Source organism: Actinoplanes sp. NPDC049118, assembly GCF_040648555.1.
Lineage (GTDB): Bacteria > Actinomycetota > Actinomycetes > Mycobacteriales > Micromonosporaceae > Actinoplanes.
Genome location: NZ_JBEZDY010000016.1, coordinates 37,677 through 153,019 on the forward strand (window position 1 = coordinate 37,677; position 115,343 = coordinate 153,019).

Sequence of the window (115,343 nt, forward strand, 5' to 3'; positions counted from 1 at the left end):
CAACCCCGAGGAGTCCGGCAGATCCGCAGCGGAACCCCGATCCCCACCCGGCGGCGTCATCGGCATCATCGGCGGCAACCCACCCAGACCCGGCGACCCCGGCAACCCGACACCAGGCGGAAGCTCCAGACCCGGAGGCGTCACCACGCCGTTCCTATCCCGCGCCGAGGCGCCACCAGGAGCATCCGGCACACCCACACCCGGCACACCACCACCCCACGGCGCACTGTCACCACCCACCAACCCCGAGGAGTCCGGCAGATCCGCAGCGGAACCCCGATCCCCACCCGGCGGCGTCATCGGCATCATCGGCGGCAACCCACCCAGACCCGGCGATGCCGGCACACCAGCACCCGGCGGAAGCTCCACACCCGGCGAAAGCCCCACGCCCGGAGGCGTCACCAGCCCGTCCTTGTCCCGCGACGAAGCACCACCAGGAGCATCCGGCACACCCACGCCCGGCACACCACCACCCCACGGCGCACTGTCACCACCCACCAACCCCGAAGAGTCCGGCAGATCCACACCGGAACCCCGATCCCCACCCGGCGGCGTCATCGGCATCATCGGCGGCAACCCACCCAGACCCGGCGACCCCGGCAACCCGACACCAGGCGGCACCACCGCACCCGGCGGCTCCGTCAACTCCGCACCCGGCGGAAGCCCCACACCCGGCGATTTCGGCAGTCCTGCCGGTGAGCCGCCGGAGGGTGTCTCGAGACCCGGTGGTTGTCCACCGTCGAAGGCCGGTACGTCAGCAGCCGGCGGCGGTGAGATCCCGGCGTTCGGCGGGGTGAACCCCTTCTTGGACGGGCTGTCGCCGTCGGACCCGCCTGCCGTACCTCCGCCCGGGGCTGTACCGGGCGGCGGAGTGGTGAACGGTGACGAGCCCGGCGGCATGGCGCGACCCGGCGGCGGCAGCGGCAGGTTGCCCGCACCATTAGGCGTGATCGTCGACGGCGGAGGAAGCGCACCCCCCAGCGGCGGAGGCGGCGCGATCGTAGACGGCTGAGGAGGCGTACCTCCTGGCGGGGGAATCGATGGTGGCGGCGGGCCCGTCGGCGGGGTAGGCGGCGGGTTCGTCGACAGGTCCTTCTGCGGGGGAGGCGGCGGTGTAGGCGGCGGTGTAGGCGGCGGGTTCGTCGACAGGTCCTTGTTCGGCGGATCCGGCAGGGTCGTCGTCGGGTCCTTCTTCGGGGGATCCGGCAGGGTCGTCGTCGGGTCCTTGTCCGGCGGATCCGGCAGGGTCGTCGTCGGGTCCTTCTTCGGGAGATCCGGCGGGGTCTGGCCGCCGTTCGGGGCGGGAGGCTCCACCTCGTTGACGCTGAACAGCGCGTACTCTTTCGCGAGGACCCCGATGATCTTGACCATGTCCTCTTTGAACATCTCGGGCAGGCCTGGAATGCCCTTTATACTCACCAGGCCGTCGACCGTCTCCACGCCCAGCTTCGTGGCCCAGGAGGCGTAGTAGCCGTCGATGTAGGCAGACTGATCCTGCGCCCACTTCAGCACATTGCCACTGTGGAAGAGCTGACTGGGCATCGAAGACGCCGGTCCGGCGGCGTCGCCGTTCTTGATCTTTTCGGCCTGATGCTCGAGAAATTCGCCCAGCAGATCCATCTTGGCGAGGAATGCATTGGCCGCCTTACCCTGCCAGGGCTTACCCTTGCCGACCAGCGCCTTCGCCTGGTCGCGAAGGTTCTTCGACACGCTGGTGACGTAGACCTGCACCAGATTGAACGTGTTGCCCGCCGAGCGAAGGCTCTCCGGGGAGATCATTGCGTTGTGGAGTTGCGCGTGGTCGCTGTTGGAGGCACCCACCCCCGCCGAACCATGGATAGCCGCCTTCAGCTGCCAACCATCCCAGTTCTTCCAGTCATCTCTCAGGCTACCCGACGTGCCGCTGACGACAACCCCCTTGTAGTCGTCGTCGCCGTCGTCGTCTTCATAGAACTGACTATCGCTCGCCACAGCCAACCACCGCCGTTACCTTCGCCGCTACGGAAAGCCTGAATTCTTACGTTCGCGGGCCGCCGGACAACGGCGGGCCGCTCGGCGGCCGGTCGATCCCGCGCCACTCCGACACCGTGAAGAACTGTTAGCCCGACTTCCCACCGAGGCCGCTGATGTCCCCGAACGACTCCTTGAAGATCGCGGCCAGGTCCTCCGAGGAAAGCGCGTTGAGCTCCTCGACCGTGTCGTATTCCTTGACGAGCGTCCCGATGTCCGTCTGCAGGTCAACGAACGACTCCGCCATGCCGGTAAGGAGTAATTCGGAATCCCGCTTGAGGTTGCTGACGTTCTTTTTGAGCTCGGCGGCGTCGCTGAAGAAGCCCGGCCTGGCATCGACGAGCTTCACCTTGTCGCGCGCCAGGACGACATACTTCTTCAGCTCGTCGAGGTTCTTGGCGAAGGTCCGCAGGGCATCGGTGTTGACCTGAATACCCGAGCCGGCGTCGCCCACCTCGTAGTTGGGTACGACGGGAAGAACAGGATCGTCCACGATGTCCGGCTGGGTGGTGTACTTGGAAGGATCAAAGGCCGCATGATTGGCCGGGACAATCTCGATGGTCTTGTGATTCTTCAGGAAGTTCAGATACGCCAGGTAGCCGGCCTTCTCCTCGTCCCTGTACGGACGGTAATCGTCCTTGTCCAGATACGACTGGGCTTGTGCCGCCTGCTCCGCCGTCAGGCAGCCCGGCAGTGGCACCTGCTGGCCATTGACGATGGTGACGAGATTGACGAGGTACTTCGGCTCGATGTCGCGGGTGTCCACTACCACGTTCACGATCTGCTCCTTTCCAATGACGTATGCGCCAGGGGCACGACGGCGCCCGGTTGCCGGCGGGGGGTCTGCTCCGGCAACCGGACACCAGCGGCGGGCTCAGAAACCGGTACGCGTGTTGTCCCAGATCTGGGTTGCCCGCTGCTCTGCGGTGCCGTATCCGTCGGAGATGTTCAAGAGTGCCTGGCGGCCCGCGGCCAAGGCGGCGTTCATCTGGCCCGCGGCCGCATCCCACCGCACCTTTGCTTCGGCGTACGACCCCTGTGCCGCGCCGGTCCATTCGGCGAGGTGACTCTGGGCATATGTATCGAGATTGTTCAGCGCCTCGCGAATCCTACTGTTGATGGCGTCCATGCCATCCAACGTGGAGTCCGCGACCTGAAAGTTGAATTTGTAGGATGACAAGGCTGCGTCCCTTCAGGGAGGTCGGATCGGATACGTGCGGGCCTACCGTCAGACACCCGGGAGCGCGGCGGCGAAAGGCTGCGCCATATTCGTGGCGGTCTCCTCCGCCTCGCTGTACGTCTTCGTGTTGACCCCCATCGAGTCCATCATTCCGATCAACTCGTTGATGACGGTGGTGAAGGCGCTCTCCCAGGTATCCATCGCCTGGTTGAAGCTGTTAGAGGCGGTGCCGACCCAACTGGCCTGCAGGGTGGCCATGTCTCCGTTGATCGTGCGCAGGTATCCGTTGAACGTGGACACCGTGTCGCCGAAGAGATTCGCGGCCGCCTGCATGCCGGGTTCGGTGGTACTGACCAGGTTGCTGGCCATGGGGATCCTCCCGAGACAACTGGATGGGACGTATTCCGGGTCTTCCCGAATACGTGAATTGCCGTGGGTGCCGACGGGCGTCAGATCATCCCGGAGCGCACGGCGTACGCCACGGCATGCGACCGGTTACGCAGGCCGAGGCGGTGGGTCAGCCGGTAGATCACGTTCTTGACCGTGCGCTCCGAGTAACACAGCTTCGCGCCGATCTCGGCGGCGTCGAAGCCGTCGGCCATCAGCCGCAGCACGTCCACCTCCCGCGAGGTGAGTCCGGACGCACTGAGCCCGTACGGGATCAGGACGTCGCGCCGCAGCCGCTCGATGTGCTTGATCAGCTCGCCGACGAGGTGGGGTGGCATGACGCCACCGCCGGCGGCCGCGGACTTGATGCAGTGCACCAGGCGATCGGTCGTCACCGAGGCTCGCGGCACGACGGCCACCACCCGGCACTCGACCGCGGCGAGCAGTTCCGCCTCGCAGATCTGGTCGATGACCAGGACCACGGCCCCCCCTACCTTCGCCGCGGCCTCGCGCAGGTCGGTGATCAGATCGGTCGTCAGCCGGTCCGCCACGACCACCGCGACGTCCGCGTCGGCACGCCGTTCGGCGCCGACCACCGTCACCCCGGCACAGGACTCGAGCAGCTTGGTGAGTCCGGCAAGGCTGAGCGGGTCCACCACCTCGAGGGCGACGCGCACCTGTTCCACTATGACCTCCGACCCTGTCTGCGGGCCTCCACGGTGGCAGACAGTGGCTCTACGGAACCTTCATCGGTTCCCCACATCACCTACATGCGCAGGCAACGCCGTTCATCGATCCGATGGCATCGACAGCCGTGATCCATGGCGACGGTGACGGGCGGGGGCGGGCGGGTAAACCTGGTGCACATTCGACCCGGGTTCGCCGACCGGGCTTGGCTGGCACAGCGGCCTGCCGGTCAACTGGGATTCACGAACCGACGAGGAGGTGCGTATGTCCGGCGAGCGAGACCGGTGCGTCGAGGACCTGCTTCAGCAGTACCAGCGGCAGCGCAGCGGCCTGGCGGAGCTGCACCGCCGGATGCAGGAGGTCTCCGCGACCGCCGTCTCGCCGCGCCGTGAGGTCTCCGTGACGGTCAACCACAACGGCGGCGTCACTGACATCAAGTTCACCGGCAGCGCGTACCGCCGCATGACGCCGCAGGAACTGTCCGCCGTGATCATGCGGACCCTGCACGACGCCCGGGAACAGGCGGCCGATGAGGCGGCACGGATCATCGCGCCCATCCTCCCCGAGGGCCTGAACGCCCGCGATGTGGTGTCCGGGCGCCTCGGCACGGAACAACTCGTACCGTCCAACGGCCCGCGCATGCCGCAGGTGGTCCGCGAACAGCTGGCGCGCTAGGGAGGAAAGCCCCATGCCCAACCACTCGCTCACGGTCGACACCGAACAGTTGGAACTCCTCGCCGGCCCGTATGACCACGCCGCCCAGCGCTTTCACGCGCTCGGCTGCCAGGTCGAGCGCATCAAATCCCGGTACGCGAACGCGTGGGGCAACGACGACCTCGGCCAGCAGTTCGGCCCGGCATTCGTCAGCGGCCTCGAAGGCCTCCAGCGGCGCGTCGACATCCTGAGCCGAACCCTGAGCTACTACGGCGACGGCCTGCGGGCAAACGGGCGGACCCTCCGGGAGGCCGACGACGACGCACGGCGGATCACTACGCTCCTGAACAGCGCCCTTGCCGCCGACGGTGGGGCGGACGCACCGCCGGGAGCCGAGGTCAGGCTCGCCCGCAACGCCGTGCACGTGACCCCGCCCGACGCAGCTCTGAGCCGGGCGAATGGCCACGTCGTCCACAACGAGTTGGTGGAGCTGGGCCCTCTGAAGTCCCGCGAACACGTCACCGTACCGGCGATGCTCGCCGCACACATCGCCGTACCGGGAATGCCCGCCGAACACGGCACCACACCGGGGATGCCCGCCGAACACGGCACGGTACCGGCGATGCTCGCCGCACACATCGCCGTACCGGGAATGCCCGCCGAACACGGCACCGTACCGGCGATGCTCGCCGCACACATCGCCGTACCGGGAATGCCCATCGAGCACGCCACCGTACCGGGGTTGCCCGCCGACTCCGTCGCTGCCTGGTCACCGGAGGAGAACCTCACGCCCGGCCAGCAGCGCGGTGAGACCATCGGTGTCGCGAAGCACCGAGTGGAATGGAAGCCGGACGAGAGCCAGGACGAAGGCTAGGCCGGGACCGAGGGTGGCGCATGCGGCATCGGACGGCGGCGGATCCCGCACCGGCCCGCCCCGGGCCGGCGTGTGCCACCGCCTGCTGACGGCACGTACTCCCCGGCGGTACCGACGTGGTTAACATGTACATTCCGGACGATCCGGAATGGCAGTGGGCGTACGACGCCATCCTCTACACCTCCGGCGAGCAGTGGCCGCAGGCCAACGAGGCCGATCTGCGCGCCATGGCGCAGGAACTGGCCGGCTTCTCGCAGCAGCTCGCCAGCGCGGCCGGCGGCGTGAACAACCTGTCGTCCCATGTCTTCAGCGCCATGGAGGGCCAGCCGGCCGATGCGTTCCACCGGGCGACCCGGCACGTCATGGACGACGTACCCAAGGGCGCGTGGATGGCGAACCAGCTCAGCCAGCAGGCAAGCGATTTCGCCCTCGACACCGAACAGACCAAGTACACGGTCGCCATTGCGATGATCAGCCAGGTCATCGAGATCTTCGCAGCGCTGGCATCGGGTTTCGCATTCCTGGTGCCGTTCCACATCGAGGTGGGCGGCGCCATCGTGCGGGCCCTCATCCAGAGCTTCAAGCTGCGGCGGGCCGCCTCGGGCGCTCTGCACCTGACCTGGGAGGCCATCGACGAGGGCATCGAGGAAGGCATGGAGAACGCCCTCGCCCAGTCGATCCAGTGGGCCGAGGGCAACCGGAAGACATTCGACGCCACGGGGTTCGGGCTGGACGTGCTGATGGGTGGACTCGTCGGCGTCAACCACGCGGGTCTCAAAAGTGTCGGCGACAAGGTTGCGCCGAAGGCCACCCACAGCGCTCTGGGCCACGGCGGGCTGGAAGCCCTCGCCGAGATACCGGTGGAAATGGGTGCGGCGGCCGTCCTGGGCGGCAATCCCGACCTGCTCGCCACCGGCGTCTCCGGTGTCCTGAGTGGGGCGGCCTCCAAGAAGGCGCACGACTGGGGCCAGGCGATCGCCGGTAACCCCCCACCGCCGGGGCCGCCGCACCCGATCGGCCCCGGCGGACCGTCGACAGATCCCACCTTCACGGTGCCGACCGGGCCGTCCTCGACGGGCGGCGGCGGATCCGACGCATTCGCCGACTCGACCGCCTCCGGCATCCCGGACGGACCCGCCGTCGGCTCCAACGGCCCGGCCGGCGGCGCAGAAGCAGGCACCCCGGCCGGTTCTTCGGTGTCTGCGACCGGACCCTCCGGCACCGCCACGGTGGTCGAAGGCCCCCCGACCGGCCCTGCGGGCACCCTCCCGAACAGCACCCTCCCGAACAGCACGCCCTCCGCCAGCTCGCCACGTGCGGCGTCCGCCGGACCCGACGGACCGTCATCGAACGGTTCATCCGGCGGCAACCCGATGGCAGCCAGCGATGGGGGTCTGCCCGGACTTGAGCCCATGCGGGTTGATCCGGCAGACCCGAACGCGGGTGTCACCCGCCGCGACAGCCCCAGCACGCCCACCGCCGCGGTGCCTACGCCTGCCGGCGGTGAAACCGCCAGCGCCGCGCCGAGCACCGGGGCAGCCCCGGCCGCGGCCAGCGTCGACCCGGTGCCACCGCTGACGGGCGGTACACCGCCTGCGCCAAACCCCGGCACGACAACCACTGACCACGCCACCGGCCCGATCCCCACGGCCGCTCCATCACCGGCCACTGACATCGGCATTCCCCCAACCACCACATCGCCGCAACCCACCACGGACCCGGCCCCGACGCAGAACCCGGACGCGCCATCGGGCACCATCGGTATGCCGCCGCCGGCGACGCCCGTACCGTCAGGCAGTACGGCCACCTCCGCGGCGCCCACCCCCGCGGGCTCCCCAGCCGCCAGCACCGCAGCGACACCGAATCCCTCGCCACCGGCCACGGCCGCGAGCACCGGCACCGCCCCGGCCCCGAGCCCGGCGCCACGAGCCGACGTCACCGGTACATCGCCAGCGGCGAACCCGCCCACAGCGTCCGGCCCGGACAGCAGCGCACGACCGGTGTCCGACGCGGCGGGCGCGACACTGGCGGCCCCGGAGGCGGCCGGCGATGCCGGCCCATCCGGAGCCCCGGCGGCCGGTTCCACCCCGTCGGCGAGCCACCCGGTACCGCAACCGGCCAGCGTCGCCGCCGTCGGCAACGCTCCGGTACCGTCCGGGTCTCCGGCTAGCGAGCCGGCGTCGTCGGCCTCCCCGGTCACAATGGCCGATCCGCAGTCACCCGGCGCCGGTCCCCCTGCACCGCCGACGACGTCAGCCACCACCCCTGCCCCCACCGCCCCGCCAGGGACGAGCACCCCGCCAGGGACCAGCACCCCGCCCGCCGTCGCGGCGCCGTCCGCCCGGGTCGTTCCGCCGCCGGACCTGGGGCCGGCGAGCCTTCAGCCAAGTGTTGGGTCGACCGTGGGCCCAGCCCATTCCCAGGCGCCGGGTCCCGTGGCGCAGACCGACAACGCGGCGCGGGCGGCGACACCGGCGCCGGCGCCCGAGTCGTCGCCGTCTGCGATAGGAACGCGGATGCCACAGCCAGCCGCCGGTCCGGTCCCGACCCTGACCCCTGCCCCGGCACCTGCCGCCGTCCAAGCCCCGACCCCGGCGCTTGCCCCAGCACTTGCCCCGACCCCAGCACCTGCCCCGGCGCCGGAGACCAGCGGTCGGCCCGCGACGGCAGCCGAGATGCTGGCACGGGGCACCGAGCCCGCTACCGCCGAGACACTCCGGGTCCCGACGGACCGCGCCTTTGGGGGCGGCCTAACCACCGAATTCTCCGGCGGGCACGCCGCGTTGCGTGACACCGAGGCACCCGTCCTCGACCACGGTGCTGAACCAACTGCACCCGCCGTACATCCCTTGACGGAGGTGCCGGCGGCTCAGCACGACGTGTCCGCCCCCGCAGCCACGAAGCCGGACGCCCCGTCCGGCGCAGCAGTCCGGGAGGTGCTCCGGACGGAGACCGGCACGTCGAAGCCGTCCGCGCACGAGACGTCTGCGCGTGAGCCGATCGCATCCGCGCGCGAGTCGGGCGCCACCATGCCGCGTGCGATCGAGTCGCCGTCGTCCGCGGGTGGCCTGGTCACCGAGCGGCCGCCGGTGCCGCACGACGCCGACACCTCTGCCATGCCGCACCACGCCCTGCTCGGCGACGGCACACCGCCCGCTGTCGACGGCGTGCACCCGAACGGCACGCACCTGGACGGCACGCGAACCCCAGACGGCACACACACCCCGGCGTCGGCGAGCGTGGAGGAGCGGACGGCTCCGGTCTTGCCTGTGATGGACGGCGTGCAAACCCCGTCGCGGGCGCCGAAGCCGGTGCGGTCGGCGACCCGGCCGGCGTCGGCTGCCACGTCGATGGGTGGGCTGCTCGGGCACCGTGGTGCGCAGCCGTTCCGGGAGGCCCAGCAGCAGTACGGTTTCCGCCAACTCGGCGCGCCGGTCCGGATCGGCGAGGTCGGTGAGCGGACAGCGGCCACTGCGGACCTGCCCGCCTACCTGGCCACGGTGCCGGTCACCCCCGGCACCGACCTGCGGGCGCTGATCGACGCGTACGCCGCCGGGTTCAACGAAGGCACCGGGCAGGGGCGGTTCGGGCTGGTCATCGGTGTCAACGGGTTCGGCCGGTCGTTCGACGATGCGCAGATCCTGGCGACGGTCGAGCAGATCGCCCGGGTCGGGGCGCCGTTCCCGGTGGCGGTGTTCGGGTTCTCGTGGAACAACAGCCGGATCGCGGCGGGGGCGGGACCCGGGCAGGACACGATCCCGTACGCGGCGATCCGAGAGACCCTGGTCCGCCATCCCGCCGCCGAGCAGCTGCTCCAGGACCTGAAGGCGCAGGCCGGGGACAATCCGACGTTCCTGCACACCGGCGACGCGGACGTCGACTCGATGGCGGGGCTGTTCAACCGGGTGGACGCGGCTCTGGCCGGTAACCCGGACGCGCAGCTGGTCAGTGGTGGCTACCGCTTCGAGGTGGACGCCCCCGCGATCGTGCGCCAGGCGAACACCCGGGACCTCGCCGTACGCGACGCCATGGCCAGGGTCGACCCGCGCGCGGTGTACCTGCCGGAGCCGAACACCTTCGTCCGGGTCGATCATCCGACCCTGGAGAAGGACATCACGTTCGGGGTGCGCTCGGAGTCCGGCACGCTGCACTACACCTCCAAGGAGGGCCGCGGGCTGGTCGACTCGGTGCTGCGCAACCGGCAGCACCTCTACCTGGAACCGGGCGCCTTCACCGTCTTCGACTCGTCGCTGGCGGTGCGCACGGAGAGCCGGCGGCTGCTGCGCAACTTCGACCCGGCCCGCCCGGACAGCATTCCGCAGAGCCACGCCGACCAGGCCACCTGGGTGGGCCAGGTGCAGCACCTGATCCAGACCGCGCCGGAATACCAGGGGATCGACCCGAATCTCGCCCAGCGGTTGTCCCGGCTGGCGTTCCACAGTGTCGAGCCGGTCGGCGAGGCCGAGCAGCGCGCGATCGTGGCCGAGCTCCGAAGCTATCGGGGCCAGGCCCGGCCGCTGCGCCAGCTGGCCGCCGAGACGCACGCCGCACTTCAGGCGAACCCGTATCCGGCGGCGCACTCCCCTGCGCAGGCGCCCCCGGTGCAGCCCGCGGCGGCCCCCCAGCAGATCGACGCGCCGCGGGCCGCGCAGCCGAACCTGCCCGCCGAGTGGCGGCAGGCGTACGCCGAGGCGGTGCCGCACCGGCTGCGCACCGAGCGGTACAACCCGGCCCGCGACCCGATCGTGCCCGGCACCCACCTGCTGCGTGGCGAGCTGACCACGATCGACTTCCAGGTACGCGAGTTCCGGACCCCGGACGGCACGAACGTACGGGCATTCGACGTACATCTCGACTTGGTGTCACGCGGCGACGTGCTGTCGCCGCAGGCCCGTGCCGCGTACGCCCGGTCGGTGCAGGACACGATCGGTGAGATGGTCAACGGGCGCCACACCTTCCCCGGCGGCCACGTCATGTACGTGAACCTGACCTTCGACACCCCGCCCTGGCGCGACGGTATGCTGAACGACTGGGCCGACGACCCGTCCCGCAACCCGCCCGTCGAGGTTGTGGCCGACCAGGGACTCGACACCCACCAGCACCAGTGGAACCTGGGCCACAGCCCGGCCGTCGGCGTACACGAGGTGATGCACTACCTCGGCGCGACCGAAGGGTACGCGTCCGAGGCCCGCCTGTTCCGCACCCCGGACCGCCCCGGCGTCATGGGCCCGCAGGTGCACACCCTGCCCACCCACCGGTCGCAGGGCACAGCCGACTACCTGACCGGGCAGGACCTGACGCGCATCCACGACGTGGCGCAAACCGCCGGGATGGTCCGCGACCGACCGGTCGCCACGCCGACGCCGGCGGATCCGCCGCCTGCCGGAACGGCGGCGGCGAACGCGCACACGGCGTCGCAGGCACCCATGGGGTTCGCCGACCCGATGGACGACGCCGACGACCTGTCCCTGTCCGGCATGGAGATCGAGGACGCGGTGCCGGACTCGGTGTTCCAGCAACCCGACGGACGGTGGGCCGACCGGGACGACCCGTTCCAGTCGACGTTCGGCACCGCCGCGGAGGCGGCCGCACACCGCGAAACGTACGTGGACTTCTGGGAGTCCCTGAACCGGGTCGAGTGGAGCCGGCCGGACCTGAGCACCCGGACGGTCCGGTCCACCACCCGCGCCGGCACCCACCAGCTCTACGGCACCGGTCAGGGCGTCACGACCTGGCACTACCTGCGCAACCTGGGCACGGCCGGGGTGCACAGGTCCGCGCGTGACGTCGCCCTGGTGCTGGACGAGCTCATCAACCGGTCGGACCACCTGCTGCTCGGCGTCCGGGACCGGGAGATCCCGCTCGACACCGTGCTCGCCGGACCCGACGTGAACGCGGCCCTGAACTGGGCCCGCCAGCAGCTGCCGTACTCGCGCGGGTCCGGGGCCGACACCCTGGTCGTGCGGACCGACGGCGGACGGATCGTGGTGCAGGGCCGCCCAGCGTTCACCGAGGTGGCCCGCAACCTGCCCGGCATGGCGAGCACCTTCCACCGGCGGCACATCATCGCCTGGCACAGCATCAGCGGCGCCGTACAGAACGCCGTCAACCAGATCCTCGACCGGGCAACCACCGTCGGAGGGCGGGCCGCCGCGCGGCAACACCTGACCGAGCTGTTCCAGGCCTTCCTCGACGTGTACGGCCCGCCCCGCCCAGCGACGGCCAACGGCGGCACCGCACCCGCCCCCGGCTTGGAAGACCTGATCGCCGACAGCCTGCGGGTCCTCAACAGCAACCCGCACAACCTGTGGGGCGGCCCCGGCTACGAGAACACCCTGATCAACACGTACCAGAACGAGCTACGGGGAATGGCCGGGTGGGTCGCCGGCCGCACCGACCCGGACGCCCTCACGTTCCTGGGCGACGTGACCACACGGCTCGACGCCCGCCTCGCCCGGTCCCGCAACCGCGACTACCGGCGCATCGTGGGCACCCTTCGTGAGGTGCTGGGCCAGTTCCAGCCCACGGGCGGCATCCCGGTCGGCCGGGAGGTGGCCGGCCTGCTCACCCAGATCGCCGACACCTACGAGGTCGACCGCCCGTATTTCGAGGAGTGGCAACGACAGCAGACCCGCCCGGCCGACCAGCGGCTCAACGTGGGACTGCTCGGCATCGCCCCGGCCTTCCTCGACTGGGCGGACGGACGATTCCCCACCACCGCCACCGCCACGGACGTGTCGACGGACCTGGTCCAGGTGCTCGACAGGTACATGCGGAATCCGCATCCCGCGCCGCCGAACCCCAATCCGCAGACCTGGTCGCACGCTCCCCCGCCGACCCTGGGCAGCCAGACAGTCGTGGCGCTGCGCGACCATTCCGGGCGGGTAGTGGGAGCCGCCTTCGAGAATCCGGCCATCCGCGCGGACCCGGCCAGCACCGCGCCGCTCCCGGCGGCCGGCCGGGACGGGACGGACCGTACGCCCCGGCTGGACGACGACGCGTCGGCACCCGCCGCCACGCTTGCCGTGCGTTTCCCCGACGGCAGCCGGATGCCCGACGACCCGCGGTGGCTGCTGTCCTCCGGAGTGCTGGGACTGCGCCTGCCCGACGAGGTCTCGGCACGCATCGGCGCCGCTCTCCACCTGCCGTCCGACGCGCAGGAGACACTTACGCTGGCGCTGCGCCACCAGCCACAGGACTTCACCGGGGACGGGCACGCGCTGTTGCTTCCCGACGGCGGTGGGGCCCACCGGGTAGAGACGCGGATCGCCGCGTACGGCAACTGGGAGCGGCACCAGCCGCCGGAGCGCGCGAGCACCGCAACCGTCACGGGCACGTCCCGGTCCGGCGAGCACACCACGACCGGCACCCGGTCGGTGTCCCTGGCCGACCAGCGGGCGCTCGGCGGATCCGTGTCGGTCAGTCCCGCCCTGGTGCTCGGCGGGCTGGGCGAGATCGGCGTCCGGGTGTCGGCTGACCGCGGCTACCGCTACGGCTGGCAGTCGGCGATCGGCCGCTCCTGGACGGTCAGCGCCGACACCTCCACCCACCTGCACGTCGACGACGTGTTCTACACGGCGACGCGAACCGGCCCGGACGGCGAGACGACTGCGGCCGTGACGTTCGCTGTCCGCAGTGGACTGGAGCTGTGGCTGCCCGACAGCGTCACCGCACCGCAACCACCCGCGCACCGGCTACCCACCGTGCTGGGCTTCGCCGACGGCCACAGGTTCATCACGCCCGCCGTCGAGGGCGTCGAGCCGGTCCACGCGCGGCTGACCCAGCACAGCGGCCGGCGCTTCGAGGACTTCGTCGCCGACCTGTTCCCCGGCCTGCACCCCGCCGGCATCGCAGACCTGCACCGGCATCTGAGCTCGAACGGGCTGCGCCAGCACCTCCCCGAAATGCTGGACGGATGGTGGACGGTGCCGGGCACGCCGGCCCGGCTGCGCGCCGTACCGGTCACCGCGGAGCTGGTGGGCGCGGACCCGGAGGTCGGCCTGGACGTGGCGGTGACGACCAGCGGCACACACACCCGCGGGCTCACCGGTGCCCGCACCGTGGAGGGCAGCATGTTCGCCGGCGGCACGTTCCGGGCCCCCGGCGGCCGCGGCCGCGCCGGAGCGGGACTGCGGGCGGCCCGGTCAGCCGCCGCGACCACGACGCTCGGGGGCAGCGCCGCCCGGCGCGGCGCCACACGGACCGCCGGGCCGACCGGGCGGTACGACGTCAGCTTCACGCTCGACATCAGCAACGCCGAAACGGGTTCAACCCAGCGGATCCCCGGCGGGCGGGCGCTGCTGCGCCTCGGCGCCGCCGACGCCCGGCGGCTCGCCGGCTGGGCCCCGGAGAACCGCCCAGCCGCCGCGCTGGCCGAACCCGGGCCACCCGCGAATCTGACGGTCGACGCCCCGTTCGGGCTGGGCACCACCGTCCAGCCGATCGACCTGGTGTCGGCGGATCCCGGCGGCCAGACGGTGGTGGTGGCCGAATTCGCCGAGCGGACCGTTGCGGCCCTGCATGCAGCCCACCCGGACCTGATCGCCGGCCCGCTCGGCGGCGCGGGCAACGACCGGGCGCAGCGCAACCTGGCGCGGCTGCGCGCGGAGCTGGACCACGACGCGGTACTCGCCCAGCTGGACCGGGCGGGCCAGCCGGGCGGCTGGTCCGTCGCGCTGGAAGGTGGCGGCTTCATCGACCGCAACGCCCGCGTGGTGATCCGGGCGCGGCTGAGCGAACGCCGCTTCGAGGGCACCGGCATCGATCGCCGGCCGTTGTCGGAGGTGTCCCGGACCACCCGGCTGGGCGCGGCCCACACGGTGTCCGGCACGCGGGACGCCGGTCCGGAGGCGTCGGTCGCGGTGGCCAAAGGAATGGACGTCGCCGTCCGGGCCCGGCGGGTCTGGCAGCACAACTGGAGTGCCGACGTCGGATACACCACGTCGTCCACCACCGCCCGCACACCGGAGGTGGGCGCGCACCACTGGAGCTACCGGCTGGAGCTGTCGTCGGAGCTGGTCTCGACGCCGCGGCACCGGTATCTCCTGCGCGACGCGGTCGTCGCGCGCACCCGGCGGCGGGACCTGGTCTCGGCCGCCGATCCGGTCAGCGGCCGGCTCCACCTGCTCAGCACGGCGGCGCTCGCCGCGGACGAGCCGGTGCCCGGCCGGGACGCCCCGGCCGTACGGGCCGTCGCGGACGCCGACCCGAATCGCACCCGGCTGCTGGCCGGGGCGCCGGTACGGCCACGCCGCGACCTCCCCCTGCTGCGCCGCCCGTACGACGTTCTCGCGGTGGCCGACACCGGACTGCTGACCGACCAGGCGCACCGGGTGCTCGCCGAGGTCACCGGCGGCCGCTGGGATTTCCAGCAGCCGGGCGGTGCGGCGCACGACGCGGTCGAGGAGGAGCTGTCCCCGCTGCGCGCCGTCGCGGACCTGCCGAGGTATCTGTCCGGCGGCGCCACCACGGCCGGGCTGTTCGGCGTCGGCGCGTTCACCGATCGCGTGGCCACACTGGTGGTGGAGAGTGAGATCGATCCCGGCCGTACCGCCCTGGTGACCCGGCCCACCTGGGCCGTCCCGCTGGTACACCGGTACGGGATGGAGACCGTGCTCGGCACCTCCACCGGCCGGACCCGGTCGCTGTGGCGGTTGACGGCCTCCGCGTCCTACGGGCGCGCGGTCGGCTCCCCACCGGCCGCCGGTACGGCCGGCGCGGTCGGCGGAGCAGTTCTCGGCGGCAGCGCCAGTGTCGGCTACCAGCGGGGTTCGTCCATCGGGGCGGGCACGAACCTCACCGTCGGCGTCACCCGGGGACAGCGCGTGTCCCGACCGACGGTGGTGGTCCGGGCATCTGCCACCCACCACGTCCACGCGGTGGCCCGGCGCACCGGCTGGCTCGCCGACGCCGGGCGGCTGTTGACCGGACCGGCCGAGGCACTCGCCCGCCTGGGAAGCGCGGAGCCGGGGCAACGGTCGTTCTCGCCGCCCCGGTACGCGGGCCGCAGCGTCTCGTCGCCGGACGGCGTCCTGTTGCGGGTCCTCGCCGAGGACGCCCGATCCGAGGGCCTGCTGCCCGCTCACTCGGTGGACGGCTCACCGGCGTACGCTCCGCCCGGCTCGCCGCCATGGCACCTACCGCAATGGCACGGCTCCTCAGCGGGTCTCGCTCCGCTTGTTCGCGGGATCGACACGCAGGCGGCGGTCGAGGCCCTGCGCAGCGAGGCGGCCCGGCACGGAGTGCCGCACCTTTCCTCCACCGACCCGCTGCGCAACCTGCGAGGCAGCCTCGACCAGATCCTGACCGCCCTGTCGGAACCCGCCTCCCGCAGCATGGCCGACGTGATGACCCGCCACGGTGTGACGTTGCGGGTGGAACGGTCCGGGCTGCTGCGACTCGCGCACGGCCGCGTCACCCTGGAGCTGCTGCGCGACGGCGCACCACGGTTCACCGGCCTCGAGTACGGCGTCGAACTGTCCGAGTCCGTCGGGGTGACGGCGGCGACTCAGCGCTCCGACAACGACGCCAGCGGCCGCTCGTGGGGCTTCGAGCTGCGCGGCGGTACCGGGCCAGGAGACGGTGCGCTGCGCAACCTCCGCGCCGGGATCGGCGGCTCCGGAGGGTTCGAGTCAAGCCGCGCCACCGGCGAATCCCGGTCGTGGTCGCGCACCGCCGAGCTGGCGACCACCGGGCCGACGGCAGTGTTCGAGGGCCCGCTGACCATGCGGATCACGGCTGACCTCGGCGACACACGGCTGGTCGCGTCCGCACCGGCAGGCGTGGCCGAGGAGCGGATCCCACTGAGCAGCACCGTGCCGGACCCCGGCGGCCCACCGCAGCGGCGCGCCGACACCGTGGTCACCTGGCCCCAGTACCCGCCCGGCGGCCCCGCCGGGGCCGAGACGCCGCTCGGTGAGCTCCTGGCCGCCTGGCGGTCCGACCCGGATGCGTTGATCCTGCCGCCGGGCGCGTTCGTGGCGCACGTGAGTGCCGTCTCCGAGCTGCGTGCCGCTGCCGAGCTGGTGGTCCGGGTGGCGACGCTGCGCCCGCGGGACCGGCCGGGCGCGGTGCTCGGCCCGCATCCACCACCCTCGTTGCAGCGGATGCTCGCGCCCGGCCGTCCGGCGGCGGAACTGCTCGTCGGAGCGCTGAGCGACCCGGTGCTGCGCGCCACGTTGCCGTTGCTGGCCGCCGCGGCCACGCCGGAGTCGTCGCCGTTGCGGGTCGAGCTACCCGCTGACGGCGTGTTGGGCGGGCATGACGTGCTGTTGCAGGTGATCGCGCGGCCGCGGCGCACCGGCGCGCGACTGCTCACCGTCGCCGACGGCGTCACGCTTGCCGGGCGGGTCCCGCCGGGTGCGGAGTCCCGCGACCAGGTGGCCCTTCGCCGGGGTACGGAGGGGTCAGCCGGCGCGGTGGACGGCGCCGGGATCACACCGGCGGGCGGGGCGGTGCTGCGCTTCCCCGGCGCAGACGTTGATACGGGCGCCGGCCTGTCCACTGTCCTCGGAGCGGACCCGGTGGCGCGCGACACCGGCGAGACGAGGTCGTCCGGCGGAACCTCCGCCGTCAACCTCGCGCCGGAACGCGCGTTGCTGTTCCGGCTACCGGCCGACTGGTGGCTGGTAGCAGAGGTGATCGCCGGTTACCCATCAGCGCCAGTGGTGGCGCAGGTCGCCGACGCCGAGGGAGCGCACGTGTGGCTCACCGTCGGCCAGGCGCGGGACCTGCGGCTGATCGACGACCACACGTTCCCCGCCGTCGTCGTCGCCGCCTGGGACTCCGTACGGGACACTGCGGATGCCTGGAGCGGCCAGGCGAGCCGCTACGACGACATCCGCAACCACCTCGACGTCGCCCAGCGCGAGTACGAACAGGAGCGAGACGAATACGAACAGGCTGGGATCGAGGACCGGCACCGCGCCCTGGCGGCGCTGCACGCGCGCCGCGACCACCTGGCCGCGACCCTGCACGACCTGCGCAGCGCCCGACACGTCGCGGCGCTGTCCGCGGCCGACCTGCGCGCCGCTCGGCGCGCCGCGGACGCGCTGACGGTGTGGTACGGCACGCCGCCCGGCGAGCGCGCCGGTGAACCGCCGCACGCCTGGGCCGGTGCCGCCGAGCCGGACCTGGGCGTACCGGAGATCGTCTCGCGGTATCGCAGACCACCATCGGACGGGACCGGCGGCGACGCCGAACTGATCACGCCGGACGGCGACATGGTCCGGATCGAGGGCGACTGGCCGGCCCGCGACTCCTTCCTGTCGGCATTGCACGCGGCCACCACGACACCCGCCGACGCCCCGGCCACCCCGGCCTGGACGAACGGGATGCGGGACCGGCTCGCGGATCGGCTCCGCGCCATGAGTACCACCGAGACCTGGGCGGGCTTCTTCGCGCCGGACCGCGAGGAACGCTTCGGCGCGGCGGAGGTGCGGCGCGCCGGGGTGCCGTTGGACGATCGCGCGAGCCGCGAATTCGAGGACACCTCCCTCGTACCCGATGGAGTCGATCTGGCGAACCTGCCGGACGTCCGCGGCAGTCTGGCCGCGGAGTCCCTGCTGCGCGGCGGGGACCACCCGGGCGGCCACACCGGCGGTGACCTGGCGCCCGCGGCGGCTGCCGCGGTGCTGGGACGCGCCATCCGGGTCATCCGTGCCGACCTGGGCTACCAGGATTTCGAGCAGTCACCGGCCGGGTCGGACCCGGAGGTCGTGTTGTACGTCGAGGACGGTCGGTACCGGGTAGTGCGGCCCACGGGCCGCTCCCACGCCGGGGAGCCCGGGTCGTGGCAGATCACCACCGGAGCGCCCCGGGTCACGGCGCCGGATGGACGAACCGGATTCGACCTGGGCCCGGGCTACCCGGACCTCGTCGACGGCGTGGCCGCCGGCCTAGCCCGCCTGGATCCGGACCTGCACCTGCGCCTCGGGCTGACCGGCGCGGTGGACCTTGCCGACGCGGTACGGGCGGTCGGCGCCGCCGTGTCCGCCGACCTGAACGCGTGGATGGCGGCGGTCAGCCGCACCTTCGGGATGCCCCTCACGGTCGTGCTCCCGGACGGCCGGGCGTGGCACACCGGGCCGCCCGGCGGTGCTCGGGTGGTCGTGGTCCTGGAGTCGGGCACCTGGCACCCGGCGTGGCCATCGGAAGGGGAGGCGATGGCATGAGCGAGCTTGCGAGCGAATCATCGGCTCAGTGTCTGACTCATGACATCGCCGGAGCGCCAGCGGAGGCGATGGCATGAGCGAGCCTGCGAGCGAATCATCGGCTCAGTGTCTGACTCATGACATCGCCGGAGCGCCAGCGGAGGCGATGGCATGAGCATGCGACCGCACGGCGTCGTCACGGGGGACGGTGTGTTGCTGGTGGACTCCGGCGGGGCAGCGGAGTCGGATGCCGGGGTGCCCGGCTCCGCAGTCGTCGGCCGCTGGCCGGTCGGCGGGGACGGCACCGTCGGCCCGTTCCGGAGCAATCCCGAATACCGGCCCAGGGACGACACGTCCGTGACCGACGTGGTCGACGCGCTGCTGCGCCTGGCCGGGCAGTCACCAGCCGCGACGGGGCAGCTGCAGATGTTGCTGCGTGAGGCGCTGTTCGAACTGGCCATGAACGGCGACGGGCGGCCACTGGTCACCCGGTCTCCCGATGACGTGCCGTGCGTGGTCATCGTCACGAGCGCGTCGCACCGCCGGCGGGTCAACCCGCCCGGCTGGCGGCGCATCGACCTCGTGGCGCTGGTCACGCTGCTCGCCGACGGTGTGGACGTGTTGTTCAACCCGGCGGGGGCGATGCTGTTCCGGCTGACCGGAGATTTCATCCGCGAGACGTTGCTGATGACGGACGAGGACGCGGCGGCCGCGTACGAGGCGCTCCGCCTCGCCGCGGCCGCGCGGGTGGACCCGTGGACCCCCGCTACGCCAGCCTGACCATCCGCCACACCTGGTCGTCCGTCGGATCCCACGTGCAGTCGGCGTGCACGACCCGGGCGCCGTCGGTGGTCGAACGCCGCACTCCCATGCAGCGTTCGCTCTCCACGTTGCGCAGTGCGATCCCGCCGGACGGTGCATCGTAGATGTCCCAACGCTCTTCCGGGTCGCCGTCACACGGGTGCTGTTCCAATCCGCCGCCGGAGTCCGACACTCGCAGACACTGCCCGGTGGCGAGGGAGACGAGCCGGGCGCCGTCCTCGTCCTCATCCGCCTTAAGCATCCACTGCTGGGCGGGGGTCGCGGTGATCTGCTCCTGGGTGGCCCGCTCGCCGGTCGCCTGCAACGCCTTCCCAGTGAGGCCGTTCTTGACGACGAATACGGTGTCGTACGCATACGACGCCTCGGTGGCACCCAGTCGCGGCGTCTCCACCGGTGGCGACGGCGGCGGATCGACCCGCCCGGCGCCAGGCCCGGTGGAGGCGGTCGGCAGAGGCCGCTGTGGGCTCCGCGCCGTCGACACCGCGCGCGGCGTGCTGGTCGCCGGCGCCGCCGACGGCGTGCTGGTCGCCGGCGCCGCCACCCCGGCCGTGGCGGCGGGTGCGTCGGCCGGGGTGGACCAGACCGGCGCCGATCTCGTGACCGGTGTCCGTCCGTCGCGTGCGGCCCACCGCACCGTCCCGTAACCCAGCAGTGCCAGGCCGAGCACGACGACCACCGCCATCCGGTGCCGCCGCGGTCGGCGGCTTCTACCGAGACCGCGATGCCGGCCCCGCACCTCAGCGGGCTCCGAAGTCACGCCCGCCGATCCCGAACTGTCCAGTTGGCCGGAGGTGACCGGCTGATCCGGGGTCGGCTGACGGACGATCCGGTCCGGTCCTGCCTGGGTGGTCGTGTTCACGGCCGCGCCGTGCGGATTCTGCCGTCCCATGCCGTCATCCCATCCCGCACATGCTGCGACCTGTGAGCATCGACGGTCGAAGCTATGCGGCCGGGCCGGTCCGGGCACCCCTCGGCAACGCACCGGTGTCATTCGGGCAACACATCGACACACCTAGACCTGTTTCGGTGATGGATGATCGGCCCCGGATGATCCGAAGCATGGACGCTCGGACGACGGGCCGAACGATGACCGGTCAGGCTCGAACCTGGTCCACCGCGACCACCGGCCCGTCCGGTACGAATGTCACCAGGGTGCGACCCGGGATCTATAAGGAAACTTCACCGCGCCTCCACGATCCCTCCACGATCCCTACATGCGCATCCAGGGATGCAACATCGTGGTTACATTGACCGCTATGGTCGGCAAAGACGGCGCCGGGATCCGGCACGAGACGCATGTCCGCCTGCTGGGTTCGGTGCGAGCACTGCGCGACGGGAAGGAAGTTGATCTCGGCTCGCTGTATCGCCGCGCGCTCTTCGCCGTGTTGGCGATGCACGCCAACCACACCGTCTCCCGCGAGCAGCTCATCAGCGCGGTGTGGGGTGCAGACGCGCCGCCCAGCGCCGTGGGCAACCTCTACACCTACGTCTCGACGCTGCGGGCCGCGCTGGAGCCCGGTCGCGACCGCTGGTCGTCCGGCCAGATCTTGAGCTCCGGCGGCGGCGGCTACCGCCTGCAGGTGCCCGCTGAGCACGTCGACGTGTACCGGTTCGACGCGCTGCGTGACCAGGCCCGTGAGTTACGCACGGCTGGTGACCTCGACGCCGAGTTGCGCGTGCTGCGGTCCGCTCTCGAGCTGTGGCAGGGGGATGCGCTGGCGGGCATTCCTGGTCCGTTCGCGCAGACCCAGCGGATGCGGCTCGGTGAACTGCGGCTGGCCACCGTCGAACGACAGGCCGCCGCGATGCTGGACGCGGGACGCCACGAAGACGTCGTCATCGAACTGCGCACGCTGACCGAAATGCATCCGCTCCGGGAGAGTCTGCACGGCCTGCTCATGACCGCGCTGTGCCGCGCCGACCGGCGCACGCAGGCACTAGAGGTCTACCGTCGCGTCCGGGGTCTGCTGATCGAGCAGGCCGGCACGGAACCCAACGACACACTTCAGTACCTGTACCGACGGATCGCGGCCGGTGACACCGACCCCCGCCCAGCGGACACCCCTGCGCCGCGGCGCGGGCCGGTGCGTTCCGAGGTCGGGCGCGCGGAGGAGACCGCGACCCTGCAGCCGTTCGTCGGGCGGTCGGCACAACTGCGCCTGCTGCGCCGCGCGGTGTCCGCGGTGCGGGCCGGCCGCGGGGGCAGCATCTGGATCGACGGCGAGGCGGGCAGCGGCAAGTCCGCCGTGCTGACCGAGGCACTGCGCGACGCCGAGCGCGCCGGCTGCCAGGTGCGGTGGGGGGTCGGCGACGAGTTGGCCCGGCGACTGCCGCTGAACGTCTTGCTGGAGTGTTTCGACCCGGATGCGGGCAGGGCATCAGGCGGCGTCGCCGAACTTGTACAGGCACTGCGCAACCCGGCCGGTGAGCTGACCGACGACCCTGCCGCGGCCGTGGACCAAGCCCTGACCCTGGTGCAGAGGGTATGCGCCCGTTCGCCCCTGGTTCTGGTGATGGACGACCTACAGTGGGCGGACGACATCACCCTGCTGGTCTGGGACGGACTGCACCGCCTGACCCGGCGGCTGCCGCTGTTACTCATCGCCGCCGCCCGCCCGCTGCCCCGCAGTGCACAGCTCGACACCCTGCGCAGCCTCGTGGCGAGCCACGGCGCCGAGATGACCAGCCTGCCACCGTTGGAGCCCGCCGAGGCGGCCGAGTTGGCCTGGCTCCTCGCACCGGGGCACGACCCCGCTCTGGTGGACTCCGCGGTGGCAAACGCAGGCGGCAATCCCTGCTACCTCACCCACCTGCTCGCCGCCGACGCCGCCCCCGGGGCGCCGTCTCCTTCGCTGGTATCGGCCGTCGACCGGCATCTCGAACCGCTCTCGGACGAGATGCGGCAGATCCTTCGCGCCCTCGCCCTTCTCGGTGAACACAGCACCGTCGCGGAGCTGTCCGCAGCGACCGGCCGGAGCACACCCACGGTGTTCTGCACCGTCGATTCGGCGCTGCGCTCCGGGCTGCTCGCCGGCCCGGCGGCCCGGCCCCGGTTCCGGCACCCCATCGTCGCGCGGATACTGCGCGATCACCTTCCCACCGCGCTGCGTGTGCTGCTGCACCGCGAGTACGCGGAGAAGATCGCGACGGCCAAGGGGAATCCGGAACAGGTGCTCCGACAACTTCTCGCCGGACCAGCTCGCCTGGACGCCTGGGCGGCCGGGTGGCTGGCGGAGCATGCGGACGCCCTGTCCGTACGGATGCCCGAAGCCACCACGGACGCGCTGCGCCGCGCGGCCGCACAGCCCGCCCTCGGGCAGCCGATGCAGGAGCGGCTCACCGCATGCCTCGCCCGGAACCTGTTGCGGCGCGGACTCGCGGCGGACGCCGAGGCGAACCGGGTCGCCGCGCGTACCTCGGATCTGGTGCTGCCCGCCCGGCTCACCCCGGACCGCCGGCACCGGTACGCGAAGGGAGTCGTACATGCCTGACACCCCCCACGATCATCTGCGGGTGACCCTGCTCGGGCCGGTGCGGGCCTGGCGCGGGGACCGCGAGCTGGCGCTGGGGCCCGCCCGGCAGCGGACGGTCTTCGCCGTCCTGGCCGCGCACGCCAACCGTCCGGTCGGCCGCGACGAACTCGTCAAGGCGGTCTGGGGCACCGCAGCGCCCGAAACCGCCGCCGGCAACATCTATACGTACGTCTCCGGCGTGCGGCGCTGCCTGCGACCGAGCACCCCACCGTCCCCGGACGGGCCGGAGGTCCTGACGTCCGGCCCGTCCGGGTACACCCTGCGACTGGCGGACGGCGCCACGGACCTCGACCGCTTCCAACGATGGTGCACCGAGGCGACCGACCTGCTCGCCGCCGGGAACCCCGCGGGAGCGGTGGCCCGGCTCGAGCAGGCGCTGGGGCTGTGGCACGGCGACGCCTACGCCGGATCGACCGGCCCGTTCATCGAGCTGGACCGGCAGCGCCTCACCGGGCTGCGCCTCACCGCCGTGGAGCAGCGCGTCCGCACCCTTCTGGACTCCGGTGGCGACGACGGCCTCGTCGCCGAGCTGACCGGCCTGGTCCGCGAACACCCACTGCACGAACCGGCGTACGAGCTGCTCATGCTGGCGCTGCACCAGGCAGGCCGACACACCGAGGCGCTGGAGACCTTCCGCGACGCGCGGCGCACCCTCGTCGACGGCCTCGGCGTAGAGCCGAGCCCGCGCCTGAGCAGGCTGCATCGCAGCCTGCTCGGTGGCACGCGGGGACCGGTCGCGGGGGCACGCCCGGTGCCTGTGGCACGCGAGCCGCGCATGCATGGGCACCCATACGTGGGCCGCGACACCGAGCGCGACCTGTTGCGCCGGCTGGTCGGGGACGTGGCCCGCGGCTCCGGCGGCGCAGTCTGGATCAACGGCGAGCCGGGCATCGGCAAGTCGGCGCTGCTGGCGGTGGCGTTCGGCGACGCCAACCGGCACCGGTGCCGGCTCGTTCGGGGCGTCGCGGACGAGCTGGGCCAGCGCGTCCCACTACAGGTGATCACCAAGGCATTCGGTCTGGACGACCTTACCGACGGAACCGATGCCGCCGCCGACCAACTGATCGCGCACGTACGCAGGCTCTGCGCGAGCACCCCGCTGGTACTCGCGATCGACGACATGCACTGGGCGGACGAGGCCACCATGCTCGTCTGGGAGCGTCTGGCCGCGGCGACTCGGCGGCTGCCGCTGCTGCTCGTCGCCGCGGGCCGCCCCGAGCCCAACGGCCGCAACCTGTCCCGGCTGCGCCGCGGCGTCGAGGCCCGCCAGGGCCACGTGCTGACCCTGCGGCCGATGCCGGCAGAGGACATCACGACGCTGATCGCCCGGATCGTCGGCGCCGAACCCGGTACGTCCTTGCGTGCGCTGACGCCACGGATGGCCGGCAACCCGCTGTTCGCCCGCGAGCTGGCCAGCGCGCTCGTACGACAGGGCGCGGTGCACATCGTCGACGGGGTCGCCGACGTCGATGCCGGTACGGCCGCCGATGCGCCGCAGTCCCTGCTCGCAGCCGTACGCGGGACTGTGGACTTCCTCGGGCCCGACACCCAGGGGGTGCTGCAGCTCGCCGCCCTGCTCGGCATGGAGTTCGCGGTCGCAGACGTGGCCGCGGTCACCGGACGGCCCCCGGCCGCGCTGATGAGCTGCCTGGACGAGGCCGTGGCCGCGAACGTGGTAGTGGACGCCGGACGGAATCTGGCGTTCCGGCACCCGTACCTGCGGCAGGCCCTGCTCGAGCGGGTCCCCGCCCTCACCCGGGCGATCATGCACCGGCACGCGGCGCAGGCGTTGGCGCGCGGCGCCGGCAGCGCCACCCGCGTCGCAGAGCAGCTGACCGCCGAGGCACCCGCCATCGACGCATGGGTAGTGTCCTGGCTGGCCGACCATCACGCCGAGCTGGTCCGGCGGGCCCCGGAACTGGCCAGCCAGCTGACCAGGGGCGCGCTGGACACGGACCTACCGGACCCGGCCCAGCGCGCAACGCTGCTCGCGGCGCTGGTCCGGGCGGAGTACCGGCTGGAGCGGCATCCTGTGGCGTTGGCCCGGCAGGCGCTGGCGGTCGCCATCGAACCCGCCGACCGCGAGGAGATGCGCTACCTGCTGGCCATCCAGTTGTTCCAGCGTGAAGACAGCGCCGGTGCCATCGTGCTGCTGCGGGACGCGGTGCACGACGCCGCCGTACCCGATCACTGGCGCAACCGCCACCGGGCGCTGCTGGCCAGCGTCCGGCGCGGCAACCTCGACGACCTCGACCTGGTCGAGCACCGGGCACGACAACTGCTCGCCGAGGCGGTCGCGGCCGGGCAACAGTACGAGGCGGCATACGCCCTGCAGAGCCTGTGGCACACCGACTCGGTCCGGCGCGACCACCAACGGGCGCTGGAACACGTCGACCGGGCGCTGACCATCGTAAAGGATCCCAGCCTGGCCGGGACCCATCTCGATCTGCTGGACAACCGCGTCTTCACGCTGCAGAACCTGGACCGGCTGGACGAGGCCCAGCGGACGCTGCACGATGCGGCCCGATTCGCACGGCGGCACGGCATCGCCTCCGGCGTGCCGCTGGCCGCCGCCGTCCACTACTACTGGCTGGGCCACTGGGACGAGGCGATGGCCGAGATCAGCACCATGACCGCCGACCCACGGGCCACCACCTTCCACGGCATCCGCGAATCCGGGGCCACGACGATGCTGCTGCACGGCCTGGCCGCCCTCATCGCCGCGCACCGCGGCGCCCCGGAGCTGACCGCCGCACACCTGGAGGAGGCCGATTCGCGGCCGGCGTCATTCTCCGAGCGGGAAAGCTGCGACTTCCTGATGGCGGCCCGATCCGTGCTCGCGCAGCAGGAGAACCGGCCCGAGGAGGCGCTGTCCATGCTCGCCCCGCTGCTGCTGCCCGCGTACTCGCCGTTGATGTTGCGCCACCAGTGGCTGCCGGACGCGGCCCGGCTGGCCCTCGCGGTGGATCGCCGCGACCTCGCCGAGCAGGCGGCGACGATCTGCGCAGCGGAGGCCACGAAGGAGGTCGTGCCGGCGCGAGCGTTCGCGGCAGCGGCCCGGTGCCGCGCCCTGATGACCGGCGACCCCGGCCCGGCGCTGGCGGCGGCCGCACGATATCGGGCGGTGGGCCGGGTACCCGAGCTGGCCGCCACGCTGGAGGACGCGGCTGTGCTGCTGGCCGGGCGAGAGCGGTTCACCAGGGCGCGGGCAGCCGGTCGTGAGGCGGTCCAGCTGTTCGATGCCCTGTCAGCGACCTGGGATGCGAACCGGGCACGGCGTCGGCTCGGCGATGCCGGGGCCTCGGTCGACGCGGCACCGTCTCTGCCCGCGGTGGTCGGCTGAGGCCCCGGGAGGGCGCAGCTCCGGCACCTCGACGTCGCCGCCGAGCGCAAGCCGCGAGGGCGACCGGCCGCCTCAGTTCAGCTTGGGTGCGTCGTAGAGTTTGGCCGGAGAGGCCACCCGCGCGGTGAGCTGTACGTGCTCAGCGACCTCCCGGGATGGCTGAACCGTGCCGATCGCTCCGCCGATGCGATGGGCGGTCTGCAGCGCACCGCCGGCCGCGCCGGCCATCTCCACGGGTACGTTCTCAAGGCTCAGCCTGATGTTGGGTGAGGTGACCATGCCGCCGCCTAGGCTCTATCCATGACGACCCTTGCCGGCCGCACGATCGCGGCCCTGCGCGCCGAGCACGACACCCTCGCGAGCACGGCCCCCGCGCTCACCACCGCTCAGCTCACCGGCCCGTCCGGCGCCGCCGACTGGACCATTGCCGACGTCCTCTCGCACCTGGGCAGCGGCGCCGAGATCACGCTCGCCGACTTCCGCGCGTCCCTGGGCGAGGCGGAGCCGCCCGCGCCGGGCTTCAACCAGGGCGTCTGGGACCGGTGGAACGCCCTGAGCCCGCAGGACCAGGCCGCAGGCTCGCTCGAGTCCGACACCGCGCTGGTCACCGCCCTCGAAGCCGTAGCCGAGGAACGCCACGACGAGCTCAAGGTCAAGCTCGGCTTCCTGCCCGAGCCGCTCCCCCTCGCATCGTTCGCCGCCATGCGGCTGAGCGAAGTGGTCCACCACGGCTGGGACGTCCGCGTCGGCATCGACCCGGCGGCGACCCTCGCCGAACCCTCGGCCCAGCTGCTCGCCGAACACCTCAGCGACGGCCTCGGCTTCCTGCTCGGCTTCATCGCCAAGCCCGATGCGGTCCGCGAACCCGCCGTGATCGAGATCAGCAGGACGCCCTACCGCATCGTCCTCGACGACCGAATCCGACTCACCACCGAAGCCCTACCGGCGACCGCAACCTTCGCCGGGCCGTTGGAGTCCACTATGCGGATGCTCGCCGGACGGCTGGCCGCGAAGCACACCCCGGCCGGCGTCGAGGTGACCGGAAACATCTCGCTCGATGAGCTGCGCGCCGTCTTCCCGGGCTTCTGATCGACCACCGTCCTCAGCGACCCGCGAGCGCCGACCCGGCCGCGGTGGCCTGCTCGTGGGCTTCCTTCTTCATCACCGCGGCGGTCTCGGTGAACGCGTCCAGCGCCGGGTTGACCCCGACCAGGGTGAACTCGCGCTCGACCACGGTCAGCTCGGCGCCCCACACGTCGGCGAGGATCCGGCGAAGGAAGTCGGTGTTGTGGTCCCAGCCCTCCCGCGGGGTGCCCGCGCCGTAGGCGCCGCCGCGGGTGGTGACCAGCACGACCGGCTTGCCCTCGAGCAGCTTCTCGCCCAGGACGCCGCCGGCGATGGCCAGGTCCAACCAGATCTTGAGGTGCTGCGAGATGCCGAAGTTGTAGAGCGGCGCGGCGATCACGACGTGGTCGGCGGCGCGCAGTTCGGCGGCCAGGCCGGCGGCGAGCGCGACGGCCGAGCGCTGCGCGTCGCTGCGCTGGTCCTCCGGCGTGTATCCGGCGCCGACCGCGGTCGCCCAGGCGTTGGCGGGCAGCGGCTCGGCGCCGAGGTGCCGGGTCACGACGGCCTCGCCGGGGCGCTCGGCGCTCCAGGCGGCGAGCACCAGGTCGGCCAGTTCGCTGCTGGCGGACTGCGGGCCGAGGATGCTGGCGTCGATACGCAGAAGGGTCACGGGGAGCTCCTCACGAGGAATTGAATGTTCAATCCGAGGTTGTCACGGTTGGATTGAATGTTCAATCCCCTACGCTGTGCCTGTGAGCGACGACACCCCCTGGCTCTCCGCCGACGAGTTGCAGACCTGGCTACACCTCGCCGGGGTACTGACGGCCCTGCCCGCGACGATCGACGCCCAGCTCAAACGGGACGCGTGCGTCAACTTCTTCGAGTACTCGATCCTGTCCGGCCTGTCCGTGCGCCCCGGCCGGGCAATGCAGATGGCCGTCCTCGCGCAGCTGGCGAACGGCTCGCCGTCCCGGCTGTCACACGCCGTGAGCCGCCTGGAGAGGGCCGGCTGGGTGGAACGCCGGAACTGCCCCGGGGACACCCGCGCGGTCGAGGCGGTGCTCACCGACGCGGGGATGGCGAGACTCGTCCAGATCGCCCCGGCCCACGTCCGCGAGGTGCGGCGCACGGTGGTCGACGTGCTCACCGCCGAGGAACTGGACCAGCTTCGCAACACCTGCCAGAAGCTGCTGACCGTCACCGCCCCGGAAGTCCTGGAGACCATCGACGAAAGCCGCCGATAGGTACGCCAGACCCCGGCCCCTACCCCACGTCAGGTCGACATCGAAGACTTCTGGCGGTTTCTGGAGCGCTCCTGTGAGGAGACGACCGACCTGCGGCGCCGAGCAGACCGGCTGGAGCACCGACTCAGCCGGATCGCCTTGGATCATGTCGTGGGAATGCCAGCGCCCCCGTGCACTCAGACGGCGGGTTGGATATCAGTGAGGGTCGATGTATTGTGGGAGCGCTCCCAGACTGCGTCCTTCACTCTGCTCGAGGAGCTGAACATGTCGCGACCGCGTTGCCGCCCGGCCGCCATGCCGGCCGGGCTGCTCATTCTGGCCCTATCTGCGCTCCTGTTGACCTCGGTGTCGGAGGCCGGCACCGCCGCGGCCGGCACCTCACACACCCTCAGGGCGCCACTCGCTGAGCTGACCGTGGTATCCGAACGGGTGGCTTCCGGTCTGCAGCGTCCGATCGCGATCACCGGGCTGCCGGACGGCCGGATGCTGATCGCGGAGAAGGACGGCACCGTCCGCGCCTACCACCCCACCACCGGCCTGGCGGCCGAGCCGGTGCTCGACCTGACCGCCCGGATCGACACCTCGGACAACGAGCGCGGCCTCCTCGGCATCACGCCTGCGCCGAACTTCGCGCGGACCGGGATCCTCTACGTGGCCTACACGAGCCTGCCGGCTGGCGCGCTAACCCTGGCGCGGGTGCCCATCGGCGCTCCTGAGCGGGTGCAGGTGCTGCTCACCCAGGAACACGCCGAGTACGGCAACCACAACGGCGGACAGGTGGCATTCGGCCGCGACGGCTACCTCTACTGGTCCCTCGGGGACGGCGGCCACGCGAACGACCCGTTCAAGTCCGGTCAGAATCTGGGCACCCTGCTCGGCAAGATCGTGCGGATCGACGTCAGCCGCACCTGCGGGCCGAAGCCCTACTGCGTACCCTTCGACAACCCGTTCGTCCGCGCGGCCGGCGCGCGGCCGGAGATCTGGCTCTACGGACTGCGCAACCCGTGGCGGTTCTCCATCGACCCGGTCGACGGCTCGCTGTGGATCGGTGACGTCGGCCAGGGCCTGGTCGAGGAGATCAACCACATCCGTCCATGGCAGGGCGGTGCGAACCTCGGCTGGTCCTGCCGGGAGGGCACCCCGGTGTTCGACCCGCAGCAATGCCGGCCGGGCGGGCGGTACACCGACCCGGTCTTCGAGTACGAGCATTTCCTCACGGAGAACTGCTCGGTGATCGGCGGCGTGGTGTACCGAGGGTCCGTGACCCCCGAGGCATGGGGCACATACGTTGCGAGCGACTACTGCTCAACCCTCGTGTTCGCCGTACGCCCCAAGCCCGGGGGTGGCTACGAGTCCGCCACGATCGGCAACTTCCCCACCCAGCCGACCGCGATCGGCACCGACGTGCGCGGTGAGCTGTACGTGCTCAGCGACCTCCCCGGATGGCTGAACCGGGTGCGGTTCGAGCGGGTTCAGCCAGCCTCTGGCGGCCAGCCGGCGAACCGCTGAACGCCGGGTCGGGCTGTTGTTTCAATCAGGAAGTACGTCGAGAAAGAGGTCGTCATCAGCGCAACGGTGGAGAAGAGGCAACCACCGCCACGTGTCGGGTCTCGCGGATCCTCGATCCGGCGGTGGATGTCGCCTGAGCCGGATCAGCGATCACCGAACCGGAGCTGGGGACGAGCGAACAGGTCGATGCCGTAGCGCGCATAGACCTTCACCGTGTTCTCCCCCGTCAGCGCTTCCTCGGGGATGTCGAGCAGGGCGGCCACGCGCACGACCTCATCCCGGGAGCCTGCCTCGATCTCCAGGTACGGCGGGATCAACGGCCATTCGTCGATCTCCAGACGGGCGCCGTCGAGCTCGAAGCTGGTGCGCCGGTTCTCCTGGTACGACCTCGCCGTGAACCCGAGCCGGCCCAGCAGCTCGTTGGTCGTCTCGAACCGGTCGACGCCGACCTCCACCTCGTCTGTGCCGTCGATTCCGTCATGGGCGATCTCCTTGACCGCCAGGGTCACGCCCGCCCCGGTGTCCCGCAGACGGATCCAGCGACTCTCATCGCCGGGTGTGATGTCGTAGACGTGGCGACGCTGGAGCAGCGTCTCACCTCGTTGTCGGCCGCCGCGGGAGAGGATCGACGCGGTCATCTGGGCCGGGTCGACGTCGAGGACCTTTGCCTCGAATTCGATCGACAACGTGAAGCTCCTTCGGGGATCGGGTCACCCGCTGAGCCGCCCGAGCCGTTGCGGCTCGGGCGGCTGCGGCAGACCCAGTGATCGATGGCACGAGGCTCCGGCGAAACACTGCCATACCTGACTCGAGGCACCGAACGGGAGCCCCACCATGCTGTCCCATCGGCGTGTCTCCACCAACCCGCTCAAGCGTGGCGTCGACGCTATTCGATCAAGCCGGCTGAACGGAGAAACGTCAGGCGAAGCCGCGCAAGCGCATCAGCGCTTCCGTGTCGACGTCGCGGCCACGGAACTCACGGAAGGCCTCGTCCGGCGCAACGGAATTGCCGACCGAAAGGATGTCGTCAAGGAACGCCTTGGCGGCGGCGGGGTCCCAGACACCCTTCTCCTCGAACAGCTCCCACGCGTCGGCGGTCAGCGCATCGGCCCAGAGATAGACGTAGTAGCCGGCCGAATATCCGTCGCCCGAGAAGGTGTGCCCGAACTGGGTCGGGCGGTGGCGCATGACGATCTCCCTCGGTAGGCCGATCTCGGCCATACAGCTCTTCTCGAAGGCATCCGGATCGATGGTGCCGCCCGGCGTCGCGGCCAGGTGGATCTTCATGTCGTAGATCGCCGAGGCGAGATACTCAACCGTACTGAAGCCCTGGTTGAACTTCAGCGACTTCTGGATCTTGGCGAGCAGGTCGGCGGGGATGGGCTTGCTGGTATCGACGTGCAGGGCGAACTTATTGAGCAGCTCCGGCGTAGGAAACCAGTGCTCGTTGATCTGGCTGGGAAACTCAACGAAGTCGCGCTTGACCGCGACACCGGCGACGCTCGGATAGGTGACGTTCGAGTTGAGGCCATGCAGGGCGTGGCCGAACTCGTGGAACATGGTGATGGCATCGTCCCACGAGATGAGGACGGGCCCAGAGCCCGACTTCACGAAGTTCGCATTGTTGGAGACGATCGGGGTGATGTCGCCCCTGAAACGCTCCTGGGTGCGGTACTCGTTCATCCACGCGCCGGAGCTCTTGCCGACGCGAGCGTAGGGGTCGAAGTACCAAAGGCCCGCGCGCTTGCCGTCGCGCGTGACCTCATAGACCGACATGTCCTCGTGGTAGACCGGCAGACCCTCAAGCTTGGCGAATCGCAGACCATAGAGCTTTTCGGCGGCCCAGAACATACCGTCGCGGACCTTGTCGAGCTGGAGGTAGAGCTTCACCTCGTTCTGGTCGAGGTCGTACTTCGCCTTGCGCACCTTCTCCGAATAGAACCGGTAGTCCCAGGCCTCGATCTTGATGCCGGCGCCCTCCTCGTCGGCGATGGCCTGCATGTCGGCGATCTCCTCCTTGGCGCGCCGCACGGCCGGGGCCCAGAGCTTCATCATCAGGTCGATGGCGGCCTGCGGCGTCTTCGCCATGTTGTTCTCGACGGCCCAGTCGGCATGCGTCTTGAAGCCGAGCAGCCGGGCCCGCTGGGTGCGCAGCTGGAGGATCTTGCTGATCACGGCCTTGTTGTCGGTGGTGGTGTCGTTGTCGCCGCGCATGGTCCACATGCGCCAGCCCTTCTCCCGCAGGTCGCGCTTTGTGGAGTAGGTCAGCAATGGCTCCATCGAGGAGCGCGTGTTGGTGAAGACCCACTTGTCCTTGACCCCATGCTCCTCGGCTGCGGCCGCGGCGGCCTCGCGCAGCGACTCGGGGAGACCATCGAGATCTGCCTCGGTCTCGATGGTGAGCGTGTAGCTCTCCTCGTCGGCCAGCCGGTTCTGGCTGAACTTGGTGTAGAGCGAGGTGAGCTTCTGATTGAGGTCCTTCAGCTTGGCCTGGTCGGCGTCGCCGAGTGCCGCGCCTCGACGGGTGAAGTCCTGGTAGTAGCTCTCGACGAGGCGGTTCTGCTCCGGCGACAGGCCGGCGGTGGCCCGGCCGTCATAGACCGCCTTGATACGGGCGAAGAGCCGGGCGTTCTGAACGATGTCGTCGTCGAAGGCCGAGAGGACGGGCGACATCTCGGTCTGCAGATCCTGCATCGCCTTGTCGTTCATCGTCGAGGTGAAAACGCCGAAAAAACGCCGGGCGCGGTCGAGGGCGCGGCCGCTGTCTTCCAGCGCGGCGACGGTGTTGGCGAAGGTCGGTGTCTCGGCGGTGCCGGCGATTTCGGCGATTTCGGCCTTACCGAGCTCCATGCCCTTGTCAAGGGCTGCCTTGATCGAGGTCGGGTTCACCTTGTCGAAAGCGGGGTAGCCGCCGTGCTCTCCAGTCCACACCTCAATCAGCCTATCCTCAGGGCCGCTTTCGGCCGCGAGCGCGAAGCCGGGGAACTTGAGCGAGCCGAGTACGGCCGTGGTGGCTGCGAACTGAAGGAAGACACGGCGATGCATAAGAACTCCTTCGGCATCGGTTCGCACACGGCCTCACGCCGCCCTAAGATCGTTTATGCCATATTTCCGAACGAAAAAAGCAGTTTCATGTAAAACCATCAGAACTGAATGGCCTTCGTCTCAAGGAACGGCATCAAGCGGCTCACCGGTTCGGAGCGAATGCCTGATGGGCGCAGGGCCTGCTGACGTCGAGGCCCTCGGCTGCGTCAGGTTCGCCGGCTTCTGCTCATACGCCGGGCTGGCCTGCGAGCCGGCTCAGGCGGCTGGTCGGGACTGGGCGATCACGGGAGTCCACCCGATCGGGCAGCCGATCGCGGTCGGCGGCGTGGCCGTTGGCTATGTCGAGCGCGACAAACACGTCTACGCCCGAGGGTTGCACCCGAGCAACGGCGACGTGCTCTGGGAACGCGAGATCACGCCGACCCGGCAGACGATTGGCATTGAGCTTGTGCCGCATGCGGTCGGCGCAGGCGCGGTCACCTTCATGACACCCTTGCCGCAGCTTGGGCCCGACTGGGCGCGAGTGGTCGTGGTCGACGCGGCAACCGGCCAGGTCCGGCAGAGCAGTCCATCGGCGCTGTTTCGCGCCGGGCCGGAGGCGTGCTTCGACGACCGGGCCGTGTGCGTGATGGCTACTCCGGATGCCGACCGGCCTATGCGCGGTGACCGGCTGGACCTCACGACGGGCAGCTACGAGCCGTACTCCGGCACCGGGATCCCCGCGACTGCCCGCTGTATCGGGGACCGCGGGTTGTACGACCTGGGCGCTCGGCCGGATGAAGAGATCGCCCTGATTCGGGACGGGGAGATGCGCTGGCACCGGCCGCTCGCGGATGCGTTCCCGGCCGGATTCAGCACCAGCAACGGCTGGAACTGGACGCTCTATCCGCAGGTGGTTTATGCGGGCTCGGTGTTCGGTCGCGGCATCCGCACGAAGACTACACTCGACCGGGACATGCATGCCGACTCAGGCAGCGCCGGGCTCGATGAGATGACCGGCACGGTGCTGTGGCACGAGGTCGGCACCGTGGTGAGCTGTGGGGGTCAGGTGCCATTGTGGGCCGAGCCGGTGCGATGCCGGGTCCACGGCAAGCAGCACATAGACCTGGCGGCACAAACGGGGTCTTTCAAGGACCTGGATGTCGTCCTGGAGGGTTTCGACCCGATCACCGGAAGCACCACCTGGTCGGTGCCGGCGGACGCGTCCGAACAACTCGGCGGGTTCACTGACCGCGCGGCGATCGCCGGAGAGCATGCGATCGTGGCTACCGCGGATACGCCGTCAACTCTGGGTGATCGGCGTTTCAACCCGCGTGCCGTCCCACCATCAGCGTGATCCGGCAGGGCGGTCCACCGGCGTCGACACGAGCGGCCAGCCGCCGGCCTCGGGCGCGATCCAGGGCCCCTCAGGGCCATCCTCCTTGCTCGAACCGCGTCTACCGGGACAAGGGAGTGAACGCCTGTTCGAAATCAAGTGGATATGACTGCGAGCCTCCGCTCAGCCACCAGGTGTCGTCACTGCGGTAGAGCACGGTGTAAGTCCTCGGGCCGTCCCGGAAAGCTATCTGCCGGCCGTGGGCGCGTTCACCGTTGCGTGTCCAGGTGAACTCCCACATGACGGCAGGCTTGCCGCGATAAGTCCAGCGCTTGCTCATCTTCAGCTTCTTGTACTGATCTTCGGCGTGCTCCTCGGCGAACAGCTTCTCGTCCTGGGCCAGCCGAGTCCACGGGTCCACGCTTTCGTAGCTGTGCACTTCGAAGTTCGCCTCGATCATGGTGTCGTCCGACTCGACGAACGTGGTGGGGCCAACCGTGTAGACCTCATAAACGGAAGACACGCCGACCGCATACCCGCCGACCGGGTTACGGGCGGACTTGTAATGGTCCGGCAGGTCCTGGCCAGGCGCTTCGGCGTCCTCGACCTCGATCTCGACCACGCCCTGGCGTCCGACATGTCCCGCGCCCAGCCCGTCGGACGGTAGATCCGCGGCGGACGGAGCCAGCTCGTTCGAGGCGGTAACGGCCCCGGGATCGTCGCCGGCCTCCGGCTGATCTGCCGAGGTGTCGGACTTCGCTCCCAGCGCTGTGTCGGCCTGCGGGTCCGCGTGCCGGCTCACCGCCGGTTCCGGGCTCTGCCCATCTGCCGCCGCGCCATTGTTCCGGTCCCGCGATGGAAGCACCCCGCAACCAGACGAAGCCCCCACTGCGAGCCCGGCCACGAGAAGTCCGACGAGCCCCACGCGAACCCGGTCCGCCAGGTGCCGCGGTTCATGCTGTCCCACTGTCCTACCCTTCGTCGCGATCGCAGTTCGATCAAGATCGCTGGTGATGTCCGGCCGAAACAACCTGCACCTCGACCCCGGCGCGTGCTCCACGCGCGGTCAGAACCTCCGCCGGTGCGTTTCGCGAGATCACCGCCACCGTTGACCCTCACCCGCCCCGGCGCCGGTTCGCCTGACGCGGTGACCGAGTCAGAATCGTGCACGATCGCCCACGCCCTGGCATCCGTGTACACACGTAGATTTCGATTACGTACGTACGCCGGCCGGGGACGGCATCCCGAGACGGCGGCGATTTTGACCTTCGCTGGAATGTTCAGCCGATGGTGCGTCCTCCGACCCCGAGCTGATCACGTTGCCCAGCAGCTCGACCAGCTTCCCGAGTGTCCCGCAGGGTCGCCGAGCCGGGCGTCCGGACACCGTTGCAACCCACGGGACGTTGAGGCAGGCGTCTGCGGCGCAGATGACATTTGCGCACCACAACAGGACGCGCTCAGGCAACCAGGCCGTTGCGGTAGGCGTAGATCACGGCCTGCACCCGGTCGCGCAGGTCGAGCTTGGTGAGGATCCGGGACACGTACGTCTTGACGGTCTCCTGGCTGATCACCAGCGCAACAGCGATCTCGCCGTTGGACAGGCCGCTGGCGATCAGGCGAAGGACCTCCAGTTCGCGTGGGGTCAGCGCGACGTTCGCCGGCTTTTCCTCGGCGGGACGGATCCGCGCCGCGTGCCTGCCCACGAGCTGCCGGGTCACCTCGGGCGCCAGCAGCGCGGCGCCGGTCGCGACCGTGCGGATACCGTGCAGCAGCTGCGCCGGTGGGGCGTCCTTGAGCAGGAACCCGCTCGCTCCCGCGCGCAGCGCCTCGTACACGTATTCGTCGAGGTTGAACGTCGTCACCACGAGCACCTTGACGGGATCGGCAACGCCGGCGCCTGCGAGCAGGCGGGTTGCCGCGATGCCGTCGAGTACCGGCATCCGTACGTCCATCACCACGACCTCCGGGTGCAGCCGGGCGGCGAGGTCGACCGCGGTGCGGCCGTCCCCGCACTCGCCCACCACCTCGAGGTCGGGCTGGGCGTCGATGATGGTCGTGAACCCGGTGCGGATCAGCGGCTGGTCGTCGCAGATCAGTACGCGTACCGGCGCGGTCACGAGGTGGGCCCGGTGGGGATGCGCGCCTGCACGACGAAGTCGCCACCCGCGCGCGGTCCCGCGGTGAACTCGCCGCCGAGCACCCCGACCCGCTCGCGGAGCCCGGCAAGGCCTCTCCCGCTCCCGCCGGGGGATGCGGCGCGTGACCCCAGGCCCGCACTGCTGACCTCCACACTGATCTCCCTCGCGCCGTACTGGACGTGAACCAGGGTGCGGGCGCCGTGGTCGTACTTGAGGGCGTTCGTCAGTGCTTCCTGCACGACCCGGTAGGCCGTGACCTCGGCGCTGCCCGCCGATTCCTGCGGCCTGCCGTTCTCGGTGAACTCCACCGGCTGCCCGGCGCGCCGGGTCTGTTCGACGAGGGTGCCGAGTTCGCCGACGGACGGGGTACGGATCTCGGTGCTGTGGTCCGGGTTGAGCAGGTCGAGCATCTGCCGCAGGTCCGCGATGGCCCGCCGGCCGGTGTCGGTGATCGCGGTCAGGGTCTGCTCGAGCCGGTCGGGCGCGGCGGTCAGGTAGCGTGCCGCCTCGGCCTGAACCACCATCGCAGTCACGTGGTGGGTCACGACGTCGTGGAGCTCGCGGGCGATGCGGGAACGTTCGGCGGCGCGGGTGCTCTCGGCCAGCCGCAGCCGCCGCTCCGCCTCGGCCGCACGGGTTTGGCGCAGCCAGGACCCGGCGCCCCAGGCAATGGCCAGAAGCAGGAAGAACGTCGTGAACCCGACCACCCCCTCGCTCGATCCGAGCCGGTCGAGGGCGAGGGCGAGGGCCACGTACGCCATGCAGGCCAGCAGCAGGACCAGCCGACGGTGACGTTCCACATAGGCGCCGGCGCTCAGCAGCGCGACGGCCAATGCGGTGCCCGCGACGGTGTGATAGCCGCGAAGCTGGTCGATCGCGAAGCCGAGCGACACCAGGGCGAGGCAGACGGCCGGCCAGCGCCGGCGGATGGCGAGCGGGAGGCACTCCAGACCGACCACTATGACGGTCAGCGCGTCGAAGGGCCGGTTCGGCAGTTCACCGAGCTGCGTCCCGTGGCTTTCCAGCGCCGGCGTCACCGATGCGACGGCGAACACGAGGGCCAACGGGAGATCCCGGACCGTGGCGGGGCTCCGCCGCCACAGATCCGAGGCCCGCCGGAGGTCGATCACCGGGAAACTGTAACGGTCGGCTGCACGCCGTCCGTGCGACGGCGGCGCGGGACGAGGTGACCGCGGCGCCGGGCCAGCCACAGGAACACCAGGGTCAGCGCTACACCGGCACCGACCGCGTACAGGCTTGCCTCGGGCCCGAAGTCGCCGCCGGTGACCAGGCCCGGACCTGATGTCGTGGACTCCAGCAGCCCCTTCGACTCGCCGTTGCCGGAGACCACCGCGCTGAAGATGCCGGCGGCGGCGAAGTTCCAGCCGAAGTGCAGACCGATCGGCACCCACAGGTTGCGGGTGGCGGCGTAACAGGCGGCGAGCATGAAACCGGCCTCGATCGCGATCGCGATCGCACCCCACCAGGTGGCGTCCGGGTTGAACAGGTGCATCAGGCCGAACAGCACGCCGGTCAGCAGCAGCGCGATCCAGGTGCCGGCGCGTTCCTCGATGATGCGGAACAGCACGCCGCGGAACAGCAGTTCCTCGGTCACCGCCGCGGCGGCCATGACCCCGATCAGCCCCACCGCGCCCGTCACCGAGCCCAGGCCGTCGACGTGGAAATCGCCGAGGAAGGCGATATTCGCGATGACCGCCGCGAACATAGCGACCCCGAGGAGCGCCCCTCGGACGATCCGGCCGGCTGCTCCGGCCCGGGCCACCTCAGTGGGCGCGCGGTGTTCGGTACGCCGTACCAGCCACGCGTAGCCGAGGACCGCGAGTGCGGCGGTCAGGAGGCCGAGGGCCAGGCTGAGCCAGGCGTTGCCCTGCACCGCGGCGACGGCCTGACCGCCGACGAAGGCAACCGCCGCAACGGCCAGAAACTGCTTGATCAGTCGCATGATGACTCCTCTGCAGGTCCGCGACCGGGCGCCGCGGTTACCGAGAAAGCTATGGATTCGCCGGCCTGGAATCGTCACCGCGCGGTGGACACTTGCGCGTAGCTCGCGCGGGGGACAAGCACCCCGGGTCGAAACGCCATGCCGGAGGACAACAGTCTCGACCGGTATCAGTTGACCGGGGTCGTCATGTACGTCAGGGCGGCGGCCTTCTCCTGCATCTGCCGCAGCGTGACCTGCTCGGCGGCGATGGCGGCGGCGCTCCGGCAGATTCGGTCGCGGCCCACCGGGTAAGTCCAGACCCATGCGCATCGTCATCGTCGGAGCAACGGGCAACGCCGGAACGCCTTCGTCACCGAGAGCTACCCGCGCGGCGGTATCCCGCGTTCCTCGTACAGCCGGCACAAGGCCCTCGTCGAGCGGACCCTCGACGAGGTCGAGTCGGAGCATCCGAAGCTGCGGGTGGTCCGGGTACGTCCCGGCCTGATCTTCCAGCGGGCGGCCGGCACCGAGATCGCGCGGTACTTCGCCGGGCCACTGCTTCCCGCACCGCTCCTGCGCCACCAGCGCATCCCGGTGGTCCCGGCGCACCCGAGACTACGGTTGCAGGCCGTGCACGCCGATGACGTCGCGGACGCGTAGGCCCGGATCCTCCGTACCGACGTCCGGGGAGCCTTCAACATCGCGGCCGGGCCGGTGCTCGACGCCAACGTGGCGGCGAAAATCTTCCACGGCGTACGCGTGCCGGTGCCCGGGCCCGCGCTGGCCGGCGCCGCGGCACTGAGCTGGTGGTTGCGGCTGCAGCCGATCGACGCCGGCTGGATCCATCTGGCGCTGAAGGCGCCGCTGATGTGGTGTGCCCGGGCCACCGAGGAGCTCGGGTGGCGGCCGCAGCGGGACGCCGTGGCGGCGCTGCGGGAACTGGTCGGCGGGATCGCCGACCGTGCCGGCGCGCCGAGCCCGCCGCTGTCCCGCGAGCCGGACCTGCCCGGGCGGCTCGTCGGTCTGGCACACGGCCGGCTGCCCGGTACCGGCGATCCCTATTGAGCCGAACGAGCTCAGGCAGGCCGCCCAGCAAGCCGCACCCGTCATCGCCAGCCACCACGAGGCGCTGCGCCACGCGTCCGACACGCTCGGCGGCCCGGCCCAGCTCCGCAGACCGACGAGCCGATCATCGATGCGTTCCGCCAACTGACTGCCGCTGCGATACTAGGCGGCCGGCTCTCGGCGAATGGTGGCGTCGTCCTGGGCGGTGCCCAGCCGCCGGAGGTCCGCAGGGTACGTGAGGCGTCCGACCAGCATGGCGATGATCGGAACCATCGCGACCAGCGGGATGATACGCAGCGCGCTCTGCAGGCCCATTCGGTCGGCGATCATCCCGGTGACGATCGGGCCGAGGGCCAGCCCGAGCACGTTGTTGAACGTGGTCAGGAAGCCGAACGCGGTGGCCCTGATGGACTCATGTGTCAGGTGGGCCACCACGGCGCCCATGGGGCCGTTGGTTGCTCCAACGAAGAAGAAGCCGATCGCGAGCACCAGCAGCTGCGCTCCGTTCGGGGCCATGGCGAACCCGGCACCGAGAAAGGCCAGCGACAGCGCCGAGAAGACCGCTGCCGCCGTCCACGGGCGGGACGGCCGGTTGCGGCTGACCCGGTCGGCGATGAAGCCGCATGTCATCATGCCGATGGACAGCACCAGGGTGAGCAGCGCAGCGACCCCGGCGGCGCTGCGCGGCGCCATCTCGTGCACCCGGTTGAGGTAGCTCGGTACCCACACCACCATCGCGCCCGCGACGAACAACTGCATGCCGCTGGCGACGTAGGCCACCATCATCGAGGGCTGTGAGAACAACGTGCCCATCCCGGCGCGTCGTTGTCCCGGCCGGAGCTGCGGTGCGACGCTGACTTCGGTGACCCGGTGCACGCTGAGGCGGCGGTCGGTGATCAGCATCGCGTACGCGATGGCGAGCACGAGCCCGAGGACGCCCATCGCGGCGAACATCCAGCGCCAGCCGAACTGGGCCGACAGGGCGCCGCCGAGAGCCACGCCGAAGACCGTTCCGAGCGGGCCGCCCGCCATGAACGTCCCGGACAGAGCTGCGCGGCGGGCCGGGGCGAATACGGACACCACGACCGCGAGGCCGACGCTGGTGTACGCCGCCTCCCCGATGCCCATCACCGCGCGGGCGGCGATCATCTGCCCGTAGCTCGCGGCGAGCGCGGAGCCGATCGTGGCGACGCTCCACAGCAGCGCCATGGCGACGATCGCCCGGGCGCGCCCCCACCGGTCGCCGGCTATAGACAGCGGCACGGCCAGCACGCCAACCATCAGGGACACGATGCTCGTCAGGACACCCAGCTCCGTGTCGGTCAGAGCCCAGTCGGCCTTCAGGTATGGGAACACCGCAACCAGGGCCTGCCGGGACATGTAGTCCGACAGCATCAGCGCGAACGTCAGCGTGAAGACCAGCAGCGGAAAGTGCCGGGATACCCAGGGCTGGTGGGACGACGGCGCCAACCCGCCGGTCTCCGCTGTTCCGGCCATGGCGTGCTCCCCCGAGGTCGACAGGTCGCCACGTACGGCGGTACAGACGCGGGTGAGGCCGTAACGGTCACAGCGCGGCGGGTCGCCAGGAGAAGGCACCACGGTCGCTGAGAGTAGGGCACCAGCCTACTGCCGGGATTTCCTGATGCGGGGCGCCTTGGCGAAACGCGGATCAGCCCGGTCGACAGCAGGGCGCGACACGCGACGCGCAACGTTAGCGGGGGCTTGATCCAGATCTTGGCTTGACACGATCATTCGGATTCCGTCAAGCGGGCGGGCCCACCGCACCCTAGCCCGGGCGCGTGGCCCTGGTGTCGAGTGCTTTGCCGACATTGCTGAGCAGTTCGTCGGCGGTGAAGGGCTTGTACATGGTGCAGGTCCGCTCGGCCGTGGCACTCTCCGACACCACCATGGGGTCGCTCTGGCCGGCTATGAACAGCACCGGTAGGTCGGGGTGCTGGGCGTGTATCTGGTCGGCGACGGCCGCGCCGTGACGGTCGGGCAGGATCATGTCGGTGATCAGCAGGTCCACGTTGTCGAGATCCATGCGCAGCGCGGACTCTGCGTCGCGGACCGCGGTGGCGCGGTATCCGTTGGGGTTCAGGATGCGGACCACGTCGTCGCGTACGGTGTCGTCGTCTTCGACGACCAGGATCCGTTCGCCGTTTCCGAGGCCGTCTCCGGGGCCTGGCGCGGGCTGCCCGTCGGCCTCGGCCGACTGGGTGACGACGGGCAGCAGAATCCGGAAGGTGGTGCCGACGCCCGGGGTGGAGTCCACAGTGATGGTGCCTTCGGCGTCGATGACGATGCCGTAGACGGTGGCGAGGCCGAGGCCGGTGCCCTTCTCCGACGGCTTGGTGGTGAAGAACGGCTCGAAGAGCCGGTCCCTGACCTCGGCGCTCATGCCGGTGCCGTTGTCGCTGACGGTCAGCTGGGCGTAGCGCCCGGCGGGCAGCGGCATGACCACGATTCCGGTGGCCAGTTCGACGAGGTCGGTGTCGACGTCGATGACGCCGCCGCCGGGCATCGCGTCGCGGGCGTTGATCACGAGGTTGAGCAGGATCTGGTCGAGCCGGCCGCGGTCGACGCGTACCGGCAGGGCACCGTCGTACGTCTGACAGCGCAGGGTGATGTTGCCGCCGATCGTGCGGCCGAGCAGGTCGTTGGCGCCCGTGACGGCCGAGTTGAGGTCGACGTTTTCGGCCTGGGCCGGTTCACGCTTGGCGAACATCAGCAGTTGGGTGGTCAGGGCCTGGCCCCGGCGTGCGGCGTCGCGAATCCGGGCGAGATCGTCCGCCATGAGCTCGCCCGGCTCTTCGGCGATGAACTCGGCGCAGCTGAGGATGATGGCCAGCAGGTTGTTGAAGTCATGCGCGACGCCTCCGGCGAGCTGGCCGAGGCTCTCCAGCCGGCCGGCCCGCTCCGCGCGGTCGTTGGCGAGCTGCTCCTCGGCTTCGCGCCGCATGCGGGCGGTGACGTCGCGTTCGGTGGCCGCGGCGGCGACGACCACGCCGTTCTCGTCCCGGATCGGTACGACGATCGTCGACACTCTGATCTGGCTGCCGTCCTTGCGCAGGCGAGGCGCTCCCTCGATGCGGATCTGGCGCCCTGCGGCTACCTCGCCGAGCGTGTAACGGACCAGGTGCGCCCGGCTGGGCAACATGAAGATCGTCGGGCTGCGGCCGATGGCCTCCTCGGCGGTGAAGCCGTAGACACGCTCGGCGGCCGTGTTCCAGGCCGTGATGACGCCGTCGAGGGTGAGGGCGATCGTCGCGTCGGCGGACTGTTCGACGATGGCCGCCAGCATCGCCTTGTACCGCGCCGTGTCGGCGTAGGTACGGGTTGCCAACAGGGCCAGCACGGCGGCTAGCAGGAGACACCCGACCCCGACGACGACCATGATGGTCAACGCCCGAGAGCTCGTACGCCGGGCCACAGCCGCGTCCTTGTCGGCGTCGGCCTGCGCGAGTGCGGACAGATGATCAACAGCAGTAGCGGCCCTGTCGAACCATTGCAACTCTTCACCCGCGACCAGGTCGTTGGCGACCGCGATCCGGCTCGGCACGCCGGACCGATACCCGGACACGATCCGCGCGTCGAGGTCCATGAAATGGTTGAAGGCGTCCTCGGCGATGACCAGCTGCTGCCGTTGCGCCGCGGTGAGCCGATGAGATCGGATCCGGGCCAGATCCTGCCGTAACGCCGCCGCCGAGGCCAGGAACCGGCGGCGTTGGACCCCGTCATCGGCGGCGGCGCCCGGCACACCCCGGATCGCGTCGAACGCGTACGCCGTCTGCCAGCCGTTGAAATCCGCGGTGCGGAACTTGGCCGTGAGCGCGTCACGCTGCACCGCGGCGGACTCGGCGACCTGCCGGTCCGCCCTGCGCTGTGCATGGATGTTACCTACGGCGATGCCGATCATGATGATCAACAACAGCGCCACCAGCCCGAAGACGCCGCCGAGCCGCACGCCGCCATGGATCCGACGCCACGTGTGCATGTCTCGGTCTTCCCACGGAACGTGTCAGGCATACGGCCAGGGCCACGCGACGCGGGTCAGCCCTGTACCTGCAGCGTAGCGGGCGTCTCGCCGCTATCCTGCACGTATCACAAGCCGTCACGGAATATCGACGCCTGACTCCGCAGGTCGTGGCCGGCTGGGCGTGACGCGGCGCCCTTACTCTGGCGGCGGATCCGCGATCTCGGCCGTCGGGAGGTGGGCGATGCGCCCGCCGGTTGTGCCTCGTGCCGGCAGGGGGCGCCTCACACCGATGAAGGAGTATCAGCCGGCGCCGGCTGCGACGCGGGTCAGACGAGTCAGGGTGCTGGCGTACGCTCCGCCGGGCAGGGCGAGCGGCAGGCCGGGGCCCATCAGGACGGCAGCCGCGTACTGGTCGCCCGTGTCGTCGTCGCGGTACACCGCCCGCGGGTCGAGGCCTTGCAGGGGCAGCGTGTGCGTGTGGGGTGCGAAGTCGGCCCCGACCCGGAAGGCGAACACGACCGCGCGGTCACCGTGGACGTACTGCACTGCGCAGGTCGTGGCTCCTGGCGGACGGAGGCGGTAGAGGTCCCCGTGCTGCACCGTGAGGCGAATATCGGAGTAGAGGCGGACCAGTTGGCGTGCGGTGTCGCGCTCGCCGGGACTCCAACGGGTCAGGTCCCCGCCGATGCCGAGGACTCCGGTCATGGCTACGTGGAAGCGGAATCGCAGCGGAATGTCGCGTCCGGTCAGGGGGTTGGGGCTGTCGGTGACCCAGGCGACCATGGTGGCGGGCGTGTAGAGCTGGGTGTGTCCGTGCTGGATTGTCAGCCGGTCCACCGCGTCGGTGTTGTCGCTGGTCCAGGCTTGGTCGGTGCGGCGCAGAATGCCGAGGTCGATGCGGCCCCCGCCGCCTGCGCAGGATTCGATACGCAGGCCGGGATGGACGGCGCGCAGCCGGTCGATGACGGCGTGGACGCCGGCGGCGTGCCCGGTCCAGGCCTGGTCGGAGGCTTCGGTGATGGGCCGATTGAAGTCCCATTTGAGGAAGGCGGCGCCGGTGTCGCGGACCAGGCGGTCGAGCCACTGCCACGCCCAGTCCCGCACGTCGGGCCGGTTGAAGTCGAGGACGAGCTGGTTGCGTAGCTCGGTGCGCCGATGGCCGGGGGTGTGGTGGACCCAGTCGGGATGGCTGCGGTAGAGGTCGCTGTCCGGGTTGGTCATCTCGGGTTCGACCCAGAGCCCGAATTGCATGCCGAGGCGGCGGATCTTGTCGGCGAGGGGGCGCAGGCCGTTGGGGAAGCGGTGGGGGTTGGGGTGCCAGTCGCCGAGCCCGGCGCGGTCGCTGGTGCGGGCACCGAACCAGCCGTCGTCGACGACGAACAGTTCGACGCCGAGGTCCGCGGCAAGCTCGGCGAGCGCGAGCTGGCCCTGCTCGGTGACGTCGAAGATGGTGGCTTCCCATGAGTTGTAGAGGACCGGCCGCAGCTCCCCGGGGTGGGGGCTGATGTGGCGCCGCTGGTAGGCGTGCCAGCCCCGGCTCGCCGCGCCGAAGCCGTCAGCGGTGTAGAGCCCGGCGAAGATCGGGCTGGTCAGTGTTTCTCCCGGGCGTAGCCAGTGCCGGACCCCGTCGTGACCGGCACCGCCGGACACGGCGCAGCGGCCGGCGTGGCTCCGGGTCGCGGTGATACGCCAGGAGCCGCTGGTGGCCAGCGCCATCGACCAGACCTCGCCGTGTTCCTCCCCCGCCGTGCTGTCGTCGATCATGATCCAAGGGTTGGCGTGATGACTCGACACCCCACGCCGGCTGGTCAGCTGGGTCTGCGCGGTCGGCAGCGACGTCCGGTGCAGCATCCCCTCGGCCGACCAGGCCCCGGTCACGTGGCTCATCCGGTAGTCGTCACGCGGCGGCACACACCACGCGCCGACGTCCTGGCGGTGCAGCACGATGTCGCCATCGCTCGCGCCTCCGGTGTGTCGGACGACCGCCCACCGCTCGATGACATCGGTGCCGGGTGCCGGTCGGTAGTGCAGGTCGACGGCGAGGGGTTGGTGTCGGTCGGCGAGGGTGACGGTGAACGCGCCGGCGCGGACGCCGTGGGCGACGATGGCCAGTTCGAGTCCGGCGGTGCCGTCGGCGAACCAGGCGCCAAGGACCGGTGGGCCGAAGGTTCGGCCGCCTTCGGCCGGGTAGTCCTCGGCTGCCTCCCAGGGCGCTTCGAACGTGTCCTGGTGGGGTGAGGGCTGTGCCGGGAGCGAAGCGGCGGCACCGATGCTCAGGCGCGGGCCCCAGTGGACGGGATGAATGATGCCGGCGTCGACGTCGAGGCGGATGGCGTAGGTCACGGCGCCGGCGTGGATCGCCACTGTTGCGGTGTCGTCGCAGATATCGACAGTGTTCACGGGTGCTCCCAAACGGGGGTGGCTCAGGCGGACTCGCGCCAGACGATGGGGGTGGGCAGCAGGACACCGTTTCGGTCGACGTCGTCGCCACGCAACCGCCTCAGCACCAGGTCGGCGGCGCAGGCACCCACCTCGGTCGCCGGCTGGCGTACGGTGGACAGGTGGGGTTGGGTGCGCAGCGCCCAGGAGCTGTCGTCGAAGCCGACCACACCGACGTCTGCGGGTACCTGGCGACCGGCATCGCGTAGCGCTTCGAGCGCGCCGGCGGCGAGTGCGTCGGAGCCGGCGAAGACGCCGTCGATGTTCGGTTCGCGGTCCAGGAGCGTTCGCATGCCCTTGACTCCCCAGGAGTAGTCGTAGAGGGGGACCTCGACGACCAGTTCGGGGGCGAAGCGTGACCCGAGGGCCTGGCGGAACCCGATGACCCGGTCGGCCCCGGAGTCCCGATCGACGGCGGCGGCGATCATGCCGATGCGCCGGCGGCCAGTGGCCATGAGGCGTTGCGTGATGAGCTTGGCGGACCCGGTGTTGTCGATGCCCACAAAGGGGATGCCCGCAGGCAGGTCACGGGGGTGCCCGACGTAGGTGGTGGGAACAGCCAGCTGGGCGAGCACCCGGATGATCGGGTCGTGGGTCCGCGCGGACACGATGATCACGCCGTCGACGAACCCGCCACTGAGGTAACGGCTGACCCGTTGGGTGTCGCGTTCGGAGTCCACCACCAGGTTCACCATCTGGTAGTCCGCATCGGACAGCGTCGCGTTGGCGCCCAGCATGATCGCCCCGATGTTCGGATCCTCGAGGAACAGCGTGTGCGGTTCCAGGACGACGAACCCCACGGCCTGCGAACGCTGGGTGACGAGATTGCGGGCCGCGGTGTTCGGGGCGTAGCCGACCTGCGCGATGGCCGCCGCGATCGCGGCGCGCGCCTGCGGTGACACGTAGCCGCCGTTGAGGACCCGGCTCACGGTGCCACGGGAGATGCCGGCGGCCGCCGCGACGTCGTGGATCGTGGCGCGGCGCGATGGGGGGCGAGAGAGCGGCACGGAGCAGACTTTAGCGGCTGCTCTTGACCCGGACGAGCTGGTGAACCTAATGTGTGCACGTTCACACGCCCGCCGCCGGCAACGACGGTCGCGGCGATGTGTGCACGTGAACAGATCGCCCTCCCGGACGGACGACAACCATGCGCAAACCCGCTGTTCCACCTCGCGGCCCGCTGCCGCTGCCCGGCATCACGCTGGGCTGCGACTACAACCCCGAGCAGTGGCCCCGAGAGGTGTGGGACGCGGACGCGGTCTTGATGGCGGAGGCCGGGATCGATCTCGTGGCGATCAACATCTTCGGCTGGTCCGCCCTCGAGACCCGCGCCGGCGAATACACCTTCGACGACCTCGACGCCGTGATCGACCTGCTGCACGGCCACGGCATCAGGGTCAATCTGGGCACCGCGACCTCGTCGCCGCCGCCGTGGCTGACGACACGCCACCCGGAGATCCTGCCGGTGACCGCCGACGGAACCACCCGGTTCCCCGGCGGGCGGCAGGCATGGTGTCCCAGCTCCCCCGTCTTCCGCCGGCATGCTCTGGCCCTGGTCGAGCAGGTCGCCAAGCGCTACGGACAGCATCCCGGCGTGGCCCTGTGGCACGTCTCCAACGAGCTCGGCTGCCACAACGCGCTGTGCTACTGCGAGGTGAGCGCCGAGGCGTTCCGCGGTTGGCTCGCCGACCGTTACGGCAGCATCGAGGCGCTGAATGCGGCCTGGGGCACCTCGTTCTGGAGCCAGCGCTACGGCGACTTCGCCGAGATCCAGCCACCCCGGGCCGCGTTGTCGCACCGCAACCCGAGCCAGGTTCTGGACTTTCACCGCTTCAGCTCGGACGAACTGCTCGGCTACTACCGTGCCGAGGCTGAGGTGATCCGCCGGTATGCGACCGCCCCGGTGACGACCAACTTCATGGTCACCGCGCACATCCGCAACCTCGACTACTGGTCGTGGGCACCGCACGTCGACGTGATCGCCAACGACCATTACCTCGACCATCGCCTCGGCGATCCCACCGCCGAGTTGTCCTTCGCCGCCGATCTGACCCGCGGGCTGGCCGGCGGCGGCCCCTGGATGCTGATGGAACAGGCCGTGGGTGCCGTCAACTGGCAGCCGCACAATCTGGCGAAGTCACCGGCGCAGATGCTGCGCAACTCGCTGACCCACGTGGCCCGCGGGGCCGACTCGATCTGCTTCTTCCAGTGGCGGGCCTCGCCGCACGGCGCGGAGAAGTTCCACTCGGCGCTGATACCGCACGCCGGCACCGACACCGTCGCCTGGCGTTCGGTGCTCGACCTGTCGTCCGTGCTGAGGCGGCTCGCCGAGGTCGCGGGCTCTCGGGTGGTCGCCGACACCGCGCTGATCTTCAGCTGGCCGTCGTGGTGGGCGGCCGACGGCGATGGCCGCCCGTCCGAGGCGGTGCGCTACCTGGAACAGGTGCACGCCGTGTACAACGCCCTACGGGAGCTGGGCGTGACCGTCGACATCGTCGCGCCGGGTGCCGACCTGAGCAGCTACCGCCTGGTCGCCGCGCCCTGTCTCTACGCCATCTCCGACCCGGACGCCGCGGTCCTCACCGACTACGTCGCCGGCGGCGGTCACACCGTCGTCAGCTTCTTCAGCGGTATCGCCGACGAGACCGATCGCATCCGGCTCGGCGGCTACCCCGGCGCGTTCCGCGATCTGCTCGGCATCACGGTCGAGGAGTTCTGCCCGCTCACGCCTGGCACCGCAATCACCCTGACCAGCGGTGAGAAAGCCGGCCTCTGGAGCGAACGGCTGCGGCTCACCACGGCCGAGGCGCTGGCGTGCTACCGCGACGGTCCGCTGCCGGGTGTACCGGCCATCACCCGCAACACCTTCGGTGCCGGCACGAGCCGATACATCGCCACCGCCCTCGAAGCGGACGCCCTGCGCCACGTGCTGCGGGAGGCCGCCGACGACGCCGGAGTCACACCTACCGAGCCGTGCGACGACGGCTCGGTCGAGGTGGTACGCCGCGCCGACGGCGACCGCCGGTACGTCTTCGTCATCAACCACGGCACCGACGACATCGAGCTACCTGCGAACGGCCACGAACTCGTCGAGGACCGGCCCGTCGCCGGCATGCTTCGGGTCCCTGGCGGCCAGGTCCGCGTCGTCAGAGAGGTTGGCGCCCGATGAAATCTCCCGCCACCACCGCCAAGACGCTGCGCAACACCCGAGCCGTCCTGTTCTTCATCCTGCCGTTCGGGGTGCTCTTCGCGCTCTTCTACGTGATTCCCATCGGCTATGCGATCGTGCAGTCGCTCTTCGTCGTGGAACGCACCGGCACGTTCGGCCCGGCTCGGGAGGTCTTCGGCGGCCTCACCCAGTACCAGCGGGTGTTCTCCGATGGGCCGTTCTGGACGTCGGTGGCCAGGGTGTTGCTGTTCGGCGTCGTGCAGGTGCCGGTCATGCTCGGCCTCGCGCTGCTGTTCGCGCTGCTGCTGGACTCCGGACTGGTCAAGGGACGCCGGTTCTTCCGGCTCGCCTTCTTCCTCCCGTACGCGGTGCCTGGCGTCGTCGCCGCCATCATGTGGGGCTACCTGTACTCCCCCAGCCTGTCGCCGTTCACCGCCGTCACCGCCAACCTCGACCTGCTCTCCGCCGACCTCGTCCTCTGGTCGATGGCGAACGTCGTGACCTGGGTCTTCGTCGGCTACAACATGCTGATCATCTACTCAGCACTGCTCGCCATTCCACCGGAGATCTACGAGGCGGCCAAGCTCGACGGCGCCGGCCCGATCCGCACCGCCCTATCGATCAAGGTGCCGCTGATCCTACCGGCGATCGTGCTGACCACCGTGTTCTCCATCATCGGCACGCTGCAGCTGCTGGCCGAGCCCCAGGTGTTCCGCAGCTTCAGCTCCGCGGTCAACAGCACCTACACACCGAACCTGACCGTCTACTCCACCTCGTCCATTCCCAACTTCTCCCTCGCCGCGGCCTTCTCGGTGGTGTTGGCCCTGTCGATCTTCGTGCTGTCGTTCGCCTTCCTCAAGACCACCCAGCGCCGGGGGATCCGATGAGTGTCACCGTCACCAGACCGGCCCGTCGGGCTGCAGGCCCCCGCGTCGACGCCGGACGGCCGACTGCGGTCCGAGACAGCCTGCCGTCCCGCATCGCCGCCATGGCCGTCATGGCCGTCGCGACCGCATACGTCCTCATCCCGCTGTGGTGGTTGGTCGTCGGAGCCTCCAAGGACCAGAGTCAGCTGATCGACGGCAACCCGCTGTGGTTCACCGACTTCCAACTCTTCAGCAACATCAGCGACCTGCTCAACTACCGCGACGGCGTCTTCCTGCGCTGGCTGCTCAACAGCGTCGCCTACACCGGCGGCGCGGCGCTGCTCGGCACGTTGTTCGCCGGCATGTGCGGCTACGCACTCGCCGTCTACCGATTCCCGGGCCGCGAGGTGTTGTTCAACATCGTCCTCGGCGGTGTGTTGGTGCCCGCGACCGCCCTGGCGCTGCCGCTGTTCCTCATGTTCAGCCAGATCCACGCCGCGAACACCTTCTGGTCCGTCTTCCTCCCGAGCATCGTCAATCCGTTCGGTGTCTACCTCGCCCGGGTGTACGCCTCCGCCAGCGTGCCCGCCGACCTCCTCGAAGCGGCCCGGATCGACGGTGCCGGAGAGGTCCGCACGTTCTTCACAGTGTCCATACGGCTGATGACGCCGGCCCTGGTCACCATTTTCCTGTTCCATTTCGTCGCCATCTGGAACAACTTCCTCCTACCGCTGATCATGCTCGGCGACGAGAAGCTCTTTCCCGTGACTCTCGGTCTCTACACCTGGAACTCCCAGGTCGACCAGAATCCCGAGCTGCGCGGCCTGGTCCTCATCGGCGCGCTGATATCCATTCTGCCGATGATTCTCGTTTTCCTGTCCCTGCAACGTTTCTGGCGAGCCGGTCTCGGTACCGGTTCGCTCAAATGATCCACACCCTCGGTTACCGCAAAGGAAGTAGAACCATGCGTTCAAGGCTGCGTGCCACCAGCATCATCATGATATCCGCACTCGCCGCCGCCGCCTGTTCAGGCACTGACACGGAAACGACGTCCGGCCCCGGCAAGACGGCCTGCGCACCCACGCAGGGAAAGGTCGAACTGACATTCACCTCCTGGATTCCGGAAATCCAGTCGGTCGTCGACGCCTGGAATGCCAAGAACCCGAACATCCAGGTCAAGGTCCAGACCGGGCCGGCGGGCAACGCCGGCACCTACCAGAACTTCTCCAATCAGTTGAAGGCCGGTAACGCCCCTGACCTCGGCCAGGTCGAGTACGACACCCTGCCCAGCTTCCGGGTTCAGGACGGACTCACCGACCTCGGTGGCTGCGACATCGTCATGAAGGCAAAGGACCAGTTCGTCGACTGGACCTGGAACCAGGTCACCTTCGGCGAGCAGGGATCCGCCTTCGGCGTCCCCCAGGACTCGGGCCCGATGGCGATGTTCTACCGCAAGGACCTGTTCGAGAAGAACGGCATCAAGGTCCCCACCACCTGGCAGGAGTACGCCGACGCCGCGGCGAAGGTCAAGCAGGCCGGCGGCTACATCACCAACTTCTCGCAGGTCGACATCAACCAGTTCGCCGGCATGGCCTGGCAGGCCGGTGCGCACTGGTTCGCCAACGACGGCAACGCCTGGTCGGTGACGCTCACCGACCCCGCCACCACCAAGGTCGCCGACTACTGGCAGGACCTCATCAACCGCAAGCTCGTCTCCGCGGTGCCGCCGTGGACCCCCGAGTGGAACAACGCCTACAACTCCGACAAGGCATGGACGTGGGTGTCCGCCGTCTGGGGCGCCAACACCATCGCCACCGGCGCGCCGAAGACCGCCGGCAAGTGGGCGGTCGCACCGATGCCGCAGTGGAACGCCGGCGAGACCACCGCCGGAAACTGGGGCGGCTCCAGCACCGTGGTCTTCAAGGGATCCAAGCACCCGTACGAGGCCGCGCAGTTCGCGCTGTGGCTCAACACCTCCGACGAGGCGCTCACCCTGCTGAACCAGAAGGCCAACCTGTACCCCGCCACCAAGGCCGGAGCCCAGCTGCCGGCGCTCAAGAAGGGCGTCGCGTTCTACGGCGACCAGCCGATCTATGACGTCTTCGCCAAGGCGTCGGAGCAGGTGAAGCCCGACTTCGTCTGGGGACCCACCATGACCAAGACCTACACGGACGCCTCCGACGGATTCAAGGCCGCCGTGTCCGGCAAGGGCACGCTGGGTGAGGCGCTGCAGTCCGCTCAGCAGTCGACGATCGCCACCCTCAAGTCCCAGTCCATTCCAGTAAAGGAATAACCCCACGTGCGTCGCCGGTCGCCCGACTCTTCGGGTGGCCGGCGCGGACGACCAGTGCAGGGTGGTCCCCCGCCTCGCCTGCGCGGGATAGGTCCGGAGCCGGGCAGACCGCCCCGGCACACCAGCGCCAGACGCGCATGCCCGGCTCCGGATCGCCCGGCCCTCTGCCCGGCGATCCCGACGGTGTCGCCGATGCGGGCGCAACGCCGAATTCGGATGGCGTGCCGACCGCAGGGCCCCCGAGGCCCTACCGCACTCGCCACACCAGCACCTGATCGGACGTAGACATGTTCACCAGTCCTCACCGCAGACTCAACCGCCTCACCGGCGAATGGCTGCTCGTCTCCCCGCACCGCACCGAGCGTCCCTGGCAGGGGCAGGTGGAGGACGTGGCGATCGAGCAACGCCCGCCCTACGACCCCGACTGCTACCTCTGCCCTGGCAACGAACGGGCTCGCGGCGCCCACACCCCGTCCTATGCTGCGGCGTACGTGTTCGACAACGACTTCGGCGCGCTGCTGCCCGACTCACCTACCGAGCGCCTCGACCACAAGGGCCTGCTCGTCGCCGAGGGCGAACGCGGGATCTGCCGGGTGGTCTGCTACTCCCCCCACCACGACCTGACGTTGGGGCAGATGCCACCCGCCGCCATCCGCCACGTCGTCGACACCTGGAGCGAGCAGTACACCGACCTCGCCACCATCGACTGGGTTCGCAACGTCCTCATCTTCGAGAACCGTGGCGCCATGATGGGCGCCAGCAACCCCCACCCGCACGGCCAGATCTGGGCCAACGAACTGATACCCAACGAGGTCGTCAAGGAACTGGACCAGCAACGCAGCTACACCGCACACGGCGGTTGTCTGCTGTGTGACTACCTCGAGGCGGAGATCCAGGACGGCCGGCGCGTGGTCATCGAGAATGATCATTTCGTGGTGCTGGTCCCGTTCTGGGCGGTCTGGCCGTTCGAGACGCTCGTGCTGCCGCGCGCCCACCACGGCGCCCTGCCGACGCTCGACTCGGCGCAGCGCGACAGCCTGGCCGATATCCTGTGTCGGCTGGCCCGCCGTTACGACAACTTGTTCGGGGTCAGTTTTCCGTACTCGATGGGCCTGCACCAGCAGCCCACCGACGGCGTGGCCTATCCCGAATGGCACCTGCACGCACACTTCTACCCACCGCTGCTGCGTTCGGCCACCGTCCGAAAGTTCATGGTCGGATACGAACTCCTGGGCCAACCACAACGCGACATCACCCCAGAGAGTGCCGCCCAGCGGCTCCGCGACGTATCGGAGCGGTCGTGACACTCCGCGTGCCGCCGTGGTGCACGCCGGCGGCCGCAGAGGACCGGGAACAGCGACACCACGCAGGCCCCCGCGACTTGACCGACGAGGGCCGTCTCCCCGCCCTCGCCGAGTCCACACAGGAGCTGTTCAGGAGATCGAGTCGGAAGGACCACGCCGGGACCGGCGACCTCCAGCGCCGATTCGAGCAGGCGTTCGGCGCCCCAGCCGATCAGATCGTGCGCTCACCCGGACGGGTCAACATGATCGGCGAGCACACCGATTACAACGACGGCTGGGCACTCCCCGCCGCACTCGACATCGGCACCGACATCGCCGTGCGCCGCCGGACACACGGTCTCCTCCGCGTTCGCGCCCTACGGCTCGATACCAACGACGAACGACCGCTCACCGACCTTCGCCCCGGCGACGGACCGGAATGGACCAGATACGTCCGCGGCTGCGCGGCACTGCTGCGCGACACTGGCCACCACCTCGACGGCGCCGATCTGATGATCGACAGCGACCTTCCCCTCGGCGCCGGCCTGTCCTCCTCAGCATCGCTCGAACTCGGCATCCTCGTCGCCCTCCTGGCCACGACCGGCAGCGACGTCAAACCCACCGAGTTGGCCCGCCTCGGTCAGCGCGTCGAGAACGAAATCGTCGGCGTGGACAGCGGCATCATGGATCAGCTCGCCGTCGCCTCCGGGGTGGCCGGGCACCTCTTGCTCATCGACTGCCGCACGCTGGCCGTCGACCCCGTTCCACTGCCGGCCGACGTGCGCATCCTCATCCTCGACAGCGCCGTCCCACGTTCCCTTGCCGGTTCCGCCTACAACCGACGCCGCGCCGAATGCGAGTCCGCGCTGCGCGTCATCCAGACGGCCGAGCCGACCGTCCACGCGCTGCGGGACGTGACGGAGAATCTCCTCGCCCTCCATCAGAGCCGCCTAACTGCGGTGGAGTTCAGGCGTGCCCGGCACGTCATCGTCGAGAACCGGCGCGTCCTCGACGGCGTCGTTGCCCTGCGACGTGGGGCCGTTGACGAGTTCGGACGTCTGATGAACCTGTCCCACATCAGCCTTCGCGACGACTACCAGGTCAGCGGACCCGAGCTCGACCTCCTCGTCGGGATCGCCACCCGAGCACCCGGCGTCCTGGGGGCCCGACTGACCGGGGCCGGCTTCGGCGGCTGCGCCGTCGCCCTGGTCACCGCCGACCATGCCGACGACGCCGCCATGGCGATCACCGCACAGTATCGACGAGCGACCGGCCGGCCCGGGAGCGCTTCGATCTGCGTCCCCAGCAACGGGGCCCACGTCCGGAGCACGGTTCTCTAATCGACCGCCGGCAGCGAACAACGGCAACGAGACGGTCCGGGGACCCTGTTCGCCAGGGGCCTGGCGAACAGGATCAAGGTGACGGTGAGCTGGGCGGCGCACGTGCGCCGAATGCCCAGTGGGTCTGTCCGCTTACGTCTTGGTCATCGCGGGATCCAGAACCAGTACGACCTGGGCTCGCCGCCGCAGAACCCGGTGCCCTCGCTGAGCGCAGTGACCGTGCACCGGTCTCCGCGCACCACGGTGTCGGGACCTGCGCGCAGCGCGACGGCCGGGTTGGACCTTCTCGACACGTAGGGGCTGCCGGCGGTCCCTGCGATCACCAATTGTCGTCGTCACCCCTCGTCCGGTCGCCTACCGTTCTGGACCCGCACATGTCGCCGCCAAGGGCACCGCGCTTCCCCAATCCGTGAGGGCTAACCGTCACCCAGGGAGTCTTGGGCTTTCCGGAGCGTCAACCATCCGCCGCAGCCGTGAACATCAGGGGCCGTGCTCTTGACCTGTACACGCAAACGAATCTAGTGTGCACGATCACACACCTTCCGCCGACCGTCACGGCCGGGCAGGTGTGTGCACGAGAACACATCGGTTTAACCCAGCCTCGGCGAGCCGCAATCTACGCCCGACATCGCCGTCTCCGGGTCGACTCCGACAAGCCACAACGCCAATGCCTGCAAACGATCGAGTCACCAACACGGAAAGAAACGAAAGCCAGCAGTCCTCATCCTGAAAAGGAGACATCATGCCGAAAGCCTCCGTGGCCCGCTATCGCCGTTTGGTACCCCTGGCCCTAATCCTGTCCGTCGCGTTTCTCGTGGCCTCCGTCGGGCCGCTGGCGAAACTGGCGAGCGCGGCGACCCTTCAGTGCGGTACCGCCAATGGCGCCTACGTGTTCGTCCGGCCGGCCGGTGCGAACGGCCTCGGCCACGTCGGCTGGGGATACCGCGCCACTTGCACCGGCACGTACTCCTTCGGTTCCGTGGAGAATCCGACCGGCAAGGCACACATCGACCGCGGCGCCGACAATGGTTTCTGGCGACAGGGCGGCACCGAGTCGCAGATGCGCTCCGCGATGAAGTCCCGCGGCTACCAGTCCTACAAGAAGGTCACGTGGTCACGTGCTGGGTTCGACCCCGTCCCGGCGAACACGGTGGCGGCCGCCTCGTACGGCCGGGGCTACGACGTCATCGGCAACAACTGCGCCGACAACGTGTGGGATGTGCTGCACGCATATGGCGTCCCGGACCTGCCCTACCTTCAACTGCACCCGGCACCCAACAACTGGTACGGCAGCCTGGGCAACACCGCGAACGTCACCTGGTCGGCATCGACGGCGCTGTAGGCGCGTGCTCTCGGCGGCGCCGGCCGAGACGGTGGGCCCACCAACGCCAAGCGAACGCCGGTCCGGACGTGACCGCGCCGACACGGCGGGCTCATCAAGCGAACGTCGGTGACAGCATCGCCGAGACGGAGCCGTATGAGCGAGAGTGACCTTCAGGTATCGAGGCGGCGCTACCGGCCGCGGACACGCAACGGACCCAGGTCACATTTCGCATTCCAATGGCCAGTGCCACATTGATCAGCCGCGGACAACTCATCCGGCCCGGCTTCCGGCGGTCGACGAATTTGGCGGCGTCGGCTCCGCCTCACCCGAGGCGGAGCCGACGTCTGGACAATCCCGCCACCGCCAGGGCGTCGGCATGCACCCACGCAGCAGTGGCGGAAGACCAACCTCGCGGGACCGCTATTGCGACGAGGCAGGACCCGGGCGGGCGACACTTCCGGACCGGGAATGGGGCGTCGACATCGCGAAGGATTCGCTCGGCCAACGCGACCCCGTCGTCGACGGCGACGCCGGGCGCACTCAGCTCGTCGCGGTCGGGATGTAGGACCGCGGCGGTGAGGAGAGCGTTGACGAACAGTGCCAGCGCGCCATCCAGGTCGTCCCATTCGAAGCCGGCCACGCAAGCAGCCGGTGGTAACCAAGGTCGGTGAACAGGCCCGACCGGTCCCGGCACCGGGGACGGCGGATCTCTCAACCGGCTTGTCCCGTGGCCGATGAACCGGCGATGAGGCGTACGGCAAGAGGGAGATTGGCATGAGCCGGCTGGTGCGGATGGGGCTGCGGCGCGACCGGCTGGCGTTCGCCGGCATGGCCACCATCCTGCTGCTGCTCACGCTGTTCGCCGTCAGCACGGCGTGGCGGACCAGCAGCAACGCCGCAAGCGCGGCGAGGGCCGGCGAGATCGAGGGGAAATACTGCGATGCGGGGGACGCCCTCGCCGTCGAGCAGATCCGGCTGAGGGAGTACCGCATCTCCCCAGGAACGGTGAACCTTCGCATCTATGCCGGCGCCACCGCCAGGTTCGAGGCGGCGCTGGACGACATCGCGTCAGCGGCCGAGCCACGGGACCGCGCTATCGTCGCCGCCGTTCGCGAGCAGCACGATGCCTATCTGCGGTCCGCCGCCGAGGTTGTCGCGGCCGCGCAGGGCCAGCCCAGTACATCAGCGTCGGAGGGCCTCGACCTGGCGCTCCAGGACATGTCAGAGAGCCTCGGCGACGCTGAGGACGACTGGTCCGACGTTTCCGCTGAGCACGTGGACGACCTGCGGGCCAGCGAGGACTTCCTGTTGTGGGGTACCCCGGTCGTCTTCGGCGTGGGCCTGTTCCTGCTGGCGCTGCTCGTTCGCCTGTTGCGCGGCTACCAGCGCGCCCTGCAGCACCAGGCCGGGCATGACCGGCTCACCGGGCTGCCGAACCGGGCCGAGTTCGGGCGGCGGATGAGCGCTGCCCTGGACCGGGCCGCCGCCAGCGGTGAGCAGGTCGCCGTTCTGCTTCTCGATCTTGACCGCTTCAAGGAGATCAACGACACCCTGGGTTACCAGATCGGCGACCAGCTTCTGGTCAGCGTCGCCACCCGGCTGCGCGCTGCGATCCGCGACAGTGACACGTTCGCCCGGCTCGGCGGCGACGAATTCGCGGTGCTGATCACCCAGGCGGGGGAAGAGAACCCCGAGGCGGTCGCCCAGCAGATCATGGATTCGCTGCGCGAACCGGTGGTGGTCGACGGCATGACGCTGGTCGCCGAGGCGACGATCGGCATCGCCCAATACCCCCGCGACGGCGTCAACACCGCCGGTGAGCTGCTCCAGCGCGCCGACCTCGCCATGCACTCGGCGAAGGGAGCGGGCACCGGAATCGCGAGCTACCTGCCATCGATGGACAAGACCGACACGCGCAAGCTGTCCCGGCTGCCGGAGCTGCGCCGGGCCCTGGACGAGAACGAGCTGGTCATGCACTACCAGCCACTCGTCGATGTCGGCGACGGCCGGCTCCACGGCGCGGAAGCATTGGTGCGGTGGCAGCATCCGAGCGAAGGGCTGCTCGGGCCCGGCGAGTTCGTGCCGCTGGCCGAGAGCACCGGGCTGATCCATGACATGACCCGCCACGTGCTGCGGCTCGCGGTCGACCAGGCGGGCCAGTGGCATCGGGCGGGCGAGGCGGTGCCGATCTCCGTCAACATCTCGACGCGCTGCCTGCTGGATGTCGCGCTGCCCGAAACCGTGGAGGAGGTCCTGGCATCGGCCGGGCTCCCCGCGTCCCTGCTGACGCTGGAGATCACCGAAAGCGCGATCATGGCCGACCCGCAGCGCTCCCGGGAGGTACTGTCGCGGCTGGAGGCGCTCGGCACCCGGATCGCGATCGACGACTTCGGCACCGGCTACACCTCGTTGGCATACCTGCGGGACCTGCCGATCCACGAACTGAAGATCGACCGTACGTTCGTGTCCCGGATGGTCAGCGAGTCGAAGGACGCGATCATCGTCCACACCGCGATCGACCTGGCACACCGCCTGGGCCTGACCACGGTCGCCGAGGGAGTCGAGGACCAGCACACGATGACCGCGCTGGCCGAGCTCGACTGCGACCTCGTACAGGGCTACCTCATCAGCCGGCCGATGGCCGCCGCGCAGTTCCAGGACTGGCTCGACGCGAGGCACAACGCCCTCGCCGTCTGAGCCGCACCGCCCCGGTGAGATATACCGCAGCACAGGCTGCGGAATAGCTTCAGTCACGCACTCAGGGAGCTGATCGAGACGGCGACTGGTTCAGGGGCGGAAGGTGAGCGGCAGCATCATGAGCGCCGAGGAACTGTCGAATGCCCTCCTGGAGATCGAAGATCAGGTCGTGACCGACGTCGAGGCGCGGGCGCGGATCGCGCTCGTACCCTCAGTTCACCGGCCGCCCGGCCGATTAGGCTGGGCATGCGGAGCGTCGGAAAGTCCGCCCCCTGGGCCTGGCTCGCCGGCATGGGCCTGCTCGCGATAGTCGGGTTCCTGCTCATTCCCGACGGCACGGTCTCGGCCGTCTGCTACGACATCATCGAGTTCGCGCTCATCGCCGCCATGGTGGTGGCGGTACGCCACCACCGGCCGGCGGCGATCGTCGGCTGGGCGCTGCTGATCCTCGGTGAATCCGTCAGCGCCATCGCGGACGTGGGCTATCTGCTCAGCTACGTCTTCATGACGTCCGGGCTATGCGTACTGCTGCACCGGCGCAGCCGCGGACGAAACTATGCGGGGCTCGTCGACTCCATCATCATCGGGGTGGCGTGCGCGTTGCTGAGCTGGGTCTTCCTCATTCGCCACATCGCCTCGGGCGAGGCGATGGGGGTACTGGAACACGCGATCACGCTGGCGTACCCGACCCTCGATCTGGTTCTGCTCGCCCTGGTGGCCTGGTTGTTGACCAGCGAAGGCTCGCGCCAGCCGGCGTTCCTGTTGCTGGTGTCCGGTTTGGCGATGCTGCTGGTGTCGGACTACCTGTGGGCGTTCGTCGACATGAGTTCATACGACCCTGCGGCCTCGGTGGGCCGGTTCATCACCGCCGGCTGCCTGGTGTCGTACCTGTTGCTGGCGGTGGCGATGGCGCATCCCAGCATGGTGGAGGTGGGCCGACCCCAGCCCGACCTGGCGGCCCGCCCGATGAGCGGGTTCCGGCTGGTCTTTCAGGCCTGCGCGGTCCTCATCGCCCCGGCGCTGCTGGCGTGGCAGGCCCGAGGCGGCGGGAAGCCGGACGCCCTGCCGATCGCGGTGGCCAGCGCCGCGATGTTCCTTCTCGTGCTGACCCGGATGACGGTGCTGGTGCGTCAGGTGCACCGGCAGGCACGGGTGGTCGCGCAGCAGGCCGAGCGGTTGCGGGAGCTGGCCGAGCGGGATGCGCTCACCGGACTGCCGAACCGGCGGATCTGGGACGTGATGCTCCCGGCCGCGCTGGCCCGGGCGGCGCGCGACGGCGTGCCGGTCAGCGTGGCGATCCTCGACCTCGACCGTTTCAAGGTGTTCAACGATGCGCATGGCCACCAGCGGGGCGACCGCCTGCTCAAGGAGGCCGCTGCCGCGTGGTCGGAAGGTCTGCGCGGCGGCGACCTGCTGGCCCGCTACGGCGGCGAGGAGTTCGTCGTACTGCTGCCCGGCACCGGCAGCGGCGAGGCCGCGGGCCTGCTCGACCGGATGCGCGGCCTTACGCCGATGGGATGCACGTTCTCGGCAGGGCTCGCCACGTGGGACGGCACGGAGCACGGTGAGGCGTTGCTGTACCGCGCGGACCGGGCACTGTACCGCGCGAAGGCGGCGGGACGCGATCGCGTCGAATGTGCCCAGCCGGTGGGGCGGCACCGTGCCGAAGCCACCACCTCGTGACCACTCACTCGAGGCGCTCATTTCCTCGACCGAGCCGTCCCCGTCCCCGTCCGCCTCACGCAGTGGCCTCGATGTCACACGTATCCTTCTTGATCGTCCCAGCCGAGGCTACTACCCGGAAGCGATCGCACCTCCGCCGTGAGGCCGTCGCGTGGGCGTGCCCGTTCCGTTCAGGTGTCCTGGGTCTGGGCATATCGGTCCAGCGCGGCGGCCCACATCCGCGCGATCATCCGGTCCGGGACGAGGTGCATCAGAAGGAGCATGAGCTTCTGCCGTCGGGGCTCGGTGTTGACCCATTCGGCATGTAGCCGGCTGCCTCCGCCGTCTCGCGGGACGATCCGGACGAAGCCCTGGCCACCTCCCCCGTAACTGCTCTCGACCACGGTCCAGAGAACCACGGAAGGGTCGGACCAGTCGTAACGGGCGACAACCCAGAACGGCGATCGGGGGGTGCTTTCCCGCGCTACGGCCCAGTCGGGCCCGTGCTCACGTAACTCGTACGTCTTCGGGTCGAGGGTACGGTTCCAGATGTGCAGCCGCTTTTGGGTGAAGTCCGTCAGCGCTCGGTGCACCTGCTCGGGTGAGGCCTGCGTCTCGATGTCGAAGCGCATGATCCTCACGCCCTGAGCCGTGTCAGGCCGAGGCCGCTCCCGACGCCGACGATGTGGTTCTGGTGAACCACCTCGGTGGGGGCACCGGGCCGGGACGGCTGTCTGTCGAAGGCGTGGGCCACGCGAACTGTGTGCATGTCGGCCGCTCTCCTTCTGGAGGGTGGTGGGTCGTTCAGTGGGTGTCGGCGCTCTGCCGCGAATGCCCTGCGACTGGCACGGGATCAGGTGGCGACGGCCCGACGTAGGTCGTCTGCCCCGGGGCCATCCAGGTGCCCGATCCGCACGGCGCGTCCGGTGAGCAGCAGGAACAGGTCGGTCATGGTGCCGGTCACCTGCGCGCCTTCTCCGGTGGACCAGGCGTGGTCGGTCGCGGTGAGCCGGAACGTCGCCAGCGGCATCGAGCGGAAGACCTTCGCGTTCCCGCGGCCGCGGTAGGAGACCACCCGGTCGGCCGCTTCGGCCACCTCGGCGGCGGGAACGCGGACCTCGCGGCCCAATGGGAGGGCCATGTCGAAGGTGTGGCCGACGGTGTCGATGAGCGCCTCGCGGCAGGTCAGGCCCGGGAACGTGCGGTGCCATCCCACCAGCAGGTCAAGCCTGTGTAGGAGTTGCCCAGGGTCGTGGCGTCGGGCAATGTCGATCGAGCCTTCCCGGATGAAGTGATTGGTCCGGCCCGGATGCCGGAGGGCGAGCAGCGTCAACTGCCGCACGGTCAGCAGCGGCATCGTCAGGTGAGCTGCGACGTCCCTGACCGTCCACCTCTCGCACAGCGAGGGGGTGTTCCACTCGCCCGGGGCCAGGCCGGTCAAGAGGTCCACGATGGCGCGGCGTCGCCGGTCGACGGCCGGCCAGACCTCGGAGTCGTCCATGGAGTCCGATCCCTTCACCCGACGGAATCTAGTACGATGATGGTACTAAAATCCGGTCTTGATCGGGACTGCCTGGAAGGTTAGTGGTGGAGCGCGAGATCTCGTCCGGCTGGCTGATGTTCATCGGCTTCCGGGCAGCTGAGGACCGCATCGTCGCCGCGCTCGCCGAGGCCGGCTACGCCGACATCACCCGAGCGCAGGCCCGGCTGCTGGCCGGCATCGACCTGGACGGCACCAGGCTGGTCATCCTCGCCGACCGCGCCCGGATCCCGAAGCAGACCGCCCTCGCCCTGGTTAACGGCCTCGAGGCGGCCGGCTACGTGGAGCGGGTACCGGATCCCTCCGACGGGCGTGCACGACTGATCCGGCTGACAGCACACGGCCGGGGCGGGTTGCCCGTCGCCGTCGCCGAGGAAGCGCGGATCGAGGCTGACTGGCAGGCCGTCCTGGGCATCCGACGGATGCGGGCGCTCCGCAGGGCGCTGTGGGAACTGGCCTTGAACGCCGACCCGCACCTACACCCACCCGAAGCCCCGGAGCGAGAAGAACTAGAGGGCGGACACAACGGTTGAACGCCCCTGACGATCATCGTTGTCCGAGGTCCTTGCGGACCTGCGGGAAAGCCTCGACACCGAGCATCTCGATGCCTTCGAGGAACGTGGCGTGGGACATGCCACGGTTAGGCTGGCCCGATGTGCGTCTCGATGGACCAGGCCGACTTCTCCGGCACGATTCTGTACGGCGGCCGCCGCGACCACCCGGAGCACGGCGCGATCGAGGTGCTCGGCTACCAGAACACCGCCGTCAACCTGGCGACCGGGCCGAACGCGATGCTCCTGCACCTGCCCAGCCCGGGGGTGACACCGTCGCAGTTCATCGGCGTCGGCCCGCACGGCGATCTGCTCACCCGCATGGTCGACGCGGTGCGGCCCGTGCCGCGCAGCGCGGCGGGCATCGCGTGGATGGACGCCGGCGGCGACGTGCAGGTGTTCGAGCACGACGTCTACACCGTAGTGCTGGCCGGCGATCCCACGCGGATCACCGACGCGCTGGACCTGGTTCCCGCGCACAAACGGCCGGCGGCGAACCCGGAGCTGTTCGAGTTCTACCGGGACGCCTTCCCGGACCACTCCGTCGCCCTGTGCTGCTTCGACAACGCCGCGGCGCAGCGGGCCAAGCCGCTGCTGATCTGGTACGAGCCGCTGGACCCCGACCGCATCGTGCTGCCGGCGCTGGACTGCCACACCGGCGCCGCCCCCGACCCCGACGCGCCCACACGCCGGGACCACTGGCTGCTGTTCGGTAGCGACGAGACGACACCTCAGTGGGGTGAACCGGTCGACTACCCGCCGGGCCTGCGCCACTCGCTTCGCGAGTTCCTACCGGATCGGGTCACCGGCGTGGCGGTCACCGGCGACCTGCCCAACGGCGACTTCGCCATCTCCCGTTCCGACCTGCGCAGCGACGACCTGACGAGAATCGAGGTGGTGGCGCCGTCAGCGTGACGCGCTCGCTATCGGCTCACGCCACGACGCCTGCGGCCGGGCTCGGGTGCGCCACCGGACGGTGACGGCGGTCGCCTTCCGAGTCGTTCGGGCACAGGTCGTTGCCGCGGACCGCTTGGAAGGTCGCTACGTTGTGCGCGTGGACGAGGAAACGGACTACGACTACACGCTCAAGTCAGCGGATGCCGGCCGCATGGGGAAGGCGGCCGAACACCTGGTCGCGGCCTTCTGCATCCTCGCGACGCGCGGGGCCCTGAATGTGTCTACCTCGCTCGTTGATGACGAGGGTGTCGATCTCGTCTTTCACCGGCGCGGATCCACCGGAACGCTCGCCGTTCAGGTCAAAGCTCGTATGTCCGACAGCAAGCGGATCCAATCCGAAGGCTTTGTCGCCTTCGTTCGGTCGCAGACCTTCGTTCCGAGAGAGAACCTGGACCTGCTCTTCGTGGCGATCGATGTGATCCACGGGATCGTGATGAAGGCCTGGCTCGTTCCCAGCAAGGTCTACGCGGAAACCCTCGGCAACCCAAATAGCAAGGGCAGGTACCGCTTCAGCGCATCGATGAAGGACGGGTCCAACGACCGGTGGAAGCCTTACCGCCTCGAAGCACATGAACTGCCTCAGGCGGTATTGCGGCGGCTGGAGCAACTCGAGGGCGCATAGATCCGTGCCGAACCGCCGAGGAACCCTGCGCAGACCACGCGCGGATCAACAGCTCGCGGATTCCCCGCTCGGCGCGCCCGGCGCGAGGCCTGGCTACGGGGCGTGACGTTTCCGTCAACCACCAGCGCGCACACCCGGCGGCATCGAGATCGTGTGGTTCGCGCGCCAGGACTACCGATGACGTTGCAGCGGTGACCTGTCTCCCACGAGCCAGAGATGACCGTACGGATCGAAGAAGCCGCCTTGGCGGTGCGTGCCCCACGGTGCCGCGTGGTCGCGCACCGGATCGTGGTAGTTGGCTCCTGCCTCAGCGGCGCCACCAACAACGACGTCAGGGTCATCGACGAAAACCTCTATCCGTGCCGTGGTGGTACCGAGCACCGTTGGGCTCTCCCAACCATTGTTCTGGGGCTCCGCGATGAAGAACGGCGCTCCTTGAAGCTCCAAGCCGATGACCGAGCCGAGGTTCCACAGCTCGGCGGCGCCGAGGGCCCGCTGGTACCAGGCGGATGCCGCCGCAGCGTCCGGCACCGCGAGCATGACGGAGATAGTGGTCATGAGCCGGAGGGTAGTCCGTCCGCGCGTCGTACGTTCGGCCGCGGCCGGCTTGGGCGCCTGGCGCGCCAGCGCGCTTTGACGCGGCAGATCCGGACGTCGTACCCGGCGAGTTCGGACCTCGCACATTGGGCCTGTCATCCTGCCGGGGTGGAAGAGTGGGCGTACAACGGCACGACCTACCAGATCAACTCGATGTACCTCCTGCCGGAGGACGCGTGGACCTACGAGCTGACTGTGCCGTACCGAACGTCCGGCGCGGTCGCTGTGGTGATCCCGGATACGACGCCCGACGGCGAGCGGTTCACGCCGGCGGACGAGAACCATGCCTACGTGGCTTCCTCTGAGGGGCCACTGCCCTGGCCGGTGTTACTGCGCTTCACCCGCTTCGTTGAGACATCCGGCGACATCGTGTCCGGCGCGCCGACCGCGAGCTTCGCCGTTGATCACCAGGTCGAGGTCTTCACTGCTCACTGTGATGGCACTGTGGGGGTTGCGGGCCAGGTTTCGGCTCTTGCGGATCCTCGGCCGTGTCGTACTCGTCGTGCAGCCGCCACCACTGGTAGGGCTGGGTCTGCGGCCAGCCGTCAGGCGAGTCCTCCCAGGTCTCCTGTCGGCCGTATGGCGTCAGGTCGAGGAAGGTCCAGTTGCTGCCGAGCCGTTCCACGCCGCGGGCGGTGGTGGAGTAGGTACGGAAGATGCGGTCGTCGGCGCGAAGGAAGACGTTCAGCGCGAACCCGTCACCGGCTCCCATGTCGGCGTTGAAGCTGTTGTTCAGCGACGAGTACCAGGGCAGGGTCCAGCCCATTCGTCGCCGCAGCGCCATAAGGTCGACAAATGGGCCACGAGACGTCAACGCAAGGGTGACGTCGCGGGCGTTGAGGTGGGCCGGGTGTCCGACATTGTCGGTGAACAGCGAGCACCCAGGGCAGACGTCGTCGGCGCCGTGCCACATGAAGGTGTACAGGATGAGTTGACGGCGGCCCTGGAACAGGTCGGCCAGGCTGGCCGGCCCGTCCAAGCCCTCGAACACGTAGTCCTGCTCGACCGGGGTCATCGGCAGCCGGCGACGCGCCGCAGCGACCGCATCCAGCTGGCGGGTGAGTGTCTTTTCGCGGACGTGCAAGGTGTTCAACGCGGCTTGCCAGTCCTCGGTCGGCACGATCGGTGGATGGCTCATGCGGCCTCTTTCGGCTCTTCCGGCATGCGTGTTGAGGAGCACCAGCTCCGTCAGTTCCTTAAGGGAACGGATTAGGTGACGTTAACAGAGTCCGTTCCTTGAAGGAACCACCTTGCGTATCGTTGCGTCATGCAGCGAACGCAGTTCGGCGCCATGGCGTGCTCGATCGCCCGTACCCTCGACGTCATCGGTGAGCCGTGGTCGCCGCTGATCCTGCGAGATGTCTACGCCGGCACGAACCGCTTCGAGCAGCTACAGCGGAGCCTCGGCATGTCCCGCAAGGTGCTCGCCGAGCGGCTGAGCTGGCTGGTCACACAGGGCGTGCTGGCCCGGCGTGAGTACTCCGCCCGGCCGCTCCGTCACGAGTACATACTCACCGACAAGGGCACGGAGCTGTGCGATCTGCTCCTCGTCATGGTGCGGTGGGGCGACCGGTGGACGGCAGGCGAGGCCGGCCCACCGGTGCTTTACCGCCACCACGCCTGCGGCGAGATCGGCCATGTGGAACTGCGGTGCTCGGAATGCGAACAGCCCATGCACGCTACGGACATCGACCTGCTGCCCGGTCCCGGAGCCAGTACGGCAACGGCAGTCAGCGGGAGTGGGTAGCCGCGGCGTTTGTAGTGGCTGAGGCGGGCTTGGTGCTGGCGTCTGCGGCGCCGGTCAGACCACCATGCGGGATCAGCATGCCTCACCGGTCGAGCCTGCCCGGGCTCTCCGATCGACGAACGCAACAGACCCCCGCCAAGCGCAGCCGTGTGGCCGGCCGCCTCAGTCCAGCTTGGGTGCGTCGTAGAGCTCGGTCGCGGAGAGTCCCGTGCTGGCGCTGCCGTCCTTCTTGTGCAGGGTCACCGTGGTTCCTGCTCCCGCGCCCGCTTCCTCCGGGTACCAGGCGAGGAAGTACCCGCCGTCGACAGTGGCGTGCACGGTCGTGCCGTTCGTCAGGGAGACGTCGACAGCAGCGATGTCGGAGCCGACATGGCCCGACATGATTCGGACGTGTCCCTCGCTGGTCCTCAGCTGCCCCCAACCCTGGAGCTCGATGCCGGCGCGGCCCAGTTGGGCATCCGTCACCTGGCCCTCGAACACGCTGCTGTACTGCACGTCGCCGGTCTTGTCGCGGAAGCAGGCTGCGCTCCACCGCTTGGTGACGATCGAGAGGTAGCCGTACTCGCCGCGCCGTTCGGCGATGACCTTCCGGGCGTTACTCAGGTCGGCCTGGGTGTAGCCGAAGTCCGGTTCGAGCTTGCGCACACACTCCCGGCCGATGGTCTGCGCGTCGTCGGCGCTCAGCTGGGCGGGGGTGGCGCTCCACGACGCATACGCCTCGCGATCGCCGCCGAGCCCGGGCACGACCAGCGCGGCGATGGTGACGGCGATCGCGGCGGCGCCGACGGTGACCCACCGGGCCGGGTGCCGCACGATGCCGCGCCGGCCGTTACCGACACCGATCGGAGTGGCCCCCATGGCGGCCCGCGGGGTGTTGACGATGCGTTCCAGCAGGTCCTGGGCGGGGGCCTGGTGCACCCGCCCACGGGGTACGGGGCGCGCGGCGGCGCGCAGCTGCGAGTCGAGGTCGTGGTGGTTCACGAGGATGCTCCGGGGTTCGTAACGGCGCGGGTGGCGGGACGCGTGGCCGGAGAGGCCACGTCGGACAGGCGTTTACGCAGGCGACGGCGGGCGCGCAGCAGCCGCAGGCTGAAGGCGGCATTGGAGACCCCGAGCACCTTGGCGGCCTGCGGGCCGGTCAGCCCTTCGAAGACGGTGAGGGTCAGGACGTGTTGGTCGTCGATGCTGAGCTGTTCCCAGGCCCGAGCCAGGTCGACCCGGGCGGCGACGTCGTCGGCTTCGACGTCGACTTCCGGGGTGCCCGGCTGGCGCAGGATGCGCAGGGTGAGGGCCTGCTGCCGCTGATCGCTGCGCCGACGGTTGCGCAGGACATGATGTGCCGCGGTGAACAACCAGGCGCGGGCATTGTCGAGGTCGACCGGAACATCGTCGAGGCGGCGCCAGGCCGTCAGGAACACCTCGGAGACCACGTCCTCTGCGGCGACGGGGTGCGTGCGGCGTTCGACGAAGCAGAGCAGATCGTCGTACGCGGCCTCGAACAGGACTCGGAAGACGGCTTCGTCACCGGGCGTAACTCCCGGCGGTTGTCCGGCCATCATAGGGGCATTCGATCGGTTCACACCCCCTCATGTCCAGCACGGCGGTGATCCTTACATCTTGACGCTGCGTGACGAGGCCACCGCCGTCTCCTCGCTCCCGACCGGCCGCATCGGCTGGACTCGTTCTGGTCGCGGTGTAGCTGTTCGGCGCCCGCCGCACATGTACGAGTCGAACACGATCGTGGTGACCGGCGTAGGTGAGCGCCGAACGGGGTGACGACGCGCGCCTGTCTGTAACCGAGGGAGATGACCCGGCTACCCCGCCCGGTACGCGATCAAGCGAACACCGAGCGAACGGAGCCGCTGCGTGACCACACCGGGCGAGGACCAACAGACGAAGAGCAACCCCCCGACACGGACGGTACGGCCGAACCTCCCGGGTCCCCGCGGCGGTTCGCCCGGCGCCGGAGCACCGGTCGTCCCGGCCCTACAGCGCCGCCCGCGCCTGCCGGCCCTGGACGGTCTGCGACTGATCTGCGCCCTCGCCGTCGCCGGCTACCACTACGGGGTGTCCTGGCGATTGGACGGAATTCATCCGCCGGCCCACTTCGTCCCGCACGCCGGACACGTGCTGATCTACGGTTTCCTGGGCGTCGAGGTGTTCTTCCTGATCAGCGGGTTCGTCATCTGCATGAGCGGTTGGGGACGGAGCCCACGGGACTTTCTGGCCTCCCGCGCCGGGCGGCTGTATCCCGCGTTCTGGGCCTGCGTGCTGCTGACCGCGGCCGTGGTGACGGTGCTACCGGTCACGCTCGGTGTGCCGGTGTCCGGACAGCCGAGCGTCACGGACGTCGCGGTCAACCTCACCATGCTGCCCGATCTCCTGAACGTGCCCATGGTCGACACGGTGTACTGGACGCTCTGGGTCGAGCTCCGCTTCTACCTGTTCTTCGCCTGCCTGACCTGGACCGGGCTGACCTATCGACGGACCGCGACCTTCTGCACGGCGTGGCTGGTCGCGGCCGTGGTCGTGCCCGCCCACTCCCAGAGCCTGCTGACGGACATCGTCATGCCGCAATGGGCTCCGTACTTCATCGCCGGCGTGACCATGTATCTGATGCACCGGCACCGGCCCACGGCGTGGCTGTGCGCGCTCGTCGTCGCATGCTGGCTGCTCAGCCTGCAAAGCGTGCACGTCCGCGTGCTGGATGTACATCCCGGCTTCCCCGTGCCCACCTGGCCGGCTCCGGTGATCATCACCATCGCGTACGTCGTTCTGATCGCCATCGCGCTGGGGGCCACCGACCGGCTCACCTGGCGATGGCTGACCACGGCCGGTGCGCTGACGTACCCGTTCTATCTGCTGCACCAGCGCATCGGCTACAGCATCATCCGCAACGTCCACGCGCACACCGGGTGGCCCGCCGCGCCGCTGATCCTCGGCGCGGTCGTGCTACTGCTCGGCGTCTCCTGGCTGGTGCACCGATTCGTCGAGCGCCCCCTGATGCCGGCGCTGGGCTCGCTGCTGCGCGGACGACGGGCACGCGCAGCCTGACAGACGGACCTCGCCAAGGCTTCCCGGCGCCCGTGGACGTCACCGCTGCCGCCAATGCCAGGACGGTCGCCAGGTATCTTGAAAGTGACGGGCATCTCTTGGTCGTCTCCGCGAAGAATAGGTATTCCGGTGAACACGGCTCTGAGCCACCTTCTGAGCAGTAACGTGGTGAATCCGGCAGCGAACTGATCCGCACGACCACCGGGCAGCGGCTCGTCGCCGTCGGTCCCTTGCCGACAGTTGCTGGCGCGTCGGCCATATCCGCCTGCTCATTGCGCCCTGGACGTTGAGCACTCGGGATCGCGCTTGGATATGCGGTGGCTCTCGCCATATTTGCTTCGGGTCTTGAGACGGTCAGACCTGTCAAGGCTGGCCAGGTCGTTGTCGGTGAACACCCGCTGTTGACGGCCTGGCCCGGCTGGCGGGCACCAGGTGTGCACTCGGCTCATAGCACAGTTGAGATGGCGTCATCGGTAGTAACTGTCATCGAGATGCGCTGATCTAATGGGTCCATCGTGCGCCCTTTTCGATCGCGAGGTATCGATGAGCAAGTCCCGTACAGTTCCACCCCGGCTGTCGCGGATAGTGGCCATCGGCGCTGCCGCGGCCGCGCTTCTGCTGCCCCCGTCGCTTACCGGACCGGCCAGCGCCGCCCCGGGCGCACCGGCCGGGCCCGGCGCCACCGCCGATCCGGGCTATTACCTCGTGACCTCCGCCGACCGGCAGCCCGCGGTGCTGGCCAACACGCTGGAGCGCACCGGCTTCGACGTTCTCGAAGGTCCGCTGGACCACGGAGTGCCGGTTCTGGCGGACGCAGCCGCCGTGGCCCGATTGCAGCACCGCGGCCTGAGCGTGCAGTACACCGGCCCGCTGTACCAGCCGGTCGCCCACTCCTTGCAGGCCGACCCGAACACCTACTACGGGGGCTACCACACCACCGCCGGACACGAGGCGCACAACAGGCAGGTGTCCACCGCGCGCCCCGACCTGGCCAAGCTCTTCACCATCGGCCAGTCCTGGTTGAAAACCCAAGGCCGTGGCGGGCACGACATCCAGGCCCTGTGCATCACCAAGATCCAGCAGGGTGACTGCGAGCTGACCAACACCGGCCGCAAGCCGAAGTTCACCCTCATGTCGCAGATGCACGCACGAGAACTGGCCACCGGCGAGTTGTCGTACCGGTGGATCGACCACCTGGTCAACAACTACGGCACCGACACTGGCGTCACCGCGCTGATGAACAGCACCGAGCTTTGGGTCATCCCGATCGCCAACCCCGACGGCGTCGACATCGTCGCCTCGAACTCCACCCGGCCGGTCGCCCAGCGCAAGAACGCCCACGACAACGGCTGCACCGGCACGGGCCGCGGCGTCGACCTGAACCGCAACTCCAGCTACCACTGGGACGTCAATCAGGGCACGAAGTGCACCGAGACGTACCCCGGCACGGGCGCGGCAAGCGAACCGGAGACCCAGGGAATCCAGAACTTCCTCGCCAAGATCTACCGGGACACCAAGCCGGCAGCCGACTTCAGCGCGGCCAGCACGTCGACCACCGGTGCCTTCATCACCGTGCACAGCTACTCGCAACTGAACATCTACCCGTACGGCTGGACCAACAAGCTGGCGCCGAACAACAACGACCTGAAAGCGATCGCCGAGGCGATGGCCCGGGCGAACCACTACGACGTGGTCCACGGCGACGGTGGTCTGAACTACTTCGCCCCGGGTGCTACCGACGACTGGATCTACGGGCAACTGGGTGTGCCGGGTTACACCATCGAGGTGGGTCCGGGCAGCGGCAGCTGCGGGGGCTTCTTCCCGACGTACTCCTGCATCAACGGCTTCTGGCAGCTCAACCTTCCGGCATATCTGGCCGCCGCCAGAGCTGCCGCGGCACCGTATCCGACCGGCCGTTGATTTCGGCCCACTGCCGCGGCATCGGTTGACAGCCGGGCCTTGCGACGGGCGCCGGGCCACATCGGCGCCCGCCGCAAGGCCGGGCCTGCAGCACAGACAGTTTCGTCCCGAACCGCAGACCCGAACCGGTCCAGGTCCAGGTCCAGCATGTGTTCCCGAGGCCATGTAGACGGTCAGGATGGAGTGGGGGCGGTTCAGGCCAGTTGGGGGAACTGTTCCCGGACCGCGGCGAACGCGTGACGGTAGCCGTCACGGCCGTAGACGAATGCCATGCAGACCAGCACCTCCAACACCGCGGCGAGGGAGTCCTCCTCCGCCGTGTGGAACAGGGTGGTCATCGCCCAGTTCTGCGGCGACTCTTCGTACTCCCCGTCCGGCGGCACCGGCACGCTGGTGTGTGGCGGGTTCGCCTGTCTCAGCACGGCCCACACGTGAGCGGAATCGTCGAAGGGTGCCGGCGCCCGCTGGCCTCGGCGCAGCGCCGCGACCGCCGGTGCGATCTGCGGCAACCCGATCAGGCCGGCCCGCTCCAGCGACCGCAGCGCCGCCCACGCCGCCACCTGCCGATGGGTCGCGTCGTCCGCGTCCGCCAGGGCGAACTCCAGATCCGGGTCCAGCCGGGAGATCGCGTCCAGGGCGAGGCCCTGGTGCAGGGTCGCCCGCAACCGCTCGTTCGGGACCCGCTCTCCCCACCGCTCCCGAGCACTGCGCGCAAGCTCCTCGGCCTCGGCCTGCCGGTCATCCTGCTGTTCCGGCTCGGTCAGCGTCCGCCGGGCCCGATGCCAGTACGCCGCCTGCTTGCCGAACGACGCCTCCACGATCTCGTCCCAGCTGTCGTCGACCTCCGGCTCCGCCTCGTGCAGCTCGACGCGGAACGGAATCCACCCTGTATGCGTACCGGTCGTCAGGACCAGGACGCCACGGACGCCGGCGCCGCACAGGCCGTTGCTCTCATCAGCCCACGCCTCGTCGTGTTCGTAACCGTTCCCGTCTGTGTCGTCGCCGCTGACCACCGTCGCCGAGCCATACGTCACGAACACCCTTGGCTCGTCGAGCAGCACCTTCATCACGGCACCAGCAGTCCTTCAGCATTGGCGACTCCCCCGTGGTGTCGCCCCACCGTCATGATCCCGCACTGGACGCCACCGCTGCCGCGAACGCGCGTTCCCCGCGGCGGATGTGCGCACCTGATCCCGTACTCGTACACCACGGCCTGCGATCCGCCCACTTCGCGGATTCCGCCCCGGGCGGCCTCTCGACGCGGCCCGCGACGCGGGCAATACTGGCGGGTAACAACCGAGGGTCGCGGCGTTGCGGCCGGAAGGCTGGTGACTCCGTGGCTGTTGAGGCGACGCGTACGGCGTATCGGACATGCCCCCTGTGCGAGGCGGCCTGCGGGCTGCAGCTCACGGTGACCGGCGACCGGGTCGTCGCGGCACGCGGGGATCGGGACCACGTTTTCAGCCACGGTTTCGTCTGTCCGAAGGGCGCCGCCTTCGGGCAGCTCACCGCCGATCCCGACCGGTTGCGCCGCCCGCTGGTCCGGCGCGGCGACCGTCACGAAGAGGTCGGCTGGGACGAGGCGTATGCGGAGATCGAGGCGGGCTTGCGGCCGATCCTCGAGCGCCACGGCCCTGACGCGGTCGCCCTGTACCTGGGCAACCCCAACGTCCACACCATGGCGGGCGGCCTCTACCTGGCGCCGCTGCTCCGGGCGGTGGGCACCCGCAACATCTTCTCGGCCAGCACCGTCGACCAGATGCCGAAGCACGTGTCGTGCGGCTACCTCTACGGCAGCCCGCTGGCCATTCCGGTGCCGGACGTCGACCGTACGGACTTCCTCCTGATACTGGGCGCGAACCCCTGGGAATCCAACGGCAGCCTCGCCACCGCGGCGGACTTTCCCGGCCGGCTCAAGGCCGTTCAGGCCCGCGGCGGCCGGTTCGTGGTGGTCGACCCGCGCCGCACCCGGACCGCCGAACACGCCGACGAGCACCTGTTCATCCGGCCCGGCACCGACGCGTACCTGTTGTTCGGGATCGTCCACACGCTGTTCGAGGAGGACCTGGTCGACCTCGGCCCGCTCGCCGGCCACGTGACGGGCGTCGACGAGATCCGTGAGCTGGCCCGCGCGTTCTCCCCGGAGACGGTGAGCGGCGCGTGCGGCGTACCGGTGGAAAGGATCCGCGGGCTCGCGCGCGAGCTCGCGGCAGCCCCGACGGCCGCGGTGTACGGACGGATCGGCACCTGCACCGTCGAGTTCGGCACTCTGACCAGCTGGCTCGTCGACGTCGTCAACGTGCTGACCGGCAACCTCGACCGGCCGGGCGGCGTCATGTTCCCGATGGCCGCGCACCTGCGCCCGCAGACCCGTCCGGGCGGCAAGGGCTTCCGGGTGGGGCGGTGGCACAGCCGCGTCCGGGGCCTGCCCGAGGTCAAGGGCGAGCTGCCGGTGGCCACCCTCGCCGACGAGATCGAGACGCCCGGCGAGGGACAGGTCCGCGCGTTCATCACCGTGGCCGGCAACCCGGTGCTGTCGACGCCGAACAGCGGCCGGCTGGACCGGGCCCTGGGCGGGCTCGATTTCATGGTCAGCGTCGACCCGTACCTCAACGAGACCACCCGGCACGCGGACGTCGTCCTGCCGCCCACCGACCCGACCCGCAAGGGCCACTACGACTTCTCGTTCCTGGCGCTCGCGGTGCGCAACTTCGCGGCGTACTCCCCGCCGGTGTTGCCGCCGGACCCGGCCGGCATGGACGAGTGCGACATCCTCGCGAGGCTCACCCTCGTCGTCACCGGCCAGGGCGCAGGCGCCGACCCGGCCGTGCTGCACGACCGGATGCTGGACGAGGCTCTGCAGCGGGTCTCCGCCGCCACCGGCCGCCCCGCCGCCGACCTGCGGGCCCTGGTGAGCGGCGAACAGCCGGCCGAGCGGCTGCTCGACGTCGCGCTGCGTACCGGTGCCTATGGGGATGCCTTCGGAGCGCGCCCCGGGGGTCTGTCCCTGGACGAGCTCCTGGCGAACCCACACGGTGTCGATCTCGGGCCGCTACAGCCCCGCATCCCGTCGGTCCTGCGGACACCGAGCGGGACCGTCGAGCTCTGCGCCCCGCCGATCGTGTCCGACGTGGACCGCCTGCGCGCCGCCCTCGACCGGCAGCGCGACGAGCTCGTCCTGGTGGGCCGCCGGCATCTGCGTTCCAACAACAGCTGGATGCACAACGTCCCGGCCCTGATCAAGGGCCGGGACCGTTGCACCCTGCAGGTCCACCCGGTGGACGCGGAGCGGCTCGCCCTCACCGACGGCGACGACGCCTCGGTGACGTCCCGGGCGGGTTCGCTCTCGGCCCGGGTGGAGGTCACCGACGCTGTGATGCCGGGCGTGGTGAGCCTGCCGCACGGCTGGGGCCACGACCTGCCGGGCACCCGGCTCTCGGTCGCGGCGACCCGGCCAGGGGTGAACAGCAACGTGTTGACCGACGAGTTCGCGACCGATGCGCTGTCGGGCAACAGCGTTCTGAACGGCATCCCGGTGGCCGTGAAGGCCACCGGAACGCGTGCGTCCGATCGCGTCTCAGCGCGAGCAGGCGACGTCCTTCAGGGGTGAGGAGCGAAGTTTCATCCTGCATTGACAGACCCGGCCGCGCCGGGTGGGCTGCCGACGCCGTCCGGGTCGGCGGCCGGGCTGGGGTCGACGGTGAGGTTCCACATCGCGGTTCCTTCGGCGCCGGCGGGTGCGCCGTAGGGCAGGGCGTCGGCGGCTTCCGCACCGCCAGCGGCCCGGCACGACCCTGGCCCCCGGGAAGCTCGACACGTACCGCGCCTTCAAGCCGCGTTTCTGATGAATTCATCGGAAGTGTCGAACTCTAGGAAACCTAGGTCCACATCATATTGTATGCACCTAATAAGGCTGAATCGGTCTATGTCGGTCCTGCACCGGTGGCGATGGCCCGCTCTTGCGGTGCTGCTGTTGCCGCCTGGGGTGGTCCTGTTGCTGCCCGCCCCCTACCTGGACGGGCCGCTCGCCAGACTGCTAGCCGACCGGGTGGCAAACCAGGTGAGCTGCCCCATCGACAGCGGTCCGGTACCGCAGATCACGATCAAGGGCAGCCACCTCGTGCGGCAGGCGCTGCGCCAGCGGCTGACCGAGGTCGACCTGGTCCTGCCGGACACCACAGTCGGCGACGTGCCACACGCCTCCGTCGTCGCCACGATGCGCGACGTCAGCCAGCCCGCCCCGGACACGATGCACGTGGGTGGCATCGAAGCCACCATCACGACACCCTTCGCGAACATGCCGGCGCCGCCGGACGGTTCGAAGCCCACGTTCGGCCGGGCTTCGAACGGACTGCTGACGGTCCAGGTCACCCCGCCGGCGAAGGCGGTCGGGAACGTCAGGTCCACCCTGTTCTTCAGGCTCAACGTGACCGGCGAGACTCTCAACGCCACCCCGCAGCAGTTGCAGGTTTTCGGGAAGACCATTTCGGCCGACAAGGTGGCGAGCGTGACCGGCGGAGTGCGCTCACAGAAGCTGCCGGCACTGCCGGACGGGGTGAACTACAAGTCGGTCACGCCCCGCTCCGACGGACTGCACCTGGCGCTGGGCGGCGTCGCCACAACGGCCTTCGCCAAGCTGCCGGCCAAGGTGGACGGGCAGGACGTCACCTACTCGGCCAGGCGCGGCCAGTTGGCCATCTCCACGGCCACGGACATCCCGCTGCTCGGCGCGGTCCCGCTGACGATCTTCACCGCGCCAACCGTCGAAGGGAACACCCTGAGACTCGTACCCCGGAAGGTGCGCGTGCTCGGCGGCGACCACCCGCCCCACGGCCTGATCGGCGGTACCGTGCTCTCTCTGATAAAGCAGGACAGCCTGAGCCGGGCGCTGCCCGCACTCCCGAGCGGGGTGCGGTACCGCGGGGTGTCCGTGGACGCGGACGGGCTCAAGGTGTCGCTGGGTGGGATGACCGTCAAGCCGTACTCCGAGCTGCCGGCCACCGACGAGGAAGGGCGCGCCACCAGGTACGGCGCCAGGAGCGGCATGATGACCGCCACCACCCGCGGCAACTCCCGCCCGGCGCCGATCGTCCTCTACGCCAAGCCCGCCATCACCGGCAGCACCCTCGACCTGTCGCCCCAGCAGATCCGGATGTTCGGCGTCCTCTTCCCCGCCAGGACCGTGTTGGCCCAGGTCAAGGCCGGTGACACCACATACCCGCTGCCGCCGCTGCCGGCTGGGCTCGCGTACGGGGCGGTCGACGTCCAGCCCGATGGCCTGCGCCTGCACCTCAGCGGTGAAGACGCCACGCTGTCGAAAGGCATGTTCGGCGGGACTGGATGCTAAGTCGATGATCCAGCACACCGATCGGGCGGCTGCCGTCCCGGAGCGTTTCTCCGGCACGCGTGAGTGCTCCCGCGGCCCGCTGTGATGGCGATCTTTCGGTATACCTTCGCAGCCGTTATATTGCCGTGTGTGGAGACTCCTCTGCGCGAACCCACGTTCCTGATTCTCACCGCCCTGGCCGGTGAGCCGATGCATGGGTATGGCTTGATCGCTGAGGTGGCCCGGCTTTCCGGCGGCCGTGTCTCGCTGCGACCCGGCACGCTGTACGGCGCACTCGACCGGCTGGTCGACGCCGGCCTGGTGGCCGCCGAACGGGAGGAGATCGTCGACGGCCGGTTGCGCCGCTACTACCGACTCACCGAGCCGGGTGGTGAGGTGCTGGCCGTCGAGACCGAACGCATGCGCCGCAACGTCGAGGCGGCGACCGCCCGGCTGCGCGCCACCATGCCGCCGCCTCGCCTGAGTGGTGGACTCGCATGATCCCGGTGGAGAGCTGGCATGACCGCACTGGAGAACAGGATGGAGGCAGCTCTGCCGTGACCGGGCTGGAACGCCGCTATGCGCGGTGGACGGTGCTGTTCTATCCGGTCGACTATCGGCGGGAGCGCGGTTCGGAACTGGTGGATACCTACCTGTCCCTGGCGGCGCCCGGACGCAGGAGACCCTCAGTCAGCGACGTCGCGGACCTTGCGGTCGGTGGACTGCGGCAGCATCTGAGGATCACGCAGGGACTCGGTCCCGGTCTCCGCCTCGCCGGCTTGCTCGCGTTGATGACGGCGACCGCGTTCGCGACCTGGTGGGCCGGTGTTGAGGTGCTTGCCCCCATACCGCCCTGGTCTTCGCGGGTCGGGCCGTTTCTCTCGGTCGCTGTCGCGGCGTGGGTGGCCTGGCTGCTCGTCGCCGTGGTACACGTCGCGGCGAGCAGCCGATGGTTGCGCTGGGCGGTTGGCCTGGCCGTACTGGTGACTGTCGGCATCGTGCCGGCCGCGGCGCTGACCGGATTGCCCCGCCCGCCGCTGTCGGTGCTGCTGCCCCAGATCGTGCTCGGTGTCGTCGCGCTCGGTGCGGCGGGCCAGCGCCAATGGTGGGTCCGGCTCATGCCGATCGCCGCTGCGGCGGCGGTCCTCCCGATCACCATCGGTACCGCGCCCAGCCTAGATTTCATGACCGGCTACTTCGATCTCGCCGTGACGGCCTTGCCCGCCGCTGCGGTCGCGCTGCTGATCGGCACGCTGCTGATCGCGCTCGCTCTGGCCGCCCGGCGCGACTTTCGCGGCGCCTGGGCGATGCTGATTCTGCTCACGCCGATCGGGATGCTCGCGGTGAACCCGCTTGGCGCGGTGCTCGACTCCGACTCCGGCCCAGGCCGGGCCGTGATTCCGGAGTGGTCATCCATGGTCGTCGCGTCGGTGCTGGTGGTCACGATTGGACCGATGCTGGTGTCGCTCGCCCTTGTGGCACGGGGCCGTTGGTCGCCGGGCCGCCGTTCGCGCGGTACGGGCCGGCGCCGTTGCCCTACCTGCGGCGCGCCCTCGACACCCGCATAGTCCACAGCACGACCGAAGCGCAGCCTGCGAGCCGGACACCAGCCTCCACCCCATCCCATAGAAGGTCTGGGCGCACGGTGGACCGCAGCACCTCATCGCCTCAGGTGCACCGTTCTCGGCAGATCAATACACGGCCGGTGTAGCGGCAACGCCATGGTCGCACCACCCCGTCGCCGACCAGCGCGTCCTGGATAGACATGGCCGAGATGGGCACTCAACAAGTCCGCCGTTGGGGTTCAACTCGACCACGGACGCAAGAACTCGAATCGACCCTTGACCTCGGTTGTTGGCAATAGGTGCGTGTCGGGATCGACACACACCTATTGCCAAAGTGCCATAGGGCCACCTACGAATTTCCACCTCAATGGCCAAGCGGAAGCCGCTCGGCAGGAATTCACTCGGGCGGATTCCCTGTGAAGCCCGCACGCAGGCGGCCGAGTCACGCCCGGCGCGGCGATCGAGGCCGACCGACCGTCGACGCTTCGGACGCCGCGGACCTTTGGCCGGCCGGCAACGCTCGGCCTGCTCCCCCGCTTCACCGGGCGCTGTGTGGCCTGCGATGACGTCGTCATGCGGTGTTCAGCGGGTCTTTCCGAGTCCGGCGTCACCGGCGTCACGCGGCCCGTGACGGTTTGCCAGCCCGCACCACGAACCAGTGCCGGGACAGCCGGACTCCTCGGCCGCTCGTGGCCCGGTCGAGGTAGTGCGAGAAGCGGTACCGGTCGGCCTCTGGATCGAAATCCTCGAAGATCGGCACGACCTGAAGAAAGCGCTGGAGATCCTCGGGGCAGTAGAAGAACTGCTCGTACGCGAACGTGCGTTCCTCCTCGACATGCAGTCCCGCCTCGCGCAGCTGAGCCGAGGCCTCACGCATGAGCGGCTCGCCCGTCCAGCGTCCAAAGAGCTGCCCTCTGCCGAACGACTCCTTCAGCTCGCGCGCGTCCTGTTCGCCGATGCCCATGTAGAGCAGCGTGCCGCCCGGGCGCAGCAGCCGGGCGAACTCGGCCTGGGCGAGCGGCCCCCGTCTCGACGTCAGGACGTCGAACGACTCGTCCGGGTACCCCGTCGCGCCAGCGTCCCTCAGGTCGAAGGTGACATGCTCCACCTCCGCCTCCCGCTGCCGGGTCCGCGCCGAGGCCAGCATCTCTGCGGACAGGTCGATCCCTGTCACCGCGGCGTAGTGGGAGGCGACGCGCAGCAGGTTTCGGCCGTCCGCGCAGCCGACGTCGAGCAGGGTGCGCTCTTGGCCGCCGAGTTCTTCCATCGCGGCGTTGAAGAAGTCCTCGGGATTTCCTTGTGGATAGTCGGTGGTCCGGCGGGTACCGGTGGAATACGCGCCGAATCTGTCGGCGACCTTGGAATAGAACTGCGGATTCGTCACGTCTTCTCGGCTCTCTGAAGGTCTTCGTGGAAACGCTGGAAGCAGATTTCCGGTCGCCGCTTACGCACCCATGTGAGATTCTCCACGGTGGCGGGTGGTCGCCTACATGGGGATGGAAATGATGCGATGCGGCTAGCCAACTGTTGGACATTGCGCGGCGTCCCGCTTCTCCGGAATCCGTCTCGCTGCCCCGGAAATGGTCGCCTCGGTGAACGATGGGCGAACCGGAGTATGTTCACCCATCGGTGCCGCCAGGAGGCGGTTCACGCGCTGAGAGCAGCTTTTCTATCACGCCCGGTGGGGTGGCGTGGGGGCACCGAGGCTCGCCGTCGGCCCTTGCAGCCAGCTTGTTACGTCTCGTTGGGAACACATATCAGCAGCTCAGGGCGGTTGTCCTAGATGGCTTGCCGGTCGCTCGGCGTACCCCCGTTCACTGCTATGTGATCTATGACGCAGCGTAGCGGAATTTGATATGAAGGTCGCTGACCTGCGGCAATGTCCATCAACGACATTCGCGGCGTTGCGGGTTGTTGCCGGGCCGTGTCATGATCCTCATCGCTGGTTGTTCCAGGTCATGGGGGTGACTCGATTGTCGAGCAAGGTTATTTTCCTGAGCACGTATAGCTCACATCTCGCCGGTGCGGCTAGTCATATGCCGACCGGGCGGATCCTTTCGCTGCGACTGCCGTAGCAGCAGCGCATTCGGCCGTCGTCACGGCATTCTTCACACCACACACCACACACCGCACACCGCCTGCGTCTCGTCACCGGGCTGCGGCCATTGTCGTGGGCGTTGTCGTGGGCGTTGTCAGCCCGCGAAACGCACTGTCGCTTCGCCATGGAAGGAACGGGTTGAACACTCGCTCTGTGCAGCTGCGTACCGTCCTAATCCTGGGAGGGCGGCGGATCGAACCTCTCGTCGCCGCCCGCGAAGCGGGACTGAGGGTTGTCTACCTGGGACCCAGGCAGGCCATCTCGGCCCGTCACCTAGAGCTGGCCGACACCGTCATTGGAGTCGACGATGTGGACGCCGCCCGCGCTCTACTCGATGGGGCGCACGCGGGCCTCGGGCTCGACGCCGCCGTGCCCGTGGTCGATTCGCACGTGACCCTGGCGGGAGACGTGAGCGAGACCCTGCCGTCGCCCGCCAACCCGGCATCCGCCTATCGCGCGAGTCACGACAAGGCCCGCATGCGGACGGCGCTGGCCGGCTCGGACCTCGCGGTGTCGTGGGCCGGGGTGCGTACGGCATCCGACGCGCGACGGGCGATCGCCGACGTCGGGCTGCCCGGCATTCTCAAGCCGGTCGACGGCACCGGAAGCAACCGGATCCACCTGATTTCCCAGCCACAGGACCTGCCCGTCCTGCCGGACAGCCCAGAGGCCGGTGAGCCGGAATGGATCTATGAGGAGTTCCTCAGCGGTCCTGAGTACAGCATCGAGACCTTCTCGGCGGACGGTGCGCACACCGTGCTGGCTGTCACGGAGAAGTTCAAGTCGGCCCACTTCGTAGAGGTCGGTCACCTGGTCCCGGCCCGGATCGACGCGCACCTCGCCGGACGGATCGGCGCGGCGGCCGGTCGCGTGCTGTCCGCCATTGGCTTCCGCGAGGGCCTGGCGCACACAGAAGTGATCGTTACCGACGCCGGAGTGCGGGTCGTCGAGACCCATGTCCGGCAGGGCGGCGACGCGATTGTGGAGCTGGTCCGGCTCGCCACCGGCACCGACATGCAGCGGCTGCTGTTCCGCTGGCTGGCTGGGCATCCGGTCGATCCAGCGGCATCCGAGCATCGGGCCGCGGCAATCTGGTTCCTGACCCCCGAGCCGGGGTGCGTCGCCGCGGTGGAGGGCGAGGCCGAGGCCGCCCGGATGCCGGGTGTCACCGAGGTCGTTGTCACGGTACGGCCCGGCGGCGAGATCCATGAGCCGCGCAGTTCGCAGGGGCGGTCCGGTTTCGTCATCGCCGTGGGTGCCCATGCCGACGAGGCGCTCGTCCGAGCGCGCGCGGCCGCCGGCGTCATCACTTTCCCTCGTCATTAATTTCGTCCGTGCGAGCGGACCACGGCGCCACGGAGGCGGCATGTCCTACATCGTCGTGATCAACCCGGTCAAGACGGGTGCGAAGTACAAGAAGGAGGTGCACGACAAGGGCTTTCAACTCCTGTCGGTGTATGCATTCAGCCGGGAACTGCTCGACGAGCGATGGCCGGGGTACGCGGACGGCGACGACGTGACAGTTCACGCCCGTGACGTCTCGTCGATCGTGCGCGAGCTGGCGCCGTACCGGGATCGGACAGTGGCCGTCGTGCCCGGCGAGGACTCGTCGGTGAGCCTGGCAGACGAAGTGGCCGAGGCGCTCGGGCTGCCCGGCAACGGCTCTGAGCTCTCGAAGGCCCGCAACCACAAGGACGCCATGCGCGCGCTCGCGGAGCGGGCGGGCCTGCGCATACCGCGGTGGCGGCTGGTCGGCGACGCTACCGATATTCCCGCGGCCGCTCGCGAGGTCGGCTTCCCGGCCATCGTCAAGCACACGGCGGGTGGAGGCTCGCACGGTGCGATGCTCATTCCCGACGAGGCCGCTCTGGCGGGACTCGGCGCGTTGCAGCGGACCGACCACTACCTCGAGCCCGTACGGCAGTGGCTCGTGGAGCAGTACGTCAGGGGGCGCGAGATCGCTGTCAACGCGATCAGCTTCGAGGGCGTGCACCACATCGTGGACATGTGGCACTACTCGCAGCCGGATGACGGCGACTACGACTTCCCCTACTGGGACAACGTGCAGATGAGCCGCTCCGACCTGGACTGGGCGGCCGTGGCGGAGTTCGCGGAGCGGGTCCTCGACGTCTACGGGATCCGGCTGGGTCCCAGCCACACCGAGGTCAAGGTCGCGACCGACGGCGTCTACCTCATCGAGACCGCCGCCCGGCTGGGTGGCGGGCCCTTCACCGAGATGTGGATGGCACACAGTGACTTCAACCCGTTCGCGGCCGACATCGACTGCCGCCTGGGCCGCCGGCCAGCCAAGTTCGGCACCGACGTCGCGTTCGACGCGGCATTCGGCGCCATCGCCATCCGCAACGACGGGCCCCCCGGCATCCTGCGGGAGATCAAGGGGCTGATGGACTTTCAGTCCGCGCCCGGCGTCGAACGGGTCCTGGTCGCCTACGCGCCTGGAGATGCGGTACCGACGACCGACAGCACACGGACCATCCCGCTCGGCGCGTGGGTCCACGGGCGTACGCCGGCGGAGGTGCGCAGCCGCCTGGCCGATCTGCGGGCGCTCGTGCACCTTGACATCGACCGGACGGCGACGGGTGCCGCCGGTGCTTGACTTTCGCAGCGACACGGTCACCCGGCCGACCGAGGCGATGCTCGCGGCCATGGTCGCGGCCGAGGTCGGCGACTGCGGGTATGGCGAGGACGTCACCACCAACGAGCTGGAGCGCAGCTGCGCGGACATGCTCGGCACGGAGGACGCCGTCTTCATGACCTCCGGGACGCTTAGCAACCAGTGCGCGCTGCAGATCCACGCCGGTCGCGGCGACGAAGTGATCGTCGACCAGTCCTCGCATCTGAACACGTTCGAGAGCGGATCGTGCGCCCAGCTCGGTCAGGTGACGCTGAACATGCTGGAGACCGCGGACGGCATCGTCACCGCCGAGGGCATCGACGAGGCGCTCGACAAGAAGCGACGGCTGTCCTGGACCGCGCGGCCCGTCCTGGTCGGGCTCGAGAATACGATCAACCATCACGCGGGCCGGGCGTTGAGCCCAGCGCGGATCGCCGCGACGGCTGAGCACGCGAAGGCCAAAGGGCTGCGAGTGCACCTCGACGGCGCCCGGCTATTCAACGCCTGCGTCGCCCACCGGGTCGACGTCAGGAGGTTCACGGCCTCCGTGGACACGTTGTCGATCTGCTTCTCCAAGGGGCTCGGTGCGCCGTTCGGAAGCGTGCTCGCCGGCGGCCGCGAGGAGATGCGCAAGGCGCGGTACTACCGCAAGCTCTTCGGCGGCGACCTGCGCCAGTCCGGGTACATGGCCGCGGCGGCGCTCTACGCGCTGCGGAACAACGTCGAGCGGCTCGCCGAGGACCACGCCCTCGCCGCCTACCTCGCAGAGGGCCTGCGAGAGCTCGGCCTCCGGCTCACTGTGGACCGACCCGAGACCAACATCGTCAACGTCGCGACCGGCCCCGACATGCGCGCGGCGGAGTTCGCCGAGCAGGCGCTCCGGCACGGTCTGCAGGTGTACGTCGTGTCGGACGACATCGTCCGCTTCGTTACCCACCTCGACGTCGGTCCGGCCGACGCCCAGGCGGCTCTGAAGATCGTCGGCGCGGTGCTGGCCGAGTCCGCCCCTCAGACACTCGAATCGATCGGACTGATGCAGTGACAACGACCTGGACAGTGGAGCGGGCGGCCCGGAGCCGTCCTCAGCTTGTCCTCGTGGGCAGCGGTGACGCCTACTTTCGGCGCTACTCGCTCGAGGACCTGGCGAGCGAGTACGACGTCTGGCTGCTCGCGGCCCGCCCGCCAGTGTGGGAGCGCGAGTACGTCGCCGGCTGGGCGGTCAAAGACTTCGGCGATGCCGGCGCCCTCGCCGAGTTCGTCGGCCGGCTGCCGTCAGGCGCCCGGCCCGACGGCATCCTTTCCTGGGTCGAGACCCTCGTCGGTCTCAGCTGCACCGTCGCGGCGCGGCTGGGCCTGCCCGGCACCGACCCGGCGGCGATCGATCTCAGCCGGGACAAGCTCGACGTCCGCGAGCGACTAGCCGCCGCAGGCCTGCCGCAACCCGGGTTCGGCGGGGCGTCGACCGCCGCGGATGCGCTGCGCCTGCTCGACGACATCGGCTACCCCGCGGTTCTCAAACCGCGCCGGCTGGCCGGCAGCTGCGGTGTCCTTCGGGTCGACGCCGCCGAGGACGTGACCCGGCGGTTCGAGGCGGTCGCCGGCGCCGAGTTCTTCGGCGTGGCGAACCCCGAGAGCGACCGTGTCCTTGTCGAGGAGTTGCTCGTCGGTGACGAGATCAGCGTCGACAGCGCCTGCCGGGACGGCGTAGTGACGCCGCTGATCGTCGCTCGTAAGCGGTCGAGCCCGCCTCCGTACTTCGAAGAGCTCGCCCACACCGTGAGTGCCACCGACCCGCTCCTCGAGTCGACCGAGCTGCGGGACCTGCTGCAGCGCATCCACGACGCGCTGGGGCTGGACAACCTCATGACCCACATCGAGCTGCGGCTCACGGCAGCGGGGTTGCGCCTCATCGAGGTGAACCCGCGCCTGGGCGGTGGCATGATCCCGTACCTGGGCGGGCTCGCTACCGGGGTCTCACTGCCCAGGGTGGCGGCAGGCATCGCGGTCGGCGAAATGCCCGATCTGACCCCGCGAGCGGCGCGGGTGGCCCACGTGGAACTGCTCTATCCGGACCGGGATCTGGTCCTGGAGTCCGTCGAGGTCGATCACAGGGACCTGCCGGAAGAAGTGCATTCCCTGGTCATCACCAAGAAGTCCGGCGACATTCTGCGGCTACCGCCTGAAGGCAACTCGAACATGTGTCGCTACGGCTATCTGATCACTCTAGGGCAGACTCCGGAAGTGTGCCGGGCTGCCGCAGCCAAGGCTCGCGAGAGCATATCGGTGACCGGCCATCCCCTCTCTTTGGAAATGGTGAAAACGCAGCTGTGACAACACCCAAGGCTCTGGTCGTCCTCTCCGGAGGCATCGACTCCATGGTTCTGACCCACATGCTTGTGGCAGAGAAACGCGAGGTGAGCGCGCTAGGGATCGACTACGGCCAGCGGCACCGCAACGAGCTCGACTACGCCCGGCGAGCGACGGAAAAGCTCGGGGTCGAGCTTGTCGTGGCCGACCTCAGTGGCTACTCCGCGCTGATGCGCGGCTATTCCCTGACCGATTCTGAGGTGGCCGTGCCGGACGAGCATTACACCACCACGGGCAGCGTAAATGTCATTCCCAATCGTAACCCGGTATTCATGACAGTCGCTTACGCGCACGCTATCGTGCGGGGTGCCAGCGAGATCCACCTCGGTTTCCTCGCGGAGGATCCCGACACGGTTCCCGATACGTCGGCCGCCTACCTCGCAGCTTTCAACGCGATGGAGGCCGAGGCGGTCAAAGGGCTGGCCGACCCGCCACCCACCGTCGTCGCACCCTTCTCGACCCTACGCAAGGCCGAGGTGCTGAAGCTCGGCGAGAAGCTGGGCGTCGACTGGCGCGATACCTGGACCTGTTTCAAGGGCGGCGCAGTCCAATGCGGAACATGTGCGGCCTGCCACGACCGCCGGAGCGCCTTCGCCGAGGCCGGAATCGACGATCCCACCCCCTATCTGAAGGACTGACCCGATGTACTCCATCACCAAGGAATTCGCCTTCTCCGCGAGCCACCGGCTCGACGGCTTGCCCGAGGACCACCAGTGTGCCCGGCTGCACGGCCACAACTACGTCATCGTCCTGGAGCTGGCTTGCGGGGAGACCGAGCTGACCGCGCCGGGCTTCGTCCGCGACTACGGCGAGCTGGCCGACTTCAAGCGCTGGATCGACGACACGGTCGACCACCAGCACCTGAACGACGTGGTCAAGGGCATCAACCCAGCCGCGGAGAACCTCGCGAAGTGGATCTTCGATGAGTGGGTCATCCGGTACCCGGAGCTGAGCGCGGTGCGGGTGTCGGAAACCCCCAAGACCTGGGCGACATACCGTGCCGGCTGACACCTCCACCGCGCGGAAGATGGTCGTCAACGAGATCTTCGGCCCCACGGTGCAGGGCGAGGGGCCGTCGATGGGCAGGTCGTGCGCATTCGTCCGACTGGGCGGCTGCAACTTGACCTGCGCCTGGTGCGACACCGCGTACACCTGGGACTGGACCGGCAAGAGCAACGACGGCACGGCATACGACCCGAAGACCGAGTTGCACGCCATGGACGTCGACGACGTGGTGACGCGCCTACTAGCCATGGGCGTCGGGCTCGTCGTCGTCTCGGGCGGAGAGCCCCTGCAGCAGCAGGAGACTCTGACCCGGCTGTGCGGTGCGCTCGCCGGGCACGGCGTGGCCGTCGAGATCGAGACGAACGGCACCATCGCGCCCCGGGCGTCACTGGTCGAGACCGGAGTCCGCTTCAACGTGTCGCCGAAGCTGCGGCACAGCGGCGTGACCCCGGCCGCGGCAATCCGGCCGGACTCATTGCGCGCCCTGGCTGGGACCGCCGGCGTGGCGTTCAAGTTCGTCTGCCGGGATCGCGGCGATGTCGCCGAGGTGGGCGCCATCGTCGATCAGTACCAGCTCGGCCCGGTGTGGGTCATGCCCGAGGGGCAGGACCAAGAGGCGGTGTCCCGGCATCTCGCCCTCATCGCCGATGCCGCGGTGGAACGCCGCTGGAATCTCTCAACCCGAATCCATGTGCAGGCGTGGGGAAAGCGCAGGGGAGTCTGATGCTCGAGGTAGCGCTGGAAGTAGTCGAGGAGAAGATCGGCCCGTCGGTCGACGTCTCGCGGATCGAGGACCTGGCCCGGCAGATCCTGATCGAGATCGGGGAGGACCCCACCCGGGAGGGGCTGCAGGACACACCGCGCCGGTACGCGAAATGGTGGCGCGAGTTCGTCGAGTACGACCCGGGCACGGTGGACACGGTCTTCACCAGTGCGACGGCGGGACAGACGGTCCTGGTGTCGGGGATCACCGTGTGGTCTCTGTGCGAGCATCACCTGCTGCCGTTCAACTGCACGCTGGCGATCGCGTACCGGCCGCAGAGCAGCCTGCTCGGGTTGTCGAAGTTCGCCCGGATAGCGCACCGCCACGCCCACAAGCTGCAGGTGCAGGAGCGACTCGTGGTCAACATCGCCGACGAGATCACCGAGCTGACCGGATCGGCCGACGTCGCGGTCATCGGCCGAGGCGAACATCTGTGCATGACGATGCGGGGCGTCCGCACGCCTTCGCTGATGTCGTCGTCGGTCTTCCGCGGCGAGTTCGAGAAGTCGGACGCCGCGCGGGCAGAACTGTTCGCCTTGGTCGCCATGTAGCGGCCCGTACCTTCCCACGCCGGCGGGAGTCCGGGGGACACCGAGGACAGGGGAAAGCGGGAAAGTGATCTCAGCTGCCGTGCGTCGTTACCGGGACCTCCTTCGCGTACCGGGGATGCGCATGTCGATCCTGCCGGCCCTGGCCGGCAAGTTCCAACCCGGCATGTACAGCCTGAGCCTGCTGATGGTGCTCTCGCACCACCTCGACTATGCGGCGGCGGCCCTGGTGGCGTCCGGCTCGGCGTGGGGAGCCGTGACGTCGCCGGTGCGGGGCAGGTTGCTCGACCGCTTTCCCTACGCCCGGGTGCTGTGGCCGTTGCTGGTACTGCACCTCGGCTTCCTGAGCTTGCTGATCGTGGGCTTGTACCGAGGGTTCCCGCTCTGGACGCTGCTACTGACGGCCTTGTGCGCGTCGGTGGTGGTACCGCCGATCGGCACGGTCACGAGAGTGACCTGGCGGGCCCGGTCGACCCCCGCGGTGCTGCCGACCGCTCTGGCGCTCGACGCCGTCCTGACCGACATCGGGTTCATGGTCGGTCCCGTCCTGGCGATCGGCCTCGGCCAGGCAATCGCTCCCGTCGTGGGCATCGTGACGTGCGCCGTTCTCATGATCCTCGCGGTGCCGCTCATCCTCCGGAACGCCCGCGGCATCGCGTTGGAGCGGCCGCCAACCCGTCCCCACTGGGCCGGCCCGCTGCGCCGGGCGCGGGCGCGATGGGTGTTCCTCGTAGCAGCCCTGTTCTTCTTCGGTGTCAGCGTCATGGAGACGGTGCTGGCCTCGTTCGGCTCGGACGGCGAGGTCACGCTCACCGGCGGTGCGGTGCTCAGCCTCATCGCCGTGGCCAGCATGATCGGCGGCCTGGCGGTTGGGGGCCTGCCGTCCGCCGTGTCTCGGCGGCTCGCCCGGCCCGCCGTCATCATCGCGATGATCGCAGGTGCGGTGCTGCTCATGGCCGGGCTGCTCACGCTCGCGGACTGGTCGGCGTACCTGGCGTGTGTCCCGGTCGGGCTCTGTCTGGGACCGAGTTTCGTGGCCGTCTATGGAGCCGCGGGCGACGCGGCCGGACCCGGGGAGCAGGCCGAGACACAGTCCTGGGTGGCCAGTGCCCTCATGGCCGGCGGTGCCCTCGGCACAGCCGCCGGTGGCTGGGCGGTGCAGAGCTATGGACACGCCCCAGCGCTGGCAATGGGAGGCCTGGTGATGGTCTGCGGCGCGCTCGCCGGCACCCGGGTCGCCCGCCGGCAGGTCGCCGAGCCGCAACCGGAGACTCTCGCGGACGCATGACGTCCGCTTTCAGACGAAAGATGACACGGGGAGAAGCTTCACCATGGTCCAGCCCGGCGCAGATTCGCCGCCAAGGCACCCGGATCTCTACAAGAGAGGATTCCGCAATCCCCCCGAGCTGCGGGCAGTGATCGCGGACGCACACACCACCAAGGTCTTTCGTACGGCGGCCACGGCGCTCGCGGACCAGCTGAGCGTGCCGCTGATCCTCCTGGCCGCTACCTCGCCCGCAGCACGAGAGCGGGGCTGGGCGATCGCCGCGGCAGTCCTGCTCGTCGCCGCCCTGATCGCGGCCCGCCAGCTGCGGGCCCTCGAGAATCTCGTGCACGAAGCCTCCCACTACAACTGGAGCAGGCACCACCGCACGCTCAACGACGTGTTGTCGGCCGTTCTCGCCGCGACTCCCACCGGCGCGAGCATTGGGGCCTATCGGGAGGGTCACCTCCTGCACCACGGGCGTTTCGGGACCCGAGACGACCCCGACCGGCAGCGGTACGAGCAGCTCGCGCTGGAGGACCTCGACAGGTCAGGCGTGCTCCGCTACACCGGCCACATTCTCCGCCGGTTCATCCCCTACCAACGGGGCTGGATCGAGGCGACTGGATCCGCGCCCCTGGTTTCCCTGCTGCCGTTCGGCTGGGCACTCGTGACAGTGGTGACCCCGGCCCTGGTCCTGGGCGGCGCACGGTGGGCCCTGTCGGCCACCGGTGCGTGGCTGCTCTCGTACCTGATCGCGCTGCCGCTCCTACGGTTCGTCGCGGAAAGCAGCGAGCACAACTATCGAGGTACGGACTCCGTCTTCGCCGCCACCATCAGCAACCTCGGGTCACTGCAACGACTAGCGATCCACCCGCATGGCGACGGCTACCACACCATCCACCATCTCTGGCCCGGCGTGCCGCACCACCGGCTCGCCGCCCTGCACCGCGAGCTTCTGGCCGCGAGCCCCGAGTACCGCGAACGGATCCGCTATCGTACGAGCGTCCTGCAGCGGCCGCGGACCGGCATCTCCGGTCCGCGTCTTCCCTCGCCTCGAAGGAGTGACGACTGATGCCCGCGGTCTCTGTGGACCAGACGCTCTACGACCAGTTCCCGGGCGCCGGAATCGCCCTCGTGGTCGCCAGTGACGTGCGCGGCGCCGAGGTGTGGCCCGAGGCCGAGAGAGCGCTGGCGGCGCTGGAAGCCGAGACGGCGGCCGGAACGTTCGTACCGGCCGACGAGAACGATCCCGCGATCAGCACATGGCACGAGGCTTACCGCCGGTTCGGCACCAACCCGCGCCGCGTCCGGCCGAGCGTCGACGCTCTGTGCCGCAGGCTGACACGTACCGGCCGGCTGCCCAGGATCAACGGCCCGGTCGACCTGTACAACAGCCTCTCCGTGCGGCATGCCCTCCCGGCGGGCGCCTTCGACATGGACGCCCTCGGCGGTGACGTGATGGTGCGATTCGCCCGCCAGGGCGACGAGTTCGTCGCCCTGGGCGAGCCGGATACCGTCGAGACACCCCGTCCCGGCGAGGTGGTCTACGCGGACGACATCTCCGTTCTGAGCCGCCACTGGAACCACCGCGACTCGGACCGCACGAAAGTCACCGAGAAGTCCCGCAACATCATCTTCATATTCGAGACCGTACGCGGCCCAGAGGCCGCCGAGCAGCTCCGGACTGCGGCCGGGGAGTTGACTGCGGGGCTCGCTGCGTACGCGGATCGCACGACGACGTACCTGCTCGGTGCCGGCAGCCTCTCCGCGAGCTGGTGACCAGCGTTCTCGGGTAGGTGCGCTGGATGGCCTACCGGCACTCGGCACTTTCGCAAGGCCGTCGAGCTGGGGCCGCCTTACGACCACGGTCCTGCCATGGACACCGGGTCTACTGAAAGCCGTGTCTTGATCTCTCGTTCTTGGTACGAACCGCTCAGGGCCTGGCGTGCGAGGCCAGCAGGACGTCTGCCGGCACCCGTGCTGGCAGGTGACCGCGGGCGGTAGTCTCGGCGCGATGCAGCCGCGGACCGTGCTCGCCGTGCTCGCCGAGTTGGCCCCGGCCGCCGCCGAGCGCATCCTGGACGTCACCCGGGGCTCGCAGCCGATGGTGTGGCTGGAGATCGCGGAGAAGGCGCCGCGGGAGAAGACGGTCGAGCGTCTCGCCGCCCTCGACGCGTTGCACCGCGAGGAGCGCATCCTCCACCGGGGCTGGGGCTTCCTGGCCGGCCGCGCCGAGATCGAGGGCAAGCCTCGCAAGATCCGGTTGCCGCTGCTCAGCCAGCCGGTGCGCCTGGAGCGCTCGCTGCTCGGCTACCGGGTCGTCCCGGCCGGCGACGTCGAGGTGACCCCGCTGGTCGCCGACCGTGAGCTGGCCGCCGCGTTCGAGGCCGCGCCCGGCCTGGCCACACCGGGCTGGCTGGAGGCGATCGGCAGCGGCGCGTGGCTGAGATCGGTCGCCGACGCGACCGGCTTCACCGTCGGCGAGATGATCGGCCCAAAGCAGCGGGTCCCGACGGATGGACTGGTCCTGGTCGCGGCTCCGGCGCTCTTCGTGGTCCGGGACGTGTTCGGCGGCGGCCTCGCCGACAGCCTGCGCAGCTGGGCCGGGCGTGACCTCTCGGCGACCGCGCTCGCCGCTGTCTACGGCGAGTCCGGCACCGGCGAGTCCAGCATCGGCGAGTCCGGAACCGGTGCGATCGGAACCGACCACGAACCGGTCCTGTCGCCGCTGCCGCTGACCGGGCCGCAGGAACGAGTGGTGATCCGGGCCCGATCAGAACCGGTCACGGTGGTATCCGGACCGCCGGGCAGCGGCAAGAGCCACACGGTGGTCGCGGCCGCGTTGGAGGTGGTCGACCGGGGCGGCTCGGTGCTGGTGGCGACCCAGTCCCCGCACGCGGCCGAGGTCCTCGCGGGCCTGCTGGCCCGCTATCCAAGCTCAACGCCGGTCCTCTTCGGCGACGCGGGCGGCCGGGCCGGGCTGGAAGCCGAACTCGCGGCGGGCGCGGAACAGGGGGTCGAGGCGGGCGTCATCCGTTCCGGTCAGGCGCGGATCAAGGCCGCTCATGCAGCGGTACGGATGAGAAGTTCCGAGATCGTGTCCGCGCTGGACATCGAGCGGGCCGCCGCCACGCTCCCCCATCACCAGCCGCGCCTGCCCGAACTCTCCGCCGACGTGCCCGGCGCCTTCACCGGAGCTCTCGACCGGATCCGGGCGCTGCTGGCCGTCGAGCCGGGTACCGGATGGTGGTCCCGGCGCCGCGCTCGTTCGGCCCGGCGCAAAGCGTTCCGGCTGCTCGGCGCGGCTGGGTCCGTACCGGAAGAGATCGTCTCCGAAGCACTCGCCGCGGCCGCCGCGCAGCGTGCCGCCGCCCACCTCGCCGCCACCGGCGGCACCGACCTCGCCACCCGCTGGGCCGCCCTGCACGACGCCGAGCGCGAGCTGCGCCAAGCGGTCGGCCAGGCGATGCGCGACGGCGCGCGCAGCGCGGAGCGCTGGAGCCGCGACGCGCGCCGCGCGGCCGGCGCCCTGGCCTCGGCGTTGCGGGCCGGACGTAACCGCCGCCGCGAGCTACTCGCCCGGATGGAGGCCGCCCCGCTGGTCCGCGCGCTGCCGCTGTGGATCGGCACGGTCGCCGACGTGGAGGATCTACTCCCGCCCGAGCCCGGCCTCTTCGACCTGGTGGTGATCGACGAGGCCTCGCACGTCGACCAGATCCGGGCCGCGCCGGTGCTGGCCCGCGCCCGCCGCGCGCTGATCGTCGGCGACCCGCGGCAGCTGCGGTTCGTCTCGTTCGTCAGCGACGTCGACGTGACCCAGGTGCTCGAGGCGCACGACTGCGACGAGCGTCTCGACGTCCGCCGGGTCAGCACCTACGACCTGGCCACCGCGGCCGCCCCGGTCACCTGGCTGGCCGAGCACCACCGCAGCGTCCCGCATCTGATCGACTTCCCGGCCCGGCGCTTCTACGGCGGCCGGGTCTCGGTGATGACCCGCACCCCGCTCGCCGACGCGACCGACGCCATCGACGTGCTCCACGTCCCGGACGCGAGCCTGGTCAAGGGCGTCAACAAGGCCGAGGTGGCGGCCGCCCTGGCAACCGTGGAGCGGCTGGCGGCGGCCGGTCACCGGGGCATCGGCGTGATCAGCCCATTCCGCGCACAGGCCGAGGCCCTGGAGGCGGCCCTGCTCAAGGCGCTCCCCGTGGAGCACATCGAGGAGCTGCGGCTGCGGGTCGGCACGGTTGCACGCGTTCCAGGGCAGCGAGGCGGACGCGGTAGTGGTCTCCCTGGCCCTGCTCGACGGGGACGCACCGAGCCGTCGCCGCTTCGTCACCGACCCGCCCCTGTTCAACGTCATGGTCACCCGGGCCCGCCGCAAGCTGGTCGTGCTCACGTCCCTGACCGGCCCGCCCGGTCTCCTCGGCGACTATCTGCGGCACGCCGAAGGGCCGCGTGAGGCCGGCCCCGGCGCCGAGCCGTCGGGCTGGGCCGCGGACCTGGCCGCCGAGTTGAAGCGGCTCGAGGTCGAGGTGCGACCGGGATACACGGTCGGCCCGTGGACCATCGACCTCTGCGTGGGAGACGTCGGCGTCCTCTGCGCCGTGCACCCGGACGGACCCGACACCCACCTGGAACGCCAGGGCGCCCTGCACCGGGCGGGCTGGCACCTGATCGACGCCTTCCCGAGCCGCTGGGACGGTGACGTCCGCCGCGCCGCCCTGGAGATCGCGGTCCTGGCCGACGGGCGGCGTGGTGCCGGAACCGGACAGCCCGGTTGGACCGCGATCCCCGAAGCGTATCGTCATCGATAAATATCTTCGCCTGTGCGCGGATCGTCCGATGGGACGTCTCACTCGCGTGCTCCGCTGGGTCACCGCCATCGGCGACGGTGGTGTGGAGAGCGACCGCTCGGTGCGGGTGACGGCCACGCCGACGATGCCGCCACCGAAGGCGCCGACGAACCTGGCGGCCGAGTCGCTGGACAATGGCAAGATCAAGCTGACCTGTTCTGGAACGGGCGGCTTCGCGCGAGGTAGGACGCCCACTCGCGGTAATACGGCGAGGACACGCACGTCGAGTACCACGGCCTGTCCCGCTTTGACAACAGCATCGCGGGGACGCGGCGCGGGCGAGCGGTCAGTAGACGGGAATGTGGTGTGTCACGTCGTACGGGAAATGCAGCCGTACCGAGGTGATACCGCCGCCGGTGTGGACCTTGACGACGTCCGAGAGTTGTCGGGCCAGCCACATGCCCCGTCCGGTGTCGGGATGCGCGTCGGGTGCGAGGTATCCGGCGAGGGGCGGCAGTGGACGCCCGCCCGCGTCGTCGACCTGCACGACGAGGGTGTCCGCGTGCCGCCAGGCGCGCACGCGGACGGGGGCGTCGCCGTGGACGATGCCGTTGGTCGCCACCTCGACGACCGCGATGATGACGTCGATAGCCGCGGAGGCGGAGAATGATTGCCGCAGGGTCCAGGACCCCACGGCGGTATGCACCGAGGCGAGCCCGCCAAGGCCGGACAGGGTTAGGTCCAGGTCGGTGTCGGCCGGTGGCGGCGGCAACGGGATCTCGTTGCGGCGGGCGAGGTAGTCGAGGGCCGGGACGTGCTGGACCGGCACCAGCTTCCCTCCGTCGATGATCTCGTGGTTGTGCAGCAGGCGCACGTTCTCGATGATCAGGGTCGAGTGGCGGCGAGCGTCCCAGATGCAGGTGAGCGGGCAGTCGTACGGGGCGATGACGTCGTTGTAGACCACCTCGTAGGACAGGTATTCGGCGGCGCGGTCGACCGGGCTACTCGGGTCGATATCGGTGGTGATATCCGGCTCGGCGACGATGTGCACGCGCCGGCCCTGGACGTTCTGCTCGGCCGTGTAGCGCCGGAACTCCTCGTATGCGAAGCCCAGCCGCTGGTAGAACGAGCTCGGCTCCCTCCATTCCAGCTGATCGCTCAGCGCGCAGAACTCGGTCCGCACGAGGAGTTCGACCTTGGCGCTGACGATCATCAGGACCGCCGCCCCCCGGGCGAGGAGGTTTTGCAGTACCGGCACGAGCCGGGCCCGCACCGCGTCATCCGAGTCGATGATCAACGCGGCGTGCTCGTACGCTTTGTCGAGCGGTTCGGCGATCTCCTTGTCCGGCAGGTCCGGCCATATCGTCATCGCTCGGCCTCCGGCGGCGCCTGCCCATCCGCGTGCGTCTCGACGACCAGCCCTCCCATGGTGAGCAGGCCGCAGATCTGTAACGCCCGGAACACCACCGGCGCGCAGCTGAGGTGGAGAGTGACACCGCCGGGCCGCGCTTCGCAGCCCTTCATCAGCGCCCGGACGCCGGCCGCGCCGAAGAACCTCACCTGCGTCAGATCCAGTCGGGACGCTCCGGCGCGGATCTCGGCGGCGATTCGGTCTGCGACGTCTCGCCAGTTCCCCTGCTCGATGTCGCCGACCAACCGCAGAACTGGACCGTCTCGTCGGATGGTGCATAGGCCGGCATGCTGTGCATGAAACGGCTCCACCACGATTTCAGCCTCTCATCGCCGTAGCACCGGGGGGACGCACCATTTCGCGGTTGATCGGCGATGGTCGACGTGATGCCGATATGGGATCTTTGACCATTCCACAAGGTATATCGCGGTGACCGGCCTTCTTGTATCCCTCGGTGGGGTGACAACATGCCACACCGACCGCGACCTGTGCTGTTCGACTGCTGCAGGCCGCACATCGGTCTTAGCCGGCGCCCGAGTGGAGACCGCCGGGCCGACCGGGCGTCCCGGCGGACTGACAGCAGGCGTCGGTGACCTGGCCGTACTGATCGATCGCCCGGTAGGCGTGGCGCCACACGCCGTTGACCTTCACGTCGGTCTCGTCGACCAACCAGCGGTCACCCGGCGCGTGCCGGGTGAATCGGGCGGCGTCGGTCAGCAAGGGGGTGAACCGTTGCACCGATCCATAGATCGTCACGTGGTCGACCTCGATGCGCGTTCGGCGCTGCTCAGCAATACCGCGGCCGACGACTGCGGCGCACTCGAAATGCCCGAAACACGCGGAAGGACCCGTATTGTAGGCTCCTTCCCGCGCCGGCCGCGATCACTGAGCGGCCGGGCGCGCTCGCCCGGCGATACACCGATGGAGGATCCGTCAAGCATGGTGGTCGGCCCCGAAACCAGGGAGATCCTGCAGTGCCTGTACGCGCCACGTGCGCGGCAACTCAGATCGCCCGACGACTCCGATGTAGACCGGACTTTGACGCGCACCGACGCCGGGGGCGCCGCCTCGGCGCACCCTGTCTCGGTCTTCACCAAGCAGGCGATCCTGGCCGCGGCCATCGGCCGGAACCCCGACATGCCGACGATCCTGGACATGGTCGATCCGGCGCTGCCCGACCGGACCGCGATCGTCGCCGCCGCGCGGGCATTGCGCTCACCCCAGCCGGCCGCGGCGGCGCCGTTGCTGGCTGACGTGTCGATGGAGCACACGCTGGAGTTCGCGCGCGCTGCGCTCGGAGCCCGTGCCGGAGTTGACGCCCGTTCGACGCTGCGGCCAGCCGCGGTTGCGACGATGGCCACGGACCAGACGGAGGTCGTCGAGCCGGACGACGAGCTTGCCCAGGACGAGGCGGTCGTGGAGGCTCTGCGCCGCTCGGCCAAGGTCGACCCGATCGGCTTCCTGCACCTGGAGCGCCTGCACTTCACGCCAGTGCGCTACCGCAAGGGTGATCTGGTGTACTCGGTGACGCTGATGCCGGGCGAGACCGTCCGGCTCACCCATCGGGAGTGGTCGAAGACCGAACGTGAATTCACCAGCCTGGTGGCGGAGACCCTGGAGAACGAGCAGGAGCAGTCGGTCGCCGAGAAGAGTGAACTCACTGAGTCCAACAGTACGCAGCGCTCGCACTCGATGGCGTTCAGCGCCTCGATGAACGTCAGCGGCAACTATGGCTTCGTTTCCTTCGCCGCCAACGCCGGGTTGAAGGTCGACGACCAAATCGCCTCGACCAAGGAGGTCAGTGGTACACAGTCGCGGGAGAGCACCCGCAAGGCAAGCTCGCGGGCGAAGAAGGAGCACAAGGTCACCTTCCGGATCGCCTCGACGACCGAGACGGAGAGCACCAGTTTCCGCGAGCTGAAGAACGCCACGGGCGAGGCCGCGCGGTGGGACTTCCACCGGATGATGCGCGAGTGGAAGGTCGAGCTGTATCGGTACGGGCTACGGCTCACATACGACGTGACCATCCCGGAGCCGGGTGCGTACCTGTTGAGCCAGCATCTGCACGCCGCGCAGCTCACGCAGCGGATCGCCACACCGGTCGAACTCCCCCGCGCCGAGGACGTACAGCCCGAGCACCGCGAAAAGCTACAGATCCGCTACGACGTACTGCTCGACCCGGCGCCCGCGGCGGTGACGATGCACGCGACCGCCACCTTGACCTATGGAGGCACCAACGACAACCAGGCCACCGGCGCCATCGTGATGACCGTCCCTGACGGCTTCGCGATCGACCCGCGCAGTGTCGTGGCCGACGCGCCGATCGAGGCGTGGAAGGGCTGGGACGGCGGCTCGCCACCGAAACCTACCAGCCGGACCAGCTACACCGACCTGCGCGAGGAGGAGAACCGGCAGCGGCTGTCGGGCGCACCGGTGGCGCAGCCGTTCAGCTGGCGGTACACCGTCTACTGGACCGACCACCCGAACAACGACGCGAAAGCCGTCGCGGGCGTGCGGTACGTGGTTGAGCCGTCCCCGGCGACGGTCGCCGAATGGCGCAGCCGGTCGTACGCGCGGTTGGTGGCGGTGCTGCGCGGCCGGCACGAGGAAGAGGCCGCGCAGCTCTCCCAGACACGTGACGCGCTCGTCCAGCGGCTCAGCGGCGACGACGCCCTCGCGCTGCGACGCATCGAGCGCGAGGAGGTGATGAAGAGTGTGCTGCGCTGGATCTTCGGCCCGGATTTCCAGTTCTATCCCGAGGACCTGCCGCCGGGCCCGGAGCGGCCTACCGATGAATCCATCGTGGACAGAAGTACGTGGAGGCGGACGCTGCGGTATGGGCAGCTGATCACATTCCTGCATCAGGCGATCGAGTGGGAGAATGTTGCCTACGTGCTGTATCCGTACTTCTGGTCCGAGCCGACACGCTGGGCTGACCTGCAGGGGTTCCGCCACTATGACCCGACGCACGCGGAGTTTCTGCGCGCCGGGGCGGCCCGAGTCGTGATCACTATCCGGCCAGGGTTCGAGCGGGCGTGGCTGCACCTGGCCGCGACCGGCCGACTCGCCGAACCCAACCCGAACCATGACGACGACGGTAGCGAGTACCTGAGCATCGCCGAGGAGATCAAGGCGGCTGCACACACGTACCAGCCTCATACGCCGGGCACCAACCGGCTAGACCAACCGGGCCTGCTCATCGACGAGTGGACCGAGTGGACCCCGACCGGCGCGCTCGACGTCGCACATGGCGGCCCGCTCGAATGACCGCGACCGACCTCACCGCTGCTTGGCTGCGGGAACTCGACGGACTCGCCGCGCACCAGGGCGATTGGCTGAGCCCACCCGCGCGCCGCGAGGTCCGCGTCGGTGACCTGCCCGCGCAGCCGACACCGCAGGAGTGGGCAACGCTGGGCCCGAAGCTCGTAGCCATGCGGGACCACGTCCTGGCGTTGCAGCGCGGGCCGACGCGGCTGTATCGCAAGTCGCTGTTCCGCGGCGAGCAGTCCGGCCACAGCAACGCCGACGAGCAGTACCGGCTGGAGGAGGACCAGTCCGAGGTCATCGGCAGGCTGTACCTGCTCGACGGGGGGATCAACCCGCCGTTCACGCCGAACCTGCAGCGCTTCGTGGCCTTCGTCCCAGCCACCTACGCCGGAGCCACTGACGGCGGCCACTACGCCTGGGTGCACTACACGCCGGTGTGGGGCGGCGAGCGAGGCGCCGCGCCGCGCGCCCGCGCGGTGGCCAGAGACTACCCGGGTGGGCTGTGGACACACTCATACATCGCCGACTACCTGCTTGGCCATCGCCTGATCGCCGCGTACGCGCACGCCCGCGTGAACGCGGTGCTGCTCCTGCCGGTACACCGTTTCTCGAGTGGTGACGCGCTCGCGCCGCTGGGGCAACCAGCGAACCTGTTGACGATCCTGCGGGAGCTGTTTGGCGCCCTCGAACTCGCCGACCGCCGCCTGCGGGGCCGTGCTGGCCGGCCTCGCCAGATCAAGGCGTACGGGGTGAGCTGTTACAGCTTCGGCGCGCAGTACGCGACACGACCGTTTCAACGCACCGACGTATCCGATGCGGACTACCACCGGCTGCGCGCGGCGGTGCTCCTCGACGGCGTGGCCAGCGAGCCTGTGCGCGTCTGCCGCAGCGCCTTCGGTGACGGCGACGGCGAGCGGTCCTGGCTGGCACTGCCGGTACCCGACTCGCAGGCACCGCGCCGGCTCGCCATGTACCAGCAACCCAACGCCGGCGGCCGGGACTTCGTCGCCGCGGTAGGCGCGGTCCTACGCACCGGTCCCCCGGCGCCGGGCCGGACGATCCGCCGGACACCGGCTTGGCGGCGCAACCATGGCTACTTCCATCGGGTCGACAACCGGCAGATGGTCTGTACGGCCCACGAGGACCGCTGCGGCAGCGGCACGCTCGACTACGCGTATTGCCACTGGCGGATCAACACACTGTTCATGGAGGAGGGCTTCACCTTCTCCCGCGACTGTTTCCAGTGGTGAGCCGTGGACGTCTCGATCGCCTATCCCTGGGGTACGACCCGCGACGAGCAGGGTGGGCTGTACGCGTCATGCGGCTACGACTTTGGCGCACCGCCCTCGGGTTGGGGACACCCGCAGCCCGACGGCCGGAGGGCCGGGTTCTGGGTCAAGCACCTCGCCGACGACCTGCGACTGTTCGGTCAGCTGGGTATCCGTACCGTACGATTCGCAATCCTGTTCAACGGCCTCACCCACGGCACCGACCACGACGCACCGCACCGCCCGGCGCCCGGCGCGCCGTGGCAGTTCACGCCCGTGCCGTTGACCGACCGATTCGTCGAAGACTTCCGCCGCCTGGTCAGAATGTTCGCCGACGCCGCAGCGACCGGCCCGCCGGTCCGGCTGCTACCGGTCATCGTCGGCTTCGACTACCTCGCCGTCCCGGGGAATGGACGCACCGGCCTCACACGCGAGCCGGATCCGTGGAACGGCAAGGCGAACCGGTACTCGCACTTCTTCGACTCCGCCGGGGTGCTGTTCTCCGCGGGTAAACGGGCACAGGCGCTTTCCGGCGCGCCGCTTTCCGGCACAGCGCTCGCGAGGCTCCGAGCGTCGCTGCCCGCCGACCGGCGAAACGGCGACCTCACGTACCGCGACGCGTTCGTGCGGCACGTGGTGGAGCGGCTGGTCGACGAGTTCGAGCCAGGCGCGCCGTTAGAGGCATACCGCTGGCTGATCCACTCGTGGGAGGTGTGCGCCGAACCGGAGATGTGTACCCGCGAACCCGGCTCGGCCGATGACGGCCGGCCGGTGGCGAACGACGACATGCGCGCGTATCTGCGTGAGGCGATCCGCCAGGTCAACCTACGCGGCTTCCGTACGACGGTCGGCTACCAGCACGCCGAGACGATAACCAGCTGGGGCGCTTACCTGACCGGCGACATCGGCCAGTTCCACTACTACGCCGACCGGCCGCTGCACTCTGTGACACCCGGCCAGGCGGCGATGATCGGGGAGACGTCCTCCACCGCGCGGGCACCGTTTGACCTTGAATTCGGCCGCATGCTGGGCCGATGGCCGAATTCGCTGCAGGAACGGCTGGAGTGGTTCGAGTACAAGGGTTATCGCGAGGTGTTCCTCTGGTCGGCCGAACGACGCCCGTCAAACAGGCTCGCGAGCTGGACGGAGTCGGAGCACCGGCAGATCGCGGCGTTCAACCTGGGATTGCGGGTCCTCGGACTGCGCAATCGGCTGCGGACCCCAGCGCGCCGGTGAGGCTGGCCACCCGGTGGTGGCTATTGGCCGCCCAGGCTGCCTGGTCGGGTTGGGCGGTGTGCGGTGCGGTCGGCGAGGTGCGGCGTCGGGTGGTGGGACGGCGTCAGCGGGCAACCGGAGGTGCCAGCCGTGGTAGATCAGGTCGCAGTCGGTCAGCGTCTGATCGCCGGTGAGGTGTCGGTGCACACGGTGATCGCAGCCAGAGAGTTGGCTTGCGACCTGGCTCGAGCTCATGCCGGCGTCGGCCGGCCCGTGCTCAAGCGGAAGGCAACTTGAGCACGGGCTGGCTGGCGTGTACATGTCACTGATGTGAGCGTGGCACCGGTCAGCCGACCTTGAGGACCTGGGTGCCACCGGCGAACTTGTCGAACCAGTGCTGACGCTGCGGGTCGCTGTTGATGTTGACCACGATCAAGATCACCGCTGCCAGCCCGGCCATCCCGCCCAGGACGGCGCCGATGATCGGAACAACGCCGGCGATGCCGAACGCCGTGAAGATGTTCCGGCGGACGGCCTGCTCCAGCGTCGGGTTGCTGACGTGACCTGGCCCGAACACCTTGAGCTTCATCACCTGCTTACCGATCGTCTGGCCCCGGCTGGACTCGAGGTAGGCGAAGTAGCCGAGATACAGGGCTGCGGTTGCCACCGCAGAGATGAACCCGGTGAGCAGCCAGGAATCCGACATGAACGCGAGCACGATGTTGAGGATCACGCCCGCGACGCCGACGATGATTCCGTCGATGAACCTCGCCACGAACCGGTCGATCAAGCTGCCCGGTTGGCCAACTGCGTTCATGGGCATTCCCGCGGCGCCACTCATCGGCTGAGTGAAGGGCGGCGGTGTGTAACCGGCCGCCGATGGCGGAGCACCGTAGGCAGGCGGCGGGGGCGGAGCACCGTAGGCAGGCGGCGGAGCTACGGGAGGTGCAGGGAAAGCCGGCTCATTGCCGCGCGACCCCGGGAAGGGCTCGGGACTGACCATATTGTGTTCCAATTCTGGTAGGTACGGTGCGGTTGGGCCTGCGAGAAGCTGAAGAAGTTAGACACCCTCCTACATGCGGCTTTGAATGCCAACGCTGTACTCCAGACTCCAGCAGGAGATCCGAGGCCGAGCCCGGACAGAGCATGTCGTCAGAGCCGAGCGATCACTCTGTTGGCGAGGTCCGACCCGATCCGCGGCCGCCCAGTACCAGCGTCGCCGTCAAGAAGGCGCCGAGAGCGCTGAACTTGCCGTATTTCACAGCCATCCCGATCGGTACACGGTCAACCTCGCGGAGCGATATATCCGCGGACACCGGCGGTCCGGCGCCGACGGCCAACCTAGCGTCATCGGCCTGCCATTTGGATCTAGCAAACGACATATTGACCGCCAGTGCTTGAGTGATCGCCTTCCGTAGTCATCGCCCAGCTCAATCGCAAGGACAGCCGCTACGTCCGGCAGGCCCGCGCGGAGGCAGAAGGTGCGGCTGTGCAGCCGAAGGTGCAACGCCGCCGGGAGGGCTTGCCGGTGTCCCCGGGATCAGTCGATTCTTAGGAGCCGGGAAGGGAGCGGGCCGGGTGAAGTTGAGCACGCGACAGGAACCGCGGACCGACGGGCAGGCATCCGAGCCGGTGCATGCCGTCGCGCGCTCTCCGCGTGCGCCGGAGTCCTGCGCGCCCGAGTCCCCCGCGCCCGCCCGCACGATGCCGGCGGTCAGCGGCGGCAACGCCGCGATCCAACGACTGGCGACCGGGTCCGCGCCGCATCCGGCGAGCCTCGGCCTGCTCTCCGCGGGCGGCAGCAGGGCGCTGCACCGGATGCACACCCGGACGGCGCCGGTGCAGCCGAAGCTGACGGTGAGTCAGCCGGGCGACCGGTTCGAGGTGCAGGCCGAGGCCGTCGCCGCGCGAGTCGGTCTGGGCGAGGCTCCCGCCGGGCCCGCGCCCACGATCGCACGGCTGGCGGCACCGTCGGCCGCGCCCGGTGACCCCTCCGGTCCACCAGGCCTGGAGGCCCTGCTCGCCGATCCCGGCCCGGGCAGCGCGATCCCGCCGGATATCCGCTCGCGGATAGAGCCACACCTCGGCTTCGATCTCAGCGACGTGCAGGTGCACGCCAGCGACAAGGCGCAGGCCGCGTCGGCACAACTCGGGGCGCGGGCGTTCACCTCCGGCAGGCACATCTTCCTCGGCGCCGGCGAGTCGGCGAGCGACCTGGCACTGATGGCGCACGAGGCGACGCACGTGGTGCAGCAGCAGTCCGTGGCGGTGTACCGGTTGCAGCGCGACAGCGACAGCCTGCTGCCCGATTTCATCCTGGAGGGGATCCAGGACCTCGCGAGGTCGGTGCCGGGCTACGACATGCTGACGGTGGTCGCGGGATACGACCCCATCGCAAACCGCACCGTCGACCGCAGCCCGGAGAACCTGGTCCGGGGGGTCATGGGCCTGGTGCCGTTCGGCAACATCGTCGCCGCGAAGTTGCTTGAGCTGGGCATTCTGCAGGACGCGTTCCGGATGATCGACGCCGGGCTCACCGCGAACAGCCTGACCCTCGAGCGGATCCAGCGTGACATCGACCAGGCGTGGGACGAGATCTCCATCGACAAGGGCATCGACGGCAACGTCGCGGTGATCGCCCGGCACGTCGAGGGCCTCTACAACGACGCGCTCGCGTTCGTCCGCGGCATCATCGACCAGATCGTCCAGCTGATCCGCGACGCCGCGGTGGGCCTGGCGGAGACCTACCTGGTCGGCACGCCGGTCTGGGACCTGACCAAGAAGGTGCTGCACCACGACCCGCTGCGCGGCACCCCGGTCAGCGCGCCGACCGTCGAGATCCTCGCCGACTTCCTCCGGCTGATCGGCAAGGAGCAGACGGTCGCCCAGATGACCGAGCGCGGGACCCTGCAGAAGACCGCCGACTGGCTGGACGTGCAGATCCCCCGCTTCCTCGGACTGATCGGCGAGTTGCTCGCGCTCTTCGAGGCCGGGTGGAACGCGATCCAGCCGGCCAACATCGCCAACCTGACGGACAACCTGAGCAAGCTGGCCCGTGACGCGATCGGTCTGGTGCAGCGGGTCGAGGCGTTCGCGAGCGACATCATCGTCACCGTCCTCAAGCTCATCAAGGACGCGCTGCTCGACTGGCTGTCCCGCGAGGCCGCGGGGATGCGCGGCTACCGCCTGATGACGGTGATCCTGGGACAGGACCCGGTCACCGGCAGGGCGGTGCCACGGACCGCGGAGAACCTGATCGGCGGCTTCATCGCGCTGCTGCCGGGCGGCGAGGAGACGTACCAGAAACTCGCCGAGGCCGGCGTGATCGCCGAGGCCGGGGCACAGATCGACGCGGCCATCGGCCGGCTCGGCATCTCGCTCGACATGATCGTCGGCACCTTCAAGGCGGTGTGGGACTCACTCACCCTCGAGGACCTGCTGAACCCGATCGGCGCGTTCGTGCGGGTGCTGGACAAGTTCGGTGAGCCGCTGGGCCGGATCGTGGCCTTCGCCGGCGAGGTCATCAAGGTCGTTGTCACGCTGATCCTCAAGCTGATGAACTTCCCGAGCGAATTGCTCGGCAGCATCATCAGCAACGCGATGGCCGCGATCGAGGACATCAAGCGCGACCCCGTCGGCTTCCTGCTCAACATGATCGCCGCGCTGAAGAGCGGCTTCATGAGCTTCCTCGACAAGGTGCTCGACTACCTGCTGAGCGGCCTGGCCGACTGGCTGTTCCGCGGGCTCGGCGCGCTGGGCATCCAGAAGCCGCCGGATCTGACCTTCAAGTCGATCCTGGAGCTCGTGCTGCAGGTCCTCGACGTCACCGCCGACAAGCTCTGGGCGAAACTGGGCAAGCACATCGGTGACGACGTGGTGCAGAAGATCCGTTCCGGGATCGCGATGGCCGGCGAGGCGTTCGACTTCGTCAAGGACGTGCAGGAGAACGGCGTCGCCGCGGTCTGGAAGCACATCGAGAACCAGCTCGGCAACCTGTGGGACACGCTGCTGGGCATGGCCAAGGACTGGATCGTCACCACGATCATCGAGAGGGCCACCGCGAAGCTGCTGTCGATGCTGGACCCGACCGGCATCATGGCCGTGGTCAACAGCGGCATCGCGTTCTTCAACGCGGTGCAGTCGGTCATCGAGTACGTCCGCGAGATCCTGGCGATCGTCGACGACTACGTCGGCACGCTGGCCGCGATCGCCGCGGGCAACATCTCGGCGGGCGCGGAGAAGGTGGAACGGGGCCTGGCGAACGCGATCCCGGTGGCGATCGGGTTCCTGGCGAACCAGGCCGGGCTCGGGAATGTGCCGGAGAAGCTGGTGGAGCTGATCGGGCAGTTGCGGGAGCTGGTGGACAGGGCCCTGGACTGGCTCTTCGAGCAGGCGATGCGACTGGGGAGGGCGGCGTTGAACGCGCTCGGCCTCGGTGGAGGCACCGAGCCGGCTCCGGCCGCGGCGGCCGACGGCGAAGCCATCGTGCCCACCGGCAGGACGCCCTTCGCCATGGACGGCGCGTCGCACACCATGTGGTTCGAGATGGTGGGTGGCAAGCGTCAGCTCTTCATGGCGTCCACACCCGGCTGGCTCAAGGGACGCGTCGACAACGCCTTGAAGGACCCGAACTTCCCCGCCGAGGGCAAGGAGCGGATGGGCGCTATCTCGACGTCGATGGGTGCGCTCGAGGCCGAGATCACCGAGCAGGAGCAGTTGTACCAGGGCGGAACCACGGAACTCGCGTCGCCCTTCTTCAACAACCAGTACCTGACACGGTCCGCATACCGGCAGAAGGTGACGGACAAGATCTCCGAATGGAAGACCTTCCTGGAGGCGGTCGGTGCCGCGCACCACCTGAAGGATCTGGAGAACCTCGGCCACCGGTCCCAGTACGTCGAAGGCGACTCGATCGCGCCCGCCTACCGCGGCTATCCTCTGTGGCGGGACACGTTCTACGGCGGCTGGGCGAGCGGGGTCCGGGAGAAGATCCAGCAGGCGGCCTTCGCCGAAGGGCTCGAGCACTGGCGCTCGCTGAACCCGGACGCCACGATTCCGGCCCAGTTCGACCTCTACCGGTGCGCCGAATGCGGCGAGTTCTACTCGTCCCGGGGTCGCGTTCCTGGCTTCCCGGTCAACCTGTGGACGCTGGATCACACCATCCCGGTGGTCCAGCACCTCCAGGAACACGGGTTGGGCCAGATCCAGGCCGAGCGGGTGGAGTGGTACAACGGCGAGTCAAACCTCAAGGGAATGTGCAGGTCCTGCAACAACGAGTCGATCAGGGTCACCACCTGGAGGGTTACCCGCCGGTTCCGCGGCAGCCCGGACGCTGCTCCCGACCCGGCCGAGGTCTGACGTAGTGACAAGGACGCCGAAATCCTCGCGCTCCGGCGCGGGCTCGCGCCCATATCCGCAGCTCACCAGCCGTGCTCGACCCGTTCGGCCGTCATTCCGGGCGCGGAGATGTCGATGAGATCGGCCAGGCGGGCGCGGTGTACCCCGGGCGTGCCGAGCGCGAGCTGGTCGGCCTTCGCGCGCTTGAGGTACAGGTGCGCCGGGTGCTCCCACGTCATGCCGATCCCGCCGTGCAGCTGCACCGTCTCCTCGGCCGCCGTCACCGCGAGATCGCCGCAGAATGCCTGCGCGACGGCGGTGGCGATCGGTGCGTCCGGGTCCCCGGCCGCGAGGGTCACGGCGGCGTACCGGGCGGCGGCATTGGCGGACTCGACGCCGGTGTACAGGTCGGCCAGCCGGTGCTTCAGCGCCTGGAAACCGCCGACGACCCTGCCGAACTGACGCCGCTCGTTGAGGTAGGCGACCGTGGTGTCCAGGCACCATCGCCCGACACCGACCTGTTCCGACGCCAGCAGCGCAGCCCCGGCCTGAAGTGCATGACGCACGGCGAGCTCCCCATCGGCGACGACCAGCTCCGCGGCCGCACCGTCGACGGTGACGTCGGCCAGCTGCCGGGTCATGTCCAGCGAGACCACAGGGACGATGCTCGCGGCGGAAGCCGGTACCGCGTAGACGCCGACGGCGTCGCCGCAGGCGGCCGGCACCAGCAGCACGTCGGCCTCGAGTGCCCCGGCGACGCTCGTGAACGCGCCGGTCAGCCGGCCGCCGGCATCGGCGCGGGCCGCCGGGATGGCATCGCCAGGGGCGGTCGACAGCGGCACGGCGAGCGCGGCGGTGCGCTCGCCCGACGCGAGCGCGGCCAGAAGGTCACCTTCGGCGTCGAGCAGGACCGCGGACGCAATGACCGCACTGGTGAGGAACGGCACCGGGGCGACCGCGCGGCCCAGCTCCTCCAGGACGACCGCCGCCTCGCGGGCCGACGCCCCAACCCCACCGCGTTCCTCCGGCACCAGCAGCCCGGCCAGGCCCATCTCGGCGGCGAGCGCCTTCCATAGACCGTCCACGAGCGACCGGTCGCCGTCGTACATGGCGATCACCGCAGCCGGCTCGCAGCGGTCGGCGAGCAGGTCGCGCACGGAGGCGCGCAAGTCGTCCTCGACGTCGGAGTAGAGCAGATCGGGGTCACTCACTTTCGGAGCTCCTTCCATGGGACGTCCTTGTCCACGCGTGGTTCGGCGGGCAGTCCGAGCACGCGCTCGGCAACGATGTTGCGAAGGATCTCCGACGTGCCGCCCTCGATGGAGTTGCCCTTGGCGCGCAGGTAGCGGTAGCCCGCGTCCCGTTCGGTGAAATCGACCACCTCAGGCCGCACCATGGTCCAACCGGAGTAGCGCAGGCCGTCCTCACCCAGCAGCTCCAGCTCCAGTCCGGACAGCTGCTGGTTCAGCCGGGCGAAGGTGAGCTTCATCGCCGACCCCTCGGGCCCGGGCTGGCCGAGCGCCAGCTTCTGCCGCAGTCGCGCGCCGGTGAGCCGGGCGACCTCCGCCTCGACCCAGAGCCGCAGCAGCCGGTCGTGCAGCTCCGGGGTGCGCCGGTGCGGCTGCTCGCGCCAGGTCCGCGCCACCACCCCGACCATGCCGCCCTCGCGCGGGCTGGCGCTCCCGCCGATGGCCACCCGCTCGTTGTTGAGGGTGGCCGTGGCCACCTCCCAACCCTGCCCCTCGGCCCCGAGCCGCTGGCCGTCCGGGATCCGAACGTCGGTGAGGAAGACCTCGTTGAACTCCGCCTCGCCGGTGAGCTGCCGCAGCGGCCGCACCTCGACGCCGGGGACGGTCATGTCGCAGAGGAAGTAACTGAGGCCGCGGTGCTTTGGCACGTCGGGGTTGGTGCGGGCGACCAGAATCGCGAACCGGGCGACATGCGCGCCCGTGGTCCACACCTTCTGGCCGTTGACCACCCACTCGTCACCGTCGCGCACCGCGCGGGTGGCCATCGCGGCGAGGTCGGAGCCGGCGCCGGGCTCGCTGAACAGCTGGCACCACACCTCCTCGCCGGTCCACAGTGGCTTGAGGAATCGCTGCTTCTGCTCCTCGGTGCCGAAGGCGAGGATCGTCGGCGCCGCCATACCCAGGCCGATCCCGTTCGCCAACCGGTTGTTGTCGGGCGCATCGGCCTCGTCGAAGAGCTGGTCGACCTCGAGCTGCAAGGCCCGCGGCAGCCCCAGCCCGCCGTGCCCCTCGGGGAAGGACACCCAGGCCAGCCCGGCGTCGTAGCGGGCCCGGAGAAACTCCAGCCGGTCGCTCGTCAGGGGGTCGTGCGCGGCGAGGAAGTCGGCGACCCGGTGCCGAAGGTCCGCGCGCATCGCGGTTTCGTCTGTGGTCATCGTGACCCCCGTGCGGTGGCCTGGCGGCGCAGTTCGTGGCGGGCCAGGGCGCTCTTGTGCACCTCGTCGGGTCCGTCGGCGAAGCGCAGGGTACGAATCTGGGCGTAGGCGTAGGCCAGCGGGAAGTCCTGCGACAGGCCGGCAGCGCCGTGCACCTGGATGGCCTTGTCGAGGATCCACTGCACGGTCGCCGGGGTGGCGATCTTGATCGCCTGGATCTCGGTGTGCGCGCCCCTGTTGCCGACGGTGTCCATCAACCAGGCGGTCTTGAGCACGAGCAGGCGCAGCTGTTCGACCCGCACCCGGGACTCGGCGATCCAGTCACGCACGACCCCCTGCTCGGAGATCGGCTTGCCGAAGGCGATCCGCTCCTCGGCTCGGGCACACATCAGCTCGATCGCCCGCTCGGCCACGCCGATGGAACGCATGCAGTGGTGGATCCGGCCGGGGCCGAGCCGGGCCTGCGCGATGGCGAACCCGTCGCCCTCTCCGCCGATCAGGTTGTCCGCGGGCACCCGTACGTCGCGGAACTCCAGCTCCGCGTGGCCGCCGTGGTTGTGGTCGTCGTACCCGAGCACCTCCATGCCGCGCGTGATCTCCACGCCCGGGGCGTCGCGGGGTACCAGGATCATCGACTGCTGCTGGTGCCGGTCGGCGGCCGGGTCGGTCTTCCCCATCACGATGAGGATCTTCGCGTTGGGGTTCATCGCACCGCTGATCCACCACTTGCGACCGTTGATCAGGTAGTGGTCGCCGTCCCGTTCGATCCGGGTGGCGATGTTGGTGGCGTCCGAGGATGCGACGTCGGGCTCGGTCATCGCGAACGCCGAGCGGATATGGCCCTCGAGCAGTGGCTCCAACCACTCCTTGCGCTGCGCCTCGCTGCCGAACTGCGCCAGTACCTCCATGTTCCCGGTGTCGGGTGCGGAGCAGTTGAGCGCGGGCGGGGCCAGGTGGCCGCTGCGGCCGGTGATCTCGGCCAGCGGGGCGTACTGCAGGTTGGTCAGCCCGGCGCCGTGCTCCCCCGGGAGGAAGAGGTTCCACAGGCCGCGGCGGCGCGCCTCGGCCCGCAGCTCGGCGAGCACCGGCACCGAGTCCCAGGCCCACCGGTCCTCGAGCTGACCGAGTTGCTCGTGGAAGACCGGCTCGGCCGGGTAGACGTGGCTGTCCATGAACTCGAGCAGTCCGGCCCGCAGCTCCTCGGTCCTGGCATCGAACTGGAAATCCATCAGTACTGCTCCTTCAGTGACGTGAGCCCCGCGTCGAGAATGGGAATGATGGCTTCACCCATGCGGTCGAAACCAGAACCGACCGTCTGGCCGTGCAGATGGCGGTAGTGGATGCCCTCGAGGATCGCGGCCAGCTTGAACGATGCGAGTCCGAGGTAGAAGCCGAGCCGGGACAGGTCGCGGTCGCTGCGCGCGGTGTAACGCTCGATGAGCTCGTCCTCGTTGAGGAAGCCCGCCGACGACGACGCGTCGGCCACGACGTTTCCGCCGAGCAGCGTGCCGAGCCGCTGGTAGACCACCAGCAGCGCCAGGTCGGTGAGCGGATCGCCGATCGTGGCCATCTCCCAGTCGATGACGGCGACGGGGCCGTCGTTGTCGTCGACGAGGACGTTGTCGAGCCGGTAGTCGCCGTGCACCACACCCGGCGCGGTCTCCGGCGGTACGCCTGCCGCGAGCCGGGCGTACAGTTCGTCCGCGGCGGGCAGGTCGCGGCTGTGCGAGGCGTCGAGCTGCTTGCGCCAGCGCCGCACCTGCCGAGCCAGGAATCCCTCCGGGCGGCCGAAGTCGCCGAGCCCGATCGCGGCCGGGTCGACCTCGTGCAGGGTCGACAGAACGTCTATCAGCCCGATCGAGATCGCCCGGGTCCGCTCGGCGCCGAGCGGCTGGAGCTCGGCGGCGTACCGGTACGGCGTACCGGCGACCCGCTCCATCACGTAGAACGGCGCGCCCAGCACGCCCTCGTCCCGGCACAGTGCGTAGGTCCTCGGCACGGGAACCCCGGTGTCCCGCAGCGCCGACATCACGCGGAACTCACGCGCCATGTCGTGCGCGGTCGCGAGCACGTGCCCCAGCGGCGGCCTCCGGACGATCCACATGGCCCGGCCGTCGCTCACCTCGTAGGTGAGGTTGGACCGTCCCCCGGCGATGAGCCGGGCCCCGAGCGGCCCCTCGGCCACCCCGGGCACCGTCGCAGCGAACCAGGCGGCGAGCCGGGGCAGGTCGAGGCCGGGCGGGTCGTGCGGGATGGTGGTCATCACGCCACCAGCACGCTGACCGTCTCGACCACGCAGGCCGGCTTGTCCGCACCTTCGCGCTCGACGGTGACCCGGGTGGTGACCCGGTGCCCGCCGCCGCCCGGCTTCACCGACAGCAGCTCGACCCCCGCCCGCACCTGCGTGTCCACCGGCACCGGTGAGGGGAAGCGGACCTTGTCGGCACCGTAGTTGACGCCCATCCGCACGCCCTCGACGGTGAACACCTGCCAGACCAGCATCGGCACCAGCGACAGCGTGAGGTATCCATGCGCGATGGTGCCGCCGAACGGGCCGGCCGCTGCCTTCGCCGGGTCGACGTGGATCCACTGGTGGTCGCCGGTGGCCTCGGCGAAGGTGTCGATCTGCCGCTGGGTGACGGTGTGCCAGCCGGAGTACCCGAGGTGGGTGCCGACGGCCCGCTCCAGCTCCTCGATGCCCTGGAAGACCTTCACGCTTTCGGCCCTCCCGCCACGTAGAGCACCTGGCCGGAGACGAAACCGGCGCCCTCGCTGACGAAGAACGACACGGCGTGCGCGATGTCCTCCGGCGTGCCGGTGCGGGCCACCGGGATCTCCGCCGCCGCGGCCTTCTTGAGGTCGTCGAACGGCACGCCGATGCGTTCGGCGGTGGCGGCGGTCATCTCGGTCTCGATGAAGCCGGGCGCGATCGCGTTGACGGTGACGCCGAACTTGCCCAGCTCGATGGCCAGCGTCTTGGTGAAGCCCTGCACACCGGCCTTCGCCGCGGCGTAGTTGGCCTGGCCTCGGTTGCCGAGCGCGGAGGTGCTGGACAGGTTGACGATCCGGCCCCAGCGGGCCTCCAGCTGGTGCTTCTGCACCTCGCGGGACATCAGGAACGAGCCGCGCAGGTGCACGTTCATGACCGCGTCCCAGTCGTCGGCGGTCATCTTGAACAGCAGGTTGTCGCGGAGGATGCCGGCGTTGTTGACAAGCACGGTCGGCGCGCCCAGCTCCTGGGCGATCCGCGCGACGCCGGCTCGCACGGCCTGCTCGTCGCTCACGTCGATGCCCAGCGCGACGGCCCGGCCCCCGGCGCGCTCGATCTCCTCGACGACGGGCTTGCCGGCCGCCTCGTCCAGGTCCACGACGGCGACGGCCAGGCCGTCCGCGGCGAGCCGCTTCGCGGCGCCGGCGCCGATGCCGCGGGCCGCGCCGGTGACGATCGCGATGCGGGTGGTGGTGGTCATGTGGGTCACTCCTGTCGTTGCGGGGTCAGGCCGGGGATCAGCTCGGCGATGGCCGTCCGGGTGGTGGCGTAGCCGAAGATGACGGCGTCCACCCGGCGCTGGGCGCTCATCGTTGCGCTCCCCGCACGTACACCACGCGGCCGACGGTGCTGCCCTCGGCAAGCCGCTGCACACCGTCGGCCACCTCGTGCAGCGCAAGCCGCTCGCTGACCAGCGGCCGCACAGCGCCTCGTTCGGCCAGGGCGGTGAGATCGCGGTGGCACTGCGCCACGGCCGCCGGGTCGTACCTGTTGTACAGGCCCCAGTGCAGCCCGACGATCGAGTAGTTCTTCACCAGTGCGTGGTTGAGCGCGGCCGACTGGATCTGGCCCCCGGCGAAGCCGACGACGAGGATCCGGCCCTCGAAGGCGACGCACTTGGTCGAGCGCTGGTAGGTCTCGCCGCCGACCGGGTCGTAGACGACGTCGGCGCCCCGGCCGCCGGTCTCGGCCTTGACGACCTCGACGAAATCCTGCTCGTGCCGGTCCACCACCACGTCGGCGCCCAGCTTGCGGGCGACCTCGGCCTTCGCCGGCCCGCCGACGACGCCGATCACCCGCGCGCCGCCGGCCTTGCCGAGCTGGATCGCAGCGCTGCCGACGCCGCCGGCCGCGGCGTGCACAAGCAGCGTCTCGCCCGCCCGCAGCCCGGCCCTGCGGTGCAGGCCGAACCAGCCGGTCTGATACCCGATGTACAGCGACGCGGCCTCGGCGTCGTCGAGCGCCGACGGCGCCGGGAAGGTCGTGGCGGCGTTCATCAGCGCGCGCTCGCCGAACCCGCCGTGCGGGAGCACGGCGCCGCCCAGCACCCGGTCGCCCACGGCGAACCCGGTGACGCCCTCGCCGAGCGCGATCACCTCGCCGCACAGCTCCACGCCCGGTGTGAACGGCGGCTCCGGCTTGACCTGATATTCCCCCCGGCACATCAGGACGTCGGGAAAGTTGGCGGGCGCGGCCAGCACGGCGACCGCGAGCTGACCCGGGCCCGGCTCGGGGTCGGCCACGTCGACCAGCCGCAGTACGTCACGCGGCTGGCCGAGTTCGGTCGTCTGCCACGCCCTCATGCGGTCGTTCCCTTCGCCTCAAGCCGGCGCTGCAGCTTGTTCATGCCGGCCAGCCAGCGGTCGGTCTGCGTAGCACGGTTGGCGTAGTACCCCGCGACCTCGGGGTGCGGGAGCACCAGGAACCGGTCGTCGGCCAGCGCCTGCCACATCGCTTCGGCGACCTCCTCGGGCGCAATCGCGGCGTCGTGGCTGAGCAGGTCCTGCAGGGGGCCGGCGTTGTCGAGCATCCGGGTGCGGACGCCCTGCGGGCAGATCGCCTGCACGACCACGCCCCGGTGCCGGTAGGTCGAGGAGAGCCACTCGGCGAACGCGACGGCCGCGTGCTTGCTGACCGAGTACGTCGGGTTGCCGAGCATGGTGAGCAGGCCTGCCGCGGACGCCGTCACCACGAACCGACCGGCGCCCCGCTCGAGCCACTCGGGCACCAGTAGCCGCGCTGCGCGCACGTGCGCGAGCACGTTGACGTCGAGGGCGGCCGCCCAGTCCGCCTCGGACGCCTGCAGACCCTCGCCGCGGTCGATGCCCGCGTTGGCGAACCAGATGTCGATACCGCCCAGGTGATGGCGAGCCGCATCGACCAGCGCGGTCACGCCCGCCTCGGAAGCCGCGTCACCAGTGACGGCGTGCCCGCCGATGTCGTCGGCCACCCGGGTCGCCGCGGCGGCGTCAAGGTCGTTGACCACGACCCGCGCGCCCTCGGCTGTGAGCCGGGTGGCAAGCGCGCGACCGATGCCGTGCCCGGCACCGGTGACGACCACCCGCTGTCCCCGCTCCGGCATCAGACACCCCCGGTCAGCGTCACACCGCCGTCGACGACGAGCACCTGCCCGGTGATCCACGCGGCGTCATCCGAGAGCAGGAACGCGACCACGCTGCCGATGTCAGCCGGAACACCCAGCCGCTTGAGCGGGTAGGCGGCGGCGACCTCTTCCTCACGTCCGTCGTAGAGCGCCGCGGCGAACTTCGTCTTCACCACGGCCGGGGCGACCGCGTTGACCCGGATGTCCGGGCCGAGCTCCACCGCGAGCTCCTGGGTGATGTGGGTGAGCATCGCCTTGCTGGCGCCGTAGAAACCGATACCTGGTGCCGGGCGGATGCCGGCCACCGACGAGACGTTGACGACGGCGCCGCCGTGCTCGGCCATCCAGGTCCGATGGACCTGCTGCACCCACGACAACGCGGCCAGGCAGTTGACCTCGACGATCTTGCGGGCCGCATCCAGGTCCAGCTCGACCATCGGTCCGTGCACCGGGTTGATGCCGGTGTTGTTGACCAGCAGGTCGGCGCCGCCGAACACGTCGATCGCGCGCTTGACCGCCTCCGCCTGGTGGTCGACGTCTGCGGCGTGGCCGGCCACGCCGATTGCGTGTTCGGGCCCGCCGAGCTGCGCGACCGCGGCGTCCAGCGCCTCCTGCCTGCGCGCGGTGACGACGACCTTCGCCCCGTCGGCCACCAGCCGCTCGGCGATGGCCAGCCCGATCCCCCGGCTGGCCCCGGT

General features: G+C 69.7%; 86 protein-coding genes and 5 pseudogenes (1 of these 91 only partly in view). 51 read left to right on the forward strand and 40 right to left on the reverse strand.

Features of this window, described 5'->3' with window-relative positions:
* The 5 genes and pseudogenes from AB0B58_RS25300 to AB0B58_RS25320 all read right to left on the reverse strand — a co-directional run.
* Nucleotides 1-1,971: pseudogene (locus AB0B58_RS25300) on the reverse strand (hypothetical protein); the annotation flags it as partial.
* A 127-nt stretch (nt 1,972-2,098) separates the two neighbouring features.
* Nucleotides 2,099-2,788 carry a hypothetical protein gene (locus tag AB0B58_RS25305; RefSeq protein ID WP_360228191.1) on the reverse strand — a complete coding sequence of 230 codons (690 nt, stop codon included), beginning with the start codon at nt 2,786-2,788 and terminating at the stop codon, nt 2,099-2,101.
* A 96-nt stretch (nt 2,789-2,884) separates the two neighbouring features.
* Nucleotides 2,885-3,190, reverse strand: coding sequence for a WXG100 family type VII secretion target (locus AB0B58_RS25310; RefSeq protein WP_360228194.1), 306 nt, complete (start codon nt 3,188-3,190; stop codon nt 2,885-2,887).
* 48 nt (nt 3,191-3,238) lie between these two features.
* Complete coding sequence (locus AB0B58_RS25315) at nt 3,239-3,559, reverse strand: WXG100 family type VII secretion target (RefSeq protein WP_360228197.1); 321 nt, start codon at nt 3,557-3,559, stop codon at nt 3,239-3,241.
* An 80-nt stretch (nt 3,560-3,639) separates the two neighbouring features.
* Nucleotides 3,640-4,263, reverse strand: a complete 624-nt coding sequence (locus AB0B58_RS25320) for a response regulator transcription factor (RefSeq protein WP_360228200.1) — start codon at nt 4,261-4,263, stop codon at nt 3,640-3,642.
* A gap of 265 nt (nt 4,264-4,528) precedes the next feature.
* Here AB0B58_RS25320 and AB0B58_RS25325 point away from each other — a divergent pair, with 265 nt between their 5' ends.
* The 4 genes from AB0B58_RS25325 (at nt 4,529) to AB0B58_RS25340 (ending at nt 19,723) form a co-directional block, all read left to right on the forward strand.
* A complete protein-coding gene (locus AB0B58_RS25325; RefSeq protein WP_360228203.1) occupies nt 4,529-4,939 on the forward strand; it encodes a YbaB/EbfC family nucleoid-associated protein in 411 nt (136 codons plus the stop codon).
* Between the two features lie 13 nt (nt 4,940-4,952).
* The gene (locus tag AB0B58_RS25330; protein WP_360228206.1) at nt 4,953-5,792 is read left to right on the forward strand and encodes a hypothetical protein; all 840 of its coding nucleotides are present in this window, start codon (nt 4,953-4,955) and stop codon (nt 5,790-5,792) included.
* 125 nt (nt 5,793-5,917) lie between these two features.
* The gene (locus AB0B58_RS25335; RefSeq protein WP_360228209.1) at nt 5,918-18,964 is read left to right on the forward strand and encodes a hypothetical protein; all 13,047 of its coding nucleotides are present in this window, start codon (nt 5,918-5,920) and stop codon (nt 18,962-18,964) included.
* Between the two features lie 150 nt (nt 18,965-19,114).
* A complete protein-coding gene (locus tag AB0B58_RS25340; protein ID WP_360228212.1) occupies nt 19,115-19,723 on the forward strand; it encodes a type VII secretion system-associated protein in 609 nt (202 codons plus the stop codon).
* Here AB0B58_RS25340 and AB0B58_RS25345 read toward each other — a convergent pair.
* Nucleotides 19,710-20,156, reverse strand: coding sequence for an RICIN domain-containing protein (locus AB0B58_RS25345; RefSeq protein ID WP_360228215.1), 447 nt, complete (start codon nt 20,154-20,156; stop codon nt 19,710-19,712). The genes AB0B58_RS25340 and AB0B58_RS25345 overlap by 14 nt on opposite strands.
* On the opposite strand from AB0B58_RS25345, the gene AB0B58_RS25350 reads away from it, so the two are divergent.
* From AB0B58_RS25350 to AB0B58_RS25360, 3 genes are all read left to right on the forward strand, one after another.
* The gene (locus tag AB0B58_RS25350; RefSeq protein ID WP_360228218.1) at nt 20,131-20,409 is read left to right on the forward strand and encodes a hypothetical protein; all 279 of its coding nucleotides are present in this window, start codon (nt 20,131-20,133) and stop codon (nt 20,407-20,409) included. The genes AB0B58_RS25345 and AB0B58_RS25350 overlap by 26 nt on opposite strands.
* A gap of 570 nt (nt 20,410-20,979) precedes the next feature.
* On the forward strand, nt 20,980-23,256 hold the full coding sequence (locus tag AB0B58_RS25355; protein WP_360228221.1) for a BTAD domain-containing putative transcriptional regulator: 2,277 nt from the start codon (nt 20,980-20,982) through the stop codon (nt 23,254-23,256).
* Nucleotides 23,249-26,641, forward strand: a complete 3,393-nt coding sequence (locus tag AB0B58_RS25360) for a BTAD domain-containing putative transcriptional regulator (RefSeq protein ID WP_360228224.1) — start codon at nt 23,249-23,251, stop codon at nt 26,639-26,641. Before AB0B58_RS25355 ends, AB0B58_RS25360 begins: the two co-directional genes overlap by 8 nt.
* A gap of 72 nt (nt 26,642-26,713) precedes the next feature.
* Here the strand turns inward: AB0B58_RS25360 and AB0B58_RS25365 are convergent, their stop codons facing one another.
* A complete protein-coding gene (locus AB0B58_RS25365; protein WP_360228226.1) occupies nt 26,714-26,920 on the reverse strand; it encodes a hypothetical protein in 207 nt (68 codons plus the stop codon).
* A 21-nt stretch (nt 26,921-26,941) separates the two neighbouring features.
* On the opposite strand from AB0B58_RS25365, the gene AB0B58_RS25370 reads away from it, so the two are divergent.
* A complete protein-coding gene (locus tag AB0B58_RS25370; protein ID WP_360228229.1) occupies nt 26,942-27,730 on the forward strand; it encodes a maleylpyruvate isomerase N-terminal domain-containing protein in 789 nt (262 codons plus the stop codon).
* A 13-nt stretch (nt 27,731-27,743) separates the two neighbouring features.
* Here the strand turns inward: AB0B58_RS25370 and AB0B58_RS25375 are convergent, their stop codons facing one another.
* Entirely contained in the window at nt 27,744-28,376 is a 633-nt protein-coding gene (locus AB0B58_RS25375; protein ID WP_360228232.1) for an NAD(P)H-dependent oxidoreductase, read from the reverse strand.
* A gap of 82 nt (nt 28,377-28,458) precedes the next feature.
* On the opposite strand from AB0B58_RS25375, the gene AB0B58_RS25380 reads away from it, so the two are divergent.
* Both AB0B58_RS25380 and AB0B58_RS25385 read left to right on the forward strand, forming a co-directional pair.
* Entirely contained in the window at nt 28,459-28,950 is a 492-nt protein-coding gene (locus AB0B58_RS25380) for a MarR family transcriptional regulator (protein WP_360228235.1), read from the forward strand.
* A gap of 264 nt (nt 28,951-29,214) precedes the next feature.
* Nucleotides 29,215-30,459, forward strand: a complete 1,245-nt coding sequence (locus AB0B58_RS25385) for a PQQ-dependent sugar dehydrogenase (protein WP_360228238.1) — start codon at nt 29,215-29,217, stop codon at nt 30,457-30,459.
* 143 nt (nt 30,460-30,602) lie between these two features.
* Here the strand turns inward: AB0B58_RS25385 and AB0B58_RS25390 are convergent, their stop codons facing one another.
* Both AB0B58_RS25390 and AB0B58_RS25395 read right to left on the reverse strand, forming a co-directional pair.
* A complete protein-coding gene (locus tag AB0B58_RS25390) occupies nt 30,603-31,145 on the reverse strand; it encodes a CYTH domain-containing protein (RefSeq protein ID WP_360228241.1) in 543 nt (180 codons plus the stop codon).
* A 232-nt stretch (nt 31,146-31,377) separates the two neighbouring features.
* Nucleotides 31,378-33,504 carry a M3 family metallopeptidase gene (locus AB0B58_RS25395; RefSeq protein ID WP_360228244.1) on the reverse strand — a complete coding sequence of 709 codons (2,127 nt, stop codon included), beginning with the start codon at nt 33,502-33,504 and terminating at the stop codon, nt 31,378-31,380.
* Nucleotides 33,505-33,670: 166 nt separating this feature from the next.
* Between AB0B58_RS25395 and AB0B58_RS25400 the strand changes: the two genes are divergently transcribed.
* Nucleotides 33,671-34,840, forward strand: a complete 1,170-nt coding sequence (locus AB0B58_RS25400) for a hypothetical protein (protein ID WP_360228247.1) — start codon at nt 33,671-33,673, stop codon at nt 34,838-34,840.
* A 100-nt stretch (nt 34,841-34,940) separates the two neighbouring features.
* On the opposite strand, the gene AB0B58_RS25405 is transcribed toward AB0B58_RS25400, so the two are convergent.
* The 4 genes from AB0B58_RS25405 to AB0B58_RS25420 all read right to left on the reverse strand — a co-directional run bounded on the left by AB0B58_RS25405 (nt 34,941) and on the right by AB0B58_RS25420 (nt 38,920).
* Nucleotides 34,941-35,621: a hypothetical protein gene (locus AB0B58_RS25405; RefSeq protein ID WP_360228250.1), complete on the reverse strand. Its 681-nt coding sequence runs from the start codon at nt 35,619-35,621 to the stop codon at nt 34,941-34,943.
* A 655-nt stretch (nt 35,622-36,276) separates the two neighbouring features.
* A complete protein-coding gene (locus AB0B58_RS25410) occupies nt 36,277-36,936 on the reverse strand; it encodes a response regulator transcription factor (protein WP_360228253.1) in 660 nt (219 codons plus the stop codon).
* Nucleotides 36,933-38,087 carry a histidine kinase gene (locus AB0B58_RS25415; RefSeq protein ID WP_360228256.1) on the reverse strand — a complete coding sequence of 385 codons (1,155 nt, stop codon included), beginning with the start codon at nt 38,085-38,087 and terminating at the stop codon, nt 36,933-36,935. The genes AB0B58_RS25410 and AB0B58_RS25415 overlap by 4 nt, the downstream gene beginning before the upstream one ends.
* Nucleotides 38,084-38,920, reverse strand: a complete 837-nt coding sequence (locus AB0B58_RS25420) for a CPBP family intramembrane glutamic endopeptidase (protein ID WP_360228259.1) — start codon at nt 38,918-38,920, stop codon at nt 38,084-38,086. The genes AB0B58_RS25415 and AB0B58_RS25420 overlap by 4 nt, the downstream gene beginning before the upstream one ends.
* Before the next feature lie 459 nt (nt 38,921-39,379).
* Here AB0B58_RS25420 and AB0B58_RS25425 point away from each other — a divergent pair, with 459 nt between their 5' ends.
* Nucleotides 39,380-39,559 carry a hypothetical protein gene (locus AB0B58_RS25425; protein WP_360228262.1) on the forward strand — a complete coding sequence of 60 codons (180 nt, stop codon included), beginning with the start codon at nt 39,380-39,382 and terminating at the stop codon, nt 39,557-39,559.
* 54 nt (nt 39,560-39,613) lie between these two features.
* Nucleotides 39,614-39,964 (forward strand): hypothetical protein, encoded by a 351-nt coding sequence (locus tag AB0B58_RS25430; protein ID WP_360228265.1) that lies wholly within the window; start codon nt 39,614-39,616, stop codon nt 39,962-39,964.
* Between the two features lie 162 nt (nt 39,965-40,126).
* On the opposite strand, the gene AB0B58_RS25435 is transcribed toward AB0B58_RS25430, so the two are convergent.
* The 4 genes from AB0B58_RS25435 to AB0B58_RS25450 all read right to left on the reverse strand — a co-directional run bounded on the left by AB0B58_RS25435 (nt 40,127) and on the right by AB0B58_RS25450 (nt 47,389).
* Complete coding sequence (locus tag AB0B58_RS25435) at nt 40,127-41,461, reverse strand: MFS transporter (protein ID WP_360228268.1); 1,335 nt, start codon at nt 41,459-41,461, stop codon at nt 40,127-40,129.
* Between the two features lie 289 nt (nt 41,462-41,750).
* Nucleotides 41,751-43,961 (reverse strand): ATP-binding protein, encoded by a 2,211-nt coding sequence (locus AB0B58_RS25440; protein WP_360228271.1) that lies wholly within the window; start codon nt 43,959-43,961, stop codon nt 41,751-41,753.
* A 282-nt stretch (nt 43,962-44,243) separates the two neighbouring features.
* Nucleotides 44,244-46,343 (reverse strand): alpha-galactosidase, encoded by a 2,100-nt coding sequence (locus AB0B58_RS25445; RefSeq protein WP_360228274.1) that lies wholly within the window; start codon nt 46,341-46,343, stop codon nt 44,244-44,246.
* Nucleotides 46,344-46,366: 23 nt separating this feature from the next.
* On the reverse strand, nt 46,367-47,389 hold the full coding sequence (locus AB0B58_RS25450) for a LacI family DNA-binding transcriptional regulator (protein ID WP_360228277.1): 1,023 nt from the start codon (nt 47,387-47,389) through the stop codon (nt 46,367-46,369).
* Between the two features lie 140 nt (nt 47,390-47,529).
* On the opposite strand from AB0B58_RS25450, the gene AB0B58_RS25455 reads away from it, so the two are divergent.
* The 6 genes from AB0B58_RS25455 to galK all read left to right on the forward strand — a co-directional run bounded on the left by AB0B58_RS25455 (nt 47,530) and on the right by galK (nt 55,333).
* Complete coding sequence (locus AB0B58_RS25455) at nt 47,530-49,551, forward strand: beta-galactosidase (RefSeq protein ID WP_360228280.1); 2,022 nt, start codon at nt 47,530-47,532, stop codon at nt 49,549-49,551.
* Complete coding sequence (locus tag AB0B58_RS25460; protein ID WP_360228283.1) at nt 49,548-50,438, forward strand: sugar ABC transporter permease; 891 nt, start codon at nt 49,548-49,550, stop codon at nt 50,436-50,438. The genes AB0B58_RS25455 and AB0B58_RS25460 overlap by 4 nt, the downstream gene beginning before the upstream one ends.
* A 110-nt stretch (nt 50,439-50,548) precedes the next feature.
* Nucleotides 50,549-51,346 (forward strand): carbohydrate ABC transporter permease, encoded by a 798-nt coding sequence (locus AB0B58_RS25465; RefSeq protein ID WP_360228286.1) that lies wholly within the window; start codon nt 50,549-50,551, stop codon nt 51,344-51,346.
* Nucleotides 51,347-51,414: 68 nt separating this feature from the next.
* On the forward strand, nt 51,415-52,710 hold the full coding sequence (locus tag AB0B58_RS25470) for a sugar ABC transporter substrate-binding protein (RefSeq protein WP_360228289.1): 1,296 nt from the start codon (nt 51,415-51,417) through the stop codon (nt 52,708-52,710).
* A 287-nt stretch (nt 52,711-52,997) separates the two neighbouring features.
* Entirely contained in the window at nt 52,998-54,014 is a 1,017-nt protein-coding gene (locus AB0B58_RS25475) for a UDP-glucose--hexose-1-phosphate uridylyltransferase (protein WP_360228292.1), read from the forward strand.
* An 8-nt stretch (nt 54,015-54,022) separates the two neighbouring features.
* Nucleotides 54,023-55,333 (forward strand): galactokinase, encoded by a 1,311-nt coding sequence (gene galK / locus AB0B58_RS25480; protein ID WP_360228572.1) that lies wholly within the window; start codon nt 54,023-54,025, stop codon nt 55,331-55,333.
* 143 nt (nt 55,334-55,476) lie between these two features.
* Here galK and AB0B58_RS25485 read toward each other — a convergent pair whose 3' ends face one another.
* Complete coding sequence (locus tag AB0B58_RS25485; protein ID WP_360228295.1) at nt 55,477-55,656, reverse strand: hypothetical protein; 180 nt, start codon at nt 55,654-55,656, stop codon at nt 55,477-55,479.
* Between the two features lie 419 nt (nt 55,657-56,075).
* Between AB0B58_RS25485 and AB0B58_RS25490 the strand changes: the two genes are divergently transcribed.
* The 3 genes from AB0B58_RS25490 (at nt 56,076) to AB0B58_RS25500 (ending at nt 61,037) form a co-directional block, all read left to right on the forward strand.
* Nucleotides 56,076-56,675 (forward strand): hypothetical protein, encoded by a 600-nt coding sequence (locus AB0B58_RS25490; protein WP_360228298.1) that lies wholly within the window; start codon nt 56,076-56,078, stop codon nt 56,673-56,675.
* Nucleotides 56,676-57,431: 756 nt separating this feature from the next.
* The gene (locus AB0B58_RS25495) at nt 57,432-59,354 is read left to right on the forward strand and encodes an EAL domain-containing protein (RefSeq protein WP_360228301.1); all 1,923 of its coding nucleotides are present in this window, start codon (nt 57,432-57,434) and stop codon (nt 59,352-59,354) included.
* A gap of 246 nt (nt 59,355-59,600) precedes the next feature.
* Nucleotides 59,601-61,037, forward strand: a complete 1,437-nt coding sequence (locus AB0B58_RS25500) for a GGDEF domain-containing protein (protein ID WP_360228304.1) — start codon at nt 59,601-59,603, stop codon at nt 61,035-61,037.
* Nucleotides 61,038-61,207: 170 nt separating this feature from the next.
* Here the strand turns inward: AB0B58_RS25500 and AB0B58_RS25505 are convergent, their stop codons facing one another.
* Both AB0B58_RS25505 and AB0B58_RS25510 read right to left on the reverse strand, forming a co-directional pair.
* Nucleotides 61,208-61,648, reverse strand: coding sequence for a hypothetical protein (locus tag AB0B58_RS25505; protein ID WP_360228307.1), 441 nt, complete (start codon nt 61,646-61,648; stop codon nt 61,208-61,210).
* A 221-nt stretch (nt 61,649-61,869) separates the two neighbouring features.
* Entirely contained in the window at nt 61,870-62,517 is a 648-nt protein-coding gene (locus tag AB0B58_RS25510) for a maleylpyruvate isomerase family mycothiol-dependent enzyme (RefSeq protein ID WP_360228310.1), read from the reverse strand.
* 86 nt (nt 62,518-62,603) lie between these two features.
* Here AB0B58_RS25510 and AB0B58_RS25515 point away from each other — a divergent pair, with 86 nt between their 5' ends.
* The 3 genes from AB0B58_RS25515 to AB0B58_RS25525 all read left to right on the forward strand — a co-directional run bounded on the left by AB0B58_RS25515 (nt 62,604) and on the right by AB0B58_RS25525 (nt 64,686).
* Nucleotides 62,604-63,089 carry a MarR family transcriptional regulator gene (locus AB0B58_RS25515; RefSeq protein ID WP_360228313.1) on the forward strand — a complete coding sequence of 162 codons (486 nt, stop codon included), beginning with the start codon at nt 62,604-62,606 and terminating at the stop codon, nt 63,087-63,089.
* Between the two features lie 120 nt (nt 63,090-63,209).
* Nucleotides 63,210-64,022 (forward strand): hypothetical protein, encoded by an 813-nt coding sequence (locus AB0B58_RS25520; protein ID WP_360228316.1) that lies wholly within the window; start codon nt 63,210-63,212, stop codon nt 64,020-64,022.
* A gap of 139 nt (nt 64,023-64,161) precedes the next feature.
* The gene (locus tag AB0B58_RS25525; RefSeq protein ID WP_360228319.1) at nt 64,162-64,686 is read left to right on the forward strand and encodes a hypothetical protein; all 525 of its coding nucleotides are present in this window, start codon (nt 64,162-64,164) and stop codon (nt 64,684-64,686) included.
* 171 nt (nt 64,687-64,857) lie between these two features.
* Here the strand turns inward: AB0B58_RS25525 and AB0B58_RS25530 are convergent, their stop codons facing one another.
* Nucleotides 64,858-65,244, reverse strand: coding sequence for a VOC family protein (locus AB0B58_RS25530; protein ID WP_360228322.1), 387 nt, complete (start codon nt 65,242-65,244; stop codon nt 64,858-64,860).
* A gap of 192 nt (nt 65,245-65,436) precedes the next feature.
* Here AB0B58_RS25530 and AB0B58_RS25535 point away from each other — a divergent pair.
* Nucleotides 65,437-65,676, forward strand: a pseudogene (locus tag AB0B58_RS25535) (hypothetical protein); the annotation flags it as partial.
* A 28-nt stretch (nt 65,677-65,704) separates the two neighbouring features.
* On the opposite strand, the gene AB0B58_RS25540 reads toward AB0B58_RS25535, so the two are convergent.
* On the reverse strand, nt 65,705-66,421 hold the full coding sequence (locus tag AB0B58_RS25540; protein ID WP_360228325.1) for a DUF899 domain-containing protein: 717 nt from the start codon (nt 66,419-66,421) through the stop codon (nt 65,705-65,707).
* 129 nt (nt 66,422-66,550) lie between these two features.
* Between AB0B58_RS25540 and AB0B58_RS25545 the strand changes: the two genes are divergently transcribed.
* Complete coding sequence (locus tag AB0B58_RS25545; protein WP_360228328.1) at nt 66,551-67,030, forward strand: helix-turn-helix domain-containing protein; 480 nt, start codon at nt 66,551-66,553, stop codon at nt 67,028-67,030.
* Between the two features lie 162 nt (nt 67,031-67,192).
* Here the strand turns inward: AB0B58_RS25545 and AB0B58_RS25550 are convergent, their stop codons facing one another.
* Entirely contained in the window at nt 67,193-68,011 is an 819-nt protein-coding gene (locus tag AB0B58_RS25550; protein WP_360228331.1) for a hypothetical protein, read from the reverse strand.
* Nucleotides 68,008-68,589, reverse strand: a complete 582-nt coding sequence (locus tag AB0B58_RS25555; RefSeq protein ID WP_360228334.1) for an RNA polymerase sigma factor — start codon at nt 68,587-68,589, stop codon at nt 68,008-68,010. The genes AB0B58_RS25550 and AB0B58_RS25555 overlap by 4 nt, the downstream gene beginning before the upstream one ends.
* A gap of 307 nt (nt 68,590-68,896) precedes the next feature.
* Between AB0B58_RS25555 and AB0B58_RS25560 the strand changes: the two genes are divergently transcribed.
* On the forward strand, nt 68,897-70,084 hold the full coding sequence (locus tag AB0B58_RS25560; protein WP_360228337.1) for an acyltransferase: 1,188 nt from the start codon (nt 68,897-68,899) through the stop codon (nt 70,082-70,084).
* Between the two features lie 543 nt (nt 70,085-70,627).
* A complete protein-coding gene (locus AB0B58_RS25565; RefSeq protein WP_360228340.1) occupies nt 70,628-72,004 on the forward strand; it encodes a M14 family zinc carboxypeptidase in 1,377 nt (458 codons plus the stop codon).
* Between the two features lie 194 nt (nt 72,005-72,198).
* On the opposite strand, the gene AB0B58_RS25570 is transcribed toward AB0B58_RS25565, so the two are convergent.
* Nucleotides 72,199-73,071 (reverse strand): hypothetical protein, encoded by an 873-nt coding sequence (locus tag AB0B58_RS25570; RefSeq protein ID WP_360228343.1) that lies wholly within the window; start codon nt 73,069-73,071, stop codon nt 72,199-72,201.
* A 269-nt stretch (nt 73,072-73,340) separates the two neighbouring features.
* Between AB0B58_RS25570 and AB0B58_RS25575 the strand changes: the two genes are divergently transcribed.
* The 4 genes from AB0B58_RS25575 (at nt 73,341) to AB0B58_RS25590 (ending at nt 78,898) form a co-directional block, all read left to right on the forward strand.
* Nucleotides 73,341-75,614 (forward strand): molybdopterin oxidoreductase family protein, encoded by a 2,274-nt coding sequence (locus tag AB0B58_RS25575; RefSeq protein ID WP_360228346.1) that lies wholly within the window; start codon nt 73,341-73,343, stop codon nt 75,612-75,614.
* Nucleotides 75,615-75,929: 315 nt separating this feature from the next.
* A complete protein-coding gene (locus AB0B58_RS25580; RefSeq protein ID WP_360228349.1) occupies nt 75,930-77,351 on the forward strand; it encodes a DUF2993 domain-containing protein in 1,422 nt (473 codons plus the stop codon).
* Between the two features lie 129 nt (nt 77,352-77,480).
* Complete coding sequence (locus tag AB0B58_RS25585) at nt 77,481-77,831, forward strand: helix-turn-helix transcriptional regulator (RefSeq protein WP_360228352.1); 351 nt, start codon at nt 77,481-77,483, stop codon at nt 77,829-77,831.
* A gap of 56 nt (nt 77,832-77,887) precedes the next feature.
* Complete coding sequence (locus AB0B58_RS25590) at nt 77,888-78,898, forward strand: hypothetical protein (protein ID WP_360228355.1); 1,011 nt, start codon at nt 77,888-77,890, stop codon at nt 78,896-78,898.
* Nucleotides 78,899-79,511: 613 nt separating this feature from the next.
* On the opposite strand, the gene AB0B58_RS25595 is transcribed toward AB0B58_RS25590, so the two are convergent.
* A complete protein-coding gene (locus tag AB0B58_RS25595) occupies nt 79,512-80,279 on the reverse strand; it encodes a class I SAM-dependent methyltransferase (protein ID WP_360228358.1) in 768 nt (255 codons plus the stop codon).
* Nucleotides 80,280-81,146: 867 nt separating this feature from the next.
* Here AB0B58_RS25595 and AB0B58_RS25600 point away from each other — a divergent pair.
* The 14 genes and pseudogenes from AB0B58_RS25600 (at nt 81,147) to AB0B58_RS25665 (ending at nt 94,392) form a co-directional block, all read left to right on the forward strand.
* Nucleotides 81,147-82,319: an ATP-grasp domain-containing protein gene (locus tag AB0B58_RS25600; protein ID WP_360228361.1), complete on the forward strand. Its 1,173-nt coding sequence runs from the start codon at nt 81,147-81,149 to the stop codon at nt 82,317-82,319.
* 40 nt (nt 82,320-82,359) lie between these two features.
* Nucleotides 82,360-83,610 carry an ATP-grasp domain-containing protein gene (locus tag AB0B58_RS25605; RefSeq protein WP_360228364.1) on the forward strand — a complete coding sequence of 417 codons (1,251 nt, stop codon included), beginning with the start codon at nt 82,360-82,362 and terminating at the stop codon, nt 83,608-83,610.
* Nucleotides 83,603-84,670, forward strand: a complete 1,068-nt coding sequence (locus AB0B58_RS25610; RefSeq protein WP_360228367.1) for a GntG family PLP-dependent aldolase — start codon at nt 83,603-83,605, stop codon at nt 84,668-84,670. The genes AB0B58_RS25605 and AB0B58_RS25610 overlap by 8 nt, the downstream gene beginning before the upstream one ends.
* Before the next feature lie 53 nt (nt 84,671-84,723).
* On the forward strand, nt 84,724-85,959 hold the full coding sequence (locus AB0B58_RS25615; RefSeq protein WP_360228370.1) for an ATP-grasp domain-containing protein: 1,236 nt from the start codon (nt 84,724-84,726) through the stop codon (nt 85,957-85,959).
* Complete coding sequence (locus AB0B58_RS25620) at nt 85,956-86,633, forward strand: 7-cyano-7-deazaguanine synthase (RefSeq protein WP_360228373.1); 678 nt, start codon at nt 85,956-85,958, stop codon at nt 86,631-86,633. The genes AB0B58_RS25615 and AB0B58_RS25620 overlap by 4 nt, the downstream gene beginning before the upstream one ends.
* A gap of 4 nt (nt 86,634-86,637) precedes the next feature.
* Nucleotides 86,638-87,003 (forward strand): 6-carboxytetrahydropterin synthase, encoded by a 366-nt coding sequence (locus AB0B58_RS25625; protein WP_360228376.1) that lies wholly within the window; start codon nt 86,638-86,640, stop codon nt 87,001-87,003.
* Nucleotides 86,993-87,724, forward strand: a complete 732-nt coding sequence (locus tag AB0B58_RS25630) for a radical SAM protein (protein WP_360228379.1) — start codon at nt 86,993-86,995, stop codon at nt 87,722-87,724. The genes AB0B58_RS25625 and AB0B58_RS25630 overlap by 11 nt, the downstream gene beginning before the upstream one ends.
* Nucleotides 87,724-88,314, forward strand: coding sequence for a GTP cyclohydrolase I (gene folE / locus AB0B58_RS25635; protein ID WP_360228382.1), 591 nt, complete (start codon nt 87,724-87,726; stop codon nt 88,312-88,314). The genes AB0B58_RS25630 and folE overlap by 1 nt, the downstream gene beginning before the upstream one ends.
* Nucleotides 88,315-88,435: 121 nt before the next feature.
* Entirely contained in the window at nt 88,436-89,599 is a 1,164-nt protein-coding gene (locus tag AB0B58_RS25640) for an MFS transporter (RefSeq protein ID WP_360228385.1), read from the forward strand.
* A gap of 127 nt (nt 89,600-89,726) precedes the next feature.
* Entirely contained in the window at nt 89,727-90,650 is a 924-nt protein-coding gene (locus AB0B58_RS25645) for a fatty acid desaturase (protein WP_360228388.1), read from the forward strand.
* A complete protein-coding gene (locus AB0B58_RS25650) occupies nt 90,650-91,357 on the forward strand; it encodes a phenylalanine--tRNA ligase beta subunit-related protein (protein WP_360228392.1) in 708 nt (235 codons plus the stop codon). The genes AB0B58_RS25645 and AB0B58_RS25650 overlap by 1 nt, the downstream gene beginning before the upstream one ends.
* A 706-nt stretch (nt 91,358-92,063) precedes the next feature.
* Nucleotides 92,064-93,767 (forward strand): annotated as a pseudogene (locus AB0B58_RS25655) (AAA domain-containing protein); the annotation flags it as partial.
* A gap of 91 nt (nt 93,768-93,858) precedes the next feature.
* Nucleotides 93,859-93,918: pseudogene (locus AB0B58_RS25660) on the forward strand (hypothetical protein); the annotation flags it as partial.
* Nucleotides 93,919-93,966: 48 nt separating this feature from the next.
* A complete protein-coding gene (locus AB0B58_RS25665) occupies nt 93,967-94,392 on the forward strand; it encodes a hypothetical protein (RefSeq protein WP_360228578.1) in 426 nt (141 codons plus the stop codon).
* A gap of 325 nt (nt 94,393-94,717) precedes the next feature.
* Here the strand turns inward: AB0B58_RS25665 and AB0B58_RS25670 are convergent, their stop codons facing one another.
* From AB0B58_RS25670 to AB0B58_RS25680, 3 genes and pseudogenes are all read right to left on the reverse strand, one after another.
* A complete protein-coding gene (locus AB0B58_RS25670; RefSeq protein ID WP_360228395.1) occupies nt 94,718-95,740 on the reverse strand; it encodes an ATP-binding protein in 1,023 nt (340 codons plus the stop codon).
* A complete protein-coding gene (locus AB0B58_RS25675; protein ID WP_360228398.1) occupies nt 95,737-96,027 on the reverse strand; it encodes a hypothetical protein in 291 nt (96 codons plus the stop codon). Before AB0B58_RS25675 ends, AB0B58_RS25670 begins: the two co-directional genes overlap by 4 nt.
* A gap of 299 nt (nt 96,028-96,326) precedes the next feature.
* Nucleotides 96,327-96,556: pseudogene (locus AB0B58_RS25680) on the reverse strand (DDE-type integrase/transposase/recombinase); the annotation flags it as partial.
* On the opposite strand from AB0B58_RS25680, the gene AB0B58_RS25685 reads away from it, so the two are divergent.
* The 3 genes from AB0B58_RS25685 (at nt 96,539) to AB0B58_RS25695 (ending at nt 101,553) form a co-directional block, all read left to right on the forward strand.
* Nucleotides 96,539-99,049 (forward strand): hypothetical protein, encoded by a 2,511-nt coding sequence (locus AB0B58_RS25685; protein ID WP_360228401.1) that lies wholly within the window; start codon nt 96,539-96,541, stop codon nt 99,047-99,049. The pseudogene AB0B58_RS25680 and the gene AB0B58_RS25685 overlap by 18 nt on opposite strands.
* Nucleotides 99,046-100,299 carry a hypothetical protein gene (locus AB0B58_RS25690; protein ID WP_360228404.1) on the forward strand — a complete coding sequence of 418 codons (1,254 nt, stop codon included), beginning with the start codon at nt 99,046-99,048 and terminating at the stop codon, nt 100,297-100,299. The genes AB0B58_RS25685 and AB0B58_RS25690 overlap by 4 nt, the downstream gene beginning before the upstream one ends.
* A gap of 342 nt (nt 100,300-100,641) precedes the next feature.
* Nucleotides 100,642-101,553, forward strand: a complete 912-nt coding sequence (locus tag AB0B58_RS25695) for a hypothetical protein (RefSeq protein ID WP_360228407.1) — start codon at nt 100,642-100,644, stop codon at nt 101,551-101,553.
* Nucleotides 101,554-101,878: 325 nt separating this feature from the next.
* Here the strand turns inward: AB0B58_RS25695 and AB0B58_RS25700 are convergent, their stop codons facing one another.
* Nucleotides 101,879-102,349, reverse strand: a complete 471-nt coding sequence (locus AB0B58_RS25700) for an RDD family protein (RefSeq protein WP_360228410.1) — start codon at nt 102,347-102,349, stop codon at nt 101,879-101,881.
* Nucleotides 102,350-103,110: 761 nt separating this feature from the next.
* Here AB0B58_RS25700 and AB0B58_RS25705 point away from each other — a divergent pair.
* Nucleotides 103,111-106,890, forward strand: coding sequence for a DUF4157 domain-containing protein (locus AB0B58_RS25705; protein ID WP_360228413.1), 3,780 nt, complete (start codon nt 103,111-103,113; stop codon nt 106,888-106,890).
* Nucleotides 106,891-106,952: 62 nt separating this feature from the next.
* On the opposite strand, the gene AB0B58_RS25710 is transcribed toward AB0B58_RS25705, so the two are convergent.
* From AB0B58_RS25710 to AB0B58_RS25750, 9 genes are all read right to left on the reverse strand, one after another.
* Nucleotides 106,953-108,080: an acyl-CoA dehydrogenase family protein gene (locus tag AB0B58_RS25710; protein WP_360228416.1), complete on the reverse strand. Its 1,128-nt coding sequence runs from the start codon at nt 108,078-108,080 to the stop codon at nt 106,953-106,955.
* Entirely contained in the window at nt 108,077-109,273 is a 1,197-nt protein-coding gene (locus AB0B58_RS25715) for an acyl-CoA dehydrogenase family protein (protein ID WP_360228419.1), read from the reverse strand. The genes AB0B58_RS25710 and AB0B58_RS25715 overlap by 4 nt, the downstream gene beginning before the upstream one ends.
* Nucleotides 109,270-110,502 carry an acyl-CoA dehydrogenase family protein gene (locus tag AB0B58_RS25720; RefSeq protein ID WP_360228422.1) on the reverse strand — a complete coding sequence of 411 codons (1,233 nt, stop codon included), beginning with the start codon at nt 110,500-110,502 and terminating at the stop codon, nt 109,270-109,272. The genes AB0B58_RS25715 and AB0B58_RS25720 overlap by 4 nt, the downstream gene beginning before the upstream one ends.
* Nucleotides 110,502-111,536 carry a phosphotransferase family protein gene (locus AB0B58_RS25725; RefSeq protein ID WP_360228425.1) on the reverse strand — a complete coding sequence of 345 codons (1,035 nt, stop codon included), beginning with the start codon at nt 111,534-111,536 and terminating at the stop codon, nt 110,502-110,504. Before AB0B58_RS25725 ends, AB0B58_RS25720 begins: the two co-directional genes overlap by 1 nt.
* The gene (locus AB0B58_RS25730; protein WP_360228428.1) at nt 111,536-111,988 is read right to left on the reverse strand and encodes a MaoC family dehydratase; all 453 of its coding nucleotides are present in this window, start codon (nt 111,986-111,988) and stop codon (nt 111,536-111,538) included. Before AB0B58_RS25730 ends, AB0B58_RS25725 begins: the two co-directional genes overlap by 1 nt.
* A complete protein-coding gene (gene fabG / locus AB0B58_RS25735) occupies nt 111,985-112,743 on the reverse strand; it encodes a 3-oxoacyl-ACP reductase FabG (RefSeq protein WP_360228431.1) in 759 nt (252 codons plus the stop codon). The genes AB0B58_RS25730 and fabG overlap by 4 nt, the downstream gene beginning before the upstream one ends.
* Before the next feature lie 106 nt (nt 112,744-112,849).
* Nucleotides 112,850-113,845, reverse strand: a complete 996-nt coding sequence (locus AB0B58_RS25740) for an NADPH:quinone oxidoreductase family protein (RefSeq protein ID WP_360228434.1) — start codon at nt 113,843-113,845, stop codon at nt 112,850-112,852.
* Nucleotides 113,842-114,624, reverse strand: coding sequence for an SDR family oxidoreductase (locus AB0B58_RS25745; RefSeq protein WP_360228437.1), 783 nt, complete (start codon nt 114,622-114,624; stop codon nt 113,842-113,844). Before AB0B58_RS25745 ends, AB0B58_RS25740 begins: the two co-directional genes overlap by 4 nt.
* Nucleotides 114,624-115,343: the 3' portion of an SDR family oxidoreductase gene (locus tag AB0B58_RS25750; protein WP_360228440.1), read on the reverse strand. 36 nt of this gene lie beyond the right edge of the window; 720 of the gene's 756 nt are visible here — the last part of the coding sequence; the start codon falls outside the window, past its right edge — the gene reads right to left on this strand; it ends in the stop codon at nt 114,624-114,626. Before AB0B58_RS25750 ends, AB0B58_RS25745 begins: the two co-directional genes overlap by 1 nt.

Coding starts and splice junctions, on each gene's coding strand:
- AB0B58_RS25315 (WP_360228197.1), bottom strand. CDS start 3,559: ATGGCCAGCAACCTGGTCAGTACCACCGAACCCGGCATGCAGGCGGCC.
- AB0B58_RS25325 (WP_360228203.1), top strand. CDS start 4,529: ATGTCCGGCGAGCGAGACCGGTGCGTCGAGGACCTGCTTCAGCAGTAC.
- AB0B58_RS25330 (WP_360228206.1), top strand. CDS start 4,953: ATGCCCAACCACTCGCTCACGGTCGACACCGAACAGTTGGAACTCCTC.
- AB0B58_RS25335 (WP_360228209.1), top strand. CDS start 5,918: ATGTACATTCCGGACGATCCGGAATGGCAGTGGGCGTACGACGCCATC.
- AB0B58_RS25340 (WP_360228212.1), top strand. CDS start 19,115: ATGAGCATGCGACCGCACGGCGTCGTCACGGGGGACGGTGTGTTGCTG.
- AB0B58_RS25355 (WP_360228221.1), top strand. CDS start 20,980: ATGCGCATCCAGGGATGCAACATCGTGGTTACATTGACCGCTATGGTC.
- AB0B58_RS25360 (WP_360228224.1), top strand. CDS start 23,249: ATGCCTGACACCCCCCACGATCATCTGCGGGTGACCCTGCTCGGGCCG.
- AB0B58_RS25365 (WP_360228226.1), bottom strand. CDS start 26,920: ATGGTCACCTCACCCAACATCAGGCTGAGCCTTGAGAACGTACCCGTG.
- AB0B58_RS25370 (WP_360228229.1), top strand. CDS start 26,942: ATGACGACCCTTGCCGGCCGCACGATCGCGGCCCTGCGCGCCGAGCAC.
- AB0B58_RS25385 (WP_360228238.1), top strand. CDS start 29,215: ATGTCGCGACCGCGTTGCCGCCCGGCCGCCATGCCGGCCGGGCTGCTC.
- AB0B58_RS25395 (WP_360228244.1), bottom strand. CDS start 33,504: ATGCATCGCCGTGTCTTCCTTCAGTTCGCAGCCACCACGGCCGTACTC.
- AB0B58_RS25400 (WP_360228247.1), top strand. CDS start 33,671: ATGGGCGCAGGGCCTGCTGACGTCGAGGCCCTCGGCTGCGTCAGGTTC.
- AB0B58_RS25420 (WP_360228259.1), bottom strand. CDS start 38,920: ATGCGACTGATCAAGCAGTTTCTGGCCGTTGCGGCGGTTGCCTTCGTC.
- AB0B58_RS25435 (WP_360228268.1), bottom strand. CDS start 41,461: ATGGCCGGAACAGCGGAGACCGGCGGGTTGGCGCCGTCGTCCCACCAG.
- AB0B58_RS25440 (WP_360228271.1), bottom strand. CDS start 43,961: ATGCACACGTGGCGTCGGATCCATGGCGGCGTGCGGCTCGGCGGCGTC.
- AB0B58_RS25455 (WP_360228280.1), top strand. CDS start 47,530: ATGCGCAAACCCGCTGTTCCACCTCGCGGCCCGCTGCCGCTGCCCGGC.
- AB0B58_RS25460 (WP_360228283.1), top strand. CDS start 49,548: ATGAAATCTCCCGCCACCACCGCCAAGACGCTGCGCAACACCCGAGCC.
- AB0B58_RS25465 (WP_360228286.1), top strand. CDS start 50,549: ATGGCCGTCGCGACCGCATACGTCCTCATCCCGCTGTGGTGGTTGGTC.
- AB0B58_RS25470 (WP_360228289.1), top strand. CDS start 51,415: ATGATATCCGCACTCGCCGCCGCCGCCTGTTCAGGCACTGACACGGAA.
- AB0B58_RS25475 (WP_360228292.1), top strand. CDS start 52,998: ATGTTCACCAGTCCTCACCGCAGACTCAACCGCCTCACCGGCGAATGG.
- AB0B58_RS25490 (WP_360228298.1), top strand. CDS start 56,076: ATGCCGAAAGCCTCCGTGGCCCGCTATCGCCGTTTGGTACCCCTGGCC.
- AB0B58_RS25495 (WP_360228301.1), top strand. CDS start 57,432: ATGAGCCGGCTGGTGCGGATGGGGCTGCGGCGCGACCGGCTGGCGTTC.
- AB0B58_RS25500 (WP_360228304.1), top strand. CDS start 59,601: ATGCGGAGCGTCGGAAAGTCCGCCCCCTGGGCCTGGCTCGCCGGCATG.
- AB0B58_RS25505 (WP_360228307.1), bottom strand. CDS start 61,648: ATGCGCTTCGACATCGAGACGCAGGCCTCACCCGAGCAGGTGCACCGA.
- AB0B58_RS25510 (WP_360228310.1), bottom strand. CDS start 62,517: ATGGACGACTCCGAGGTCTGGCCGGCCGTCGACCGGCGACGCCGCGCC.
- AB0B58_RS25520 (WP_360228316.1), top strand. CDS start 63,210: ATGTGCGTCTCGATGGACCAGGCCGACTTCTCCGGCACGATTCTGTAC.
- AB0B58_RS25530 (WP_360228322.1), bottom strand. CDS start 65,244: ATGACCACTATCTCCGTCATGCTCGCGGTGCCGGACGCTGCGGCGGCA.
- AB0B58_RS25540 (WP_360228325.1), bottom strand. CDS start 66,421: ATGAGCCATCCACCGATCGTGCCGACCGAGGACTGGCAAGCCGCGTTG.
- AB0B58_RS25545 (WP_360228328.1), top strand. CDS start 66,551: ATGCAGCGAACGCAGTTCGGCGCCATGGCGTGCTCGATCGCCCGTACC.
- AB0B58_RS25555 (WP_360228334.1), bottom strand. CDS start 68,589: ATGATGGCCGGACAACCGCCGGGAGTTACGCCCGGTGACGAAGCCGTC.
- AB0B58_RS25565 (WP_360228340.1), top strand. CDS start 70,628: ATGAGCAAGTCCCGTACAGTTCCACCCCGGCTGTCGCGGATAGTGGCC.
- AB0B58_RS25570 (WP_360228343.1), bottom strand. CDS start 73,071: ATGAAGGTGCTGCTCGACGAGCCAAGGGTGTTCGTGACGTATGGCTCG.
- AB0B58_RS25580 (WP_360228349.1), top strand. CDS start 75,930: ATGTCGGTCCTGCACCGGTGGCGATGGCCCGCTCTTGCGGTGCTGCTG.
- AB0B58_RS25605 (WP_360228364.1), top strand. CDS start 82,360: ATGTCCTACATCGTCGTGATCAACCCGGTCAAGACGGGTGCGAAGTAC.
- AB0B58_RS25625 (WP_360228376.1), top strand. CDS start 86,638: ATGTACTCCATCACCAAGGAATTCGCCTTCTCCGCGAGCCACCGGCTC.
- folE (WP_360228382.1), top strand. CDS start 87,724: ATGCTCGAGGTAGCGCTGGAAGTAGTCGAGGAGAAGATCGGCCCGTCG.
- AB0B58_RS25640 (WP_360228385.1), top strand. CDS start 88,436: ATGTCGATCCTGCCGGCCCTGGCCGGCAAGTTCCAACCCGGCATGTAC.
- AB0B58_RS25650 (WP_360228392.1), top strand. CDS start 90,650: ATGCCCGCGGTCTCTGTGGACCAGACGCTCTACGACCAGTTCCCGGGC.
- AB0B58_RS25670 (WP_360228395.1), bottom strand. CDS start 95,740: ATGACGATATGGCCGGACCTGCCGGACAAGGAGATCGCCGAACCGCTC.
- AB0B58_RS25690 (WP_360228404.1), top strand. CDS start 99,046: ATGACCGCGACCGACCTCACCGCTGCTTGGCTGCGGGAACTCGACGGA.
- AB0B58_RS25695 (WP_360228407.1), top strand. CDS start 100,642: ATGTTCGCCGACGCCGCAGCGACCGGCCCGCCGGTCCGGCTGCTACCG.
- AB0B58_RS25700 (WP_360228410.1), bottom strand. CDS start 102,349: ATGAACGCAGTTGGCCAACCGGGCAGCTTGATCGACCGGTTCGTGGCG.
- AB0B58_RS25715 (WP_360228419.1), bottom strand. CDS start 109,273: ATGACCACAGACGAAACCGCGATGCGCGCGGACCTTCGGCACCGGGTC.
- AB0B58_RS25720 (WP_360228422.1), bottom strand. CDS start 110,502: ATGGATTTCCAGTTCGATGCCAGGACCGAGGAGCTGCGGGCCGGACTG.
- AB0B58_RS25725 (WP_360228425.1), bottom strand. CDS start 111,536: ATGACCACCATCCCGCACGACCCGCCCGGCCTCGACCTGCCCCGGCTC.
- fabG (WP_360228431.1), bottom strand. CDS start 112,743: ATGACCACCACCACCCGCATCGCGATCGTCACCGGCGCGGCCCGCGGC.
- AB0B58_RS25740 (WP_360228434.1), bottom strand. CDS start 113,845: ATGAGGGCGTGGCAGACGACCGAACTCGGCCAGCCGCGTGACGTACTG.
- AB0B58_RS25745 (WP_360228437.1), bottom strand. CDS start 114,624: ATGCCGGAGCGGGGACAGCGGGTGGTCGTCACCGGTGCCGGGCACGGC.